Consider the following 95,407-nt stretch of genomic DNA (forward strand, 5'->3'; position numbering starts at 1 on the left):
GCACCCTTTGGCGGGGTCAAGCAGTCCGGGCTGGGACGCGAAGGCGGCAAGGTCGGCATCGAGGAATTCCTCGAGATCAAATACACCGCAATAGCAATCTGAGAACTCCTATTCAGATGAGCGGATCAATAGCAGCCAAAGGCCTGTTCACCATGGAGGGAAGGCCCACCGCGCAGCTGATCGCCGATCAGCTGCGCGAACAAATCATCCAGGGAATCTTCCACCCCGGAGAGCAGATCAACGAATCCATCCTCGCCGTCCAACTGAACACCTCCAGGAGCCCCGTCCGGGAAGCCGTGCAACGCCTGTGCCAAGAGGGCATCCTCACCAACCGCCGCAACCGTGGGGTGTTCGTGCTCGAAATCTCAGCCCGGGACAGCAAGGAAATCTACGCCGTGCGTGAGGCTGTGGAAACAAACGCCGCAGATTCCCTGCTCAACAGCAGCCCCAAGCACATCAAGAACACCTGCCAGGCCTTGAAAACAATCCTCAGGAACATGAAAAGACAAGTGGACGCAACCAACTGGCAATCAATTGCCCAACTGGACATGCAATTCCACACCACACTCGTCGCCGCCGCCGGCAACAGCAGAATGACCAGAATTTATGAAACCTTGGCCGCCGAATCAACAATGTGCATTCGCAAGCTGGAAATCTCCTACCCACAAGCGCAGACCCTGATCCAGGAGCACGAGGACATCCTTAGCTTCCTCGAAACGGGCAACAGCGAAGAACTCCGGAGAACCCTCAAACACCACATGCAAAAGGCCGTCGATGACCTCACCACCACAACCAGAAACCAGGAAAACACGCCCCTAGCAAGAACCCCGGCAAACTGAAACCAGAGAAGGCCAAGTCCATCAGGACCTGGCCTTCTCTGGCTTGACTGGCCCTGACGCAGCCGTAATTTCCTCAGGTGGGCAACATAGCCAGCAGAAGCGTCGGCAATGACGGTGCGGTCTACTGCCCTACAGTTGACGACGCTGTAACATGAAGGCATGGCTGAGCAGATTAAGATAGTGCATTCGTCCACCGTGCAACAGGTCGCGGATGGTCTCACAGCCATGATCCTGAGCGGAGGACTCAAGCCAGGTGAACGCCTGAGGGAAAGTCTCCTCGCCGACAACCTGGGACTTTCCAGGAACACTGTTCGTGAAGCCGTCCGCATAGTTCAAGCGGGCGGCCTCATTCGCCACCGCGCAAATCAGGGCGCTATCGTTTGGGACCCCACCGACGCGGAGATCATGGACGTCTACAACGCGCGTTACCATCTGGAGACCACGGCCGCACGGAGCATCTCCGAAAGCACCTCCATGGACGAGGTTCACGCCGCCATGGAGGAGTTCCGGGCAGTCTTGAAGAGTGGAGATCCATTCAAGATTGTCGAGAAGGACCTTGCGGTTCACAGCGCGATAGTCGGACTCCTCGGAAGCCAGAAGTTGAGGATCTTCTACCAGCAATTGGTGACCGAACTGAGGTACTTCATGTTTGTGCTTTCCATTGAACATCATGAGTACGAGGACCCGGATACTCTCGAAGCCGAGCACCAAAACATTGTTGATGCGCTTGACTCGCGCGACCCGGTCCTGGCGGAGAAGGTCATCTCAGACACGATCATCCAGTATCGGGAATCGATTCGAGGCATTATCGCCGAGAGGCATACAGAACGCTAAGCGAGCTGCAGGAACCCCTCCCCCGACGAGGACGCACCGAAGCTGTTTCGTCCTAGCCCAGGACCTTGAGGTTGGGAAGGCTTAATAGGACTACTGCTCAAGATGCGGTGACGAATCCCAGGGTCTTGTCAACGATGTTTTCGAGCGGTTCGCCGTTGCAGTACCGGTTCAGGTTGTCCACAAACAGCTTGCCGAGGTCATCGAGGTAATCTTCGGTATCGCGGCTCATGTGGCGGGTGATGATGACGTTCTCCAGGCTCCACAGGCCGTGCCCCTCCGGCGGATGGCTTCATGGCGGCGAGTACTTCGGCGTCGACCAGCCCCCTGGTAGCGGTGGTCAGCGGTGCCGCCAGGACGACGTAGTCGTACTGACCAGCAAGTGCCGCGGGAGTTCGTGTAGACCACGCCGCTCCGGATCAGCTGGTCGAACAGCAGCTGGCTGACGCCGGCTGCTGAGACATGGATCCACTTCAGGGTCGAGGCGGCATCCCAGTTCTCCCGGAGCGCGGGTGAGAAGGAGTGCCACTGGCACAGCACATCCGCGCCGTCCAGCGCCTCCGCTAAACCGTCCGCCTTCGTCAGGCGGACTTCTGCGAACCACTGGACCTCTTCAATCCGTGGCGGGAACGTCTCACGGGCAGAGCGCGGCGATGACGGACCGCGTGGCGCCCGTCCTGCCGGTCGTTATGCCGTTACCGGGGAGAGTGTGTCGATGGCCGTCAGGACGGCTGCCGTGAATTCCGACGTCGACGAGGTCCCACCGACATCGCGGGTGCCGTAACCGTCGCGTAGGGCAGACTCGAATGCGGACTGCAGGTGCACGGCGGCCTCGGGATGGCCGAGGTGCTCCAGCATCATGGCCCCGGACCAGATCTGGCCTACCGGGTTCGCCAGGCCCTTCCCGGCGATATCCGGGGCCGATCCGTGGACCGGTTCGAACAGGGACGGGAACGCCCCCTCCGGGTTCAGGTTGGCGCTTGGCGCAACGCCGATGGAGCCAGTGACGGCGCTGCCCAGGTCCGAGAGGATGTCGCCGAGAAGGTTGGAGGCGACGATGACATCCAGCGTCCACGGCTTCAGTACCAGGTGAGCAGCCAGGGCGTCCACCAACTTGTGGGTCACGGTTACGCTGGGATACTGCCGGGCGGTTTCCTCCACCACCTCGTCCCAGAAGGGCATGGTGTGGATGATGCCGTTGCTCTTTGTCGCGGACGTGAGCCTGCCCTGGCGGGAAGCAGCAAGCGCGGCAGCGAAGTGGGCCGCCCGTGACACTCCCAGTCGGGTGAAGATGGTTTCCTGGACCGCGCTCTCGTGCGGCAGGCCACGATACATCCGCCCGCCGACCTCGGAGTATTCACCTTCGTTGTTCTCCCGGACGATCAGGATGTCGATCGGCTTGTCCGACGCCAGCGGCGAGGTCACGCCGTCGAGCGTCTTGACCGGACGGAGGTTGATGTATTGCTGGAACTCGCGGCGGATCGGGATCAGCAGGCCCCACAGGGATTCCGTGTCCGGAACCTCCGGGGAGCCCACAGCACCCAGGAAGATCGCGTCATGTTTTGCGAGCTGTTCCAGTCCATCAACCGGCATCATCCGGCCGTACCGGCCGTAGTAGTCCGATCCCCAGTCGAAATGCGTGAACGCCAGATTGAGAGAGTGAATGGAGGCGATCCGCTCGAGGCAGGTGATGGCCGCGGGGACCACTTCTTTGCCGATGCCGTCCCCGGCGATCACGGCGATGCTATGCGTGCTGCTCACAAGGATGTCCGTTCCGTCAGGCCGCCCAGGATCTGCCAGCGGGCGGTTGACTCGCCAAGGTTGATGATGGTGTTCTTGGGTTCGGTCATCTCGCGTACCGCGTGACGGACGCCTTCCCGGCCCACACCGGATTTCTTGAAGCCGCCAAAGGGCATGGAGTCAATCCGGACGTCACTGGTCTCGTTGATGACCACGGCACCCACGTGCAGTTTCTCCGCAATGGAAAGCGCCAGGTCAATGGACTGCGTGAAGACCCCGGCTTGAAGGCCGTATTCGGTATTGTTGGCCGCAAACACCGCGTCCTGGACCTCGATGAACGGCAGGATGCTGACCACCGGTCCGAAGACTTCCTCGCGGATCACCCGGCAGTCCGAGGGCACATCCGTCAGCACGGTCGGCTCGTAGTACCCGTTCCGGCGGGCCCCGCCCGCATGGACAGTGGCGCCGGCCGCTTTGGCTTCTTCCACCCATTCCTCAACCCGCCGGGCCTCTGCCTCGGAAATCAACGGGCCGACGTCGGTGCCCCGGTCAAGCTTTGGCCCAGTCCTGAGCGCCTTGGTACCGGCGGTGACCTGCTCCAGGACCTCGTCGAACAGCGAAGTGTGCACATAGACGCGCTGCACGGACAGGCAGTTCTGGCCTGCCACTCCGAAGGCTCCGGCCACGATCGCCGTTGCCGCGGCTTGGGCGTCCGCGTCGGCGCACACGATCGTGGCGTTATTCCCGCCGAGTTCGGACAGGATCTTCTTCGCCCCGGCCGTGGCAGCGATGCGTTCCGCCGTGGCAGGGCCGCCGGTGAAGGAAATCAGGTCCACCCGGGAATCGGTGACAACGGCCTCGGCCACGCCGGGACCGCCCACAATGGCCGCGAGGCGCCCCGACGGGACGCCTGCCTCGAGCAGCAGCTGGACAAAGGCCAGCCCGGTCAGGGGGGTGCGTGCCGAGGGCTTAAGGACGACGCCGTTGCCTCCGATCAGCGCCGGGCCCAGCTTGTGTGCCACCAGGTTCAACGGATCATTAAACGGTGTGATGGCCGCGACGATGCCAACCGGCTTCCGGCTGTACCAGCCGATCTTGTTTCCGCCGGCCATGCTGTCTTCGAACCCCAGGGTCTCCCCCGCCAGCTCACTGGAAGCGGCGGCGGAGAGCCGCAGGGTTTCGGTGCAGCGCCGAACCTCACGTTCGGCTTCGGTGATGGTCTTGCTGCTTTCGGACGCGATGATCCTCGCAAAGCGCATGGACTGCTCGCCCAGCAGGCGGGCAGCCCTTTCAAGAGCCTCCCTGCGGGAACGCAGCGGCCAGTCCTCGCGCTGCAGGTGGCGGTGGATGTGGGCGATCGCCAGCCGGACATCCACCGCCGTCGAACTGCACACCCGCCCCAGCAGGAAGCCATCTTCAGGATCCCGTACTTCCAATGTCAGGTCAGCGCGCTGCCACCGCCCTTCAAAGAAGGCACCGCCGGGAAGGTGGGCGACCTCTGCCCGCCCGTCGGTGGTTCCGGTTGTTTCCGGGCGCGCGTCAAGAGCGTTAATGGATGGAAGCATGGGATTTCCTTCGTGGGCCTAGCTGAAGCGGTCGATGATTTTTGCGGCCCCGCCGATGATGGGCAGGAACCACGGCGGGCCGAAGTGTCCGGGTACGGGCGGGTTTTTGAGGTCTTCCCAGACGTTCGCGGACTTGTCGCCGGCCATGTAGTGGGCCATGCGCTTGCCCATGTGGGCGGCCATCTGGACGCCGTGTCCGCTGTAGGCCAGGGAGTAGTAAAGGCCGTCGTGGATGCCGGCGTGGACCATCTGGTCCATGGAGAGGTCCACCAGTCCGCCCCAGATGTAGTCCACCTTGGCGTTGGAGAGGTACGGGAAGAGCTCGAGCATTGCCTTGCGCAGTATCTCGGCGCTCTTGACGTCCGAGTCCGGGCTGGACAGCGCAAAACGGGCACGGCCGCCGAAGAGCAGACGGTTGTCCGGCGTAATCCGGAAGTAGTAACAGAGCATCTTGCTGTCCGAGGCCATGCGCCGGTTCGGCAGGATGCGGTCAATCACGTCTTGGGGCAGCGGCTCGGTGCAGATGATGAAGCTGCCCACCGGGATCACACGGCGCTGCAGCCAGGGGGTGACCCCGCCGGTATAGCCGCTGGTGGCGACCAGGACCTGCTTGGCCCGGGTGATGCCCCGGAAGGTGTGCACGTCGTGCACCGTGCCCGAAACCTTCTTCAGCTCCGTAACACCGGCCTCCTCACAGATGTCCGCCCCGGCGGCAGCGGCCGCCCCGGCCAACCCATGCACAAACTTCCCCACGTGCAGGCCTGCTCCCAGCGGGTCAAGCATCGCCCCCTGGTAGAAGTCCGTGCCGATTTCGCTGTGGATCTCGGACTTGGGGATGACGCTGACATGATGGTCGACCAGGGCGGCCAGCTTCTCCTGCGACTTCAGGAACCCCTCATAGTGGGACTTGTGGAAGGCCAGCGAGAGCTTCCCGTGCCGCTCGTAGTCGCAGTCGATGCCGTTGTCGTGCACCAGCTTTTCGATGCTGTCGATGGCGTCGTTGTATTCGCGGAACATCTCCACGGCGCGTGTGCTTCCATAGCGCTTTACGGCCGTGGTGAAACCGATGGCCAACCCGGTCGTCGCCATTCCCCCATTACGCCCGGACGCGCCCCACCCCACGGTGTGGCGTTCGAAAACGGCAACGCTGGCGCCCTGCTGGGCAAATTCCAGGGCTGCGGAGAGTCCGGTGAAGCCGGCGCCGATGATGGCAACGTCGACGTTCTCGGGAACCGGAGTACGCCGGTAGTCCCCGGATGGTTCGGCAGTGTCCAGCCAATAGGGGTTAAGTTTCACGGGTTGACCTTTCGCCTCGACGTCGGTTTAGAGACCGAGGTGCTTGTTGATCTCGTCCAAGGACTTGACAGCGTTGTAGTCGTAGCCCCCTGTGATGGGGTCATAGCCACGGTCCAGCACCCAGAGGTTGCGGAAGCCCATGTCGTGCATCGGATGCATGTCGTAGCGGGTGTGAGAGGCGATATGCAGGAAGTCCTCCGGCTTGGCGTTCAGGGTATCGAGCATGTACTCGAAGGCCTGGTAGCGCGGCTTGTAGGCCTGGGCCTGCTCAGCGGTCAGCACGGCGTGGAAGTCGGCGCCGAGCTTGGGAATGCTGATCTCCAGGAAGCTGTCATCGGCGTTGGACAGAGCCACCAGCTTGTAGTTGTCGCCCATGAGCTTCAGCGGAGCCGGCACGTCATCGTGGGCACCGAAGCTGCGTACAGCGTCAGCGAACTCTGCGCCGGCACCAGGGGTCGGCCCGATGCCAAAGAACTTGCATACGCGGTCGAAGGAATTCTGAAGGATCTCCTCGTAGGGCTTGTAGTCGCCAAGGACCTCGTCGAACCGGTACCCGCGGAACACCTTCTTGAACGCAGGCCACTGCTCTTCAGGCAAACGGCCCGCGAGCAGCCGGCGGGTAGTGGAATCAGTATCCCAGTTGATCAGTGTGCCGTAGATATCGAAGGAAATGTACTGCGGCCGCTTGGAGTCTGCCATGATTCGTCCATTCATTGAAGTTTTAAGAGGCCACATGTGGCCTTCGGCTTTTATGAGGTGTCTGGGCTCCACGGCTTCCCTTGGTACTGAAGACCCGGCCGCCCAGTACGTCGACTCTAAAGCGCGCCTGCAATTTTTGTCAACAGTTGAACAGTTGGATAGTAGACCGATCCTTATTGTTGACAGTTGAGCAGTGCGGTACTTGTATTAAGCATGTACTGAGATCCAGATCACAGTCCATTGAAGTGAAACAGTTACCAGAGCTGCATCTTGTCCAGCAGAAATATGCCCCGATGTCCTCAATGCCGACCCGACCCAAGGATCAACTTCGTCTGACGGGCATGCGAAGGGAACCACTATGAAGACCATCAATAAAGTCCAGACGGCGGCCGCCGGGCTTGCTGTCCTGCTGGCCCTCACCGCCTGTGGCGGTACGGCAACGGATACCCAATCCACGGACCTTCCCAAGACGCAGAACACCCGTGACATCTCCGAGGGTGTCCAGCCGGATCCGGCCGCGGTGGCGCTGCTGCCGGAGTCCTACAAGGCCAAGGGTGAAATCACGGTGGCGATGGATTTGAGTTCCCCGCCGATGACGTTCCTGGCCGAGGACAACACCACCCCGATTGGCGTGAACCCGGACCTCGCCCGGCTGGTGGCCAAGAAGCTGGGGCTGAAGCTGAAGTTCGAGAACACCGCGTTTGACACGATCATTCCCGGGATCGACGGCGGCCGCTACGACTTCACCGCCACCACCATGTCTGCCACGCCCGAGCGGCTGAAGGTCCTGGACATGATCAACTACCTCAAGGGCGGCTCGGCCGTCGCGGTACCGCACGGCAACCCGAACAATCTGACCAACGACACGCTCTGCGGCAAGAACATCGGCGTGACCAAGGGCTCCACCCAGCAGCTGAGGCACCTGCCGAACGTCTCGAAGTGGACCTGTGAGGAAAAGGGCAAGCCGGCCATCAACGGCGTGACGCTGCCCAACGTCCAGGAGGCCCTGACGCAGCTGGACTCCAAGCGGATCGACGGCGTCTTCTACGACGCCAGCGCCCTGGCCTGGGCCAACGAGCAGCAGCCCAACCACTTCACCATCCTGGAACCGAGGATGGATACCCGCACCAACACCAACGTCGCCATGGGGCTGAAGAAGGGCTCACCGCTGACCCCGGCCCTGCAGAAGGCCATCCAGTCCGTCCTGGAGAGCCCGGAATACAAGGAATCGCTGGAGTACTGGGGGCTCGCCGAATCAGCCATCACTGAAGCCGAGATCCGCTAACTCCCCCAACCCCAGCGGCTCCGGTAATCCATCGTCGCGCCCGCATCTGCGGCACGGCGAGGGTAAAACACGTATCCTCGCCAGCCGCTGACACAGATAGCCGGGGAATCCTTGCTAGATCCGTCGAAGGCTGGCATACTTGTTCCGTGTAGAACTGTTGAACAGAAGAACAGAGGAACAGCGCTGGCTGGCTTCCAGCATTACGGTCGCAAATCAAGCAGCTGGCTTCACTCAGGCGACCTGTCAATTTCCTACTTATCGAATTTCCACTAGCGGCAGGAGCCTAGGACATGAATGTCAGCACCGACTCCGAATTTATCGAGGCCGTCGCATCAGAGAGCGGACTCCTTGTGGAACAGTCTCAGCTCGCCGACTCAGCTGTCCTGGAGCTCCTTGAACAGTCCTACGGCCTGAACGGCGACCTGAGACGCATTCCCACCGAGAAAGACGAGACTTTTCGTCTGCAAGACGGACATGACATGTACCTTGTCAAGCTGTCCACAGCCGATGAGGATCCCCTGATAGTCCACCTGCAGACGGCGTGCATGGAGCATCTGGAACTCACCGCCCCAGAACTTCCGGTCCAGCGTCTTGTCAGGAGCCTTGGTGGAGATCCGCAAGTCCTCATCCCGTCACCGCCCGGCCCCTTTGACCGGGTGCTTCGGGTGATGCGCTTCATGCCTGGCGAGTTGCTGGCCCATCACGGGGCGTCCGCTGGCCAGCTTCAGTTGGTGGGCTCAAGCCTTGCCCGTCTGGGCGCTGCTTTGCAGGACTTCGACCATCCCCGTGCCGACCGTTTGCTCCTGTGGGACCTGAAGCACTTCCACCGGATGCGGCCGCTTCTTGACTACGTCGATGAGCAGCACAAACGCGCCCTGGCCGAAGACATTTTCGACCGGTTCGACGAGAAGGTAGTTCCGCTGCTGGACACCCTGACCTCCCAGGTAGTCCACGGGGATTTCAGTCCGTTCAATGTCCTGGTCGACCCGGACGCCCCGGAGTACGTGACCGGGATTATCGATTTCGGCGACGCCGTGCGGACACCGGTGATCTTCGACCTCAGCGTCACCATGGCCAACCTTCTGGGAACAGACCCGTCCAGCCCCTGGGAACATGCACTGCACGTCATGGACGGCTATTTGAGTATCCGCCCGCTGCCGGTCCAGGAGTTGGAGGCCCTGATCATCTCAGCCCAGGCCCGGCTGCTCCTGCGGGCCCTGATCACGGGGTGGCGGGCAAACCAATTGCCGCAAAGGCGCGATTACCTGCTCTCCCACTCCAAGCCGGACTGGGACCGGCTCGCCGCCACCGCCGCCGCGCCGGCACCACACCTGCCTTCCACCCCTGAACCAGACGCACCAGCCATCAAGGAGACATCATGAGCACCACTCCCCAAACCATCCGCAAGCCGTCCCGGGCCATGATCAATGGCTTTGATCCCAACCGCCTTAGCGAGCTCCCGGATCAGATGCAGAAGAACATCCGACGCCGGGACCAGAGCCTCGGACCCGGCTACCGGCTCTTCTACGACAACCCCCTGGAAATCGTTCGCGGCAAGGGCGTCACGCTGTTTGACCGCGACGGAAATGACTACCTCGACGTTTACAACAACGTCCCCTCTGTCGGTCACGCCCACCCGCGGGTCATCGCGGCCGTCCACGAGCAGATGCAGACCCTGAACACCAACACCCGGTACGTCCAGGAATCCATCCTGGACTACTCCGAGCAGCTCCTGGCCACGTTCCCCGCCGAGCTTGGCCACGTCATGTTCACCTGCACCGGGTCCGAAGCCAACGACCTCGCCATGCGCGTGGCAAAATACGCCACCGGAAACCAGGGCATCATCGTCACCTCCGGCGCCTACCACGGCCTGACAACCGAAGTAGCGTCCTTCTCCCCGTCCCTGGGCATCGGTGTGCCCCTGGGGCCGAACGTGCGGGTCATCGACGCCCCCGACGCCCTGCGGTACTCATCAGATCAAGAGTCCCTGCAAGATCACCTGCGGAACCAGGTCCGTGCCGCCATCGCCGACCTGCACCGCCACGGCATCGGAGTGGCGGCCTTCATCGCCGACAGCATCTTCTCCTCCGACGGTGTCTTCGCCGGCCCAACAGGCTTCCTGCGCCCGATCATCGAAGAAGTTCACGCCGCCGGCGGCCTGTACATCGCCGATGAAGTCCAGCCCGGCTTCGGCCGCACCGGCGAGGAATGGTGGGGCTTCCAGCGCCACGGAATCGTCCCGGACATCGTCACCATCGGCAAACCCATGGGCAACGGCATCCCCGTCGCGGCCGCGATCTTCAAGCCCGAACTGCTCGTGGAGTTCGGCAAGAACATCCGCTACTTCAACACCTTCGGCGGGAACTCCGTAGCCATCGCCGCTGCCCAGGCCGTCCTGGACGTGATCCGCGAGGAATCACTCATAGAAAACGCCCGCAAGGTCGGCGAGAAGATCATCACCGGGCTCAAGGACCTCAGCCAGAACCTGGACCAGGTCGCAGAAGTCCGCGGAAGCGGCTTCTTCATCGGCGTCGACCTCGTCACTGACCGATCCACACTCTCACCCAATGGGGAGGCCGCCGCCGGCATAGTGAACGCCCTCCGGGAGGACCGGATTCTCATCTCGGCCTGCGGCGCCCAGGGCAACGTCCTCAAACTCCGCCCGCCAATGCCGTTCTCCACCACCGATGCCGATCGCCTGCTCGAAGGAATGGGCCGGGCCTTCAAGACACTGCGCTAAGACCCAACATCAACCCGGTCGGCCTACAAGCTGGCACCAACCGCTTAGGGAGTGCCTTCCACCGTGAAGGCACTCCCCAAAGCGATAAACGCCCGGATCCGCGCCCATCCAGCGCCGGGCGACGAGGCCCGCGACCCGCCCGCGCGAGGTCAGCGAGATGCACTCTCTCAGGTTTCGCAATAGTCTGGCCGGGTGGATACAAGCACCGTGAACCCCAGCGAACAGGTTGGCAGGCAGTCGCGCATTCTCGAAGCGGTACTGGACCTGCTGTCGCGCCACGGCATCTCAGGTGTCAATATGCGTGCTGTGGCGCGGGAAGCCGGCGTCGCACTGGGGCTCGTGAATTACTACTACGAAGACAAGTCGAGCTTGATCCGTGCTGCCTTGCACCGAATGGACGAGCACGATCTTATGCTGGTCGCGCCCGAGCCAGGATCGCCCCCGGACGAACAGCTCCGCAAGGCCCTCCGGCGCGTTGCGGCCGCGGAACTCCTGACCACACGATATTTGTCCCTGCGTCTCCACCTGTGGGCTCTCGCGCAAGCCCATGAAGACTTTGCACTGATCAATGCGGCTGCGTTCGAGCGGTATCTCGATGGGCTGGCTACGCTGATTGGGAATGCCAAGCCCGAACTTTCCCGCGATGAATGCAGGGAGCGGGCAGCCGACATTGTCGTCGTGCAAAACGGCATGTGGCTGACAGCACTCCTTGGCGTGGACAACGCATCCATCCAGCGAAGCATCACCCGCACGGAGCAGATCGCCTTCGCCGCTTCGCGATAAACGCACGGCCTACGCGCCAGGTCTACGAAGTCCCAAGCCCACTTCGCCGGGCCCGTACCACGCGCGATTATTCTTGAACATTTGTTCAGCGAATGTCTTGAACAGTTGTTCAACCTGAACTATTCTTCTTTGTATGACCCAGGCCACACCAGTCCAGCTTCGAAGGCTCCTGGTGGGCGGGCTGCCCCCGCACAACGGTGGCAACGCAGCTTCAAGTATCAGACCCACCCGGTCCAGAGGAACCTGACGGACCGGCACAGCGGTTGGAAGTAGCCATGGCTTCAACCGCATGGCTGCTTCCCGCCCAAGGCGGACTGGAAACCCGACTACAAGACCGTCGATGAGCCCGTCGCCGTCCTATTACTAGTCGCCGCACTACTAAAGGAGACACTATGCCCGAAACCGCATCCACCCTGTTCATCAACGGCTCGTGGGAGCCGGCGGCGTCCGCCGCGGTGCGCAAGATCCGCAACCCCGCCGACGGCGAACTGGTCGCCACAGTGTCCGAGGCCGGCCGGGAAGATACCGAGCGCGCCATCGCTGCGGCCCGCGCGGCCTTCGACTCCGGCATCTGGACCTCGGTCCCGGCACCTGAGCGCGGGGCCTTCCTGCTCAAGGTCGCCGCGGAACTGCGCGAACGCCGCGAGAAGTTCGCCCGCGCCGAATCATTAGACACCGGGAAGCGGATCGCCGAAAGCCGGATCGACATCGACGACATCGCCGCCTGCTTCGAATATTTCGGAAGGCTGGCCGGGCAGCAGGCGGGCCGCGTGGTCGACGCCGGGGACCCCGCCGTCGTCAGCAGGATCGTCTACGAGCCGGTGGGCGTCTGCGGGATGATCACCCCGTGGAACTACCCCCTGCTCCAAGCCGCTTGGAAGATCGCACCCGCGCTGGCCGCCGGCTGCACCTTCGTGCTCAAGCCCTCCGAGCTGACCCCGTCCACCGCCATCCTGGCCATGCAGCTCCTGCACGACCTGGGCCTGCCGGACGGCGTCGCCAACCTCGTTACCGGGGCCGGCGCGGAGGCGGGCGCACCGCTCTCGGAACACCCCGGCGTCGACATGGTCTCTTTCACTGGCGGTTTGGAGACCGGCAAACGCATTGCTGCGGCGGCCGCCGGCAGCGTGAAGAAGGTGGCCCTGGAACTCGGCGGCAAGAACCCCAACGTGGTGTTCGCCGACGCGGACTTCGACGCCGCCGTCGACAATGCGCTGAACGGGGCCTTTGTGCACTCGGGGCAGGTTTGCTCCGCCGGAGCGCGGCTGGTGGTCGAGGAATCGATCGCCGAGCGCTTCGTCGACGAGCTGGTCCGCCGAGCGCAGGGCATCCGTCTAGGCGGCCCGTTCGACGAGGCAGCCGAAACCGGGCCGCTGATTTCCGCGGCCCACCGGGACAAGGTCCACGCCTACGTCCAGCGCGGCGTGGAGGAGGGTGCCCGGCTGCGCTGCGGCGGCGCGGCACCTGTTGGGGAGAAGTACGACGCCGGTTTCTACTACCAGCCAACCGTCCTGGACCGCGTACACAAGGGAATGTCCGTCGTCGTGGACGAAGCCTTCGGCCCGGTAGTGACCGTCGAGACCTTCCGCACCGAAGACGAGGCCGTGGCGACCGCCAACGACACTATCTACGGGCTGGCCGGCGCTGTCTGGACCCAGGACGCCGGCAAGGCGCAGCGAGTGGCCGGCCGGCTGCGGCACGGCACGGTCTGGATCAACGACTTCCACCCCTACCTCCCGCAGGCCGAGTGGGGCGGCTTCGGCCAGTCCGGCGTCGGCCGCGAGCTCGGCCCGACCGGCCTGGCCGAATACCAGGAACCCAAGCACATCTACCAGAACACCAGCCCACAGGTAACCGGCTGGTTCGCTGACCACGGCAAGGAGAACTAGATGCACATCGACAACGTGGAGAACCTCACCGACCGCGAGTTCGACTACATCGTCATCGGCGGCGGATCCGCCGGCGCTGCGGTCGCCGCCCGCCTGAGCGAGGACCAGGACGTGTCCGTGGCACTGGTGGAGGCCGGCCCGGACGACCGGGGCGTGCCCGAGGTACTGCAGCTCAACCGCTGGATGGAGCTGCTGGAATCCGGCTACGACTGGGACTATCCGATCGAACCGCAGGAGAACGGCAATTCCTTCATGCGCCACTCCCGCGCGAAGGTGATGGGTGGCTGCTCCAGCCACAACTCCTGCATAGCCTTCTGGGCCCCGCGCGAGGACCTGGACGAGTGGGAGTCCAAATACGGCGCCACCGGCTGGAACGCTGACGCCGCCTGGCCGCTGTACCAGCGGCTGGAGACTAACGAGGACGCCGGCCCGGACGCGCCGCACCACGGCGCCTCAGGCCCCGTACACCTGATGAACGTGCCCCCGGCCGACCCCGCCGGCGTCGCGCTCCTGGACGCCTGCGAACAGGCAGGCATTCCGCGAGCGAAGTTCAACAGCGGCACCACCGTGATCAACGGCGCCAACTTTTTCCAGATCAACCGCCGCGCGGACGGCACCCGATCCTCCAGCTCGGTCTCTTACATCCACCCGATAATCGAGCGCGTGAATTTCACGCTGCTGACCGGGCTGCGGGCCCGTCAACTGGTGTTCGACGCCGACAAGCGCTGCACCGGCGTCGACGTCGTGGACTCGGCGTTCGGCCGGACCCACCGGCTCTCCGCCCGCTGCGAGGTCGTCCTGTCCACCGGCGCGATCGACTCGCCCAAGCTGCTCATGCTCTCCGGCATCGGCCCCGCCGGGCACCTGGCTGAACACGGCATCGAGGTCCTGGTCGACTCCCCCGGCGTCGGCGAGCACCTGCAGGACCACCCCGAAGGCGTCGTGCAGTTCGAGGCGAAGCAGCCGATGGTGCAGACTTCGACGCAATGGTGGGAGATCGGCATCTTCACGCCAACCGAGGACGGCCTGGACCGCCCGGACCTGATGATGCACTACGGGTCCGTCCCATTCGACATGAACACCCTGCGGTACGGCTACCCCACCACGGAAAACGGCTTCAGCCTCACACCGAACGTCACGCACGCCCGGTCACGCGGCACCGTCCGGCTGCGCAGCCGCGACTTCCGCGACAAGCCAGCGGTCGACCCGCGGTACTTCACCGATCCCGAGGGTCACGACATGCGCGTCATGGTCGCCGGTATCCGCAAGGCCCGCGAAATAGCCGCCCAGCCTGCCATGGCCGGATGGACCGGCCGTGAGCTCTCCCCCGGAATCGAGGCGCAGACTGACGAGGAACTGCAGGACTACATTCGCAAGACGCACAATACCGTCTACCATCCCGTCGGCACGGTCCGCATGGGACCGGACTACGACGACATGTCGCCGCTCGATCCCGAGCTGCGGGTCAAGGGCGTGACCGGCCTACGCGTCGCCGATGCATCTGTCATGCCTGAGCACGTCACGGTCAACCCCAACATCACAGTCATGATGATCGGTGAGCGTTGCGCTGACCTCATCCGCGCCAGCCGTGCCGGCGAAACAACGACGGCGGAAGCGGAGCTCAGCGCATCCCTCGCCTGACCGGCAGCGCGCCCCCAGGCCGGATCCGGCGCTGGCAGGCGAACCGGCGGAAGGTGCTCCAAGCTCCCTGCACGCGCGTCTTCCGTACCAGCGCCGGTCCACGCTTATCCACAGCGCCCGGCTCAACCGTCGCGGACACTGCCCGCGTCGATCCTCGGTCACTCCATCCTGGTGGTACGAGGGTTCAATTAATCTGAACATCTGTTCACCCACAAGTCTTGAACACATGTTCAACATCAATTAGTCTGCATCGTATGACCTACGCCACACTTAGGGGACGCCGCGGAAATGCGGTGTCTGTCCCCGACGAGGAGCCGACTGAGATCGGCCGCGGGCCTCGAGCCCGCACTCACCTGCTGGTCTGCCTCATCCGCTGAGGAAACGGGGGCAGGCGCAGCAGGCTTAGGCATCAACAATTTGGGGGAAAACGCCCGAGCACCCGCCACACGGGGGCCGGCCGATGATTTCGCTCGCGTCCAATGGCGGCCGCGGGTCATCACCACCGTGCTTTTCTGACTTAGGAGTTCAGATGTTGGAACCGAGCAAGAGTACTGATTCAAGCGGCATGGACGAGTTCGGCTATGCCCAGACACTGGACCGGAGCATCGGCAAGTTCGCCAGCTTCGCCGCAGGCGTCAGTTACATCTCCATCCTTACCGGTGTTTTTCAGCTGTTTTACTTTGGTTTCTCGATGGCCGGACCGGCCTACGCCTGGTCCTGGCCCCTCGTCTTCGCGGGCCAGCTCATGGTGGCCCTGTGTTTCGCTGAACTGGCCGGCCGTTACCCGGTGGCCGGGTCGGTCTACAACTGGGCCAAACAGCTCTCGTCGGGGACCTTCGCCTGGCTGGCCGGCTGGCTGCTGCTGATCTCTTCGATCGTGGCGCTTGGCGCCGTGGCCCTTGCGCTGCAGCTCACCCTGCCGCAGATCTGGTCCGGTTTCCAGATCATCGGAGACGGAACGGGCCCGTACGACTTCGCCGTCAACGGCGTCCTGCTGGCCAGCATCATGATCAGCATCTCAACGCTGATCAACGCCTTCGGCGTGAAGCTGATGACCAGGATCAACAGCATCGGCGTCTTCGTGGAGCTCGCCGCTGCCGTGCTCCTCATCCTGGCCCTTGCCTGGCATGTGGTGCGCGGGCCTGAGGTTCTTTTCGACACCGCAGGCTTCGGCGAGGACCATGACCTTGGCTTCTTCGGGGTGTTCCTTATCGGCGCCATGGCGTCCGGCTACGTGATGTATGGCTTCGACACAGCCAGTTCCCTCGGCGAGGAGACCAAGGACCCGAAAAAGACCGCTCCCAAAGCCATCCTCCGTGCAATCACCGCGTCCTTCGTACTCGGCGGCCTGATCCTCCTCGGCGGTCTCCTGGCCGCCCCTGACCTGAACGACCCCAAGCTGGGAGCCGCCGACGGCGGTCTGCAGTACATCGTGCTCTCCGTGCTGGGCGGCCCGTTCGGCAAGGCTTTCCTGGTGTGCATTGTCGTGGCGGTGATCGTCTGCACGCTCGCCGTCCACGCCGCCGCCATCCGCATGATGTTCGCCATGGCGCGGGACAACAACCTGCCCTTCAGCCGGCAGCTCAGCAAGGTGCACCCCGAGCGGAAGACCCCCACTGCCGCGGCCATCGTCATTGGACTCATCGCGATCATGCCGCTGATTGTTAACATCTCCCAGCCGGCAATTTTCACCATTCTCTCCAGCATCAGCATCGTCCTGATTTACCTGTCCTACCTGCTGGTCACCGTGCCGATGCTACGGCGGCGGTTCCTGAAGAAGTGGCCTTTGCAGGACGACGGGGCAGAAGCGGGATTTAGCCTCGGTAAGTGGGGTCTGCCCGTGAACATCCTCGCAGTGCTCTGGGGCGGGGCCATGACCCTGAACCTGATCTGGCCGCGGCCGGAGATCTACAACTCGATGCCGCCCTTTGAGTGGTACCTGCAGTGGGGCGGGGTCATGTTCGTCGCTGCCGTGACCATCGGCGGCGCGCTGCTCTACCGCGTGAAGATCCGCCACCAGACAGGCGTCCTCGCCGAGCACGCCGCGGCCGCCGCAGCACATCCGTCTCCGGGCTCCGCCCAAACCGTAAGTGCGGCTGCCAATGAGCGGGCGTCGGATCCTGTCCAAACCGGAGCCGTGTGGTCCTCCGCGGACATTGAAAGTGAGATCCCTGACGCGCTCACAGCCAATGGTGCCACGTCAAAGAATGGGTCATAGGATTCGCTCCCGACGACACTGAGCACCGCAGCCCCGGACGGGCATCTCTTCGCCAGAGTCACCGGCGGAGGGGTGCCCGCCGGGCGTTGACGAAAGCCCTGCAAACATCATGATTGCCCGCTGAAGTGGTCGACTGCGCTCTCGATGGTGGAGAAATGGTGGGACCGATCGAAGCGGTCGGCCAATCCAAATTTAGCCAGCCTATCCTTCACTGGCCCCTTAAGTTCGGCAAAGACCAGGCTAATGCCTTTGTGCTCCAAGTCTTCGTCCAGCTGAACCAGGTGTTCGACGGCGGTGGTGTCCACCCCGGTGATGCCCTCGGCGGCCACAATGACGCAGTGGACCGGCTGTGGCGAGACGTCCACGATATCCCGAACGTGCTCGACGAAGACCTGACCATTGGCGAAGAACAGTGGCGCATCGAACCTGATCAAGGCCAGCCCAGGAATTCTTCGGCCCTCCGGATGGCGGGTTATGTCGTGGAATCCCGGCCTTCCCTCAACCTTAACCAGTTCGGTCCGGTAAGGAGAAAACGCTGCCTGGACGAACACAGCAAGCGACAACACCACCGCGAGGACCACGCCCGGCAAGACTCCGAGCACCAGCACGCCCACGAACGTACCAGCCATGAGGGCGGTTTCTATCCGGCTGCTTCTGATGAGGCCCTTCATGCCCCCGACGTCTACCATCGAAGCTGCTGCCACAATGACAACGCCTGACAAGACACTGGAGGGCAGGTGGGCGGTCACCCCTGGCAATGTCAACATGAATACCAGTAGCCAGATTCCCGCTGACAGACCAGCTAACCTGGTGCGTGCGCCGGCGTTCAAGGCCACCGGCGTGCGGGATGTGCTGGCGGAGATGGGGAACCCGCCCAGGACACCGGCAGCTGCGTTGGCGCTGCCTAGAGCCAGCATTTCCTTGCCCCCATCCACCCTCGCGCCGTGGCGCTGGGCAAGGCTGCGGGAGAGAACAGCGGTATCGGCAAAGGCGAGCAGGGCGATTCCGGCAGCAGGACCTGCCAGCGCGGTCACGTCGCCCCAGCCGAACCCGCCAAGCGCGGGCATGGGGAGGCCAGATGGGAGTGCACCCACAACGGGCAGCATCTTGTCCAGGCCAAGGGTGGCGGACGCCAGCATGGAACCCCCAACCGTCACGATGATGCCTAGGAGCCGGAAGTTCGGCGGAAGTCGAGCGGCCATGAGCAGTATGACGATGGTTGCGCCACCGATGAGTGCGGCGACGACATTGAAATCGCCCCGCACCACGCGGTCAAGAGCGGAGGAGAGCTGGCTCCAGGGCTCATTGGCGCCGTCGGAATCCCTGCCGAGGAGACCCGCCAACTGACTAAGCCCGACGACGGCGGCCAACCCGGCCAGGTAACCCGTTCGGATCGGTCTGGACAGCAAGTTGCTCAGGAAGCCAAGTTTTAGGAAGTAGCCCAGGATCAGGAAGCCGCCGACGAAGACTGCCAGCAGCCCGGCCAGCGCAACGGCCCGGCGCGGGTCGCCTCCTGACAGGGGAATCACAGCTGCTGCGATCAGGGGAGCCAGCGCTGAATCCGGGCCCAGGATCAGCACCCGTGAGGGACCGATCAGGCCGTAGACGATGAGGGAGACGATCGAGGCGTAGAGCCCGGCCACCGGCGGCAGACCGGAGGCTGTGGAGTATGCCATGCCTGCAGGAACCAGAAAGGCGCACAGCAACAGCCCGGCAGTCACATCCGGCACTACGTTTTTCCGCCGGAACCCATTGGTTGGATTGGTTTTCAGCGCGGCTTCGGAACCATCCTTTGCGGCCATGCGTCCCTCCGGTCTCCTCCGGTATTCAGGACAGCAGCGTACTTCGTTATCCCCGATGGAGGGCATGCGCGCGACGACAGTACGGAGGGCGTGAAACGGGGGTTCCAGCAGCTACTGCTCCATTAGCACTGGCGCGGCATTCCCCTGGCGCGGCATCGCACGAATATATCCGGGCAAAACGTCGAAAGAGTCCCAACAAAGCTCGAGGGCCTGAACCCGGCACAATGCCGTGTTCAGGCCCTCGCAGGTTAGGCAGTATCTGGACAGTCCCCCTCGCCTGATTTTGAACCGGGTTTAGAGACCGAGGTGCTTGTTGAGCTCGTCCAGGGACTTAACCGTGAAGATGTTGTAGCCCTCGGCGAAGGGTTCAGCGCCACGGTCCAGCATAATAAGGTCGCGGAAACCGATGTTGTACATCGGGATGTGGTCGTACAGAGGGTGAGAGGAGACATGCAGGAAGTCCTCCGGGGTCGCGTTGAGCTGGTCAAGCATGTACTCAAACGCCTGGAGGCGCGGCTTGTAGGCCCCGGCCTGCTCAGCGGTAAACACGGCGTGCCAATCTGCGCCAAGCTTGGGAATGCTGATGTCCAGGAAGCTGTCGTCCGCATTGGACAGAGCCACCAGCTTGTAGTTGTCGCCCTGGAGCTTCAGCGCAGCCGGCACGTCCTCGTGGGCAACGGCGTTGCGTACAGCTTCAGCGAGCTCTGCGCCGGCATCGGGGGTCGGCCCAATGCCAAACCGCTTGCCTGCGCGGTCAAAGGCATCCTGAAGGATCTGTTCGTAGGGCTTGTAGTCGCCGTTGACCTCGTCGAACCGGTATGCACGGAAAACCTTCTTAAAGGCCAACCACTGCTCGTCTGGGATGCGGCCGTCGAGCAGTCGCTGCGTGGTGGGATAAATGGTGAAGTTGATCAGCGTGCCGTAGACGTCATAAGAGATGTACTTCGGCCGGAAGTTCGTGTCTGCCATGATTAATTCGTTCCTTGTTATCTTGTATTTTTTTGGGGGCTGAGGTTTCAGGTTTCAAATAATGGCGATACGTAGCGGATCACCTTTGTTGAATGATTGGTACTTAGCTCAGAGCCAGTGACGTGAGTCGCGTATCGGGTCCGAGGAACCGTGCTGGGTTCATGAAACTGACGTCGGTTGCCGTTGTTCCGTCCAGCAGGAGGTCGGCGGCTATGGCTCCCAGTGCAGAAGCCATCTTGAAGCCGTGGCCGGAGAAACCGGCCGCCACGAGGACGCCTTCCATTCCGGGCACTGTGCCGAACAGCGCGGTCGTATCGGGTAAGTGACCGTCCGCGCACGTGGCAACCCGCACCGGCTCCGGAATCAGTCCCGGAATGAATTCCCGGACCCATGCCCGGATGGTGTCCAAATGCTGAGGATCCCAAGTAGGAGGCTTCTCCATGGACTCAACCTCGTCCAGAAATATGCTCGCGACGACTTTCACTGTCCAACCGTCAGCGCTCGGGAATCCGTAGAACTGGGCGTTGTCCGACCTTCCGTCTTCCTCCGCCCTCCTGAGGAAGACCGGCATGTCTTCCCTGCAGAACGCTGCTGGATCCACAACGGGGAACCATGTCAGGATCTGCGGCAGAACGGAAAGGTGAACACCGAGTTCCTTGCAAACGGCTCCCGCACCGTTGCCCTGCGAGACGATTACCCGGGAGGCAATGATTTCTTCCTGATCGGTCCGGACGATGTACCGGTCACCGTACTTCTCAACGCTGTGCGCTTTTCGGTTTCCCAGGAACTTGGCACCAAGACGTGCGGCCTCGGCCAGAGCGGTTGTCACGGCCCTCTCAGACTTCAGGTAGCCGCCCTCCGGATCAAAGATCGTGACATCCGTGTCCCTGATCACATGTTCGGGATACCTTGCCCGCGCCTCGTGGCCCCGGAGAATTTCGTAGTCGAGGCCATTGTCTTTCCCGGCCGCAAGCAGCGAGGCCAACCGCGGATTGTGCTCGTCATATATGGTGACAGCGCCCGTGGTGTTGAGCAGCCGTGTCCCGCTGACTTTCTCCAGATCACGCCACAGATCCTGTGACCGCTGCAAGAGGGGCGTGTAGTGCCCGCCTTCCGCGTACACCTTGCGGAAAAGGCGCGATTCGCCGGCGTAGGCAGAGAAGGGGCCGGGGATCGAAAACCTGTCTACTCCAATGACCCGCTGACCACGGGAGGCGAGCTGCCAACTCGCCATGCTTCCTACCGAGCCAACTCCGACGATTACAACGTCTGTTTCCAGTGCAGTCATGCTTCTACCTTGCTTTCCCTTATTGCAAGCCGTTGTCCCGGTCCCGGGTCTGCCTCTGAAGGGCCTACCGTCGGCTGCGCTTCCAGTCAGACCAGCGTACGACACAAGAAGATGCTGAGTAATCGCACATGAGAGAATGCATTGTTGCCAAAAACGAAAGAAGTACTAAATGGACCTCACATCGATCGATGACCTGGAGTTTTTTGAACAGATTTCCCGTTCCCAGAGCCTTACTGAAGCTGCCAGGAGCTGGGGAAAGTCGGTCTCAGCGGTGAGCAAACGCCTTACCGCCCTTGAGTCGCGGCTGGGGGTACCACTGGTCCGCCGCAGCACCCGTCGGCTAACCCTCACCGAAGAAGGGGAGCTGTATGCGACTGGCGCTCTGAGCATCCTGCAGCAGAAAACTGATCTGGAAGAAGCTCTGTCCGTGCAGCATGGCGAGCTCAAGGGACGCATTACTGTGCATTCGAGCCTGGGGATCGGCCGGAAGCACATTGCGCCGCTCCTGGGGGAGTTCGTCCGGCAGCACCCATTGATCCAGATAGACCTGGAGCTTTCTCCGCTGCCTTTGAACATCTCGGGTACAAATTTCGACATCGCCATCCGTGTTGGAGGACTGTCGGACTCCAGGCTTAAGGCAAAACTCCTGGCACCGAACCGGAGGATTGTGTGCGCGGCGCCCAGCTACTTTGACAGTGCCCCGCCGCTGCGGACCATCAGGGACCTGGAACGGCACAACTGCATAGTCCTTCGAGAAAACAACGGCGATTACTCACTGTGGCGCTTTGGCGAGAAGCAGCAGGAGTACGTTGATGTCAGGGGAAGCATGATCAGCGACGACGGGGATGTTGTGACCGACTGGTGCATCCAGGGCCTCGGCTTGATCATGCGCTCCACGTGGCACGTCAACCCGCTGATCCAGCAGGGAGTACTTCAGCAGGTCCTTCCAGACGTCCCGACCCCCAGCGCCGACATTTACGCTCTCTACCCCGCCACGGCCAGGACACCCCAGAGGATCACAGCGGCCATTGAGCATCTTCGGCATGGCCTTGCGGCGAGGATAGGTTCTTAATGTGGATAGGCCGGCCTCCCCCGATGCATGGGGGACCTGTCGAACTACGAGAATCTGTTTAACGAACCGGCCAATCACGCCCCAGGTCGCTGCGGGGGCGAACTGAGGACGAAGATCCACGAGGTCGCCGCCGGACTCCCCCTCCCCCTGCCCTGGTCCCGCTCGTTGACGCTCGGCAGGCTGACGACGCGCCGATGCCCTCACCCTGAGGCTCAAGGGATTAGGAGACACGCCATAGCGTCGCGGGCCCGGGTCTTGGATCGTGGCGACCCCCACCCATGCGCCACGCGGTGCGGTCGTGGAGGTCGAGGGCGCCCTCGACGACGACGGTCCTAGAGCTGTACCGGCGCCCTCTCGAGGACGCCGGCCTGAGCTTTAGGGGACGCAGCCGACGGCAACGATGTCAAGGGCAGTTTTGGACCGGGAGTGGGATAGACCCCTACTGATCGATAGAGTAGAATCGTCAACAATTCACAACCCAGTGGAAGGAAAATCATGCGTCCATACGTATATGTCCCTGCAGCAAAGGTTCAGGGCGAGCTCGAGCCCAATGGCCACCGCGCCGGCTACGACTCAGGTGACCCCAAGACGGCAATCCTGAAGTTCGACACCGAGGTCAAGACCGGTGTTTGGGAGTGCCAGCCCGGCGGCTGGAACATTACCCCCCGCGAGGACACCGAGCTGTGCTACATCGTGAGCGGCCGCGTGAGGGTCACCGACGATGGCACTGGCAACGTGTATGAGGTCACTGCCGGCGACGTTGTCGTGCAGCCCAAGGGCTGGACGGGCCGCTGGGAAGTCCTTGAGACCGTTCGCAAGGTCTACTGCCACGGCTTCGACTGATCGTCGTCTGACCTATCGCTAGACTGGCGGGCCGTACCCTCATAGAGGGTGCGGCCCGCTCGCGTCTCCGACACCGCAGCAGGATCGAGTCGCGTCATCGGCCAGATGGTGCCGGACCCACTCTGAATCTTGCACGTCTCGTCATTGGGCCGGACGGCCTTGGACACTCCCGGAGCTGCCTCAGAGAAACGCACCTTGAAGTCGCCCCTGGCCCAAAGGCGAAAGGACGCGGCGGCTTGGCGGGCCTGAATCGCGGCTTCCTTGGGGGCGTGCTCCTCCGGATGTGCGGTTGTTGCGTCGCTCATCACGATCGCCTTGACCATAGCTGCCCCTTCCCCTCTCTTACTCGTTAATACGCAGTCCCGGTTCCGGGTTTGATTTGCTTCCAGTCAGACGAACGTACCAGACAAGAAGCTCGGGACTAACTGCACTTGAGACAATGCATTGTTTCCAAGAACGAAAGAAGCGGAAGATGGCCCTAGACCGACTGATGGCTGCGGTACCCAACAGTGTTCTCGCGTAGCCGCGAAACGGATGTAACGCCGGAGTCTTGAGGCAGTCAGGGCTGGCGGAGGACGAGGCATGCTCGTCGACGCAACGCATCACCCTGTCAGCCGGCCAGCTGCTAACTGCCGTGCGGATTCTCTTGATAGCTCCAGACCGGATGCCAGGACACTCCGAACTGCTGACCAACGCGGAAACCGTGGTGCCGAAACGCTGCAGTCCCTCCGTCGCTCAACGCGCCTGCCCGCTCGCGCCAGCAACCGCCAAGGCAGGCATCGGGCCGCGCGCCTGACCTTGGCGTAGACGGCCGTTCGATCTAGGGCCGATCCTGCTTCTTTCCCCGTTAGAAACAATGCATTGCCTAAAGTGCAGTTAACCCGCACCTTCTTGTCTGGTACGTTCGTTTGGCCGGAAGCAAAGCAAACCCGGAATCGGGACGACGCATTAACGAGTAAAAGACGAGAAGGAGCAGCTATGGTCAAGGCGACCGTCATGAGCGATGCAACAACCGCGAACCCAGGGGAGCACAAACCCAAGGAAACCGCGATTCAGGCCGGGCAAACCGAAGCGTCCTTCCGTCTTTGGAACAGGGACAGCCTGAAGACCGGCATCTGGGAGGTAACACCGGGAGAGTTTAAGAGCACTCGTCCCGGCTACGACGAGATCTGCCAGATCCTTAGCGGGCGCGGAACCATTACCGAACCAGACGGCAACAGCTTCGACATCGGACCCGGTACCCTGTTCGTCACCCCGGCTGGCTGGGAGGGTCACTGGACCATCCACGAAACGGTCCGCAAGATGTGGGTTGTGGCGGATGTTCCCGCCGCTGCCGAATAATCCCGGAAAACCAACAAGGCGAAACCCAGCGGGCAAGCGTCCCTGTTCACGCTGAACTGCTCCCCGGAAGTTGGATTGAGAGATCAGTCCCGACTCCTGGGGAGCAGTTTTTTATGCCTGACGCCGACCATTCCATGCTTCTTTCGTTGGTGGAAATAATGCATTCCCTCTTGTGCTGATAATCAGCAACTTCTTGTGTCGTAGGCTGGTCTGTGGAAACACAGCCGACAGTAGTGCCCCAGAGACAACCTGCAGTCGGGATAACGGCGCTCGATTAGGGAAAGACCCAACCATGACTAGTCCTACCTTCGAGGCCGGGTGGCGCCAGTCCCTGCACCTGAACAAAAGTCAAAGCCGCAGTTATCGGCCGTCTCCGTCTACGCTGACGATCACAGAAGATTCCGTCAGTGCACGCGCGCTGCCGTCATGGCGCCAAGCGGCCGGCAACGTGGATGAAATTCCGCCTGCTTCCTTCACTAAGTGAGCCAACCGACCACGCCCTGGACGACGCCTATCAGCCGGTTTACTCCCCCACGATGCTGCAGTTTCATCAGCCGCTGCAAACAGCAGAAAGAAAATAATGAACTCACCCTTGAACACCATCGCAATGCTGCACACGGTGCCTGGCTTGGTATCGGACATGGAAGCCCGGGCCCGTGACACGGTTCCCGGCCTCCGTGTCCTGCACTACGTGGACGAGTCATTGCTCCAAGACACTATTGCCAGGGGAACAACGCCAGGACATGTTCGACGGCGGCTGGTCAACTATGCCCGCTACGCTGAGGAATCAGGTGCCCAGGCACTGTTAGTGAGTTGCTCCTCCATCGGCGAAGCGGCAACCGCCGCCGCCGACTTCGTCTCCATTCCTGTCCTGCGAATCGACACTCCAATGGCCACGCTCGCCGTACAATCCGGCGAGCGGGTTGGCGTGCTCGCGACTCTGTCTGCGACGCTTGGACCCACCACCAGGCTCGTCCAAGATTCAGCCAAGAGTCAGAACAAGACGCCCATCGTTACCGCCAGAATTGTCGACGGCGCTTTCTCCGCCCTGCGCGCAGGTGACCGGGCGATGCATGACAGGTTGGTTCTCGCCGCTTTCTCTGAGCTGGCTGCGGAGTGCGATGTCGTCGTTCTCGCCCAAGCATCCATGGCCCGGGTCATTGAGCACACCAAGGACCAGCCTGGAGGACCAACCGTCCTTACTTCCCCAGACTCCGGGATGATCCAGCTCAGCGCTCTTTTCCCCTCCAAAGACTCATAAGCAGTTACCGCTGACGGCTTCACAGGAGCTTCTGGAGCTGTGTCCGATGCAGCCTGCGGACGACAGCCTGTGAACCGCATGACCACCACCTCAGGAGTTATCCGTGAAAATAGCCGTTATCGGAGCAGGAATCATTGGCGTGTCCATCGCCGCCGAGGCAGCTGCCCGTGGGGCTGATGTGACTCTCATCGACAAGGACTCCCCGGGCTCCGGGACTTCCTCGACCTCTTACGCATGGGTTAACTCGAATGGCAAGGAACCCGTTGGCTACCACGAACTAAACCGCGCCGGCCTTGAAGCACATCACCGCCTTGCCGGCACCGGCGCGGACTGGTTTCGACCCACCGGTCACATCGAACTCGCAGCTACGGCTGGGCACGCCAACGAACTCCACCGCCGACTGGAACGGTTGGGTCATTTGGGATACGAAGCCACAAGCATCAGCAGCTCAACCGCCAGCGAACTAATCCCGGACCTGATCGTTCCTGAGGATTGCACGGCCGTAGCGCACTTCCCGAACGAAGCACACTGCTACCCTGCCCTTTACATACGTCACCAACTCCAGCGTGCCAAAGACCTTGGTGTTCGTCTCCGCGTCGGAGCAGCCGTGGAAACATTTGAAGAGATTGCTGAGGGCGTGAACGTTATTCTCCGCGACGGCACCAGTGTCCTGGTGGATCACGTGATCAGTGCCGTTGGGCGGTGGACGAATGACATAACAGCAGCCGCAGGTTTGGGTCCGGTTGTCACCGAGTATCACGAGCCGGGTGATGTGACAGTAGGGTATCTTGCCGTCACGAACCCCCTGCCTGTAGCCATAGACCGGATTCTGACCAGCCCGAAGCTTAACATCCGCCCCGCTGGCGGTGGGCGCTTGTTGCTGCAGGCACTCGATCTTGATGCGACCGCGACAGCTGATACCGTCCCTGCCATCGATTCGGATTTGGCACGCGAGTTTATCTGCCGGCTCCAAGAGATCCTGGAGAACACAGGAAACGCTCACCTCACGGAACTCCATGTCGGAATCCGAGCCATGCCCACTGATGGACGCAGTATCATCGGCACCGTCCCGTCCAGGCCTTGGCTTTACCTCGTCGCCACTCACAGCGGCGTGACCTTGGCCCCGTTCTTGGGCCCGGCAGTCGCAGCGGAGGTATTTTCTGAGCCCGAGCCGCTTTTCGATGAATTTCGGCCCATCAGGCTCTTGGACAGCTACCCCCACCAGGTCTTGGCCGCACCCCGCTATCCCGGGCAGCAATAGAGAACTGCGCCGCTATCCCCCTGGCTGGTCCGCAGACCACCCCCCGCGTGGTGGAAAAGGCTCTGCCGGGCGGCATCGAGCCGTCGCGTGCGTATCCAGGCGGACGGGGTCGCCCCTGTTGAAGCCCGGAAGGCGCGGACGAAGGTTTGACGATTCATGTGCGCCGGGCGGCGAGGCGATCGATGTCGAGGGGCTCACCCCAGGCGGCCCAATGCCCACTCGAGCAAGCGCGCCATCGGGTCGTCTGAGGAGCGGGGCGGATGCGGGTGTTCAATGTACTGCGCCTGTCCGCCTTCCCGGCGTGGGGCGATTACCAGACTGCGTGCAACCTGGTTCGCTGCCTCCGCACCCAAACGGCACCGCACCAGATGGAGGCACGCATCTAGTCCGGACGCCGTTCCGGCTGACGTCAACACGTCACCATGATCGATGTACAGCACTGTTTGATCGAGGAATACATCAGGGCGCCGGACATCGAAGGAACCGAAGGCCTGCCAATGTGTGACGGCAGAACGTCCGGTAAGCAGACCAGCGTCGGCAACGGGGATGGCGCCAAGGCAAAGTCTGGCATGGATACCCAATAGTGACGGCCCTGTAACACGGCGTACACATGCCGTTCGTAGCCTTGCAGTAGGAACTTTCCCGGAAGGACATGCGCATGAACGCCGCAGACACCGCAATCAAGCCGATCATTGGGCTGACCACCTATCTTGAGCGGGCCGGCACCGACGGGTGCGGCAACGTGCGCGCGGCATTCCTCCCCGAGAAGTACCTCACGCCCATCCTTGACGCGGGCGCAGTTCCTGTCCTTCTCCCGCCGCAGCCCACGACCGGGGACATGATCGAGCATCTGGTCAGCAGGCTGGACGGGCTGATCATACCTGGCGGCTGGGACGTGGATCCGGCCCGATACGGCCAGGAGCCGCATCCGGAAACGGACTCTCCCCGGCCCGAACGCGACGAGTGGGAAGCCGCCCTGATCCTTGAGGCGATCCGCCAGGATGTTCCTCTTCTCTGCATCTGCAGGGGTGAACAGCTGCTCAACGTCACGCTCGGCGGCACCCTGCATCAGCACCTGCCTGACGTCCTGGGAACCGGGCATTACCAGCTGGGCGGACACCAGTTCAATGGCATCCGAGTCGACATCCGGCGCGATTCCCGGCTTGGCCGGCTTCTGGGGGCTGACGCACTGGAAGCCGTTCCCGTTTCGCACCACCAGGCCGTGGACCGCCTTGGCGAGGGGCTCATCGCCACCGCCTGGAGTGAAGACCAGATAGTCGAAGCAATTGAGCACCCCGGCGCGGGCTTCTGCGTGGGGGTGCAGTGGCACCCGGAACAACTCGCAGAAGAGAAAGTGCTGTTCCATGGCTTCGTGGAGGCGGCCAGCGCCAAGATGCTGTCGCGGCTTCGCCCGGCTCCTGTGGATTCCCTGGAGTTTGCCCACGAAATGGCTGCAAACTGACTCGTATCTGACGCCTGCTCCTTACTCTCACGGTTGAGGGCAATCACGGGCGCGCCAAGGGGAACGGCCGGCCCGCCAACGCAATCGATACCGCATGGATCTCTTCCTAGGACAGTTTCCCGTGCCATAGTCTGGGCACGCCAACCCGCCACCAAAGGTCAAGAAGGCGGGAACGCAGGATACGTGGCGCTTAGAAGGGACCGACATGCTGATCTGCGCAACCTGTGCCGTCGAACGCGACGAACCCACCCCAGGGGTCTGCCCGATCTGCGCCGATGAGCGGCAGTATGTGCCCGAGGACGGACAAAAATGGCTCACACTGGACGGGCTGGCGCAGGAGGGCCAGCAGACACTGTTGAAGGAGAATGAGCCGGGACTTATCGCGATCAAAACCGAGCCAAAGGTCGGGATCGGCCAGACCGCCCAGCTTCTCGTGACACACGAGGGTTCGCTGCTGTGGGATCCGGTCGGCTACGTCGATGACAGCATTGTGAAGGCAGTGCTGGAGCGAGGTCAGGTCCTGGCGATCGCCGCCAGCCATCCACACATGTTCGGTGTGCAGGTCGAATGGTCGCATCGGCTCGGTGGCGTCCCCGTACTAGTCGCCGACGCAGACCGGCGATGGCTGGGGCGCAACGATCCGATCATCGAATACTGGTCCGGCAGTCAAACCATCGCCGAAGGCCTGACGCTGCACCAGACCGGGGGACACTTCCCGGGCAGCGCGGTGGCGCACTGGGCTGCAGGAGCGGGCGGCAGAGGCGTTCTGCTGAGCGGTGACAGCGTGTATCCCAACCCAGATCGTCGCTCAGTCGCCTTCATGCGCAGCTACCCGAATCATTTGCCGCTATCCGGGGCGGTGGCGTTGCGACTCGCCGCGCAGCTGGCAGAGCTCACGTTCGATCGAATCTACGGCAACTTCAACAATGTAATCGCGTCCGGAGCCAAGGCCGTTTTACACGATTCTGCCAACCGGCACGCTGCTTGGGCGCGAGGAGACTTCGACCATTTGACCTGACCGCCCACCCTTGCCGGTCCGGTCCTTCAGCGGCGAGATGACGACGAGGTCCGGCTGCGGACTGATCTGTCTCCGTCCGGAAACCGTCTCCCCCAGCAGATGAGCGAGTTCTTCCACCGCAGGTCGCTGCTGGACGCATTCCCACCGCGTCACGATAAAATGGATTGATCATGATCGGTGCCCAGCTCCGTATTCTGGCCTGGTTCGTCGTCCCAGCGACCCTTCTTTCGGGCTGCACGCCCGCCACCAGCCTCGATGAGGCTGCCACCGATCGACCGGTCCAGATCTCCTCGGCCCCGCCAGCCGCACTCGATGACATCCCCACTCCTCACCGGATCCCATCCCCCACCCCAACGTTGGTTCCCACGCCAACCCCGGTGCCCCGTGCGTTCGCCCTCAACCTCTATCAGGAGGGGGACTTCGTTCCCCAGTACACCTTTGAGTGGTGTGTGGCGGCGAGCATCCAGATCATGCACAACCTCATCGACGACACGGGGGCCCGGACGTGGGCCGATCCCGTTCAGCAGGGCCAGCTGTGGGAGATGGCCAGGGCACGGTCGTCCAACTCGTTCAACGGCGCCAATCCCTTAGGTTGGGCGCAGGTGCTGACAAAGGTCGGGATGGGACCGTACACGGTCGTCAGCATTGCCGACTACCAGGCAGCGCTGCGAACCGCGGCGCGCGCCATCGCTGACACGGGCCGGCCGGTCGGGCTGGTCATGTGGCGCGGGCGCCACGTATGGGTGATGAGCGGCTTCGCATCACTCGGCGATCCCGGCCAGTTCCCCGATTTCTCGGTGACCGGTATCCGCGTTCAAGATCCGCTCTACCCGTACGGCGACGAGCGGTGGGGACCGTCCCCCGCGCCCAACGCCCTGCTCACCCCCAAGCAGTTGGCGACGCAGTTCGTCGTCCGCGAGCCGCGGCGCTGGAGCAGCAATCTGCCGACCGGCTACATGCTGGTGCTGCCGGTCGCCAAGGCCTGATCAGCCGGGCGCCTCGATTTCCGAGGAGGTCACAATGACGGTCACTTTCAACCACACCATCGTCTACGCAACGGACAAGCGCCGTTCGGCGGAGTTCCTGGCCAACGTTCTCGGCCTGCCGAAACCCCAAGCCATGTGGTCTTTCCTGACTGTTTCCCTCGAGCACGGAGTGGCCCTCGATTTCGCCACGGCGGACCGGCCCATCTCCCCGCAGCACTACGCCTTCCTGGTCAGCGAGGAGGACTTCGACGGAATCTTCGCAAGGATCCAGGCCCAAGGCATCCCCTACTGGGCGGACCCGGGACGGTCCCGCCCGCAGCAGATCAACCACAACGACGGCGGACGGGGCGTCTACTTCGCGGATCCTGACGGGCATTTCCTCGAGGCGATCACGCGTCCGTACGGATCGGGTGCTGCATGAAGTTCAAGGCACGCTGACGATCGCCTTTTAGCGGTGCCCGGTGTCGCAGAAGTCCTTGACGGCGACGCTGCGGCTCCTCGAACGCAACGGCATCATCGAACGCAAGCTGCTGAGCTCGCGCCCCGTGGCGATCGAGTACCGCATCACACCATTGGGCAAGACACTTCGCCACCCGCATCGACGTGCTCCTGGAATGGGCTGCGGCACACATGCCCGACATCGAACAGGCGCGCGACACCTTAGACCTCCAGGACCTGGCCGAAGACACCTGACGACGGAGCGCCCTGATCGCCGGCTGCGTAACGTGCAATCTTCGCCTTGTCCGGGCACGCGGCTAATCAACTCTCAGATGGATGGGTCCTCTCGCGGAGCCGCTCGTCCGTCGAACGATGCGCTGCTGCTGCTCTGCGGTACCACCACGTGTACGGCGTTGCGCTCAATCGTGAAGTAGGCCGGAGTGACAGTCGCGATCTCGCCGTCGAGGTTCACCGACAAGGGCGGCTCGGTGACCAGCCGGACACGTCGGCTGGTCAGGTGGTGCACCCGGTCGTGCTCGACGAAGCTTCCGTCCTTGAACAACCGCGCGATTCTTACGTGCTCCCGGAGCGGCGCTGCCAGGATGGCGTAGATGTCAAGCGTGTGGTCGTCGATCCCGGCCGTTGGAGAGACCGTGTTGCCGCCGCCGTAGTGCCGGCCGTTGCCGACGGCCACTTGAAGCAGGTCTTCGAGCTCCATCGGCCCGTGGTCCCCCTCCGGGAATTCGAGACGGGCCCGGAACGGCTCGTGCCGAGCGTAAGCGCGCAGGGTGGCAACACCGTACGCCAACGGCCCGATATGCCGCTTAAGGAGGGGGCTGAGAGCCTCCGTAACACTCACCGACAGGCCAACGGAGGCGACGTTGAGGAACGGCTGGCCGTTCGCCCGGCCGAGGTCGACGTCGACCACCTTCCCGTCTGCGATGGCCATGCACGCCTCTGCCAAAGTGTTCGGTATCTCAAGCGTGCGTGCGAGATCGTTGGCGGTGCCCAGCGGAAGGACGCCAAGCATGACGTCCGTGCCGGCAACTCGACCGGCGGCGCAGGAAACCGTCCCGTCGCCGCCACCGACAACGATCAGGTCGTGCCCGTCCGCAACCACTCGGTCGAGCGTCTCGGCCAACTGCGCTCCCGACAGCACGTGATGCACGGAGGTGATCGGCACGCCTGCCATTTGCATCTTGTCCACCACAAGTTCGCGCGCCGCCACCCCCCGGCGTGATCCGGCATTAATAACCACAGCAGCAGAGCGCGCCTCTCGGGCAACCTTCATATGGGACATGTTAGGTCGATGGACCTGAGAAGTCCCTGCAAGCCGTGTCAGCAATCGGGCTACCTGGCCTCCTCGCACATCAAGCAACACCCGCCGAAGGCACGAGCATTTGGCAGCGCTCTCGGCTGGAGGAGCGACCTAGCTGTTAGCAAATAGTTCGATCAGTCCTGAGAGTCCTGCAGAACAGGCGAGACCAACTTTGCAGACCTGATGGACGCCTCCTGTGATCAGCACGGTTGGCCCGTGGCATACCGGGCAACCTGGCTGGCCCTAGGCAATCCGCGAAGCCCAAGGACCGTTAGGGCAGCCCGGCGGCGGGATTCTGGCAGAGAGCAGCGAGAAACAGGGCTTCGGCAAGGATCGCGTTTCGCAGTTCGCTCAAGTGAACGGATTCGTTGGCTCCATGAGCACGCGAATCGGGGTCTCTGGGTCCCGTCAGCAGGATGGAGCAACGGGGATAGTACCGTGTCAGTTCCGCCACGAACGGGATTGACCCGCCAGTGCCTCGAGTCACCGCCTCGGCTCCCCATGCCTCCCCTAGTGCCCAGAGGGCTGTCTGCGCCATCCGGTCGCGCGGCGCCACCGCGAAGGGCTTGCTCTTTGTGCCCGGAGTAAATGTCACTTCGGCGCCGAATGGAGCATGCTTCAGAGCGTGCCGGCGGACGGCTTCCATGGCCTCGTCCGGGTCATTGCCAGGCGGAATCCGGAGGCTGAATTTTACGGCGGCCGTTGGAATCAAGGTGTTCGGAGCGGTTGCTATTGGCGGGGCATCGAGTCCGACGAAGGACAGCGCGGGCTTGCTCCACAGTCGGGAGCTGATCTTTCCTGTTCCCGCCAGTTGAATGTGGTCTGGGACGCCGGCATCACGCCGAAATTCATCCTCGGAGAAGTCCGGACCTTCAAGGCGTGCTGTGACGAGACCTTCCACGGCGACCGAACCGTCTTCGTGGTGGAAAGTGGCCATCAGGCGGGCAAGGACAGTGGGGGCATCGAGGGCGGGGCCGCCGTAGCTGCCTGAGTGCAGCGCATGATCCAGGGTTCGCACTTCGATTGTCCCGTCGACCAGTCCTCTCAGGCTGGTGGTGAGCGCAGGAGTTCCGATTTTCCAGCTGCCCGCGTCAGCAACGATGGCTGCCTCTGCCTGGAAGCGCGGCTTGTGCTGTGCGAGTAGGGCCGGCAGCGTGGGTGACCCCGATTCCTCCTCTCCCTCGATAAAGAAGGTCAGGCCCAAGCCGTGGCCCGGTCCCAGGACTGCGTGCAGGGCCCGGACAGCAGCAACATGCATGACGATTCCGGCCTTGTCATCGGCCGCGCCCCGCCCCCAAAGACGTCCGTCCCTCACCACAGCAACAAACGGATCACTCTCCCATTCCCCGGCCGGCCCAGGCGGCTGGACGTCGTGGTGGGCATAGAGCAGCACCGTGGGCAGCCCGGGAGCGGCAGGCCTGGCGGCGAAGACTCCGGGTGCCCCCGGTACGCCTGCCGGATCGGTGGCGCGGATGATTTCCGCGTCAGCAAAACCTGTCTCATGGAGCAGGTTCCGGACTTTCCCCGCACTTTGCTCCAAGGCACTCGGGTCGAAGTCGGGCCAGGCGATGCCTGGCACCGCGACCAGCCCCGCCAGGACGTTCACCGTCCCTGACATCCCGGCATCAACGGCGGATACCAACCTTGCAACAGTTTCCCGCGGCAGCCTGCCTGCGTCTTTCATGGGGCATTGGCTCCTACCGCGCCGCTTCGTGAATCGATAGATCGTGATAAGCGTACTTCTCTTTTCGTGTTTGGGGTTGAATCCGTTGCAAGACCCGGTACTTCATAAACGGGATGCTTCATGCCGTGGCCAGCCCTGCGCAATGATCCCTTCTTGCGGAGACCTGCCTCGCGCGTCCTCCGGATGAGACATCTTGACCGGAACGGTGGTTGTCTTCCACTGCGGGCTTGCCCACCATGGAAACGTGGGAACGAAAGAAAAGTGGCACCGGCTTTCGTTTGCCCTGTGCCTGCTGGTCCCTCTAGGCGGAACGGCGGGGTGCGTCTATGAATACTCCGAGCCCGAGCGCACACCACCAGGTGGCCCCGAAACGGTGCACACACCAACAGCTGAACCGGCGCCGGTAATAGGGTCCCCGAAGGCCTACAGCGATCCGCATGTACTGGAACGCGAGGCTAAGAACTACGCTGAACTGGACCGGCTGCTAGAGGCAGGGCCGGAGCCACTCCTCCTTTCCGACGTGGGGCCACTGGACGGCCCCCTCAGGGGGTTTGGCAAATTCCAGAAGGTGCCAGTGGCCGGGCAGTACACCGTCACCGCAGCCTGCGTTGGTGCTTCCGGCGCAAAAGTCTTCGTTGGACAGGAGTATCCCGGTGCCACCTTTCGGCCTGTGGAGCTCGCGGTGGATTGCCCCGGGGTCACTTCGCAGGTCATTGCACTTCAGCAGGGGTATGTCTTCGCGCATCTGTTCCTGCCCGGCCCGGGCGATACGCCGTGGACGGGGGCGGTTGGCGGTGTGCGTGTGAGCGGGACCGTTGAGACGCCGCATGCCTACCCGGCGCCCCCTTCCCTGTCCTCCTCCAGCTCGCCGGCGGTGGTGCGCTCGGCGGTGCGCCGATAGGCCTCGGTAACGAAGTCTTCGATGTCGATGGCGGTGAGCGTCCCAACATAGCGGCCACCGTCGGGGCCCGGGATGATCCTGTCGAACTTCGTGTCCAAGAACTTCAGCTTCAGGTCGAGCTTCTTCGCAAGGAGCCGCGCGACGTCCCGATTAAGCCCGATCGGTGTCTGGATGTCCTCTGCGAGGAAGCATGGCCAAACCCGCTGTGAATTCAGACCGCGCCTGCATCATCCTTTGGTGGGTTTCCTGGATCAGGTTCCCATTCCCAGGTGTGCTCCGCCTGCCACATCGAGGGACACGCCGGTGATGTAGCGGTTGTTTGGGTCGGCAAGGAAAAGGATCGCGCGGGCGACTTCGTCTGGTTCGGCGAATCGGCCCATGGGAAGTTGCGCGGCGCGTTTGGCCCGGTTGGCGGTTGCGTCAGGTCCTGAGTCTGTTGCGAACTGTGCCCACATGGGAGTGTTTACTGGGCCTGGTGCGATGGCGTTGACCGAGATGCCGTTGGGGCCGAGCAGCTCGGCGAAGGACCACATAATGTGAAGTACTGCGAGTTTGCTTGCGTTGTAGGGCAAGTAGTTCAGGCGGGCTTCTTTGGCTGCAACGGAGGAGAGGATCACGATGGCACCCGGGGTTCCGGTCCCAATCATTGATTGTGCTGTTTCCCGGACCATGGAGAACGTGCCGGAACCGTTGATCCGCATGATGGCGTCGAATTCTTCGGTCGTTGTTTTCATGATGTCCGGCGTGGTGCCCAGGACTCCAGCGGCGTGGACGAGAGCGTCGATGCGCCCGTACCTGGTTGTGATGTCACGGACGACTGTGGCGCATTGTTCTTCCGAGGTGATGTCGAGCGGGAAGAAGCCGGCCAGTTCCTGGCCCTCTTTCGGGGCGCGGTCGGCACCTACGACGAGAGCCCCTTCCGTTGTGAGTGCGTCGACGACTGCATCACCGATTCCGCCGCTTGATCCGGTTACCAGAACGACCTGGTCTTTGAGGCTCATCTGATAACTCCGCTTGTCCGTTGCTGCCTTGCGGTTAGCTGGTGGTCTGCTCGTTTCATCTTTCTAAGTCCTTACTTGAGGTGTTTCAAAGGGTGTGCCATCGTTCCGGGCGCGGCTGCTTCAGTGGGCGTCGCTCCGTGCGCTGACCTGCTGCTGGGCTGTTGAAGCCTGGGTTCTCTGCCAGCCCTGGTCCAGGGCGGAGCGCGTGCCAGTGCTGGCTAGCTGTTGCCGCTCGTGGCGTGGCTTGCCCATTGTCGGCCTTCTTGTTCTTCTGTGGGCAGTCCGGAGGCGGCGAGGATCCGGTCGAGCAGGCGCTGGGTCTGAACGGCTTCGCGGCCGGAGGTCAGTGGCTGTACCCGGTCAGCGACCCGGTCCAGGAAGTGGTCGACGGCGGCGGAGAATCCGAGTGTGTCGGTCGCTGTTGCCCAGCCGTAGGCCTCGGCGCTGAGCTCGCGTGATGTGGTGACTCCCCTGACGGTGGTCGACACTGTTTCGGGGGTGCGGACCTCCACCGTCTTGCCGTCGCCGTAGGCGTCGAGTTTCTCGTTCCAAGCACCTGCTGTTCGGGCAGCCATGAGCACTCCGGTGTTGCCGGTGTCGAAGCGGATCATGGCTGCGACGCCGTCTTCTTCCCAAGGGTCATCACCGGCGGCGTGTGCGGCGACGTCCACGGGTTCGCCGCCGCAGTACCAGCGGAGCAGGTCGACCATGTGAATGGCGTTCTCGAACGTTGCGCGGTATTCGGATCCGGGGCGGTTCTTTTGGGCCACACAGAAGGTGGCGCCTTTGGTGCCGAACAGGTCACGGCCGGCGGTGTAGACGGGTGCATAGCGGCGGTTGAAGTCGACCATCAGGATGCGGCCGCGCTCGTCGGCCAGGTCCGCCAAGCGTTCTGCCTCCTCGGTGGCCGGGGCCAGGGGCTTTTCGCAGAACACGTCGACGTCATTGTTAATGCACAGCTGGACCGCGTGGGCGTGCTCGGACCGGGGCGTGAGGACGAAGACAGCGTCAAGGTCCTGGGAGGCCAGCATGTCTTCCACTGACCGGTAGGCGGCGCCGAAACCCCAGCGCCGGACCAGGTTGCCCGGGTCCTCGCGGCGAGACACCAGGGCTGCCAACTCGACATCATCGCGCTGGACGAGTGTGGGCAGCTGGGCGATAGTGGCGATATTGCCTGCGCCGATGACGCCGACGCGGAGGCGCTGCCCGTTCATCGGGCGTTCTCCATTTCAGCGAGATCACTGAGCATTCCGCGCAGTGCAGCCACCGATTCCCGGAAACCGTCCTCGGGGGTTGGGAGGTCTTGCGGGTGCCAGCGGTACTCGTACTCGATGCTCAGCAGGTCATCGTAGCCGTGCCGCAACAGCGCCGCGAGGATCTGGGGCCAGGGAAGGACGCCGGTGCCGATGACCCGTGATCGGACGGCGCGCTCGGACGCGTCGACGCGGGCCGTTTCAGTGGCGCGGAAGGCCGCCTTGGGATCGGTGAACACGAGGTCCTTCACGTGCACGTGACCGATCAGGTCGCCTTGAACGGCAAAGGCCTGCTCGAACGTCTCGTCGTGGGTGAAGGTGAGGTTGGCCTGGTCGTAGAGAACACGAACGGCCGGGTGGGCAACCTCCTGCACGAGCGCGGCGGTTTCTCCCGCGGTCTGGGTCATGGTGCCGAAGTGGTTCTCCACGCACAGCCGCACGCCGGCCTGTTCCGCCTCGGGTGCCAGGGTCTGCAGGGCCTCCCGCAGTTTCGCCCATCGCCTGGCATGATCGGTGTCACCGGGATGCCAGGATCCCGCGTACACACGCACCCGGTCGGCGCCGAGCAGATGCGCGGTCTCAATCGCTCCGCGGAATTCGTCGACTCCCCCGCGCCACTCACTCTCGTCCAGGGCGTTAATGGCTGTGGTGTAGGGCGTGAGGCCAATAATCGGCAGGCCCTCGTCTTCCGCCGCCTTCAGTGCCTCCAGGGCGGCGCGCCGGTCCCCTCGAGGCAGACCTGAGGTGTAGCCGTCCTGGTAGATGACTTCGGCGGCATCGAGCCCTGCGGCCCGAAAAAGCTTCAGTGCCTGGGGGACCGTGTGGTTCGGAGTGCCGAGTGTGTGACCTGCAAGCCTCATTGTTGATTGTCCTTCCTGAAAGTGTCTTGAGTTCCTGTCCAGTCCGCTGGACCGACGAGCCGGGGTGGGGATGCGACGCGGGATCGGTCGACGATTTCCATCAGCAGCCCCCAGGGAGTGATGAAGTAGGTCCAGCGGTTGCCGGCCACGCGCGGACTGTCGCCGGCCACTTCCTTGCGCTCCCCGAGCACGCGCACTCCCGGGGTGTCCTGCAGCACTGCGATCGCTTCGTCGACGTCGTCCACAACGAAGCACAGGTGGTGCCCGCCCGCGTCGCAATGCCGTGGCGGGGTCTCCCGCCGCTCAGCGCTGCTCCATTCGAACAGCTCGATGTTCAGGTTCGGGGGCAGGCGGAGCATGGCGAGGGTGAGCCGGGCATCGGCAGGGACTTCGAAGTTGGTGGGCATGAATTCTTCGTCGGGTCCGCGTTCGGAGCGGTACAGCTCCTCGGCGCCGAGTACCTCCACGAAGAACCTGATGGCGTCCTCGAGGTTCGGAACTGTCAGCCCGACGTGGTCGGTGTGCCGCAGCCCGGGCAGCCGCCGCAGGGTTCCTTCGTTGGCCCCGGTCACGTGCGCGGTCCTGAGGTGGAGGCGCGCACCAGAAGTTCAGGTTCCAGAACGACGTGGTCCACCGAGCCGTTCAGGTTCTGCTTTTCTGCCAGTTCGATGGCGATGTTTCCCATGTCTGCGATCGGCTGCCGCACCGTGGTCAGGGGCGGGTTGAACCGGGCCCCCAGTGCCAAGCCGTCAAAGCCCATGACCGACACGTCCTCCGGTACGCGGATACCGCTTTGGCCCAGGGCCGAGATCACGGCGAAGGCGACCATGTCATTGGCGGCGATAATCGCCGTCGGTGGGTTTTCCATCTCGAGGTAGTGCTTTGCCGCGCGCGCCCCTGCGTCCGGGTCGGAGCCGCTGTCGAGTACAAGGGGCGTGCTGTTGCCTTCCGTTGACAGTTCCAGGTAGGCGTCCATCCGGTCCTGGGCGGTGTGGGTTCCGGAGATACCGGAAACGTAGCCGATCGAGGTGTGCCCCAGGGAGCGCAGGTGTTCCAAGGCGAGGACTATTCCGCGGCGGCTGTCGACGGTAACCGTTGGAACCGAGGAGTCGCCTTCCACACGGTCGATAACCACCACCTTGTGGCCAAAATCGAAGCGTTTCAGGGCGTCGATGTCGACTTTGGTGGAGGGCGCGACGATGCCGAAGGGCGCGTACATGGCCTGCATTGCGGTGAGATACCCGTCGGTCTTGGCAGGATCTCCGTTCGTGACACACAGCAGCAGCTGGTAGCCGCGATCATCGGCGGCCTGGGTCATGGTCTTGGCAAGTTCTGCAAAGAACGGGTTGGTGATGTCAGGCACGATCAGCGGGACGAAGGTGCTGGTCTTTCGACGCAGAGCCTGGGCGAGCGGGCTCATCGTGTAGCCGAGCCCTTCGGCGACCCGGAGGATGTGCTCGCGGGTTTCGCTTTTCACCGCTTCCGGCCGGGAGAATGCCCGGGAAACCGTAGAGCGGTGGACACCGGCCGCCTTCGCGACAACGTCAATACTAAGGTCGGCCATCTTCTTTTCCTCCGTGCTGGTTGTCATATGCCTGCCAAATCGGGCGCATCGCATCTTCGAGCTGGGCCAGTGTTGGCATCCCTCGGAATCCATCTTCCAGCGTCTGCGCGACACGGCGTACGAACGGATCATAGAGAGGGTCACTGTCAACGTTGATCATGGCGGACTCCGTCGCCCCGTCCAACGTCGTGAACGTGGCAGAACCGTCTGAGTCGACAGAGGCGAATCCGGCCTCCCCTGCCGACGTGTAGCTGCAGTAGCGCTGCAACGGCGAATTCGGGAATGCGTACCCCACCTCGATGATGGCTTCACGCCCGCTAGGAGTGGTAACTATGAGGCTGGCATGGTCCTCAACACCGGCACCGTGCAGAACGGAAGAGAGCCGGGAATCTACGTTCTCTGCTGACTCGTCACTGCCCTGCAGGAACAGATCGACAAAATGCGGTGCCAGATTCGCCAGGCAACCACCACCTGCAGCAGCAGGGTCCAGCATCCAAGGATTGCCGTTATTCAGGTAGCGCGAGGGCGGCCCGGCGATAAAGGACATTCTCTGGTACGTCGGACGACCGGCCTTGGCCAGCCACCGGTCGGCGGGGCCGCCTCGCTGAACCAACGGGACTGTCGCGGCCACACCGGCCGCTTCCGCGGCCTTCCGCACCTGGACAAGTTCCGCAAGGGAGGTTCCCAGAGGCTTCTCCACCACGAACGGAATGCCGCGCTCGATCAGCGCAAGACACTTTTCCGCCATACCGTTGTGCGGGCCGAAGACATAGGCAAGCCCGAGATCCGGCAGATCCACCAGGCTCCGCCAGTCAGCCTCCACGGGAGCGCCCCACGCCTCCGCAAGTCCCCTGACGAGCGACACGTCCTCGTCACCGACGCCGACGATCTGGTGTTCTTCGCCCATTGCTCGCGCACAGAGCGGGACGTGCCAGTGCGAAGCACCAAGAATGATCGTGCGTGGTCCACTCATCTGCCAGCCCCTTCGCTAAGTATGAGAGATCTTCTTACCCGCCCATTGTGAGATCGGTTGCTGAGATCGGTTGCAATAACAGTATGGATGATGGGAGAGTTTGTCAACGACACTTCAACAGCGGCCCAGTGGTGCCCCCGGAACAAGGGAAACTGCTTGGGCCGGAAGAAAGGCCAGCAATGTATAAGAAACTTCGCACCCTAAACACCATCGACGAATCCGGCGCCGTCCTCATCGTCCGCCTTGCAAACGCGGAGGTGGCAGAACGCGTTGCCGAAGCGGCAATCGCCGGTGGATTTCGCGCCATTGAAATCACACTCTCGATCCCGGGCGCTGTGGACGTAATCCGTCAGCTCTCTGCCAAGCACGGGCTCAACGGAGTCGCGGTCGGAGCCGGAACGGTTCTGGACGAGCACTCAGCATACGAGTGCATCCGAGCCGGCGCAGACTTCCTGGTCAGCCCCCAGCTGAACCCGGCAATGATCCGGACGGCCAACCGGTACCAGGTACCCACCATCAGCGGGGCCTACACGCCGACCGAGCTTGTTAATTCCGCCGAAGCCGGCGCTGACATCCTCAAGCTCTTTCCCACCGAAGCCGGCGGCATCCCCTACGCCAAGTCCGTACTGGCCCCGCTGGCACACCTGCCGATCATGCCGGCGGGCGGCGTGACCGTGGAGAACGTGAGCGAATGGTTCGCCGCCGGCGTTGCAGGTGTCGCAGTCGGCAGCGCCGTGACAAAAGCGTGGCAGCCCGATGGCGACTTCTCCCGCGTCACCGAGGCCGCCAGGGAATTTCTCTCAGCAGTGGCAGAGGCCCGCCAATGACAGCCCCCAAAGTCTTCATCGTCATCGGCCCTGCCGGATCCGGAAAGACAACCATTGCCCAGCAAACAGCCAAGGAACACCACGCCGCGTACCTGGACAAGGACCGGATCTGCGGCCGCCTTGTCGAGTTCGCACTGGAGGCGCTGGGGCATGACCCCACCGACCGGGAATCCAACACCTTCTACCGGGAAAATCTGCTGCCTTTGGAGTACCAGACCCTCATGGATGTCGCAGGAGTGAACCTGCGGCTGGGACGATCGGTCGTACTCGATGCACCCTTCGGTGCATACTTCGCGGTACCGGACTACCTGACGCGCGCCGCGGAAGAATTCCACTGGCCTGCCTCGGAGACCACAGTCGTGCGGGTGCACGTCCCCCAGGATGTTCTTAGGGGGCGACTCACTCAGCGGGGCCTGGCGAGGGACCGGTGGAAACTTGCGCATTGGGATGAGTACTGGGCGTCCTACGGCAGCCTGGACTGCACCTGGACCGGAGTCCATTTCCTTGATCTCAACAACGAAAAACGCCTGCCCCTTCAGGGATGACCCTGCAGGTCCGGCTCGAAAATGACCGTTGACATAGCAGGCTAGCCTACGTATCGTTGCTTGCAACCGATCTCAGCAACCGATCTCATATTGGAAAGTGTTGCAACCGATCTCATTGACGGGCGAGAGGCTGGATCAGCTTCTTTCCCACTGCAAGTCAGGCAGCGCCTAGGCGTTGCGCCGGCTCTTGGCCCTGGTTGTTGTCCCGTCGAGGCGAGTTACAGCTGGGCGAGACCCCGCACCGTTCCAGGTGTCCGGGAATATTCCAATGCGTCCTCCGCAGAAAACGTGAAAATATGGAGAGTTCAATGAAGACCTCACAAGACGCCCTCGGCAGTCCAGACCCTTCGGAGCTTCCCGAAGTGCCGAATCCCCGCCGCGCCGTCAATATGGTGGCAGGCACGATCGGCCACTTCGTGGAGTGGTACGACTGGTACATCTACGGGCTCCTGGCAGCGGTGTTCTCGTCACAGATATTTCCAAGCGATGACCCGTTCGCCTCCCTTGTCGCAGCACTGCTCACCTACGCGCTCGGGTTTGTTGTACGCCCGCTCAGCGGAATCATCATCTCTCCACTGGCCGATCGTTTCGGCCGGAAGCTCATCCTGACGCTGTCCGTCTCCGGGATGGCGCTCGGCTCGCTCATCATCGGGCTCACACCTTCATTTGCGACTATCGGTTATGCAGCGCCTGCTCTCTTCCTGTTCGCACGCATCATCCAAGGTATCTCGGCCGGTAGTGAGGGGCAGAGCGCCATCGCATTCATGGTTGAACACGCTCCCGCGAACCGGAGGGGCCTGTTCGGTTCGTTCACCAACATGGCGAGCGGCCTTGCGACCCTCGCAGCGACCGGCGCCGCGGCAATGGTCACCTCATCCTTTGCTCCGGCAGACCTCGCCGCCTGGGGCTGGCGCATCCCGTTCGTCGTGGGCGGCATCCTCGGCGTCGTCGGCCTTATCTTGAGGGCCCGCGCAGAAGAGACCCCCGAATATGAGGCAGAGGCCCTCGTCGATCAAAAGTCCGCCGCGGCCCGCCTGATGGACCTGGTCCGCGAACACCCGAAGGCGCTGCTGCAGGCAGCAGCGCTCTCTGCCCCGGCCGTGGCCTACTACACCTGGGCCACCTTCCTCCCCACCTACGCCAAGCTGACCACTGGCCGGGACCTGTCCTCCACCCTGGCCGGGAGCGTCATCGGGCTGGCCTTGCTCGTCATCATCGTGCCCACCTGCGGCGCGCTCTCTGATCGACTCGGCCGACGCAAAATCTTCCCGATCATCGGTGCCATCGGCATGATCGTCCTCTTCTACCCCATGCTCCTGCTGCTGAACCAGCCAGGCTTCGGCGTCTACGTTCTGGTATCGGCGTCCGGGTGGGTGGTTCTCGGTATCTGGCAGTCGGTGTATCCGACCATCCAGGCAGAACTCTTCCCAGCTGCAGTACGGGTATCGGGCATCGGACTCGCACACCAAATCGTGATTGCCGTCTTCGGTGGCACGGCCCCGCTGATCGCCGCTGCATTCGTCGGCGCCGGACAGCCCATGCTCGTCGCGGTCTACATGATCGCCATTGTCGCCCTCAGCCTCATCGTCTACTTCACCCTCCCGGAGACCGGCAGCCGGGCCGGCCGGGCCACCGTGGCGCTTGCTGACCCTGAGGTACTCGAAGGCGAGCACCTGCTCCTGAGCACGTCGTCGGGCACCAAAGAGAAGCGTTCCCAGTAGGCACGCCTGTCCCTACAGGAAGCCGTGGCGGCTCGATCGGGCAAGAAGGGGCGTGCCTGCCCGGAATCCCTTCGAGCCGCCTGGCCCGCCAGGAGTGCCATCCCTTACGCAGGATCGAAATTCATATTGCGTTATGAATGAAACCAGTTTTCTCCATCGGCGCAGAACCGAGAGGACGCTCCAAATGATTATCAACACATTTTCCTATCTCTGGTCATCCACCGCCATTGATGCCATCGGGGAACTGGTCGAGCATGGCTATGACATCTTTGAAGTTCCGGTTAGCTCTCCGCATTGTTGGCCGGATGAAATATCCGATCCGGAGCGGGCGGCAATCTCTGCAAGACTCAATGACTACGGCGCCAAAATCAGGTCACTGAACGCCGGCGGATATGACATCAATTTGGCCAGCCCCGGCGCTAACATGCGTCGCAAAAGCATTGAGCACATCAAGTCGGTGATTGACCTGGCCGTAGCCTGGGATGTCCCCGAGGTTGTGATATCCCCCGGCACAAGACGCCCCATGATCTCACCTCCACTCGAAAAGGTTTACGGGTGGATGTACGAGAGTCTGGAGAATCTCATTCCGCTGGCCAAACAGGCCGGCACCCGGCTACTTTTCGAAAACACTCCCTATTGCTTCACTCCCACCATCCAGGACCTCGCAGGCGTCGTAAGCACTATTAACGACGACTCAGTGAAGATCGTGTACGACGTCGCCAACGCTGCTTACACAGGAGAGGACCCTGTAGAGGGTTTGCTCTCCCACCACAAATCAATTGGACTAGTGCATATTTCCGACACGGACACGGAAACCTGGGGTCACGATCCAATCGGCACCGGAGTGATCGACTGGACAGGACTAGGCAATGCCGTGCGAGAAACATGTGGAGTCAATAACGTGGTTCTTGAGATCATTCGCGAAGAAAACCCTGTCCAAGAATTCAAGAAGGCGATGCAGGATCTCAAGAATCAAGGCTGGGACCTAGGAAACTAAACCCTTAGTTGGAGATCGCACCTCAGCCGATCGCAGTAAAAAGTAATAGAACTGATTTACATGCAAATTGAACTGCAAGCGACCTAAGCTTTGTAGTCCATAATTTTCCATCATATCTGGTAGTCAATAATGATGCTCATGTGAATCCCTGATAAAAAGGAGTTTGTGCGATGAGGGCTTTGGTTAGTGGCGGAAGTAGCGGCATAGGCGCGGCTACATGCCTAAGAATCGCAGAGGCGGCTCTTGCTCGGGGCGCGCACCCGATGATCGCGGTGTGTGGACACGAATCGAACAGTAGCCAAGAGGAAGTTGTTCGTTCCATCCAGTCAATGGGAGGTACCGCCATAGCATTGGCAGGCGACCTCGCCGACCCCGAGGTGCCAAGCAAACTGGTAGATGCTGCGGTCGCTGAATTCGGTGGCCTGGACGCGTTGGTGGCGAATGCTGGAATCGCTAGCCCCGGCCCAATATGTGACATATCTGTCGAGGACTGGGACAGCATGTTCTCCGTTAACCTCCGCAGCCCGTGGCTTCTTGCCAAAGCAAGCTACCCGCATTTGAGGCAGAGCCGCGGCTCCGCTTGTTTTACCTCTTCAATGTCTGGCCAGTTACCACACGCCGGATCAGGCGCTTACAGCCCCAGCAAGGCTGCGTTGACGATGCTGGCCCAAACACTTGCGCTGGAATGGGCACCTGAAGGAATTCGTGTAAATGTGGTATCCCCGGGTATGACTCATACACGGATGACTGAAAAAATGTATGCCGATCCTCAAATCAAGAAAGCAAGGGAAGAAATTATCCCGTTGGCGAGAATTGGCGATCCCACGGACATTGCGAACGTGATCGAATTTCTTGTAGGCCCCCTGTCGGGTTATGTCACCGGGCAAGACATCTGTGTCGATGGTGGCTTTTCTAAGTCCATTCTTAGCCATATTCCTGGTCGACCTAGCTCTAAATAGCCTGATCTGTATCGGTACCCTGGAAGTGACGTAGCCGTCGCCGCGGAACAGCGGCAGCCCCGCCACCATACGCTCACCACCGGCGACACCAGACCCAGGTATTTGCCCTTGGCCCGCCGTGGCGGGCAGAACACGTTGCGGGCTCTTCGCGGTTCGGGGGGGGGAATTGATTGCCTCCTTCCCCCTCGAGCGCTTTGAGCTTTCCCGACGGGAGATTTCCCCGTCCAGACTAGTTGCGTGGAGAGAACCTGTGGCACAGGGACGGTGTTCGTGCGGTTGGGGCACACCCAAACCATCCTGTCCGCATAGTCAGTCACGGCCCGAATCTTATCCGTTTCCAGCTCAGGTGGTTCAGGCAGCGCCGCGGAGAACTCGCCTCCGCCAGGGCGGAGGCTCTGGACTCAGGTGTCCCGGGGTGCGGATCGGAAGGACGCGCGGCCGGCGGTCCCGACCCGGCTCCTGAGCCTGCTGTCATAAACGCGGCATTATTCGCCGTCCTCGACGTTGTGCCAGAAGGCCATGACGCGCGAATTCCAAACCTCTGGGATTTCCTGGAAGGGCTGGTGAGCCTCACCCTCGAAGACTTCAAAGATGGAACCGGGAATATTGTCGGCCACGGCTTGGCAAAGATTGGGTCGGCTGATCAAATCCTTGCTGCCGGCCAGCACAAGGGTCGGGACCTTTAGTCCGGGGAGGCGGTTGGTTGTTTCATGGTCAATGAAAGCGTCGATGAATGCCTGGATGTCCTCCGTGCTCTGCTTATGCGGAAAAGCAATCAGGCTGTCGATAATCCGCTGGACTGTCCCGTCGTTGTAGGCCCTCGGCGTGTAGGTGAACAGGAAGTGGCCTTCGTGGAAGGCCCGCTCGCTGGGTGCCACTTCGACGAGCCATCTCATGAAGAGCGCCCAAGTCCGAAGATAGGTATCCATGACTGTCCATGTGCCTTGCAAGACCAGACTGCGGACCATCTCGGGGTGGCGCAGGGCCAACTCCTGGGCGATGACACTTCCGCCGGAGAATCCGGCCACGTGAGCTGATGCTATCCCGTGGCCTTTAAGGACGGCGGCTGCATCGTCGGCCAACATTTCGATGGACACCGGCCCGTCGGGTTTCGCGGTCCGGCCGGCCCCCCGGTTGTCGAAGGCTGTGAGGCGGTAGCTGTCGGCAAGCCCGTCCAGCTGAAACTGCCATGATTCGACGGTGTCGCCGAGGCCTCCGATGAGCAGAACGTCCGGGCCTTCCCCCACTTGTTCCGTCCAGATGTTCAGTTCACCGGCCTGCAGGTGCTTTCCCATTGCTGAGCCTTCCGATTCGTCGAGATCTGTCCCATCCCGAACGTTCACAGTTTCCGTCAAGTCGGGTAGTGGCGCAATGAAGTTCTGCTGCCCAAAGGTCCACCGTCCGAGGTGGCATTCGTCGTCGGCGCGCTGACCGTTGCCAGGGACGCCGGGCCACGGAAACGAAGGCTCCGGCATCGGCATCATCGGCGGTTTCAGTTTGGCTGGCGCTTCGAGAAGGGGTCCCTTTCCGGGTTGCGCATGACCCCGGTTATGGCTCGGATCTGGTCCAGACGCCTCCGGTAGTAGGCAGCGGCCAGGATGCTGAAGACCGAAATATGGCTATGGCTGCGGGGACTGGCAAGGACGGAAACCAGTACGAGTGGCAGTCCTGGCCGCCGGACTCGCTCGAGGGCATGCCGCCGAAACGTAGGCGGCTGGCAGAATGGGCGCTGTTCTTCTGGTTCGTCCTGCTGGGCGGACTCTTGGGATCTGCCCTTGAGGCAGTTGGCGTTCCGCAGCCATGGCGGGCACTGCTCGTGCTAGCCGTGTTGGCCGCCGTCTTCGTTCCCCTTATCCGGGCGGCCGTCTTGGAAACACGCCAGCTGCGGGCCGAAGGGATCGAGCTGCCCTCTTATTCGGTTACGCGCAAATCGCTGATCGCCGCGGCCGTCATCACCGGCGTGCCTGTCCGCGGGGAACAGGGGTACACCTCCCCCGACCTCAAGCTCGAAGCATTCCTTGCGGTGCTCCGCCGGGGAATCCACGGCATCAGCATATTCGGACCGGTTCCATCAGACGCTGCTGGCACCCAGTATCACGCCTTCTGGTTTCCGAGCCGGTCTTCGAGCAGCTTCAGACTGCTATGACCGGCGGCCACGTGGAGCAGCCCCTCGTCCGTTTCCAGGGCGACGATGTGCCAGCCGCGCTTTACCTCGGTGGGCCTTTTGGCCGGTGGTTCAACCGGGCCTTTGAGGATGACATCGAAGAACGGCCTGATCGTGCCCGCCGGGTTGCCTTCGCCGACAAGGTCCGGCTGGAACCTGATGGCCCCGCGGCTCACCTGAGCAAACCCGGGTAGCCACAGGTGTCGGTTGGACCCCGGGTGGGAATCCGGGTAGCGGATCGCGCACTCGATGATGCCCCGTTCGGCATCACGTGCCAGTCGTTCCTTCCTCTGCGGCGCCGCGAGCCGGACGAGCAGGAAAGCGCCCAACCCAAAGGCGCCGAAGGACATGGTCGTCGAACCCCAGAAGCCGAAGTTCTCACGGAGTAGGTCCGAGGTTATGGTGGCCAAGAAGAGCAACAGCCCAAATGACCGTGGCAGGATCTTTTCCCACCTGCCCCGAGGGGCTGGCTTGAGCGTCTCCCCTGCCATGCCTGAATCCTAGGCCTACGGCAGAAACCGGAATAGCCCGACCCGTAAGCTTCCTCTCCCGGATCTGAAAGGCATGGCAAGGGCAAACGCCCTGTAGGGGCTGCAGATGGACTTCGACTCACCGCCGCAGCTGATCGAGCACTTAGGGCTGGCCCGTCCAGCTGAAATGGACGGAACCGCCCCGGCTTAGGAGCGCCTACTCGGCCTCCGGCAGGTCGCCGGTGAAGCCGTATTTCTTGTGCACTTTCCGGAGCAGCACGGTCAGGTCCTCGATGACGAGCCGGCGGATGTCGCTCTCGTCCGTCGCCAGGATCCGGTCGAGGTTCGGCATGATCGTGCTGGTTACGCTCAGCCCGGTCTTCCGCATCCGTGTCGAGGTGGCGCTGTCCCCGGTGTGCATGGCTGCTGCGCCCGGGTACCAGCCGTAGCTGCCGGCGATCCTGAACTCCAGCACCCGCAGTGGGCCACTAAGCCACCATTGCCGCCATGCCGCTGAAGCGTTCAAATCCATCGTGACTTCCCGGGCCCTCCCCCTGTACAACCGCACCCGGTACGGGGCATCCTCAAGGTCCTCGTTGTAGACCAGGAACTCCGCGTCCTCACGCCGGACGAAGGGCCACAGCGTCTCGGTGCTCCGCTCGAAGGCAGCCTGAAAATCCAGCGGGAACGCGTTACCGAACATGCCCTCGACGTAATCAATAGCGGCCGGCCGGTCCGGGTGTTCCCTGAAATGCCCTTCCGGCGGTTGGAAATTGCCGACGAGGACTTGGTAGAGGCACCAGCCCCTCAGCCACGGCTCGTACTCGAAAGGCTTCGGCTCCGGCAGCCGCCCCAGCGGCGGTGCGGGGTCCTCGCCGATCCGGTTGACGTCTGATGCCCGGGCCAAAGCCGCGCGAAGCTCGAAGAGGTCCCTGGGCTCTGGCCGGGAAGACCACCGATCGTACACCGTGGCGGCGCGCCGCTGCGCCTGCTCATAGAGGTCGATGATCGTTGCGGGAGTCTCCGCGCGCAGCTTCCTGATCAGTAACTCCGATTGCGGGCCAGGATCGTGGTTCCACAGCCGCGCTTCCTGCACGAAAACCTCGAGGTCCACCTAATGCCCCTTTGCCGTTCCCGCGCCTGCAGCCAGGTGCCGGTTGCGTTGCTCGACGAGTTTCCGGAGGTAGCGGGTGAGGACCAGCTTCTCCACCAGGCGCCCGAGCGGCCCGAGGGGTGCCGCGAACTCGATTCGGTCCAGCATCACGGTTCCGTCGGCGTCTTCGCTGAACTCGTGGACGTGCCGGAAGCTCCGGAAAGGGCCGCGGACCTGTTCATCCACGAAGTAGTCCGGCGCCTGCACTTCGGTGATCCGGCTCGTCATCCGCAGTGGCACCCCGAAATGCCAGGCCCGCCAAGTCACCTCCTCGCCCAGGGAGATCAGCCCCGAGGTGACACCGGCAACCGCCTGTTCCCGGGAGCGCGCCATCGACTCCTTGTGCGCATCAATGCTCCGGGCGAGGTCGAAGAGTTCTTCTTTGCCCAGGGTTGTCCGGGTTGTGCATTCGAAGGAAGCAGCCATGGTCAGAGTATGTCAGTCTCGGGCGCGCGTTGTGTCTCGAAGCATGCGCGGCCTGCCGGTATCGGAACGCCGCTCGGCTATAGCCGGCCGACGGACCTGCGGCGCCGAGTTCCTGCGCTGGTTCTCCGAAGAAACCGTCCGCGACTACGGCCGCTACCTCACCACCCCCGAGGGCAAAAACAAGATCCTCGTCCAGCACAAACCCGTCGGACCCTGCCTGCTCATCACGCCCTGGAACTTCCCCCTGGCCATGGCCACCCGCAAGGTCGCATCCGCCATCGCCGCCGGCTGCACCATGGTCCTCAAACCCGCCAAACTCACCCCCTCACTGCCCAACTCTTCGCCCAGACCATGCTCGACGCCGGACTCCCGGCCGGTGTCCTCAACGTCGTCGCCTCCGCCAGCGCCTCCGGCATCTCCGGTCCGCTCCTGAAGGACTCCCGGCTGCGCGAGGTTTCATTCACCGGGTCAACCCCAGTGGGCAAACGCCTTATGGCCGACGCCGCCCAGAACGTCCTGCGCACCTCCACGGAACTCGGCGGCAACGCACCGTTGATCGTCGTCTTCGAGGACGCCGACCTGGATGCCGCCGTCGAAGGGGCCATGGCCGCCAAAATGCGGAACATGGGCGAGGCCTGCACCGCCGCGAACCGCTTCCTCGTCCAGGAAACCGTCGCCGCCGAGTTCACCACCGCCAAGTTCGCCGCCGCCATGGGCGCCCTGGCCACCGGCCGCGGCACCGAACCCACCACCCAGGTAGGACCGCTCGTCGACGCCGGAGCAGTTGCCGTCACCGGCGGGGCACCCGTGGACGGACCCGGCTACTTCTACCAGCCCACCGTGCTCGGTGACGTCCCGAACGACGCCGAGTCCTCCGCCAGGCTCCACCGTCGCTCGTGCACCACGAATTTTGGTGCACAGCACCAGTGGGACCGTCTTTGTCCGCCAGGCTAACCCCTTATCCCGGGCACTTCCGTCATGCTGCTCATACTGAAAACCAACTGAGTGCCCGGACTGCTTGGTGGTTGACGGCCGGTCGGCTGGCGTTCCACGATGGATCGCACCGGCCCGACAGGTCATGTCCTAACTCGACACACCCCTCACCCTTCGGAAGGATCCTTTCATGGACCAGACGCCCGGATATATGTATGGAGATCGAAGGCTCGTTCAGAGTCCTGTGTCACTGGAGGACCTTGCCAAGCTCAAGGCCACTGTGCTGTGGAGCGATAAGGACCATGCACTGCTGAAGCGGGCAGGGGAAGTTCTCGTTCCACGTGCCGACCGTGTTCTTGACGTCTGGTATGGCTTTGTTGGAAGTTTGGACCATCTTCTCGTGAGCTTCTCCGACCCCCATGGCAATCCCAATGCCGATTACCTTGCTGCTGTGCGGCGGCGGTTCGCTGCATGGATTGCCGATTTGTGTGCGCGTGAATACGACCAGGAATGGCTCGACTACCAGAACGAAATTGCCCTTCGGCACACTGTGGCTAAGAAAAACGAAACTGACGGGGTCGACTCGACCAGTGAGATTCATCTCCGCTATGTTGTGGCCTTTATCGTTCCGCTGACAATGACCATCCGTCCATTCCTCGCTGAAGAGATCAGCGATCAGGATGAATTGGATGCGGTGTATCACGCATGGTTGAAAGCTGTGACCCTGACCGCGACGCTGTGGGCCCAGCCGTACAGCCCATCCTGGTAATCGCGCCGAGCCAGCGAACTGCTCCAGTGGCCGCTAGTAGTGGTTCCCAAGTAAGGTTCCTGGCCGAGATTACGGGATCAGTCGAGAGACGGTCGATCAGTACCTGCGTCAGGCCAAGCTGGCGTGAACCCTCGCCATCAGTTGACGGAATCACGCTTATCGGTGTGTGAAACAGGGGGAGTAGCAACTTGCGGGCCGGGTAGTCCGACGTGAGATTAGCAGGAGCTTTCCGTCTAGCTCCTGGGTACCTTGGCGGCTCACGTCCGGACGTGTCGTGCGCAAGGCACTCGTACCGCCGTCGGGGGATAGTGGGTGCCGTGCCTTACAAGCTCGAGCGATTACGTGAGAAGGGGCAGGTGCTGCGAGACCGTGAGGCCCGCCAAACACTGTAGAGGTTGGCTCTGGCGACACCTCTTTCTCCCATCTCATGGTGCCACCCGGTGTGTGATTCCAGAGCTGGCGGCCCGTAGTGCGGCGAAGAAGGGCGGGCGCGCGGACGTGTTGCCACATTCTGGACCCGCTCGCCCCTCGGCAACGAATCGCGCCATGCGATTTCAGAGATCGTCTTCGGGTCGGGCGGCCAGGATATTATTGGCCCTGACCTGCAGGATGCCGAGAGCCTCCTGGATCAGGGGCGATCCGATGCTGCCCCTGCGAACCGCAGCGACAATACGGCGCGCGGGCTTCCCCTTGCCAGTAATGCGCAGGCGAACCACGTTTTCGGCACTATGCAGGGGCGCCAGCCGCGGCAGTAGGCCCACGCCCAGCCCCGCACCAACGAAAGCGATGTGGGTTTCCCATTCTACGGCCTCATGGGCAATCCGCGGCGTCACCCCGACTGCCGTGAACGCCGCGGTGAATAGGGCATGGTAGGTGGAACCGGTGGCCTCGGTGATCCAGGGTTCCGACGCCAGCTCTTCGAGCGTCACCGTTTCCCGCGATGCCAGTGGATGGTTGGAGGGAATGATCACGTCCAAGGGATCGTCGAGCAGAACGGTCTGCTCGAAGCGCGGATCGTCCTCACCATAGGTGTCGGACTGCATCGCAACGACGACCGCGAGGTCGATTCGCTCGGCAACCAACAAGTCGAAGCAGCGGGCCGGGTTGGCCTCGAGTACCTGGACCTCCAGTAAGGGGCGTGTCGAGCGCAGCGTGGCGGCCAGCGGCGCGAGCAATTGGGCGGCCGCCGTGGAGAATCCACCGAGCCCAAAACGGGACTGGACCTGGTCGCCGGCCTCCATAGCCGCGGCGCGCAGGCTCTCCCATTCCGCAATCAGGGTGTCCGAGCCCGCCACGAGAAAGCGGCCCGTGGCAGTAAGTCGCACACCCCGGCCGTCCTTCGTCAGCAGCTGCATTCCAAGCACGCGCTGGAGCTCCCGCAATTGTGCGGAGACAGCGGAGGGAGAATAACCCGTGAGCTCCGCTGTTGCGCCAACGGTGCCGCACCGGGCAAACACCCGAAGTGTTATGAGCCGTGGATCAATCATGCACCCATTGTGCACCATTATCTCCTAAATCTTGCGCTTTTGTTGCAGGTGGATCCTCCGTAATCTCGTGACTAGAAACGTTTCGAGAACGCCAGCTGCACCCCACCCACCCGTGGTCCCCACGAATCGCACACTACCCAGGCCCCCCGGGAGGAAACACATGTCTGTTCCAGTGAACTTGCCCCTCAATTCACGCGGAAAACTCGCGTCATCATTGCCTGCCGAGCAGCTGGCGGAAATCACCGAGTTGTTCGATCTCCGGCGCGTGGGATATTCCCTCGATGCCCCCTTCTACACCGATCCGACGATTTTCAACATCGACATGCAGGCCATTTTTGGCAAGCACTGGATCTTTGCCGGCAGCATCGCCGAGCTCCCGGAGCCGGGCGACTACGTCACCGTCGACTACGGGCCTTACTCCCTGATCGTTCTGCGCAACGACGACGGCGGCGTGAACGTCCTGCACAATGTGTGCCGCCACCGCGGCGCCCGCGTCCTGACCGAACCCGCGGGGTCAACGGGAAACCTTGTATGCGGCTATCACTCTTGGACCTACTCCCCCAACGGCGATTTGATCCATGCCTCGGCACCGGGGGAAACGAAGTTCGACAAGGGCTGCTTCGGCCTCAAGCGCGCCCACAGCCGGGTGTACGCCGGACTCATCTTTGTCTGCATTGCGGACGAACCGCCGACGGATTTCGACGAAACCGGAAAGATCTTCGAGCCTTACCTCGCGCCCCACGATCTGTCGAAGACGAAAATCGCCTACCAGCAGAACATCATCGAGGAGGGCAACTGGAAGCTCGTGATGGAGAACAACCGTGAGTGCTATCACTGCGACGGCCACCCGGAGCTCGCTTGTTCCCTCTTTCCCACCTGGGGCCTGACGGAGGGCCTGGTCCCGGCCCATCTCGAGGAAGTGTGGGACCGCAACAAGGAAGCGCAGTCCTCGCTTGAGGAGCGTTGCAGGCGCTATGACCTTCCCTATGAGGTCGTCGAGGAGCTCGACACGCGCATAGCGGGAATCCGCATCTCACGGGAATCGCTTGACGGTGAGGGGGAATCGTTCTCGCCCGATGGGCGCAGGCTCTCCAAGAAGCTGCTCGGTGACTTGCGGGACTTCCGCCTTGGCCGCTGCTCGATGCACCTGCAGCCTAACAGCTGGTTCCATTTCCTCGGGGACCACGTCATCACCTTCGCCGTCTTCCCCGTCAACGAACACCAGACACTGGTACGCACCACCTGGCTGGTGGCTGACGACGCCGAGGAAGGCGTTGATTACGATCTGGAGAAACTCACCTACACGTGGAAGCAGACAAATCTGCAGGACAAGGCGTTCGTGGAGCTGTGCCAGAAGGGCGCCAGCAGCCCCGCCTACGAGCCCGGGCCCTACATGAAGAGCGAATACCAGGTCGAGGCGTTCATCAACTGGTACGTACAGCGCGTGCAGGAGCACTTGGCATGATTGAACTCCGCACTGACACGGCAATCCAGGAACCACAGCGCATTCGCGGTCTGGAGATGCCGTGGAACAGGGTGATGGGCAGCACCGAGGGACCCGCCCGCGCTGCCCACGCATTGGGCCCCTGGCATCCGCAGGAGTTCACGGCGGAATGCGTCGAAACCGTTCCCGAGGCGGGCGGCATGATGACCTTCGTGTTCCGCCGCTGCGACGGTGCGCCCCTGGCGTTCCGTGCGGGCCAGTACGTGAACGTCGCCTTTCCCGTAAACGGCGAGGACCAGGATCCGGTGGACCGCAGCTACTCGCTGTCCAGTTCGCCCACCCAGCCGTGGACCTTCAACATCACAGTCAAACGCGACCCCACTGGACTCGTCTCCCCCTGGGTGCACGAGAACGTCAAACCCGGCACCGTCCTCGAGATGCTCGGACCGGTCGGGGCATTCCACCTGCCTGACGCCGACCGCCGGGCGCGGTATCTCCTGCTGGCCGCCGGCGCAGGCATCACCCCCATTATGTCGATGGTGCGGACCATCCACTCCCTGCCCGGACAGGCCGATGTCGTGGTGCTCTACCATGGAGCGGAGGCCGGAGGATATGCCTTCCACCAGGAGCTTGCCTACATCGCCTCCGTGGACTCGCGAGTCAAGGTCTTCTACGCCCTGGGTGACCGCAGCAAACCCGAAGGGTGGGAATGGCTCAGCGGAAGGCTGACGGCGGCCATGCTCGACGAAGTTGCCCCGGATGCCAACGGCCGCCAAGTCTATGCCTGCGGCCCCGAGGGTTACCTGAACACCGCCACCGAGCTGCTGGGGAAGGTCGGCGTCGACGACACCTCCATCAACATGGAATTCTTCTCGGGAGATCGCCAGACGCTCCTTGAATACCAGGCGGAGATCGCGCTGGCAGAGGACATTGCCGAGGAAATCGCCGAGGAAATCGCCGATTCCGCCGAGGACTACTATGAAAGCCAGCCCACAGCGTTCGGGCTATACGAACCCAGCTACAACGCCGAGGGACCCCTGAAGGCCACGGGGCTGCCGCTGGAAATCATGGACACGGCGCCCTATTCCGAAGCCTCCGACGGAAGTTCGGACGTGGGGCCGGAGGCCGTGTCGCCTGATGCCACGAGCTTCAACACGGTCGGAACGGGAAGCCTCACCCTGTCCTTCATGCGCACCGGCATCAATGTGCGCATCGACCCCGACGAACACATCCTCGGGGTAGCCCAGCGTGCGGGCGTCAGGATCGGCGCGAACTGCAAGGAAGGGATGTGCGGCTCCTGCAAGGTCGTCAAGCTTTCCGGAGACGTCGAGATGAACCACCAGGGCGGGATCCGGGCACGGGAAATCGATGCAGGCAAGTTCCTGCCCTGCTGCTCCACTGCGCGGACCGACTTGGTGATCGATGCCTAACCGCTTCCAGCTGCTCTAGGCCAGACTGCATCAGGGATTGTTTTCACGGCAAGAATACAAGTGCGAGAATGCCACGCGTGGCGTTTAGCTTGCCCCCATGGATGCGCGGGCTCCCCCGCGACACAAACCGCGGTGGCGGTAGCAGACGCGCCGTTTTCCGATCCGGCCAGAAGCGACACCAAAGCACTTGGAGAAAGCCGCCCGTATCGGTGGGTTCACACGGGTTGAGGCCGCTGCGCGCACCAGTGCCTTATCAAGATAAGTCTGGGTAGAGTACACCCAAAACTGACATCGTGGAGCCGTCGGTCGGCGAAGCGCTGCCATTGAGGCGACCTCTTGAGGGAGCACGGTGAGTACGTCAGCTCTGGCGTGGTAATGCGGGCAAGCGTAGCGTCATTGGAGAAGCGGCAGTGACGTTTGCTGCGTCACGTAAAGGTCGGGAGCGCCGTTGTTATTCTTGAGGGGACCGCGATGGCTGGGTGGAATGCTGATACGGCAGCCGGCCCGTTAGGGGCCGGGGCTGTCACTGTGGTCGAGGGATCGTCCTTCTGCATTTCCTTGCCCAACGGGGACATCAGTGCTGAACACCCGCACGGTCTCTTCGTTCAGGATGCCCGCATACTTTCCGGCTGGCGCCTGGCTATCAATGGCCAGGCGCTTGAACCGCTGGCGGCAGAGACGAAGGAGCCATACCGGGCGCTGTTTGTTGGACGGGTATCCCGTTCCGACGGGTATGCGGACAGTCCCATGATTGTCGAGCGGCTGCGCGAGGTTGGCGGCGGCATTCAGGAACAGATCACCGTTTACAATTACTCCCCGGGACCGATCGATTGCGTGGCCACTGTGGGGATCGAGGCGGACTTCGCGGACCTCTTCGAGGTAAAAGAGGCACGGGTCCAGCGGCATTGGGATGAAACCCGCCAAGTTGACGACGAAACGCTCACCATCCAGGCTGCCTGGCAGGAGGTCCGGAAGGGCGTGATTATTCAAGCCCCCGGCGCGGACGTGACACCGGAGGCTCTCACCTACCGGGTGTCCATCCCGCCGCACGGGCATTGGAACACCACCCTGACGGTGGTCCCCAGCACGGAAGGAGTGGGTTCCGGTGCGGCATTCATCCATCCCGCAGGGGACGGAATGTCTCCACGGGACCGGCGCCGGCGGGAGTGGGTGGCGAAGATTCCGGTCCTTCAGATGGGCAACCGCTCGATTGAAAGAACCTTGCGTCGCAGTTACGACGATCTGGGTGCCCTTCGGATCGAGGACCCCCATCATCCGGACCGCGTAGTGGTGGCCGCCGGTGCGCCCTGGTTCATGACCCTGTTTGGAAGGGACTCCCTGTGGGCCTCAGTAATGGCGATGCCGGTGGACCCGTCTCTGGCCCTGGGAACGCTCCAGACGTTGGCAGACCGCCAAGGGAAGGTAGTAGACCCGATGTCAGAGGAGGAACCGGGCAAAATCCTCCACGAGGTCAGGCTCGACGTCTCCAGCGGCTTATCCCTGGGCGGCAAGTCCAGCTACTACGGGAGCATCGACGCCACGCCCCTGTTCCTGATGGTCCTTGGAGCGGTCAGCCGTTGGGGCTTCGCCAAGGACACCATTGCTGCCCTGCTGCCCCATGCTGACCGCGCCTTGGAATGGATCCTGGACTATGGGGACAAGGACGGCGACGGCTTCGTCGAGTACGAGCGCCTCAACGATCAGGGCCTGATCAACCAAGGCTGGAAGGATTCCTGGGACGGTATCAACTTCGCTGACGGAACCTTGGCTGAACCGCCGATCGCGCTCTGCGAGGTCCAGGCCTATGTCTACGTCGCCTATCTGTCGCGCGCGTGGCTGGCGTACGACGCCGGAGATGCGGCTCTTGGGAATGAACTCGCCGACCGGGCCGCTCAGCTCAAGAAACAGTTCAACGAGCAATTCTGGCTCCCTGAACGCGGCTACTACGCCATCGCCCTGGACGGCAAGAAGCGCCAAGTGGACGCCTGCGCCTCCAACATGGGCCACTGTCTGTTGCAAGGGCTCATTGACGAGGACAAGGCCCCACAAGTGGCCGAACGGCTGATGTCCCCTGAGATGTTCAGCGGCTGGGGCGTGCGTACCCTCGCCAGCGACATGGGCGCCTACAACCCAGCCAGCTATCACAACGGCTCGGTTTGGCCCCACGACAACGCAATTGTCGCCGCTGGCCTGCTCCGGTACGGCTTTGTGGCCGAGGCGCAGCGTATCGCTACAAGCATGCTGGACGCAGCCGAGTATTCCGACGGCCGCCTTCCGGAGTTGTTTTGCGGATTCAGACGGGACCATCTGTCCGCACCGGTCCCCTATCCCACGGCTTGCTCGCCGCAGGCGTGGGCAGCTACCGCGCCGATCCAGCTGGTGACGAGCCTGATGCGGTATGACCCCGTCGTTTCCGTCGGGGGTGTATGGATGGATCCGGTTCTTCCGGAGGCATTTGGTGACCTGCATATCACCAATGCTCCTCTGGGTGGTGGCCGGATCACGATCGACATTGCCAATTCCGTCCCATCTGTCCAGGGACTGCCCGAAGGCATGGCGTTTCACCGGGGGCACCGTCCGTGGATGTCTGAACTGGTCGAGCAGGCTGACCGCCGCCGAGCGAAAGCGCGAGGAAGGCCTTGATCCTATTGGCGTCCTTTCTGCCTTCGGACAAGTCCGCCGGGGACTCTGATTCCGTGTCTCGCAATTACTGGAACGGCTTTCGCGCTCGAAAGAGGCCGGGGTTATTGCCCTCATTCACTTCAGCGGCAGCGAGACCACTGAAGAATCCGTTGCTGATAGCAGTAATCAACATCGGCCGGCGGTTCATGGCTGGGAATACGCCTTCGGGTATGGCCGCGCAAGGTTCAGGAGGGCCGGGACAATGAGCCTGCGTTGAGGTGGGCGAGGACCTGGTCCACGAGGGAATCCGGATCCTCGCCTATATCCAGGACTAGATGGGCTTCATCTGTGCCCGGTGCCTCCAGGGTCGCCAGTTGAGACTGGAGAAGGGTGCTGGGCATGTATTCGTGTTCTCTGCCGGCCAGCCGTGCGGAAAGGGTGGCCGGATCACCGGAAAGGTGAATGAAAACAACATCCGGCGCGTGATTTCGGAGGAGGTCACGGTAGCGGCGCTTCAGGGCGGAGCAGGCAATGATGCGCGACTCAGCCCCATCTGAGGTATCTGCCAGCGCCGCTCCGATTTCGGCAAGCCACGGCCATCGGTCCTCGTCGTCCAGCGGTGCCCCTTGGGCCATCTTCATTTTGTTGGCAAGGGGGTGGTAGTCATCGCCATCGGAAAAGGGAAGGCCCAGGCGTTCACCCAAAAGTGCCCCGATCGTCGATTTTCCGCAGCCACAGACGCCCATAACAACCAGCGGTGCTAGCTTCTTACACATTTCCTTGTGTCCCCTCTGACGGACCAAAGTGCAGGAGCACCTTCCCGGATTCGGCCGAGTTTCGCGCTACCTCGAAGGCTTTGAGGGCCTGCCCGAGCGGGTAGTCGTGGGTGATCACAGGTTCGATCTGCAGGGAACCGTCGGCCAGGGCCGCAATGACCTCATCAATTTCGTCGTTGAACCGGAACGAGCCGCGGAGCTCCAGTTCACGGACGATGGCCAAAGAGATCAGCACCGGCTGCGGCCCGGTGGGCAGCAGTCCCACCATCACCACAGTCCCGCCACGGGCGGCGCCCTGGATGGCGGAGGCGAGGCCATGGTGGTTGCCTGAAGACTCAATGACCACATCGGCTTCGACGCCAGCGATCGCCTCGGCATCACCGGCGGCAAGGACTTGGTCCGCTCCCACTGCCGTTGCGATTTCCAGCGGCTTGGCATGCACGTCGACCGCGACGATCCGGCCTGCGCCGGCCCGCTTCAGGACCGCAACGGCCAGCGCGCCGATCGGGCCGCTGCCTATCACCAGGGCTGTCTTGCCTGCGACGTTTCCGGCCCGGGCCACTGCGTGCCAGGCGACACTGGCAGGCTCGATCAACGCCGCCGTCCTAAGATCAAGGGCTTCGGGCAGAGTCCTGAGCATCCGGGTAGGAAGGTTTACGTAGCGGCTAAATGCCCCGTCGGTGTGGGGGTAGCGGGCCGCGCTGCCCAGGTACGTGCATCCGGGCGAGAGGTTGGGCCTGTCCGCCGGATACCGCGCCCCGCCTGGTGCAGGGGTGGCCGGGTGCACGGCAACCGCGGTGCCCGCTGCAGGGCCGGTCCCGTCCGCCGCGGCCTGTACTACCCTGCCACTGATTTCGTGTCCCAGTACCAGTGGCGCCTTCAGGATTGATTCTCCGGCCGCGCCGTGCAGCCAGTAATGCAGGTCGGACCCGCAGATGCCGCCATAGACGACCTCGATTACGGCCTCGTCCGCCGCCGGCTCCGCCAGCGGCACCTCGTCGATCCGCAGGTCACCCTTGGCGTGTGCCACCAGGGCTGGCCCTGAGGAGGGGAGGGTTGTGGTTGTTGTTGCGGCCATCAGACCACCACCGTCATTCCGCCGTCGATGAAGATCGTCTGGCCGTTCACGAAGTCCGAGCCGCTCGAGGCCAGCCACACTGCCGGGCCGGCCAAGTCCTGGACGGTGCCCCACCTGTGCGCCGGGGTGCGGCCCAGGATCCAGGAGTTAAACTGCTCGTCATCCACGAGGTTCTGCGTCATTTCGGTGTGGATGTAGCCCGGCGCGATGCCGTTGATCTGCAGGCCCGAACCGGCCCACTCCGCGGTCATGGCACGGGTCAGGTTCCGCAACCCGCCCTTCGCCGCAATATATGGCGCGATGGTGGGGCGGGCCAGGTCGGTCTGCACGGAGCAGATGTTGATGATTTTGCCCCGGCCGCGGGGGATCATGTGGCGGGCCGCTTCCCTGCCTACCAGGAACGCGCTGGTCAGGTCCGTGGAAATCACCCGTTCCCAGTCCTTCACGTCCAAGTCCAGCATCGGCACGCGGTGCTGGATGCCGGCGTTGTTCACCAGGATTTCCAAGGGACCGACTTGCTCCTCCACCCAGGCGATGCCTCGTGCGGCCTCGGCATCGCTGGTGACGTCGAACGCGATGCTGTGCACCTGCCCCGGCGCGTATTCAGCGGCCATCGCCGCTTCAGCGGACTTCAGCCGTTCCCCGTTAACGCCGTTCAGCACCACCGTCGCCCCGGCATCGGCCAGGGCCCGGGCCAGGGCATTGCCGATCCCCCGGCTTGAGCCGGTTACCAGCGCAACACGCCCGGTCAGATCAAAAAGTGTATTCATGAATAGCAGCTCCTTCGCCGCGCGGATAAGTGGCTAATGGGATGCCCGGCTGCCTTAGAAGGGGCCGCGCTGCACCAGGTTGACCGGGGTTTGCCCTGCAGCCAAGGCCTCGAGCTGCTGGCGCAGGAGTTTGAGGATCCTGGGCTGGAAGGCGGAGGCGTTGCCGCCGACATGCGGCGTGATTAAGGCGTTGGGTGTTGACCACAGCGGGTGGTCCTGCGGCAGTGGTTCCGGATCGACGACGTCCAGGGCGCATTGAAGGCGTCCGGACAGGACTTCCTTGGTCAGTGCTGCTGTGTCCACCACCGGCCCGCGTCCCACGTTCACCACCAGTGCACCGTCGGGCAGGGCGGCGAGGACCTGTTCGCCGATCAGGTGGTGGGTCTGCTCGCTCAGCGGCAGCACGGTGACGAGGATGTCGTGGGTGGTGGCGAGTGCGGTCAGGTCCGTCGGCGCGTGCACGTGGCCGTGCTCGTCGGTCCGCGCAGCGCTTCCTACGCGCGTGACGGTGACCTCGAAGGGTTCCAGGCGGCGGACGATCTCGTGTCCGATGCCGCCGACGCCGACCAGCAGTACGCGCCTGTCTGCCAGGGACTGGCGCCGCTCGGGCCGCCAAAGGCCGTATTGCTGGTCACGGACGGCTTGGTCGATGCCGCGCAGCTTGGCCAGGATCAGCCCGACGGCGAGTTCCGCCGTCGCTGCTGCGTGGACGCCGGAGGCGTTGGCGACCCCTGCTGCCGGCCCGGCGGCTTCGATGACGCCGTCGTATCCGGTGGATTGCGTCTGAACGAATTTCAGGTCCTCAACCTGGGCGAGGGATCCCAGGACGCCGGAGGCGTCGATGTAAGGGAGGATGACGCCATCGATCTCCTTCGGTGTGCCCTCTTCGGGGTCCGACTTCATGTCCCAAACGACTCCCTTCAGGCCTGCCGGGAGGGGTGAGAGGTCGGCGAGCAGCTGGGGGTCGGGGAAGCTGACGGTGCGGACTGTTTGCATCTGAAAGACCTATCGATTCTGTGAAGTGTGCTCGTGGCCGGGCTTGGGCTGCTAGCGCCTGTTGAAGGTCAGCCCGCCGGGAACCTGGAAGGTGGGCATGATTTCGAGCATGCCCACGTTCACGTGCCGGGGAGTTTCGATGGCGTAGTCCATGGCGTTGACGATGTCGTCGGTGGTCAGGGATTCGTAGCCTTCGTAGTACGTCTTCCAGGCCTCGTCCATGGCTTCGGGGGTGCCGCCCATGTTGCGGCCGAAGATTTCCGTTTCGACGCGTCCCGGGCAGAGCTCGGTGACGCGGATGCGCTTGCCAACGGTGTCGTTGCGCAGCTGCCGTGAGATCTGGTGCACTGCTGCCTTGGTGGCGTGGTAGACGGTGTGGCCGTAGAAGTTGTAGACGCCGGCGATGGAACTGATGTTCACGATGTGGCCGAGGTCGCGCTCCACCATGCCCGGCAGGACCAGCCTGGTCAGCTGGAGCAGGCCGCGGAGGTTGACGTCAACGAGTTCGTCAATGTCGCTTTCCGAGGAGTCCAGGATGTTGCCGGGCCGGGATACTCCGGCACAGTTCACAAGGACATCGACTTCAAGACCGCCGACGGCGGCTGTCAGCGCCGCGGTGTCGGTCAGATCGACGACGTGGGGTACGGCCCCGGTCTTGTCGGCGAGGTCCTTCAGCCGCTCCTCGTTGCGGGCCACGGCGTGGACGGCGAGTCCCCGCTTGGTGAGGCGTTCGGCGATGGCCGCGCCCATTCCGGTGGACGCTCCGGTGACGAGGGCAGTTGAATAGTCTGAGAATGGCATGGATGTCTCCTGGTCGGTTGCAATGCTCTGCTGGCATTGTTTATGGCTGCCCTGATGCGCAGCCCGAAGTGGTGGGTGTGGTTATGCGTCCCGCAGGGGCAGGTGTGCCCGGTCCTTGACGGTGCTGACCGCGGCGAGGGTGCCCAGTGCGGTGATGACGGCATAGAAGGCCGGCATGTAAATGTTGCCCGTGGATGAGATCAGCCAGGTCATCAGCAGCGGCGCGGTGCCTCCGAAGAGCGCCGAGGAGATGTTGTATCCGAGCCCGTAGGCGGAGTACCGGACGCGGGTGGGGAACAGTTCCACGATCAGGACGTGGATCACGGCGGTGTGGCCGGCGAAGACGATGGCCATGATGCAGGCGCCCAGGATGGCCAGTGCCATTTCGCCGGTGGCGATCAGGGCGTAGGCGGGAATTCCGAGGATGGCCATGGCGATGGCTGATCCGGCGATGACTTTCTTGCGTCCGATGCGGTCCGAAAGTGCGCCCATGAAGGGGATGGCGATGCAGATGACCACCAGGCTGCAGGCTGTGACGAGGAGTGCTTCGCCGATGGTGAAGTTGAGCTGTTTGCCCTTGAGGAACGTGGGCATGTAGGAGAACAGGACGTAGTAGCCGGAGCCGTTCATGAGCGGGATGAACAGTGCCAGCAGCATGGCGCGGCGGTGTTCGGCGGAGGCGAAGGCTTCCTTCAGCGGGTTCTTGGACAGACCGCCTTCTTCCTTGAGCCGCTCAAAGTTCGGGGTGTCGCTGATGGCCTTGCGGATGTACCAGCCGATGACGCCCATGGGGATGGCGACCAGGAACGGGATTCGCCATGCGAACGAACCGAAGCCGCCGCCGTCGATCGCTGCCTGGGTGAGCCAGGGGGACATGGCGTAGGCAACCAGGGTGCCGGTGAGCAGGGCGGCAAAGGACGCGATCTGTGCGTAGGAGGTGATGATGCCGCGCTTGCCTTCGGGTGCGTGCTCGGCGAGGAAGGTCATGGCGCCGGCGGCCTCGCCGCCGACGGAGAAGCCCTGGAGAAGGCGGAGGAACACGAGCAGCGCCGGTGCTGCTATTCCGATCGCAGCGTAGTCGGGCAGCAGGCCGATGCCGGCCGTGGCGACGCTGATGAGCAGGATGACAAAGACGAGCAGTTTCTGCCGGCCGATCCGGTCTCCCAGCACCCCGCAGACCACCGCGCCGAGGGGGCGGACGAAGAAGGACACGGCGTATCCGGCGAAGACGAACAGCAGGGCGTTGTCCGGGTTGCCGGGTGCCAGGAACACGAGGGCAAGGGTTCCGGCCATGAAGGCGAAGATGCCGTTGTCGTAGAGTTCGACGAAGATGCCGACGCACCCGGCGGTCACTACCTTGCGGGTTTGCCTCGCATCGAGGCGGTCATGCTGCGGGACGGCCGCGCGCGTTGATGTTGACATTTTCATTCCTAACTTGATTCTGATGCAGATAAAGCGGGCGTCAAGCCCTCGCCTAGCTGTTGGCTGCCGCCAGAAGCCCGGCCCGGCTGGAACTGGTTCCGATGCCCAGGAGGGCGAAGACCGTGTTGACTGTGGCGCGGAGCGTTTCCAGTTCTCGCATGGCCGCCCGGTGCTCTGCTGTGGCTTCGGGGACAGTGGTCTTGCGGAAGGTGATGGTATGCCCCGGCCGGGCCTGGGCCAGGACGTCCAGGGAGCGGCTGGTGGCAACTGCGAGGACGGGGTACCCGGCGGTGACTCCGCGGCCCCGGTGCAGCACGAGCAGCTCCTCGCGTGAGGGGACTTCGACGGCTCCGACCGGAACGCCGCGGGACAGGACTTCCCCGCTTGACTGTCGCTCGGGAAGGGCTCCACCAAGGCGCAGCCCGATGTGGTTGCTCCTGGGGCTGACAGTGTATTCGGTGTTGAACAGCAGCTCTGCCGTCTCGCCGAATTCATGCACGTCCGGACCGTCTGTCACCTCAATGACGGGATGATTGCTGAACTCAGGCTTGGTCAGTCCCAGCCGGAACAATGGAAGGTCAAAGTAGGGCTGCCTGATCGGGGGAACAGTCCTGGAGGTTTTGAGTTCGGTGCCTTCCGCCAGCTTCAGGCCGAATCCGATGACGGTGTCGGGTGCGCAGCTTCCGAGGAGTTCCGGGGCGGTGATGGAGCCATGGACGGAGAGATAAGCGCGGAGTCCGCCAGTGATTCCACGGACCGCGATGGTCTCCCCTGCCCGGACGGACACTGGTTCCCATTGCTGGCATTCCCGCCCGCCGACCGTGAGGGTCAGGGGTGCACCGGTGACGGCGATGAGCAGATCCGTGGTGGCGCGGGCCCGGAAGTCCAGGGCGGTGATTTCGATCAGTGGGTCGTTCTCGGCGTTGGCGGTGAGGATGTTCGCGGCCCGCGCGGAATATTGATCGAGGGCGCCGTTAACGGGCAGCCCGTACCGGGGTCCCCGGAAGCGGCCGAGGTCGGTGACCACGGCATGACCGGGCTGCTGAATGATCAGTGATCCGCTCACTGCCTGGCCTCCAGTTCCCGGCCGGCCAGGAGTGGGAACTCTTCGGCCGTAATCTGGTGGAAGCGAAGCACGTCGCCGGGCTGGTATGGCACGAGCGGTTCCTTGGTGGCGTTCAGCACCGTCAGTGGTGTTTGGCCGATGACGCACCAGCCGCCGGGTGCCACTGCCGGGGCTATGACTGCCTGCCGGCCGGCGACGGATACGGCACCTGCCGGCACGGACAGGCGGGGGTCCTTCAGCCGGGGAACGGGGAGTGGAAAATCGGGGCCGTCCATCATGGGTGAGCCGGCCGGGGCACCGAGGCAGCGGATGATGTAGGACTTGGCTGTGTGGAGGGCGATGATTTCTTCGACCGGCAGCTGTTCGTGTTCGGCAACGCGCTCCAGGTCCGGGCCGTACTCCCCTCCGTACACTACCGGGACGTTGAACTCCCGAGGAGCCCGGGTAGGTGCACCAAGGTAGTCGAGCTGGCGCATGCCCAGGAGGACAAAGGCACGGACTTGGCGGGCGGAGGTGATGTAGGGGTCGAATTCCACGAGCAGTGAGTCGTAGGTCGGCACGGCGCCGTGGACGCCATCGGCTCCGGCGGCTTCGAGCCATGCGGCGAGGGAGTGCACGGTGGTCCAGTTGGCTTCCCTGTCCGGGGAACCGGCGACGACGCGCAGTGCCGCGTCGCCTGACTCGATGATCTCCACCGGAGTGGGTGTTGAAGTGGCCATGTCAGGCGGCCTTGACCTTGGCGGCCAGCACCTGGGCGAGGGGGGCGATGGTCACTCCGGCGCCTTCGAGTTCGGCGCGCACCTGGCGGGCCAGCTGCACGGCGCCGGGGGTGTCACCGTGCAGCAGGATGGTGTCGGCGACGATGGGCAAGTCCGTTCCTGCAACAGTTTCGATGAGCCCTTCGCATACCATCCGCACCGTGCGCTCCACGATGGCTGCAGGATTGTGGATGACGGCGCCTGGCTGGCTGCGCGGTACCAGGGTGCCCTCTGCTTCGTAGGCGCGGTCTGCGATGCCCACGATCCCTACCGGGAGGTGGCGCTGGGCTGCTGCGGTTGCCAGTTCGCCGTCCTGTGCCAGGACGATCAGGTCGGGGTTCACCCGGAAGGCGGCATCGGCCACGGCGGCGGCGTAGTCGGACCGGGTGGCAACGAGGTTCCCCAGGCGGCCATGCGGGGCAATGTGGGCCACGCTGGCGCCGTGGTACGCGGCGAAGGCAGTCAGTGCGCCGAACTGGTAGAGAACGTCATTGCGGACCTCGTCTGCGGTCAGGTCCATGGTGCGCCGGCCGAAGCCGCGGAGGTCGGGAAAGCTTGGGTGCGCCCCGATGCTGACGCCGCGGCGGACGCATTCGGCGACGGTCGCGTGCATGATGTCCGGGTCGCCGGCGTGGAATCCGCAGGCGATGTTGGCGCTGGAAACCACCTCGAGCATGGCTGCGTCGTCGCCCATCGAATAGGCGCCAAAGCCTTCTCCGAGGTCTGCTACCAGATCAACTGTGGGTCCCATTGTGAGCCTTCCTGGGGAGGTGGGCAGCCACTTTGCCATGCATGGCAGGGGGCAGCTGTCCCTGATGGTGTGGGTATCCGGTTGAACCGATAAGGAGTTCACTGCCGGGGTGCCGGGTTACCGGCTTCTGCAAAAAAGTCTGACACCGGGAGTTTGATCACACAAAGACGTAATAGGTGTCACGGGATAGGCCTACGTTATGACGACCGGTCCCGGGCATGCTCCTGCCCGGCTCTAAGGGCCGGGCAGGAGCGGGCTTAGCTAACGGCCTTCCGGAGGCCCATGACCCGTTCGACGATCACAACGACTGCGAGCGATATCAGGATCAGGATTACCGACAGGGAGGCCACGGCGGCGTCCGCGGAGTTTTCCACGTACCGGAGCACCTGCACGGGCAGGGTCGGCAGGCCCGATTCGGCCACAAAGAGCGAGATGACTGCTTCATCGAAGGAGACGATGAAGGCAATGACGCCTCCGGCGATCACCCCCGGCTGGATGATGGGAAGAGTGACCCGGCGGAACACCGTCCACGAGTCTGCCCCAAGGATCCGTGCCGCGGCCTCGCAGGACGTGTCGGTCGTGGCCAGGCTCATCAGCGTGGTTCTGATGACGAACGGGATGGTGATCGCCACGTGCCCGATGATGATGCCAGCATAGGTGTTGTTCAGCTCCAGCGGGCCAAAGAGCAGGACCATGCCCAGGGCCAGGACGATACTCGGAATCAGCAGCGGCGAGAGGAAGAACGACTGCACCGCCGATTTGGCCTTGAAGTCGAACCTGTCCAGCGCCAACGCGGCCGGCACGCCCAGGGCAAGGACGATGAATGTGACCACGACCGCGACGATGAGGCTTACCTTCATGCCCTCCATGAAGGTGCTCTCCTGCGGGAGTAGCTCGTACCACTTCAGGGTCAGTCCTTCCGGAGGGAAGGACAGGTACTGGTTGGAGGCGAAGGAGACGACGAAGACGATCAGCAGGGGTGCCAGCAGGAAGAGGTACAGCAGGAACACCAGGATCCCGAAGGCTGGTTTGGCCGGGTTGAACCGCGGTTTGAACAGGCGGGCTTCACTCATGGCTGGCTAGCCTCCGATCTTCTTGGTGAGGCGCTGGTAGACGGCGATGATGACGCCGAAGAGCACCAGCAGGATGACGGACAGGGCCGCGGCGAAAGGCCAGTTCAGCAGGCCCGTGGTCTGGTCATAGATTTCGGTTGCCAACACCTGGACGCTGCCGCCGCCCAGGAGCCGCGGAGTGATGAACGTGCTGATGGAGAGCACGAAGACCAGAAGAAATGCTGTTAACAGGCCGGGCAGGCTCAGTGGCAGCGTGACGCGGGTGAACACCTTGAACTTGCTGGCGCCCAGCGAACCGGCCGCTTCCTCCAGCTGGCGGTTGAGCCGGCCGAACCCGGAGATCATCGCGAGGATGGCGTATGGCATGAAGATCTCAACCAGCCCGATGGTCACACCGGTCATGTTGTTGGTCAGCTTCAAAGGCTCAGTGATGAGGCCCATGGAGTCCAGGGAGGAGTTGACCAGCCCGTTCGTGCCCAGGATGACCATCCACCCATAGGTGCGCACCACGGCCGAGGTCAGCAGCGGCGCGATGGCCACAGCGATGAGCAGTCCCCGGTATTTGCTGGTGCTCCGCGCCAGGAAAAGGGCCACCGGGTAGGACACCAGGACGCAAAGCACGCCGACGGTGACGCCCATCTGGAACGTGTCCAGGGTGACGCGCCAATAGTACGGATCCGTCAGCGGCTGGATGTAGGTGTCCAGGGTGAACGTCTCGATGATGACCCCGTCCGGGGCGCCCTTGTTGAAGGACATCCGGATCATGTAGGCCAGCGGGAAGACGAAGCTCACCAGCAGTCCGAGGAGCCCCGGGAGAAGGAGCGCCAGATAGATGCGGCGGTTGCGTTTTCCTGCTGCCCGCTCCAGTACCCCTTCTTCGATTCCCCGGTGGATGCCGGTGGGGACCTTGTTCTGGAGGAGAGTCATTCTGGCAAGCCTTTCGCGGGCACAGGCAGGAGGTAAGCGTCTTCCGGTGCCCAGGAAATGTACGCAGTGTCTCCGGCGCGGGGCAAGTCGCCGCTGGAGGTCAGCAGCTGCGCCTGGAGGGTCTTCTCACCTACCCGCACGGCGACGGCCAACGCGTCACCCGTGTAGCTGACGCGTTCGATGTTGCCTGCGATGGATTCCGGGCCGACGACGCCGGGGTGCAGGGATACATTGAGCCGGTGAGGCCTGATCACCACTTCATGGGTGCTGCCGGTGAGGCCGGGGACGCCCACCGCGCCGAACTGCCCGAGCCCGTCGACGTCGATCTTGTAGTGGCGCTCACCAGCCGGAGCCGTACCCGCTTCGGCCCCCACCCGGGCAGTGAGGAAGTTGGCCTGGCCGATGAAGTTGGCGACGAAGTGCGTGCGGGGGCGCTCATAGACGTCAGTGGGTGAACCGAATTGCTCGATCAGGCCGCCGTTCATGACGGCGATCCGGTCCGCCATGTCCAGGGCCTCGTCTTGGTCGTGGGTGACGAAGAGGGTGGTTGCCCTGGTGCGTTGCTGGATCGACCTGATCTCGCTGCGCATGGTCTCGCGGAGCTTGGCGTCGAGGTTGGACAGGGGTTCGTCCAGCAGGAGCAGGGTAGGCTCGACGACGAGTGCCCGGGCCAGAGCGATGCGCTGCTGCTGGCCGCCGGAGAGTTCTTTGGTTTGCCGCTTGCCCAGGTGGCCGAGCTGGACCATGTCCAGTGCCGCCGCTACGCGCTTTTTTTGCTCGGCCTTGGGTGTCTGGCGCATTTGCAGGCCGAAGGCCACGTTCTGTTCGACGTTCATGTGTGGGAACAGGGCGTAGGACTGGAACACCATGCCCATCCCCCGCTTGTTGACAGGGGTGTGGGTGATTTCCTTGCCGTCCACCACGATGGAGCCGGCCGTCGGGTCCATCAGGCCGGCTACCATCCGCAGGGTCGTGGTCTTGCCGCAGCCGGACGGGCCCAGGAGCGCTACCAGGTGCCCCTCCTCCACCTCCATGTTCAGGCGGTCGACGGCCGGTTCGAGACCAGCGGGGTATCTCTTGGTCAGATCCTTGATCGACAGTTTTGTTTCAGTCACGGTTTCAGTTCTCCTGAAGTGAAATTGGGGAGGGGCACCAGCGTGCCGTTACTTGGTGATGATCTGGCGCTTCCAGATGTCGGTCCACTTGTCGCGGGCCGAGGAGAGGAACTCCACATCAAGCGGCACGATGTTAAGGGACCCGTCGGTGGGCACCACACGGTTCTTCACGTCGGCGGGCAGTTCAGCGTTGGTTACGGAAGGGGCGTAGAAGAGTGCCTTGGCGAAGGCCGTCTGTGCCTCAGCGGACAGGGCATAGTCCATGAATGTCTTGGCTGCCGCTGAGTGGGGAGCGTCTTTCACCAGGTTGATGGTGTTGATCTGGAAAACGGTGCCTTCGTTGGGGAAGGTGACGCCCATCTTCTTGTTGCTTTGGTCGCTGTAGAACTGGCCGCGGGCGTTCTGGCCCAGCCCCAGCACCGTCTGGCCCGTGATGACGTTCTGGTATTCATCCGGGTTGGGTGCGAAGGTCTGCACGCCCGGGGCCATCTCCTTCAGGCGGGCAACTGCTTTATCCACGCTCTTGGTGTAGTCCTCGCCCTCCATCTTGGACGTGATGGCCGTCAGGGACAGGCCTAGCAGGGACGGCGGGGCGTTGACATTGATCTTGCCTGCGTAGGCCGGATCCCACAGCACCTCCCAGCTCTCTGGGGCTTTCGGGAAGGTCGCGGTGTCATAGAGGAGGCCGACGGCGTCGAGCATAGCCACCGGACCGTACCCGTCCTTGTCCCGGAACTTTTCAGGGACGTTGGTGAGGTTGGGAACGCTGGTGGTGTCGATCTTCTCGAACAGCCCCTGCTTGTTGCCCGTTGTGGACACAGAGTTGTCCATGATCGCGACATCGGTCGCAGGGTTGTTCTTCTGCCCCTGCAGCGCGCTGAGCATTTCAGCCGAGGACCGCTTGGACGCGTAGTTGATCTTGATGTTCGGGTACTTGGCCTTGAACGGTTCGATAACTGCTGCGGTGTACTGGTCCTGCCAGACGCCGGAGTAGGCGATCAGGTTCACTTCCCCTGAAGTTGGGCTGTCGGCAGCAGAAGACCCGGAACCACCGCCGCAGGCGGCCAGCGCGAGGATCGCTGCGGTGGAGACCGCTACTGCGGCGATCTTGCCCTTAATTGTTGCTCTCATTTGTCTGCTCTCTTTGATAAAAAGAATTCGGTTTATCGCAGCGATCATTGATGCTTCTAAACCTGTGGACTACTTATTTCCGGCATGTAAAAGACTCTCGCTCTTTTGACGCAATCAGCCTTTATGCAAAATGCGTATGATGGCATCTCAAATCATTATGGCTGCGTCTCTCGGAGTACAATTGAGCGGTCGCTGAAATGGCGATGTAAGATCAACTTAGTGTCCGAGACGCGGATCACACAAAGACCTATTGCGTATCCCTCCATAGCATCCGGATATGACCCTCCAGGGTTCCGAGAGGTGCCGGTGGTCCCGTAGGAAGGAAGGCCAGCCATGGATACTCGGAAGCTCGCATACTTCGTGCAGATCGTGGATTCGGGCAGTATCACCAAGGCGGCCGCGGCCCTGCATGTGGCGCAGCCCGCGCTTAGCCAGCAGGTGTCAGCACTTGAGAACGAGCTGAAACAGCGGCTGCTGATCCGCAGCAAGCAGGGCGTACAGCCCACGGCAGCCGGTCATACTCTGTACCGGCACGCCCAGATGATTCTGCGGCAGGTGGAGCAGGCACGTCAGGATGTTGCCGCATCAGGGGCAGCGCCGGCGGGGCGGGTGTCCATAGCCATTGCCCCTTACAGCATGGCCTCGAGCCTGACCCCGCAAATAATCAGCGAAGTAGGACGCAGATACCCCGATATCGTGCTGCACATTACCGAGATTTATGGCGGTGTCCTCAGCGAGGCAATCAAGAACGGGCGGCTGGATATGGCCCTCATCTACGAGCCTGGCCCGATCCGTGGTGTCCAGTTCACGACCATGATCGTGGAAGATCTTCACCTGATTGTGAACGCCCGTAGAAGCATCGGACCTGAGGTGGAGGGCGGAGGCGTGTCCTTGGAAGAGGCGGCACGGCACGGTCTTTTCCTGCCTGAGCAGAACCATACACTCCGCCAGCTCGTCGAGTCCGGCCTTCAAAGTAAAGGCCTGCAGCTGCGCCTGGTCGGCGAGATCGAGTCCGTCCCTTCGCTGACGCGGCTTCTGCGGGCCGACTTAGGCGCAACCGTCCTGCCGAAGTCGGCCGCCGATGCCCTGTTCCACGAGGAAGACTTCCGTGTACTCCGGATTGTTGACCCTGAACTGCAGTGCAAGATCGCATTGTGCACCCCGGACCACGAACCGCTCTCAGAGGCGGCCTCGGCGGTGCTCCTGGTGCTGAAGGAGATGCTTCATGAAATGCTCAGCAGCAAATACGCCAGACGGCGAGGAGCCGCGGCTTCATAGGATTGGCTTATCAGGACATGGAACATTCGTCTTAGTAAAAGTACTCCCAAGAATCTAATGTGGAAGCAAGGCCACAGAATTCCAGCCACTAGTACTGTAATCATTAATTGGGAGAGCCGCCGTGAAGAAGATTTTAAACCGCAGAAATTCTGCCACCAAGGTGACATTGAGGGCAAAAACAGGATCACACTGCCCGGCCAGTGGTTTCTGGCGTCCGGAAGACCGCTCGCTCGAACCCATGTTCGTGTTTGAGGGCAGCATCATGCCACCGGCAGGTCCAGGCAGGTCAACCCTTTGGCACCTCGAGGACGGTTACGCCGGAGCACCTGCCTACTCCCTGCCGTAAACGCTCTTCCCCTAAGCGGCGGCGTTTCCTGGTGACGTTCCTTGTCCCTGTAGCGCTGCTGAAAATTAAGCCCACGCCGTCGGGAGTCGCCTAGGCCCACGGCGACCGCATGCAACCGGAACTAATAGTGACGTATACGAGTAAGGGAGGGTTGGGTGGTCCTGACCAGGACCACCCAACCCTCCCTTATTCTTTCCCTCCGGCCAGCGCGCAGCGGCGCTGGCCTTTGACAATTAGGCGTTTTCGACGAGCAAGCCCTTGGCTTTCAGGACTTCGGTGAGGTTGCAAAGTTCGAGGGTGGTTCCGCCGGCCTGGTAGAGGCGGATGAGCTCGCGCTCGGCGTCGTCGCGTTCCTGGGAGAGGCGGATGACATCCTCGATCTCGTCCTTCCTGACCACGACGACGCCGTCTGCATCGCCGCGGAGGACATCACCGGGGTAGATAATCTCGTCTCCAAAGACCACCGGGTGGTTGATGGGCCCGATCGTCTCCTTGACAGTGCCCTTTATGGAGACGCTTCCGGAAAAGACCGGCAGACCCAGCTCGATGAGGTCCTGCGTGTCGCGGACGCCGGAGTCCGTCACTAGGCCGGCCAGTCCCTTGGCCTTCATGGCGTTGCCGAGGACGTCGCCGAAAGTTCCGGCTTCCTCGTACTCCCCCGCCGCTGCCAGGACGACGTCTCCTGCCTCGGCGTAGTGGATGGCCACCTGCAGCATGAGGTTGTCCCGGGGGGCACAGCGGACAGTGACAGCGGGGCCGCAGAAGGACATGCTCCTGTCGATCGGCTTGATCTTGGAGCTGAGGGCTCCCTTGCGTCCCTGGGCCTCATGGATTGTGGCGGACGAGAACTTCGCCAGGCGGCTGACGGCGTCAGCAGCGGGTCGGTCGATGTTGGTCTTGACGTGGATCACGGTGGTTTTCCTTCTGTGGGATCTGAAAGTTACTTGAGGGCCCGGACGGCCTTGTCGATGGCTGCGATGGACTCTTCGATGACGCCGAGGCTGGTCGCGTACGAGATGCGGAAGTAGGGGCCGAGTCCATAGGCTGATCCCTGGATGGCGGCTACCGAGGCTGCCTCGAGAAGGTAGAGGGTGAAGTCCTCGTCATTAGCGATGATCTTTCCCTCGGGGGTCGTCTTCCCGATGACCCCCGCACAGTTGACGTACGCATAAAAGGCGCCGTCCGGCGTCGTGCATGACAGTCCGTCAACGGCGTTCAGCGCGGCGACTGCCGCATCGCGCCGGCCGCGGTAGATCTCGCGGCTCTCCTGCACAAAGCTCTGGTCGCCGGTAAGCGCAGCCGCACTGGCGGCCTGGCTCACCGAGGAGGGGCAGGACGAAATCTGGGACTGCAGTTTGTTGATCGCCGCGATGAGCGGAACCGGCCCGGCGGCGTATCCCAGGCGCCATCCGGTCATGGCGTAAGCCTTGGAAACCCCGTTGACGGCCAGAATGCGGTCCTTCAGGTCGGGGGCGACCTCCACGAGGCTCGAAAGCTTTCCCTGGCCGAAGTAAATCTGGTCATAGATCTCGTCGGTCAGGATACAGACGTGCGGGAAATTCGCGAGAACATCGGCGAGCTCCCGCAGTTCCTTCGGGGAGTACACAGCGCCGGTGGGATTGGACGGTGTATTCAGGATGACCCACTTGGTCCGTTCATTGAGCGCACCTGCCAAGGCATCGGGAGTGAGCTTGAACCCCGACTCCTCACCGCAGGGAACCACGACCGGAGTGCCCTCGTTGGCGAGCACCATATCCGGATACGAGACCCAGTACGGTGCGGGGACTACCACTTCGTCACCGGCGTTCAGCGACGCCATGAAAGCCGTGAAAATAACTTGTTTCGCCCCGCCGCCAATGGTGATTTCAGCTGGCTTGTAGTGGATGCCTGTGCGCAGTTCCAAGGTCTGGAGGATCGCCGCCTGCAGGGCCGGGGTGCCGGTGACCGAGGTGTACTTGGTCTCTCCCCGGGTAATGGCTTCGACTGCGGCAGACTTGATGTGCTCCGGGGTGTCGAAGTCGGGCTCACCGACAGTCAGATCCAGGATCAGGCGCCCTTCTGCCTTCAGCTCCCGCACGCGGGCCGCTGCGGCCACACTGGCGGAAGACTTGATGCGGGACACCCGCGATGCGGGTTCAAATGCAGACATGATCTCTTCCTAGGGATTCAGGAGGGAGCGGTGCTCGTTTCCTTCGACCCTAGGGAATGCCGGCCGGTATGGATAAGACCTAAAGTGCGTGGACGGATAAGCGTCCCTTATGACCATGGCAAGGTTCCGGGGACCAGGGAGCCATAACCGAATGCGGAGCCGGAGCGCAGCGCATTCGGTTATGGCCCCCCGCGAGGTCGGCGCGGTACACCTCAGGCCCTCCCTGCCTGTCCATGGCTTCGGCGACAAAACAGATCCTTATGGCTCCACGCAGTTTTGGTATTTCCCGGGCTCTGCCCGTTCTGCCTAACCTTCTACATGAATCTGCACCCAACCGTGGACACTCTGGAAACCGGCACGGTGGCGGCAAGTGGGGCAGTGCCCACTCAGCCTAGAATGCACGTCGATGATCTGAGGAATAGAATTGTCCGCTTTTGAAGCATACGAGCGCCGCTCCGCCGCCGAGGTCACGCCGAGTGCACCACCAAGAAGCGGAAACTCTGGCTACCGCTACCGCGGTATGCGAAAGCGTAAGAAACCTGCTCAACAAGCCGCGAGGGTACGAAAGCTACTAACGTACTATCGGCAGTCCATCCGCTTCCGATCCAGTAGCGTCCGCCACGTGTCCGCCCATCTGAATCAACAGATCGCCCAAGCGCTCATCGATGGTCTAAAAATCAAAATCGTGTCAGAAGCAACCCAAATATCGCGTTTTGAAGTCCGACGAATCGGACTCTCCTTCCCCGATCTATACCCGACGGCGTTGTCTCCGCAGGAACACCTCAAAATCCTTTCTTCCCTCACAGCAGAACTGACATCCCTAGAGCAGGCCAAAGCAGTGGTGGAAGGAAAGCAGCTCAAACTCCTCGCTGCCGCCCGCAGAAAGCGGCTCCTGGACGACTATGAGTTGGCCGCTTTGAGTGGGCTGAATCCTGAAAACATTCGGAAGATGACGTGGGGCGTAGAGGCACGATCTGCGCTCCCTGCATAGAACCTGATGCCTAGGACAAGCCGATTCATGCCCACGACGGAGGAACTGTGCTGCCGGTCGTCGGAAAGGTGAGTCGATGAATCCTGGCAGACTTCCCGATACCACGCCCGGCGCCAGGCAAGTCATCTTCCATGATCCTTTGGCCGACATGGCGGACGTAGAACCGCGACACCACCCGGGGCGCACAACTCGTAGGGCTCCTCGCCGGTTTGGCTCAAAAATGATGGGCAGCCTGTCCCAACCCGACACAACGGCAGCCGCAAAGGCTGAGGTCTCCCGCGATCTTGCACGCTTGATAGCCCGTCTGACCAACGACATCTTGGTATCCGAGAGCCTGAGCTCGGGACGGTCCTCGCCCCTGCGATGATGCGCCGTCGGGTTAAGCACTCCGTCGATGTCGAGGAGGATCAGGGGTTTCATGGACGTGACACTAGCCTGCGCCCCTGTCCGGCGATGGCCGCAAACCCGTGGCGGTCAATCTAACGTTCAGCCTCCGTCGCCGCGATCGACGAATGACTCGACAGACGCGACCTGCTCGTTGATCAGGCCATCCTCCGGTGACGTCTTCTCCAGCAGCACCGGCTGGCTGAACCCGTCCGCCCACTCGTGTGCGTCCGGCCCGAGCACGTCATCGATCCACACCACAGCGTCCCAGTCCGCCTCGCCTGCAGACTCCTTCTGATCCAGCCACTCGGTCACCGCCCGCAGCTTAGGTGTCGGCTGATCAACGTCGCTTTCACGCATCGCAAGCTCCACGCGCAAGGGTTTCGCCTTGAGCTGTAGCTGCGACTCCAGCTCCTCGGTCAGGTCGGCCGGCGACGTCGACACCCAGGCGATCTGCCCGCACTTGGCGAGCCTCCGGACCAGCGACACCTTCGCATCCGGCAGGGACCGCTCGGCGCTATCGCCGTCGTCGTTTGGATGCGCCACAGGATTGAGTACTCCCTCAATGTCCAGCAGGATTAGCGGCTTCATGTACGCGACATTAGCTTGCGCTCCGGTCCGGCGGTAGCCGCAGACCCCGGTCACCCGGACGCGCAGCGGACGGCGGGCGATAGCCCCGGTGTTGTCGTTGGGTTGAGCGGTGTTGCCGGCCTGGCAGTGACGTGGTGGACTGTCGGTTTTGCAGGTGGAAGCTGTGGGGTCGGGCATATTAAGAGGGGACTCGGGCGCTTCCTCCTCGCTGGACTTTCCGTTTTCCCTCTCAGCTGTACGTTGACCTTTGAGTTCGCCTTTGTGAATGCTCGCTCTCTTCCTGTTGACTCCTTGTCGGCCAGGGCGCTGCGCGCCCGGTGCCGACGGGCGGCCCGCATCCCAGGTCCGCTCACGTCGCTGCGCTCCTTCCGCTCTCCCCGGGTCTGCTGCCTTCTCATGCATGACCCCAATCGCCTGGGGGGCTAAGGCGGCTGCGCCGCCCGTACCGCTTCACTCCGCGTTGTCTTCTCGTCTGACCGTCTGTGAGGGGCCTGGGTTCTTAGGCGCTTTGCGCCAGGGAGATGGCCGATGGATTCGCGTCTCGTGTCACGACTCGTGCTCCTTCACGCTTCACTGGGAGTGGTCCTTGCCCGGCTGCCGCCGGACTGGGACCCTTCACGTTGGGCTGGTCGTTGTCGGTGCGTTCTCCTGCTGCTTCGCAGCAAGCTCCTCATTGGGGTGGCCTTCCTGCGGTGACGGACCTTGGGCCTGAGAGCCGGACGTCGTCCGTCAGGAACGCTGGTCGTTGGCTGAACGAATCGGGCAGCGACTCGTGCCACGACGAGGTGACTTGAAGGTTCAGCCCTGCCCTCACCTCCGCCCACTTGGCGGCCCCGGATTCGCTGAGGCCACCGTCTCGTTCATCGAGATATTCTGCCCGTGGAAGACCATTCCCCGTCAGCATACGTACCGACGCGCGACGGCCGGACCAAGGACCTGGTCAGAGTCGTCCAGGCAGGGCACCTCGGGCTGTTGTAGTCGCTTGCCGCCGGCGGCCCGGGCCCATCAAGTATCTTCTGGAACCCGGCACCGTCCTGCCCCTCCACGCCGGGGCGACGGGCCGGTCCATCCTGGGCAGGCTGGGAATTAGTGCCCTGGGAGAGGAGTCCCTCGAGGCGCACACCCCGGAAACCGTGACCGAACGGGCCGAACTGGAAAGTCTGCTCGCCGAGGGCGCCCGCGCCGGATACACCATCAGCGTCGGACAGCAATTCCCCCTGGCCGCAGGCGCCGCAGCCTGATTCCAATGCCATGGCCTCACCGGATCCGTTTCCATCACCCGCCCACGCTTCCTCACCACAGGCGAGGACCTTGACCGCTTCGGCCCGATGGCCAGGCAGGCCGCCCAAACCATCGAAATCGTCTGCGCGGGCAACCCTGTGCCGCGGACTCTGGAGCCCATCACCTTTCCTGCCGGATCAACCGCCGTCGAGCGCATGGCCCGTCTCATCACCGGACTGGCAGCCAACTCGGACGGACTGCCTACCGGCAATGATCTCGCCAGCGCGATCGGAGCCAATATAGCCACCACAAACCGCCTGGTTTCCACCGCCGTGGGCACAGGCCTGGCCCTGCAGCTCCCCGGCAGACTGCAGCCTGGCCCCCGCCTGCTGCACTGGGCGGCTCTTCTGGGTCCCGACATCGAACCCGCCCTCATTGCACGTCCGATTCTTCGCGAACTTGCGCAAGAATCGGGCGAAACCATTGGCCTCATTCAATTTCACGCCGACACCAAAGAAGCCGTGATGACAACGGTCGTGGATGGGGTCAGACCGTTGCACTACGGCCTTGCTTCCGGGGTGCGTATCCCCCTGTACGCCGGCGCAGGCGGAAAAGCCATCCTCGCCCACTGTCCCCCAAACGATGTCCAAGCACTCAAGCTCGAACCCCTCACCGAATGCACCCAGACCAATCTGAGGGCACTCGCAAAGGACCTCGAAGAGATCCGGGAGCGTGGATGGGTCGTGGGCGACGGTGAGCGCATTCCAGACGCTTTCGGTGTCTGCGCCCCCTATTTCATAGACGGAGCCGTCGCAGGTTCCATCACAGCCACCGTCACCAGACTCCGCCTACCCGAAATCGACGTCCAGGCACTCGCCCGAATGGTTCAACAGGCCGCCCAACAGCTAAGCCGGCTCCTTTCCACCCCCTGATCCAACACCGCCTATGGCAGCAGCACGTCTTCAGGAACACCTGTTTTGACTGGCCCTGCAATCCGCCCTTGGGCAACCGTGGACAAGTACCAGAATCACTGCCAGTAGCCGCCAGGTGTTCAAAGCGTGCCAAGGCCGCCGGGTTCGGGTCACGGACCTAGCACTCTTTGGTGAAGTCAGCTATCGGATGATTAGCAGACAGATCTTCGGGAAAAGCTTCACGAGCTACAAATAGGCCCCGGGTCCGGCATCCGTGGGGCTTACCGGGTTTCTACCGGACCCTGCGGCCTTGTGCGGCGGAGGTGACGAGGTCGCTCTTGGTCAGTGGCGCCCCCGCGCTCAGAGCGGTGGTCCAGGTCCCGGTGTCAGTGACGGCGGCCCAGTTCGAGTGCAGCAGCGCCATGAGGGTCTCATGGACCTGGCGTGCGGGCGCAGTGCCGGCGGCATTGGCGAGGTCGATTGCCCCGGTCGCATCCGAAAGGACTTCGACGGCGAAACCAAGGGGCTCCGCGGCCGCGGCGGAGGCAATCACGCAGTTGTTTGTCATGTAGCCGGTCAGCGTGATCGTGTCGATGCCCTGTTCACGCAACCAGGCTTCGAGGTCAGTGTCCGCGAAGACGCTGGAGAACTGCTTGTTGATGCGCTTGGCCACGGCGTTCTCGTGGGCCGCAACGCCGGGGTGGTTCTGCCATTGGGCCGATCCGGCGGCGAACACCGGCGCTTCTGCCGGGAGTTCGTGCTGGACGAGCACAACGGGCGTTCCGGCCTGTTGTGCGGCCGTGACCGCGGCCTGGACGCGGGCAATGGATTCATTGCGTGCCGGATATTGGATCGGGAGCAATCCGTCGAAGTATTCCTGTTGGGCGTCGATGACGATCAGGGCGCGGCGCGGTGCGGTCATGGGGTTTCTCCTTCAGTGGGGGTTGAACGTGTGGAACGTTGGGTTGGGAGCTATTGCGCGGCGGCCGGAAGCGGTGCCTCCAGGCGGGGCAATGCGTAGTGATCGGCGAGCAGGGTGATCCCGTACTCGTCGAGGCTTGCCGAGTGGCCGCCGACGACGAGCATCACCTCGTCCACGCCGGTGCGCTCATGCAGGGCCTCGAGACGGCCTGCGACAGTAGAGGCAGTGCCATGAAAGGTGCGGCCAGTGTAGGCGTCGAGGACCTGCCGCTCCTGCACCGTGGCAGGGTACGCCTCAACCTCGTCCGGCGGCAGAAGCAGGTAGCCCTCGCCTTTGAACATGCGCAGCATTGCCATCGCTGATGTTGCCGCCTGCCGCTTTGCTTCGGCCGGGTTGTCGCTGATCGCCACGGGCACGCTGACGAGGGTGTGGGGCTCGGCGAGCACCGCGGAGGGCTGGAAGTTCTCACGGTAGAGGCGGAGTGCTGTGTCAATGTCCGCATCGCCGAATTGCAGCGCGAAGGCATACGGCCGGCCAAGTTGCGCGGCCAGCTGTGCGGAGTACGGAGAGGAGCCCAGCACCCACACCTCCGGCGCAGTGGAGGCAGCCGGCACCCGGTTCTCCTTTGCCTGCCAGGGGCCGGGCACCGCGTGAACCCGCCGGTACGGATGTCCGGCAGGGAAATCGTCACCGAGGAACCCGAGCAGCTCGAGCACCTGCTGCGGGAATCCATCATTCGCGTCGGCGCCCCGTCGTAATGCCGCAACGGTGGCCGCATCAGTGCCAGGGGCGCGGCCCAGCCCCAGATCGATCCGGCCCGGAGCCAGAGTATCCAGCATTCCGAACTGCTCGGCGATCAGCAGCGGGGCGTGGTTGGGCACCATCACTCCTCCCGCACCGAGCCGGATGCGCGTGGTCTCGGCGATGAGGCGGGCTGCCATCAGCGCCGGTGAGGACACCGACGTCGCGCCCATCGCATGATGCTCAGACATCCAGAATCGGTGGTATCCGCGCCGGTCCGCCGTCTGCGCCAGCGACATCGTGGCCGCGAGCCCCTCCGCAGCGGTCATCCCCACGCCGGTGCCGCCCGCGGAAAGCACGGACAGCGTGAATGGGGCCGCGCCGTGTGGTTGGTCGAAGTGCATGACAGCTCCTCATGGAAAAAAGTATGTTTTGCCGTGATTGGAGCCTAACAGGCATCTCACGCTTAAATGAAACTGATACCATGAGAACCATGGCCGAGACACAGCTGGCAGCCGCACCGGGCGCCGAGGAGCATCCCTCCCTCGCCTTGGTCAACAGCTCACATGAACTGCGCGGAGGCAAACGCTACGACGAACTGGGCACCCCCGAAGCGGCGTCGGCCTGGTTGAGGGAGCGCGACCTCATCGCGCCGGAGGCGGCGCTGGAGGACTACTGCCAGGGCAGGCTTGTGGGGCTGCGCGCAGATTTGCGTGCCCTTTTCACCGCGCACGCCACTGGAGCCGTCCCCCCGGCAGCTGCCGTGCATGCTGTTAATCGTGCACTGACCCGCTCCCCCGGCGCGCTGCTGTTACGGTTCGACCCTGCCGCAGGGTTCACCCGTTGCACCGACCATCCCGTGACACAGGTGGTCGAGCACGTCATGGCAGTCATCGCCGATGACGCAGCCTCGCTGCTGGCCGGTGATCAGGCATCGCAGCTCGCTCCCTGCGAAGCGGAGTCGTGCGAGCGGTTCTTCCTCCGCACCCACGCGCGACGGCAATGGTGCTCAACCCGTTGCGGCGACCGGGTCCGTGCCGCACGAGCCTACGCACGCAAACGCGCGATACACACCGCCTGAATCAGTGTGCTGCCAAGGCCACCCCTTCAGGCAGCCGACCTCGTGGAACAGGCCATAAGGCACGGAAAGTACTATCGCGATCAGCACACCAGATGACCTCAGGAGCGAGCATCAGGGCTTCCCCGCCCGAACCCCCTGTAAAAGACCATTAGCCGCAGCTGCTGACAGCGTGGTCCCTATTCGTGCCTAGGCACAATGGCGCAGGGGTGGAGCGCCGGGACGAGAAACGGTCCACGCACTGACCCGATATTCCTTTGGCGGCCCTGTCAATATGGGCGGGTCGACACAGGCGCTACCTGAGGCCGCTTGCCGTTCCCGGCATCAACCGGCCGGATCTCATGTTCGCGTCCAAGAACAGGAGTCATTGAGGAAGCCCGCCGCTCTCCGGACGCTGAGGCGGCCCGTCCGGGACAGAAGCTGAGCCGGGTTGGCCGGAAGATCGCAGCTACTCCTTATACACACTGAACAGAGTGTGGCACGAAGCGGACAAACATCGCCTTGAAGCCGGGTGTGTTCGATTCCCGGGCCACGTTGTCCTTGTGTACCAGGGCGTTGGCTTCGGGGAAGTACGCCGCGGCGCACCCTTTCGCCGTGGGGTAGGCCACCAGCCGGAACTTGTCCGCCTGCCGGTCCTGGCCCCTGAACGTGCTCACGACGTCCACGAGGTCCCTGTCCTGGAACCCGAGCTCCGTGAGGTCCTCGGGGTGGACCAGGATGACGCGGCGGCCGTCGGAGATCCCGCGGTAGCGGTCGTCCAGGCCGTAGAACGTGGTGTTGTACTGGTCGTGGCTGCGGATGGTCTTCAGCACCAGGTGCCCGTCAGGCGGCGTCAGGTATTCCAGCGGGCTGACGGTGAATCGCCCGCGGCCGATGTCCGTTTTGAAGGACCGGGTGTCGCGCGGCGGATTCGGCAGCACGAAGCCGTTCTTCGTCCGCACCCGCTTGTTGAAGTCCTCGAACCCTGGCAGGACGCGGGAGATGTGGTCCCGGATCACGTCGTAGTCTTCCGCCATGGCCTTCCAGTCCACGGCGTGGTCCGGGCCGAAGGTGGCTTGGGCCATCCGTGCCACGATCACCGGCTCGGCGAGCAGGTGCTCGGACACCGGGGTCAGTCTGCCCTGGGTCGAGTGGACGACTGACATGGAGTCCTCCACAGACAGGAACTGTGCGCCCTTGGGGTGCTTGTCGTCCTTGTCCGTCCGGCCCAGCGTGGGAAGGATCAGCGAGGTGCGGCCGTGCACCACGTGGGACCGGTTGGGCTTGGTGGAGATGTGCACGGTCAGCCCGATCCGCTGCATCCCCGCTTCCAAGGTCTCGGTGTCGGAGCAGGCCAGCGAAAAGTTTCCGCCCATGGAGACGAAAACGTCCACCTCGTCACGCTCGAACGCCTCCATGGCCTCGACGGCGTCGTAGCCGTGGTGCCGCGGCGAGTGGATGCCGTACTCGTTGTCGAGGGCTTCGAGGAGCCATTCCTTCGGTTTCTCCCAGATGCCCATGGTCCGGTCGCCCTGGACGTTGGAATGTCCGCGCACCGGGCAGGCGCCGGCGCCGGGCTTGCCGAAGTTGCCCTGCAGGAGCAGGACGTTGACCATTTCCTTGATGGTGTCCACGGAGTGCGGCTGCTGGGTCACGCCCAGGGCCCAGCAGAAGATGCTGGCCTTGGACCGGATGAGCATCCCGGCCACGTCTTCGATCTGCTTCCGGGCCAGCCCGGTCGCCTTTTCGGTTTCCTCCCAGTCCAGGGTCCTGCGGGCCTCGCGGTAGGCGTCGAAGCCGTCGGTCTGCGACTCGACGAAGGAACGGTCGACGACGGTGCCCGGGTTTTGGTCCTCGGCCTCCAGCAGCAGGTGGCCCAGGGCCTGGAACAGCGCAAGGTCCCCGCCCACCTTGATCTGCAGGTACTCGTCGGCGAGCGGCGTGCCGCCGCCGACCACGCCGGAGACGGTCTGCGGGTCCTTGAAATTGAAGAGGCCGGCCTCCGGCAGAGGGTTCACCGCCACCACCTTGCCGCCCTTGTCCTTGCACTCCTTCAGCGCGGACAGCATGCGGGGGTGGTTGGTGCCCGGGTTCTGCCCCACGACGAAGATCAGCTCGGCGTCATGGATGTCATCCAGCGACACGGTGCCCTTGCCGATGCCGATGGTCGGGTTCAGCGCCGAACCTGAGGATTCGTGGCACATGTTGGAGCAGTCCGGCAGGTTGTTGGTGCCCAGCGACCGCGCGAACAGCTGGTACATGTACGCCGTCTCGTTGGCCGTCCGTCCGGAGGTGTAGAAGACGCAGCGGTCAGGCGTGCTGGCCCTGATGTGTTCACCGATGAGCTCGAAGGCGTCCGCCCACGAGATCGGCGAATAATGCGTCTCACCTTCCCGGATCACCACCGGTTCACTCAGCCGGCCCTGGTTGCCCAGCCAGTACTCGGTCTTGTCCGAGAGCTCGGCGATGGAGTGCTTCGCCCAGAACTCCGCACCCACCGTCCGCAGGGTGTTCTCCTCCGCCACGGCCTTGGCCCCGTTCTCGCAGAATTCGGCAGCCTTGCGTTTCTTGTCCGATTCCGGCCAGGCGCAGCCCGGGCAGTCGAAACCGCCGCGCTGGTTCAGGCGCAGCAGCGACTGCGCCGTCCGGGTCACGCCGGCCTGGGCCACGGCCCGCTCCAAGGCCACCATGACGGCCTTGACGCCGGCAGCTTCCGTTTTCGGCTTGCCGACGGCGAGGGCGTCCTCGTCGATGTCCGCAACGGGGGCGGGCTGTATTCCGAACTTCATTGGCCTTACCTCTTCATCGGGCAACGTAGTCGCTCATGGGGCGTAGACATCTCGCGCCTACAAGGTCACTCTCGGCGCGGCACCGGTCGCCTACTTTGTCCTGGCTGTTCATGCCACGCCCGTGCATTGATAGTTCTCAAGTACTCGCCCTGGATGGCCGGGTCAGCACCTTCCACCGCCACGTTTCTTAGCGCTGCACAGCAGGGGGCGCCGCTCCGGTCATCCCGGAACCGGCTCCCGCCCGCAGTGCAGTGGAGCCGTCGTCGTGGCTCAGCCACTCTATGAGATCAGCGTGCGGCGGTAGCGGGCTGTTCCTGGAAGGCTGGCATGACCTGCTCGATGAAGAGTTCGAGTGAGCGCTTTTTCTCTTCGTGGCTGAGGCTGTTGTCGCACCAGAAACTGAATTCCGTTACCCCAAGTGCCTCGTAGCGGCGGAGACGCTCGATCACTTCCTCCGGCGTCCCAATCATCGCCGTCTGGTGGAGGGATTCCGGTGTGAACTCCGGGCGGCCGTCAAATTTCTCTTCGGGGCTGGGCTCGAGGAAACCGTTCTTCGGGGTGGTCTTGTTTCCGAACCAGGCATCGAATGTCCGGTAGAACTTTTGGATGGCTTCGGCTGGACGCCGCCAGCCCTCGGGCTCGTCTGCGGGGTGGACGTGGGTGTGGCGGAGCACCATGAGGTCGGGGCGGGGGACGCCGGGGTTGTTTTCCACTGCGGTTTCAAACTTGTTGACGAGGTCTTCGACTTCCTCGTCGCCTTTCATCAGCGGGGTCACCATGACGTTGCAGCCGTTGGCGACGGCAAACTCGTGCGAGGAGATGTCGCGGGCGGCGATCCACATGGGTGGGGTGGGCTTCTGGATGGGCTTGGGGACGCTGGTGGAGGTCGGGAACTGCCAGACCTCGTCGTCGTGTGCGTAGTCGCCTTCCCAGAGCTTGCGCACTGCCGGGACGAGCTCCCGCAGGTGCTTGCCGCCGTCGACTGCGGACATGCCGCCCATGAGGCGGTCAAACTCGAACTGATAGGCGCCGCGTGCCAGTCCCACTTCCATTCGGCCGTTGCTGATGACATCCAGGAGCGCGCACTCCCCCGCTACGCGGAGAGGGTTCCAGAACGGCGCGATGATGGTCCCGGCACCCAGGCGGATGCGCGAGGTGCGCGCGGCCAGGTAGGCGAGCTGGGGCATGGGGCTGGGCGAGATGGTGTACTCCATGGAGTGGTGCTCACCGATCCATACGGTGCTGAACCCGCCGGCCTCGGCGATGAGGGCGAGCTCCGTGAGGTTCTCGAAGCATTCGCGGTGCGAGACGGATTCGTCCCACCGTTCCATGTGGACAAAAAGGGAAAAGCGCATGTGATGCTCCTTGAGATGTGTGGCGTTCGCCGTGGCTGCTTACTGGGCTGCCGCGTTGCGTTCGGCGATGGTCTGGTTGCCGCGGGACCAGTGTTCGTGCTCGATCTCGCGGACGATGACGGTGGTGTTCTCCGGCACCGCACCCACAGCGGTCTCCGCGGCGCGGTGAAGCCCGGCGATGAGTGCGCGGAGCTGTTCGGGGGTCCGGCCCCGGGCGATGGAAACTTCGATCAGAGGCATTGCGGGATCCTTCAGCTGCGGAGGACGAACGGGTCGGATACGGGTCCTTCATCGGTGTTGATCCAGACGCTCTTGAGCCGTGTGTATTCGTGCATGGATTCGAGTCCGTGCTCGATACCTACGCCCGAGTTTTTGAACCCTTGCCGTGGTGACATGGGGGACATGGCGCGGTAGGTGTTGACCCATACGGTGCCGGCCTCAAGCCGTCGGGCCATCCGGTGGGCGCGGGCAAGGTTCTGGGTCCAGACGCCGGCGGCCAGGCCATATTCGGTGTCGTTGGCCAGGCCGACGACCTCATCTTCGGAGTCGAAGGGCATGATCGCGGCGACTGGGCCGAAAATCTCCTCCCTCACGACGCGCATGGAGTTGTCGACGTCGGTCAGGACGGTGGGCGAGAAGAAGAACCCCGGAAGGTCGATCTCGGGCCGGCGGCCTCCGGTACGGACCGTTGCACCCTCGCTGACGCCAAGGTCGACGTAGGAGCTGACCTTGTCCAGCTGTGCGCCAAAGGCGAGGGGGCCGAGCTCAGTCGTGGCCAGGAGCGGGTCACCGATGATGATCGATGCTGCCCGTTCTGCAACCCGCTCAACGAGTTCGTCGTAGACGCTGCGGTGCGCGAAGACCCGGCTTCCCGCAATGCAGGTCTGCCCTGCTGCGGCGAAAATTCCGGCGATGACACCCATCGCGGCATTGGACACGTCGGCGTCGTCGAACACGATGTTGGGGCTCTTGCCGCCAAGTTCAAGCGTGGAGCCGATGAACCTTGAGGCGGTTTCCGCCGCGATGCGGGCTCCCGTCTGCGTCGATCCTGTAAAGGAGATCTTCGCGAGGTCGGGATGGCTGACCAGCGCCGCCCCTGCCTCCTGGCCGAAGCCGGTGACGACGTTCACCACACCGTCAGGGAAGCCTGCCTGGGAGGCCAACTCGGCGACCCGGAGAATGGTCCGCGACGTGTACTCACTGGGCTTAATGACTACGGTGTTGCCGGCAGCCAAAGCGGGGGCGAGCTTGGAGGTGGTCAGCGTAAGAGGAGAGTTCCACGGCGTGATCGCCCCCACGACACCCAGCGGTTCGCGCTGCGTGTAGTTGAGCATCGTGAGCGAATTCGTGGGGATCTGGCTGCCCTGGACCTTGTCCGCGAGCCCGGCGTAGTAGTACAGGTACTCGGGCAGGCTGGCGAGCTGACCGCGCATCTCGCGCAGAAGCTTGCCGTTATCCAGGGTCTCAAGCTCGGCGAGTTCGTCGGCGTGCTCGCCGATCAGGTCACCGAGGCGGCGCAGCAGATGCCCGCGCTTCGTTGCCGTGAGGTCATGCCACAGCGGCGACTGGAACGCGGTCCGTGCCGCTGCCACGGCCCGGCGGACGTCCTCCTCACTCCCCCGGGCAGCCTCATAGAGAACCTCGAGTGTTGCGGGGTTGGTGCTGGGGAAGTATTCCCCGCCGGCGGGGGCAGACCAAGTACCCCCAATGAAGTGGTCGAGTCGAACAGTCATGCGCGTACTCCTTCGGAATCTTTTATGAACTCGTTGATTGCCCGGGCCAGGACGTCGGCGTCCTGGACGGGCAGCATGTGCCGTGCACCGGGGACGATGACAGCCTTTGCGCCCGGGATCGCTGCGGCAAGGCGTCTGGTCATCTCCGGCGTCGATCCCGGGTCGAGTTCGCCGGTGATTGCCAGGGTCGGAATCTCGATGCGGCCGAGCTCTGTGCCGATCGCCGCGTCCTCCAGTGCGAAGACGCGGTAGGCATGCACAAAGGATTGGACGTCATTCGCCTCCAGGGTCCGACGGGTGCCGTCCACGAGCCCTGCAGGCACGGCCGTTCCGGTGTACCAGCGATCGATCGATGCCTCGATGGTCGATGTGAAGTCAGACTCGGCTGATGCCAGCCGGGCCGCGACCGCTTGTCTCTCAGTATCGGTGCGCCGGCAGACCGAGCTCACGCAGGTGAGCGTCTCGACCCGTTCGGGATGGAATCTGGCGATGTATTGCGCGATCAGTGCCCCCAGAGAGAACCCCACGAGGTGGCTTCGTTCGGGTAGGCGTGGGAGCACATCTTCGGCCAGTTCCGTCAGCGACGTCGGTCTCGTCAGGGGCGACTGGCGCCCGTGCCCGGGCAGATCGATCGCTATCGATTCACGCCCGAGTGCATCCTGGACAGGCCCCCACATGGTTGAGTCCAGGCCTACTCCATGCAGGAGTGCAACGGGAGTTTCCGGCGTTCCTGTCATTGTTCTGTGGAGAGGGGCGCCAGGCGCTCCTGGGGCCGGCCCTGGGCGGAGGCGGCCAGGGCAATGAGGATTTCTCCGGGGTGGGGGGCGTCGGCGAGCCTGACCTCGACGGTCTGGTGGTGGGAGCGGATGGTCGCATCCGTGATGTGCTTCATCGGGATGTCGAAGAGCGTGCCGGCCGGGGCACGTTTCTCGACCGCGGGCAGCAGGGTGGTGGCGGATGCGGCCTTGCGGTAGTGGTCGCCGAATTTGAGCGTGTGAATGAGTGCCGAGCCGTGCTCGACCTCCCCGTCGATGCCCACGATTGCTGCCTTGCCGTAGGCCTCGACAGGGGCGCCGAGGGCCTCGATGACTTTCGGGGTGAGGAGGGCACCGAGATCAGAAGCTGTGGCATCGATGCCTTCGGTGAGGTCCTCGACAAAGCCTTGGCCGGCCCAGGGGTTCTCCACTACCGCGACTGCGACGGCGATGCGGGCCCCTGGAGTCACGGGGCGGCCGCCCTCGGTCAGGATTTCTTCGGACAAAGTGACGATCTTGCGGATGTTCACGGCAGGATTCCCTCCAGGATTTCAGCGGTTACGGGGCGGTCAGTTGTTCGGTCGCCGATGCGCGGGTGCGGACGGGACCCTGAGGAGGCGGCGGCTATCACGACGATTTCGTTCCGATGGGGTGCATCGCTCAGGCTTAGCGTCAGGGTTTGGTAGTGGCTGCGCGTGGAGGCGGCTTCCTTGTGCCACATCGGCACGGCGATAGAGGTCCCTGGTTCTGCGCGGTCGTCTGAGAAGGAGAGGATCGATGTGCCTTCGAGGAACTCGCGGACGAGATTGCCGAAGTACGGTGTGTGGATCAGCGCAGCGGCGTGCTCAACCTCCCCGTTCAACCCGACAACAGCGGACTTGCCGAACGCCTCGATTTGATCAGCTCCGCCCAGCGCTGCGGTGAGGCGGTCCGTCAGGACCTTCGCGAGCACCGGAGCGATCCGTTCGGTTTCGGACGCGAGGTCGGTCGAGACCGGTGAGCCGGCCCAGGGGTTGCGGATGACGGCGGCTGCGGCCGCCCTGGTCACGCGGGTGGGCAGGGCACCGGGACCGTCGCGCAGGAGCTCTTCCGTCAGGACGGTGATCTTCCGGACACCGATTCCCCGCGCGAGTTCTTCCATCGCAGCGGTCGGCTGATCCTCTGTTCCGTCAGTGGACAGGGAAGTCAGGGTTGTATCAGACACGGTTCAGGTCCTTCCGTCGTGACCTAGTGGCAATCAGGGAGCGCACAGTGCACGTCCTTTCGTATATGCACCCGCGAAAGCGGGCAGTTCGCTGGTATGGCGGCAGGTAGGACACGCTGGTCAACCCAGTTCATAAGCGGTGGACCCAGGCCAGGTGACTTCTCAGTTCTCGGCACCCATCTCAGGCGCTTGGATACGGGCCGCGGCAAGGCTTGAGGCATTGACGTGGCCGCGCATCGCAAGTTCGGCACCCGTCGGGTCTTTTTCCAACATCGCATCGAGGACAGACTGGTGCTCGCGGATGGAGGCCCGCATCCGGGCAGGACGCTCAACGGTCTCCAGGACGATCCGGTGGTAGGCAAGCTGGTTCATGAGACGTCCGTAGTGCTCGCGGAGCTTCGAGTTATCCGAACCGTTCACGATGGTCCAGTGGAACTCGTGGACCAGTTCGGCATACCTGGCGCTGTCGCTTCTGCGCTCGGCCACCTCAGACGCCTCGATATTGCGTTTGAGCAGGTCCAGCTCCGGCACCGGACCGCGCCTTGCGAGCAGGTTGGCCGCCAGGCCCTCGAGGCTTTCCTTTAGCTGGAACAGCTCGACGATCTCACGGCGAGTGGGTATCCGGACGAAGGTGCCCACCTTGGGCCGTATTTCAACAAGACCCTCATTTTCCAGTTGCTTGAGGGCCTCGCGGACGGGCGTCCTGCTCACGTCGAACTCCTCGGCCAGGAAAAGCTCCGGAAGCGGCGCGCCCGGCGGGTACTCACCGCTGAGGACGAGCTTGCGGAGTTTGTCCAGGAGGCTGAGCTGATTGCCGGTCCCCTGTTCCTGTGTTTTCACCTGAAGAGTCTCTTGCATGCATCAAACCTACGTTGCATACAAGGACCGCGTCAAGCGATCTAACAACTTCCGCGGGTTTGGGGCATTTTTCCTCTCGGGTGTTGACGTGGATCACACTAGGATTTACGGTTGTGGCATGCAACAGACAATCACTGACACCGTAACCGCAGCTTGGACGGCAGCCTGGGACGAGGGTGACGTGAGCGCGTTCGACGCAATCGTCACCGACGACTACCGCCGTGAGAGCGCCGGCACGGGAAAGATCACCGGCCTGAAGGAACTTCAGCAGGAAATCCTCGACGTCCGGGCGGCATTCCCGGATCTCACCACCCGCATCGACAAGGTCATCGCCAGCGGTGACGACGTCGCCATCTTCTGGACAACGACCGGCACCTTCACGCATCCCCTCGGCGGGGTTCCGCCCACAGGAAGCGTCGTCGAGACCCGCGGCTCGAACGCCCTTACGCTGCGCGATGGCCGGATTGCTTACGAGCGGGTTACCTGGGACGCCGCGGAGCTCCTGGCCGACCTCGGAGTTCCGTCCCTCCACTCAGCGTTCGAGGACGACGCAGCAGACGTGGTAGTGGACGAATTCACCGGCAACTTGCCCTTGGACATCATGAAGGGCTTCAACCGGCAGTTCATTACAGGAGTCACCGTCGTGACGACCGTCGACGAAGACGGCAAACCCCGGGGCCTCGCGGCCAACTCCTATGCCTCAATCTCCCTGGACCCGCCGCTCGTTCTCGTCTGCGTCCAGAAGACGTCGTCCACCTACCCGGCGCTGTTCCAGTCGGCGCACTTCGGGATCAACATCCTCAGCAACGAACAGCACGACACGGTACGCACGTTCGCCTCAAAGGCTCCCGACAAGTTCGCCGACCTTCAATGGCATGTAGGACCCAACGGCGTGCCACTGATCGATGGCTCGGCAGCCTCACTTGAGGCCGAGATCAAGGAACGCTTCCAGGCCAAAACCCACACGATCTTCGTCGGCCGGGTCCGGCACGCTGAGGTCGCAGACGCTGACCCCATGATCTACAAGGCAGGCCGCTTCTTTGACGGCGCACGCCTCGAGGAACTCTGACCTACCGCATCGGGCCGCCGCCCGGACCAACCTGCCCCCACGGACTGGTCCAGGCGGCCACCTCCTCCACTCGGAGGCCTCCCCAACTCAAACCTATGCAGCGCCACTGCAACCTGGAGCACTCATGACCCACATCAAAAATGTCGAGGACCTGATGGATGAAACATCCCCCGGCATGGGCGACAACCTCAAGTCATCAAACTCCCCCGCTCCCACCGAGCCGACAAACGAAACCGCGATGGCCAAAGCCGACCGTCTCCGGCACAAGCCCGGGGCCGTCTTCTGGACATCCGTCGGGCTCATCGCCGCATTCACCGCCTGGGCATCACTTGCCCCCGAGAACCTGAGCGCCGTCATGACCGCGGCCATGAACTGGGTCGCCGAGAGCGTCGGCTGGAGCTACCTCGTTGTAACCCTTGGCTGCATCGGCCTGCTCATCTACATCGGAATCAGCCGGTTCGGAACCATCCGGCTCGGCGCCGACGACGCGAAGCCAGACTTCAGCACCTGGTCCTGGCTCGCCATGATCCTCTCCGCGGTCATGGGAATCGGCCTGATCAGCTACGGCGTCGCCGAGCCGATCTCGCACTTCGCCTCACCACCCCACGGCCTGGCCGAGGCCGGCACCATGGAAGCCGCGGTCCGGGCCATGCAGTTCTCCTACTTTGACTGGGGCCCGCACGCCTGGGCAGTCTTCGGCGTCTTCGGCCTCGCCATCGCCTACTCCACACACCGCCGCAACAACGCCGGACTGGTGTCACCCATGCTGCGCCCGGTCTTCGGCAAGCTGGTCGACGGCTGGTTCGGCAAAATGATCGACATCTTCGCCATCATCGCCACCCTCTTCGGAACAACGACGTCCTTGGGGCTCGGCGCCTCCCAGATCGGCGAAGGCGTCGACCGGGTGTTCGGGATTCCCTCCAGCCTTGTGGGCCAGATCCTGATCATCGCCGTCATCACGGTCATCTTCACGCTCTCCGCACTCTCCGGCGTACACCGCGGCATCAAGTACCTCAGCCAAGGCACCATGGTTCTCTCCGCGGGGCTGGCCCTCTACGTGTTGTTCACCGGCCCCACCAACTTCATCTCGAACCTGTTCTTCCGTTCGCTCGGTCAATACTTCAGCGAATTCTTTGCCGTGAGCCTGCTGACGCCCAGCACCCCCGACGACGTCCAGTGGATGCAGTGGTGGACCTACTTCATGATGGCCTGGTGGCTGAGCTGGGGTGCCTTCGTTGGGGTCTTCCTCGCAAAGATCTCCAGGGGACGCACAGTGCGTCAATTCATCGCCGGCGTCATGATTGTTCCGAGCGTCGTGTTCTTCGCCTGGTTCACCATCTTCGGCGGCTCGGCGATCAAGTTCGACATGGAGAATCAAGGCCAGATCGGTGCCGCGGCGCTGGAGGACGTCAACTCGGCCTTCTTCGCCACCCTCGCCGAACTCCCGCTGTCCGGCATCACCTCCGTGGTGGCGATCTTCCTGGTCGTGATGTACTTCGTCTCCGGCGCCGACGCGAACACTTACGTGCTCAGCATGATGTCCTCCCGCGGGACACTCAAACCCACCAAACCAGTCCTGACAACCTGGGGCCTGCTTACCGGCCTGTGCGCAGTTGTACTCCTCATCGTCGGAGGCCTGGGCGCACTCCAGCAGGCGGCCATGCTATCGGCACTGCCGTTCACCGTGATCGTCGCCCTCCTCGGCTACGGCCTGGTAGTAGAGCTGAGGAAAGACCCCCAATTCGAGGGCACACGCGCACTAACCCAGCGCGATCTCAACCGCATTCTCAAACCTGAGGCCTAGCACCAACCAAAACCAGGTGATGGCGGCGGGAGCACCCCGCCGCCATCACCGCCGTTAACTTCCTGCTCTTGCAGGAGTACAGCCTGAAGCGCGCAGGCATACCTGCCACCCCCTCTGAGTTTTTCTGAAGGAGACCCCACATGACCACTTCGCCTGTAATTTCCCCTGCCGTCTCGCCGGAGCGTGAGGCGTCTCTCCTCGCCTCCGTTCCCACCGGCCTGCTGATCAATGGTGAGTGGCGGGACGCGTCCGACGGCGGCACGTTCGACGTCCACGACCCCGCCACCGGGGAGGTACTCGCCACCCTCGCGTCGGCCACCAGTGACGACGCTATCGCCGCGCTCGACGCGGCAGACGCAGCCCAGGCGTCCTGGGCGCGCACCGCACCCCGGGTGCGGGCAGAGATCCTGCGCCGGGCCTTCGACCTGGTCACCGAACGCGCCGAGGACTTCGCGCTGCTGATGACCCTGGAAATGGGCAAACCGCTGGCCGAAGCCCGCGGCGAGGTCACCTACGGGACCGAGTTCCTGCGCTGGTTCTCCGAAGAGGCCGTCCGCGACTACGGCCGCTACCTCACCACCCCCGAAGGCAAAAACAAGATCCTCGTCCAGCACAAACCCGTCGGACCCTGCCTGCTCATCACGCCCTGGAACTTCCCCCTGGCCATGGCCACCCGCAAGGTCGCACCCGCCGTCGCCGCCGGCTGCACCATGGTCCTCAAACCCGCCAAACTCACCCCGCTCACGGCCCAGTACTTCGCGCAGACCATGCTCGACGCCGGACTCCCGGCCGGCGTCCTCAACGTCGTCGCCTCCGCCAGCGCCTCCGGCATCTCCGGTCCGCTCCTGAAGGACTCCCGGCTGCGGAAGGTCTCCTTCACCGGTTCCACCCCCGTCGGCAAGCGACTGATGGCCGAGGCCGCCCAGAACGTCCTGCGCACCTCCATGGAACTCGGCGGCAACGCCCCCTTCATCGTCTTCGAGGACGCCGACCTCGATGCCGCCGTCGAAGGGGCCATGGCCGCCAAAATGCGGAACATGGGCGAAGCCTGCACCGCCGCCAACCGCTTCCTCGTCCACGAAACCGTCGCCGCAGAATTCACGCAGAAGTTCGCCGCCGCCATGGGCGCCCTGACCACCGGCCGCGGCACCGACCCCACCACCCAGGTCGGCCCGCTCATCGAGGCCGGAGCCCGCGACAACGTCCACGCCCTGGTCCGCGCCGCCGTCGACGCCGGAGCAGTTGCCGTCACCGGCGGGGCACCCGTGGACGGACCCGGCTACTTCTACCAGCCCACCGTGCTGGGCAACGTCCCGAACGACGCCGAGATCCTCCGCCAGGAAATCTTCGGCCCCGTCGCCCCCGTCACCACCTTCACCACCGAGGAGGACGCCATCCGGCTCGCCAACGCCACCGAATACGGCCTCGCCTCCTACCTCTACACCCGCGACTTCAACCGGCTCCTGCGCGTGGCCGAACAAATCGAGTTCGGCATGGTCGGATTCAACGCCGGCGTCATCTCCAACGCCGCAGCCCCCTTCGGCGGCGTCAAACAATCCGGACTCGGCCGCGAAGGCGGCACCGAAGGCATCGCCGAATACACCACCACCCAATACCTCGGCATCGCCGACCCCTACGCCCGCTAACGCGGCCCCCGGGGGTCTCTCAGATACACGTCAGGGAACCTAAACCCCAGCCCGATGCAGTTTGAAGCCCACTAGGTGTATTGTCCCGGCAGGTTGGTGACACGGGGATTTACTTGAAGCAATAAGAGGACCTCCGGGTGTTGTGTGGTGCTTGTCGAGAGCGAACACAAA

At 63.0% G+C, this 95,407-nt stretch carries 91 protein-coding genes and 1 pseudogene; 41 read left to right on the forward strand and 51 right to left on the reverse strand.

Going from position 1 to position 95,407, the window contains the following annotated elements:
- From ACIP90_RS19150 to ACIP90_RS19160, 3 genes are all read left to right on the forward strand, one after another.
- On the forward strand, positions 1 to 102 hold a 102-nt coding region (locus ACIP90_RS19150), incomplete at its 5' end, for an aldehyde dehydrogenase family protein (RefSeq protein ID WP_400581336.1).
- A gap of 14 nt (positions 103 to 116) precedes the next feature.
- A complete protein-coding gene (locus ACIP90_RS19155; RefSeq protein WP_400581245.1) occupies positions 117 to 839 on the forward strand; it encodes a GntR family transcriptional regulator in 723 nt (240 codons plus the stop codon).
- Positions 840 to 998: 159 nt separating this feature from the next.
- Positions 999 to 1,673, forward strand: a complete 675-nt coding sequence (locus ACIP90_RS19160) for a GntR family transcriptional regulator (protein WP_400581246.1) — start codon at positions 999 to 1,001, stop codon at positions 1,671 to 1,673.
- Between the two features lie 97 nt (positions 1,674 to 1,770).
- Here ACIP90_RS19160 and ACIP90_RS19165 read toward each other — a convergent pair whose 3' ends face one another.
- The 6 genes from ACIP90_RS19165 to ACIP90_RS19190 all read right to left on the reverse strand — a co-directional run bounded on the left by ACIP90_RS19165 (position 1,771) and on the right by ACIP90_RS19190 (position 6,970).
- The gene (locus ACIP90_RS19165) at positions 1,771 to 1,902 is read right to left on the reverse strand and encodes a hypothetical protein (protein ID WP_400581247.1); all 132 of its coding nucleotides are present in this window, start codon (positions 1,900 to 1,902) and stop codon (positions 1,771 to 1,773) included.
- Positions 1,871 to 2,026 (reverse strand): hypothetical protein, encoded by a 156-nt coding sequence (locus ACIP90_RS19170; RefSeq protein ID WP_400581337.1) that lies wholly within the window; start codon positions 2,024 to 2,026, stop codon positions 1,871 to 1,873. Before ACIP90_RS19170 ends, ACIP90_RS19165 begins: the two co-directional genes overlap by 32 nt.
- Before the next feature lie 331 nt (positions 2,027 to 2,357).
- Positions 2,358 to 3,431, reverse strand: a complete 1,074-nt coding sequence (locus ACIP90_RS19175; RefSeq protein ID WP_400581248.1) for a tartrate dehydrogenase — start codon at positions 3,429 to 3,431, stop codon at positions 2,358 to 2,360.
- On the reverse strand, positions 3,428 to 4,975 hold the full coding sequence (locus tag ACIP90_RS19180; RefSeq protein ID WP_400581249.1) for an aldehyde dehydrogenase family protein: 1,548 nt from the start codon (positions 4,973 to 4,975) through the stop codon (positions 3,428 to 3,430). The genes ACIP90_RS19175 and ACIP90_RS19180 overlap by 4 nt, the downstream gene beginning before the upstream one ends.
- Positions 4,976 to 4,993: 18 nt before the next feature.
- Positions 4,994 to 6,271 (reverse strand): NAD(P)/FAD-dependent oxidoreductase, encoded by a 1,278-nt coding sequence (locus tag ACIP90_RS19185; protein ID WP_400581250.1) that lies wholly within the window; start codon positions 6,269 to 6,271, stop codon positions 4,994 to 4,996.
- A gap of 27 nt (positions 6,272 to 6,298) precedes the next feature.
- Positions 6,299 to 6,970: a haloacid dehalogenase type II gene (locus ACIP90_RS19190; protein WP_400581251.1), complete on the reverse strand. Its 672-nt coding sequence runs from the start codon at positions 6,968 to 6,970 to the stop codon at positions 6,299 to 6,301.
- Between the two features lie 358 nt (positions 6,971 to 7,328).
- Here ACIP90_RS19190 and ACIP90_RS19195 point away from each other — a divergent pair, with 358 nt between their 5' ends.
- The 8 genes from ACIP90_RS19195 to ACIP90_RS19230 all read left to right on the forward strand — a co-directional run bounded on the left by ACIP90_RS19195 (position 7,329) and on the right by ACIP90_RS19230 (position 17,526).
- Positions 7,329 to 8,255, forward strand: coding sequence for an ABC transporter substrate-binding protein (locus tag ACIP90_RS19195; protein ID WP_400581252.1), 927 nt, complete (start codon positions 7,329 to 7,331; stop codon positions 8,253 to 8,255).
- Between the two features lie 290 nt (positions 8,256 to 8,545).
- A complete protein-coding gene (locus ACIP90_RS19200; protein WP_400581253.1) occupies positions 8,546 to 9,637 on the forward strand; it encodes a phosphotransferase in 1,092 nt (363 codons plus the stop codon).
- Positions 9,634 to 10,995 carry an aspartate aminotransferase family protein gene (locus tag ACIP90_RS19205; RefSeq protein ID WP_400581254.1) on the forward strand — a complete coding sequence of 454 codons (1,362 nt, stop codon included), beginning with the start codon at positions 9,634 to 9,636 and terminating at the stop codon, positions 10,993 to 10,995. Before ACIP90_RS19200 ends, ACIP90_RS19205 begins: the two co-directional genes overlap by 4 nt.
- Positions 10,996 to 11,187: 192 nt before the next feature.
- Positions 11,188 to 11,778: a TetR/AcrR family transcriptional regulator gene (locus ACIP90_RS19210; RefSeq protein WP_400581255.1), complete on the forward strand. Its 591-nt coding sequence runs from the start codon at positions 11,188 to 11,190 to the stop codon at positions 11,776 to 11,778.
- A 392-nt stretch (positions 11,779 to 12,170) separates the two neighbouring features.
- Entirely contained in the window at positions 12,171 to 13,667 is a 1,497-nt protein-coding gene (locus ACIP90_RS19215; protein WP_400581256.1) for an aldehyde dehydrogenase family protein, read from the forward strand.
- The gene (locus ACIP90_RS19220) at positions 13,668 to 15,308 is read left to right on the forward strand and encodes a GMC family oxidoreductase (RefSeq protein ID WP_400581257.1); all 1,641 of its coding nucleotides are present in this window, start codon (positions 13,668 to 13,670) and stop codon (positions 15,306 to 15,308) included.
- Between the two features lie 254 nt (positions 15,309 to 15,562).
- Positions 15,563 to 15,685 (forward strand): hypothetical protein, encoded by a 123-nt coding sequence (locus ACIP90_RS19225; RefSeq protein WP_400581258.1) that lies wholly within the window; start codon positions 15,563 to 15,565, stop codon positions 15,683 to 15,685.
- A 152-nt stretch (positions 15,686 to 15,837) separates the two neighbouring features.
- Positions 15,838 to 17,526 carry an APC family permease gene (locus ACIP90_RS19230; RefSeq protein ID WP_400581259.1) on the forward strand — a complete coding sequence of 563 codons (1,689 nt, stop codon included), beginning with the start codon at positions 15,838 to 15,840 and terminating at the stop codon, positions 17,524 to 17,526.
- Between the two features lie 107 nt (positions 17,527 to 17,633).
- Here ACIP90_RS19230 and ACIP90_RS19235 read toward each other — a convergent pair whose 3' ends face one another.
- The 3 genes from ACIP90_RS19235 to solA all read right to left on the reverse strand — a co-directional run bounded on the left by ACIP90_RS19235 (position 17,634) and on the right by solA (position 21,690).
- A complete protein-coding gene (locus ACIP90_RS19235) occupies positions 17,634 to 19,328 on the reverse strand; it encodes a SulP family inorganic anion transporter (protein ID WP_400581260.1) in 1,695 nt (564 codons plus the stop codon).
- A gap of 294 nt (positions 19,329 to 19,622) precedes the next feature.
- Positions 19,623 to 20,297 (reverse strand): haloacid dehalogenase type II, encoded by a 675-nt coding sequence (locus ACIP90_RS19240; RefSeq protein WP_400581261.1) that lies wholly within the window; start codon positions 20,295 to 20,297, stop codon positions 19,623 to 19,625.
- Between the two features lie 103 nt (positions 20,298 to 20,400).
- A complete protein-coding gene (gene solA, locus ACIP90_RS19245) occupies positions 20,401 to 21,690 on the reverse strand; it encodes an N-methyl-L-tryptophan oxidase (RefSeq protein WP_400581262.1) in 1,290 nt (429 codons plus the stop codon).
- Positions 21,691 to 21,754: 64 nt separating this feature from the next.
- Between solA and ACIP90_RS19250 the strand changes: the two genes are divergently transcribed.
- The gene (locus ACIP90_RS19250; protein ID WP_400581263.1) at positions 21,755 to 22,657 is read left to right on the forward strand and encodes a LysR substrate-binding domain-containing protein; all 903 of its coding nucleotides are present in this window, start codon (positions 21,755 to 21,757) and stop codon (positions 22,655 to 22,657) included.
- Positions 22,658 to 23,152: 495 nt separating this feature from the next.
- On the forward strand, positions 23,153 to 23,500 hold the full coding sequence (locus ACIP90_RS19255) for a cupin domain-containing protein (protein WP_400581264.1): 348 nt from the start codon (positions 23,153 to 23,155) through the stop codon (positions 23,498 to 23,500).
- Here the strand turns inward: ACIP90_RS19255 and ACIP90_RS19260 are convergent.
- Positions 23,479 to 23,805 carry a hypothetical protein gene (locus ACIP90_RS19260; RefSeq protein WP_400581265.1) on the reverse strand — a complete coding sequence of 109 codons (327 nt, stop codon included), beginning with the start codon at positions 23,803 to 23,805 and terminating at the stop codon, positions 23,479 to 23,481. The two genes, ACIP90_RS19255 and ACIP90_RS19260, sit on opposite strands and share 22 nt — an antisense overlap.
- Before the next feature lie 691 nt (positions 23,806 to 24,496).
- Here ACIP90_RS19260 and ACIP90_RS19265 point away from each other — a divergent pair.
- From ACIP90_RS19265 to ACIP90_RS19275, 3 genes are all read left to right on the forward strand, one after another.
- Positions 24,497 to 24,841 (forward strand): cupin domain-containing protein, encoded by a 345-nt coding sequence (locus ACIP90_RS19265; RefSeq protein ID WP_400581266.1) that lies wholly within the window; start codon positions 24,497 to 24,499, stop codon positions 24,839 to 24,841.
- A gap of 580 nt (positions 24,842 to 25,421) precedes the next feature.
- Positions 25,422 to 26,102: an aspartate/glutamate racemase family protein gene (locus ACIP90_RS19270; RefSeq protein WP_400581267.1), complete on the forward strand. Its 681-nt coding sequence runs from the start codon at positions 25,422 to 25,424 to the stop codon at positions 26,100 to 26,102.
- Positions 26,103 to 26,205: 103 nt separating this feature from the next.
- Entirely contained in the window at positions 26,206 to 27,363 is a 1,158-nt protein-coding gene (locus ACIP90_RS19275; RefSeq protein ID WP_400581268.1) for an NAD(P)/FAD-dependent oxidoreductase, read from the forward strand.
- Here the strand turns inward: ACIP90_RS19275 and ACIP90_RS19280 are convergent.
- Positions 27,345 to 27,521, reverse strand: coding sequence for a hypothetical protein (locus ACIP90_RS19280; RefSeq protein ID WP_400581269.1), 177 nt, complete (start codon positions 27,519 to 27,521; stop codon positions 27,345 to 27,347). The two genes, ACIP90_RS19275 and ACIP90_RS19280, sit on opposite strands and share 19 nt — an antisense overlap.
- A 264-nt stretch (positions 27,522 to 27,785) precedes the next feature.
- Here ACIP90_RS19280 and ACIP90_RS19285 point away from each other — a divergent pair, with 264 nt between their 5' ends.
- The 6 genes from ACIP90_RS19285 (at position 27,786) to ACIP90_RS19310 (ending at position 31,701) form a co-directional block, all read left to right on the forward strand.
- The gene (locus ACIP90_RS19285) at positions 27,786 to 27,947 is read left to right on the forward strand and encodes a hypothetical protein (protein WP_400581270.1); all 162 of its coding nucleotides are present in this window, start codon (positions 27,786 to 27,788) and stop codon (positions 27,945 to 27,947) included.
- Positions 27,948 to 28,021: 74 nt separating this feature from the next.
- Positions 28,022 to 28,825, forward strand: a complete 804-nt coding sequence (locus tag ACIP90_RS19290) for a gamma-glutamyl-gamma-aminobutyrate hydrolase family protein (RefSeq protein WP_400581271.1) — start codon at positions 28,022 to 28,024, stop codon at positions 28,823 to 28,825.
- A gap of 205 nt (positions 28,826 to 29,030) precedes the next feature.
- Positions 29,031 to 29,843 (forward strand): hydrolase, encoded by an 813-nt coding sequence (locus tag ACIP90_RS19295; protein ID WP_400581272.1) that lies wholly within the window; start codon positions 29,031 to 29,033, stop codon positions 29,841 to 29,843.
- Positions 29,844 to 30,013: 170 nt separating this feature from the next.
- Complete coding sequence (locus ACIP90_RS19300; RefSeq protein WP_400581273.1) at positions 30,014 to 30,829, forward strand: hypothetical protein; 816 nt, start codon at positions 30,014 to 30,016, stop codon at positions 30,827 to 30,829.
- Between the two features lie 34 nt (positions 30,830 to 30,863).
- Positions 30,864 to 31,250: a VOC family protein gene (locus ACIP90_RS19305; protein ID WP_400581274.1), complete on the forward strand. Its 387-nt coding sequence runs from the start codon at positions 30,864 to 30,866 to the stop codon at positions 31,248 to 31,250.
- A gap of 40 nt (positions 31,251 to 31,290) precedes the next feature.
- The gene (locus ACIP90_RS19310; RefSeq protein WP_400581275.1) at positions 31,291 to 31,701 is read left to right on the forward strand and encodes a winged helix-turn-helix transcriptional regulator; all 411 of its coding nucleotides are present in this window, start codon (positions 31,291 to 31,293) and stop codon (positions 31,699 to 31,701) included.
- Here the strand turns inward: ACIP90_RS19310 and ACIP90_RS19315 are convergent.
- The 9 genes from ACIP90_RS19315 to ACIP90_RS19355 form a co-directional block, all read right to left on the reverse strand.
- Positions 31,596 to 32,558, reverse strand: a complete 963-nt coding sequence (locus ACIP90_RS19315) for a lipid kinase (RefSeq protein ID WP_400581276.1) — start codon at positions 32,556 to 32,558, stop codon at positions 31,596 to 31,598. The genes ACIP90_RS19310 and ACIP90_RS19315 overlap by 106 nt on opposite strands.
- Before the next feature lie 298 nt (positions 32,559 to 32,856).
- Positions 32,857 to 34,269 (reverse strand): M20/M25/M40 family metallo-hydrolase, encoded by a 1,413-nt coding sequence (locus ACIP90_RS19320; RefSeq protein WP_400581277.1) that lies wholly within the window; start codon positions 34,267 to 34,269, stop codon positions 32,857 to 32,859.
- An 831-nt stretch (positions 34,270 to 35,100) separates the two neighbouring features.
- Positions 35,101 to 35,268 (reverse strand): hypothetical protein, encoded by a 168-nt coding sequence (locus tag ACIP90_RS19325; RefSeq protein ID WP_400581278.1) that lies wholly within the window; start codon positions 35,266 to 35,268, stop codon positions 35,101 to 35,103.
- Between the two features lie 153 nt (positions 35,269 to 35,421).
- Positions 35,422 to 36,171: an SDR family NAD(P)-dependent oxidoreductase gene (locus ACIP90_RS19330; protein ID WP_400581279.1), complete on the reverse strand. Its 750-nt coding sequence runs from the start codon at positions 36,169 to 36,171 to the stop codon at positions 35,422 to 35,424.
- Between the two features lie 218 nt (positions 36,172 to 36,389).
- Positions 36,390 to 37,385, reverse strand: a complete 996-nt coding sequence (locus ACIP90_RS19335) for a Gfo/Idh/MocA family protein (RefSeq protein ID WP_400581280.1) — start codon at positions 37,383 to 37,385, stop codon at positions 36,390 to 36,392.
- Complete coding sequence (locus tag ACIP90_RS19340) at positions 37,382 to 38,284, reverse strand: sugar phosphate isomerase/epimerase family protein (protein ID WP_400581281.1); 903 nt, start codon at positions 38,282 to 38,284, stop codon at positions 37,382 to 37,384. Before ACIP90_RS19340 ends, ACIP90_RS19335 begins: the two co-directional genes overlap by 4 nt.
- Positions 38,281 to 38,856: a VOC family protein gene (locus ACIP90_RS19345; RefSeq protein WP_400581282.1), complete on the reverse strand. Its 576-nt coding sequence runs from the start codon at positions 38,854 to 38,856 to the stop codon at positions 38,281 to 38,283. Before ACIP90_RS19345 ends, ACIP90_RS19340 begins: the two co-directional genes overlap by 4 nt.
- The gene (locus ACIP90_RS19350) at positions 38,853 to 39,848 is read right to left on the reverse strand and encodes a LacI family DNA-binding transcriptional regulator (protein WP_400581283.1); all 996 of its coding nucleotides are present in this window, start codon (positions 39,846 to 39,848) and stop codon (positions 38,853 to 38,855) included. The genes ACIP90_RS19345 and ACIP90_RS19350 overlap by 4 nt, the downstream gene beginning before the upstream one ends.
- Positions 39,835 to 40,821, reverse strand: coding sequence for a Gfo/Idh/MocA family protein (locus tag ACIP90_RS19355; protein ID WP_400581284.1), 987 nt, complete (start codon positions 40,819 to 40,821; stop codon positions 39,835 to 39,837). The genes ACIP90_RS19350 and ACIP90_RS19355 overlap by 14 nt, the downstream gene beginning before the upstream one ends.
- 179 nt (positions 40,822 to 41,000) lie before the next feature.
- On the opposite strand from ACIP90_RS19355, the gene ACIP90_RS19360 reads away from it, so the two are divergent.
- From ACIP90_RS19360 to ACIP90_RS19380, 5 genes are all read left to right on the forward strand, one after another.
- Positions 41,001 to 41,648 (forward strand): bifunctional 4-hydroxy-2-oxoglutarate aldolase/2-dehydro-3-deoxy-phosphogluconate aldolase, encoded by a 648-nt coding sequence (locus ACIP90_RS19360; protein ID WP_400581285.1) that lies wholly within the window; start codon positions 41,001 to 41,003, stop codon positions 41,646 to 41,648.
- Positions 41,645 to 42,193 carry an AAA family ATPase gene (locus tag ACIP90_RS19365; RefSeq protein WP_400581286.1) on the forward strand — a complete coding sequence of 183 codons (549 nt, stop codon included), beginning with the start codon at positions 41,645 to 41,647 and terminating at the stop codon, positions 42,191 to 42,193. Before ACIP90_RS19360 ends, ACIP90_RS19365 begins: the two co-directional genes overlap by 4 nt.
- 308 nt (positions 42,194 to 42,501) lie before the next feature.
- Positions 42,502 to 43,914: an MFS transporter gene (locus ACIP90_RS19370; RefSeq protein ID WP_400581287.1), complete on the forward strand. Its 1,413-nt coding sequence runs from the start codon at positions 42,502 to 42,504 to the stop codon at positions 43,912 to 43,914.
- 184 nt (positions 43,915 to 44,098) lie between these two features.
- Entirely contained in the window at positions 44,099 to 44,911 is an 813-nt protein-coding gene (locus tag ACIP90_RS19375) for a sugar phosphate isomerase/epimerase family protein (protein WP_400581288.1), read from the forward strand.
- 170 nt (positions 44,912 to 45,081) lie between these two features.
- On the forward strand, positions 45,082 to 45,870 hold the full coding sequence (locus ACIP90_RS19380) for an SDR family NAD(P)-dependent oxidoreductase (protein ID WP_400581289.1): 789 nt from the start codon (positions 45,082 to 45,084) through the stop codon (positions 45,868 to 45,870).
- A gap of 485 nt (positions 45,871 to 46,355) precedes the next feature.
- Here the strand turns inward: ACIP90_RS19380 and ACIP90_RS19385 are convergent, their stop codons facing one another.
- A complete protein-coding gene (locus ACIP90_RS19385; protein ID WP_400581290.1) occupies positions 46,356 to 47,165 on the reverse strand; it encodes an alpha/beta fold hydrolase in 810 nt (269 codons plus the stop codon).
- A gap of 326 nt (positions 47,166 to 47,491) precedes the next feature.
- Here ACIP90_RS19385 and ACIP90_RS19390 point away from each other — a divergent pair, with 326 nt between their 5' ends.
- The gene (locus ACIP90_RS19390; protein ID WP_400581291.1) at positions 47,492 to 48,016 is read left to right on the forward strand and encodes a hypothetical protein; all 525 of its coding nucleotides are present in this window, start codon (positions 47,492 to 47,494) and stop codon (positions 48,014 to 48,016) included.
- Here the strand turns inward: ACIP90_RS19390 and ACIP90_RS19395 are convergent.
- The 3 genes from ACIP90_RS19395 to ACIP90_RS19405 form a co-directional block, all read right to left on the reverse strand.
- Positions 47,965 to 48,525: a hypothetical protein gene (locus ACIP90_RS19395; RefSeq protein WP_400581292.1), complete on the reverse strand. Its 561-nt coding sequence runs from the start codon at positions 48,523 to 48,525 to the stop codon at positions 47,965 to 47,967. The genes ACIP90_RS19390 and ACIP90_RS19395 overlap by 52 nt on opposite strands.
- 196 nt (positions 48,526 to 48,721) lie before the next feature.
- Positions 48,722 to 49,618, reverse strand: a complete 897-nt coding sequence (locus ACIP90_RS19400) for a hypothetical protein (RefSeq protein WP_400581293.1) — start codon at positions 49,616 to 49,618, stop codon at positions 48,722 to 48,724.
- On the reverse strand, positions 49,619 to 50,083 hold the full coding sequence (locus ACIP90_RS19405; RefSeq protein ID WP_400581294.1) for an SRPBCC family protein: 465 nt from the start codon (positions 50,081 to 50,083) through the stop codon (positions 49,619 to 49,621).
- 91 nt (positions 50,084 to 50,174) lie between these two features.
- On the opposite strand from ACIP90_RS19405, the pseudogene ACIP90_RS19410 reads away from it, so the two are divergent.
- Positions 50,175 to 50,950 (forward strand): annotated as a pseudogene (locus tag ACIP90_RS19410) (aldehyde dehydrogenase family protein); the annotation flags it as partial.
- A 256-nt stretch (positions 50,951 to 51,206) separates the two neighbouring features.
- A complete protein-coding gene (locus ACIP90_RS19415; RefSeq protein ID WP_400581295.1) occupies positions 51,207 to 51,785 on the forward strand; it encodes a protoglobin domain-containing protein in 579 nt (192 codons plus the stop codon).
- 554 nt (positions 51,786 to 52,339) lie between these two features.
- Here ACIP90_RS19415 and ACIP90_RS19420 read toward each other — a convergent pair.
- On the reverse strand, positions 52,340 to 53,272 hold the full coding sequence (locus ACIP90_RS19420) for a LysR family transcriptional regulator (RefSeq protein ID WP_400581296.1): 933 nt from the start codon (positions 53,270 to 53,272) through the stop codon (positions 52,340 to 52,342).
- A 160-nt stretch (positions 53,273 to 53,432) separates the two neighbouring features.
- Between ACIP90_RS19420 and ACIP90_RS19425 the strand changes: the two genes are divergently transcribed.
- The 3 genes from ACIP90_RS19425 to ACIP90_RS19435 all read left to right on the forward strand — a co-directional run bounded on the left by ACIP90_RS19425 (position 53,433) and on the right by ACIP90_RS19435 (position 58,789).
- A complete protein-coding gene (locus ACIP90_RS19425) occupies positions 53,433 to 54,737 on the forward strand; it encodes an SRPBCC family protein (RefSeq protein ID WP_400581297.1) in 1,305 nt (434 codons plus the stop codon).
- Positions 54,734 to 56,146 carry a ferredoxin reductase gene (locus ACIP90_RS19430; RefSeq protein ID WP_400581298.1) on the forward strand — a complete coding sequence of 471 codons (1,413 nt, stop codon included), beginning with the start codon at positions 54,734 to 54,736 and terminating at the stop codon, positions 56,144 to 56,146. The genes ACIP90_RS19425 and ACIP90_RS19430 overlap by 4 nt, the downstream gene beginning before the upstream one ends.
- Before the next feature lie 471 nt (positions 56,147 to 56,617).
- Positions 56,618 to 58,789 carry a glycogen debranching N-terminal domain-containing protein gene (locus ACIP90_RS19435; RefSeq protein ID WP_400581299.1) on the forward strand — a complete coding sequence of 724 codons (2,172 nt, stop codon included), beginning with the start codon at positions 56,618 to 56,620 and terminating at the stop codon, positions 58,787 to 58,789.
- A 224-nt stretch (positions 58,790 to 59,013) separates the two neighbouring features.
- Here ACIP90_RS19435 and ACIP90_RS19440 read toward each other — a convergent pair whose 3' ends face one another.
- The 13 genes from ACIP90_RS19440 to ACIP90_RS19500 all read right to left on the reverse strand — a co-directional run bounded on the left by ACIP90_RS19440 (position 59,014) and on the right by ACIP90_RS19500 (position 71,432).
- Complete coding sequence (locus ACIP90_RS19440) at positions 59,014 to 59,544, reverse strand: gluconokinase (RefSeq protein WP_400581300.1); 531 nt, start codon at positions 59,542 to 59,544, stop codon at positions 59,014 to 59,016.
- Positions 59,537 to 60,622, reverse strand: a complete 1,086-nt coding sequence (locus ACIP90_RS19445) for an L-idonate 5-dehydrogenase (protein WP_400581301.1) — start codon at positions 60,620 to 60,622, stop codon at positions 59,537 to 59,539. The genes ACIP90_RS19440 and ACIP90_RS19445 overlap by 8 nt, the downstream gene beginning before the upstream one ends.
- Positions 60,622 to 61,392 (reverse strand): SDR family oxidoreductase, encoded by a 771-nt coding sequence (locus ACIP90_RS19450; protein ID WP_400581302.1) that lies wholly within the window; start codon positions 61,390 to 61,392, stop codon positions 60,622 to 60,624. The genes ACIP90_RS19445 and ACIP90_RS19450 overlap by 1 nt, the downstream gene beginning before the upstream one ends.
- A 54-nt stretch (positions 61,393 to 61,446) precedes the next feature.
- Positions 61,447 to 62,388, reverse strand: a complete 942-nt coding sequence (locus tag ACIP90_RS19455; protein WP_400581303.1) for a 2-hydroxyacid dehydrogenase — start codon at positions 62,386 to 62,388, stop codon at positions 61,447 to 61,449.
- 51 nt (positions 62,389 to 62,439) lie between these two features.
- Complete coding sequence (locus ACIP90_RS19460; protein ID WP_400581304.1) at positions 62,440 to 63,189, reverse strand: SDR family oxidoreductase; 750 nt, start codon at positions 63,187 to 63,189, stop codon at positions 62,440 to 62,442.
- Positions 63,190 to 63,270: 81 nt separating this feature from the next.
- Positions 63,271 to 64,611 carry an MFS transporter gene (locus ACIP90_RS19465; protein ID WP_400581305.1) on the reverse strand — a complete coding sequence of 447 codons (1,341 nt, stop codon included), beginning with the start codon at positions 64,609 to 64,611 and terminating at the stop codon, positions 63,271 to 63,273.
- Between the two features lie 52 nt (positions 64,612 to 64,663).
- Positions 64,664 to 65,677 carry a biotin-dependent carboxyltransferase family protein gene (locus ACIP90_RS19470; protein WP_400581306.1) on the reverse strand — a complete coding sequence of 338 codons (1,014 nt, stop codon included), beginning with the start codon at positions 65,675 to 65,677 and terminating at the stop codon, positions 64,664 to 64,666.
- Positions 65,674 to 66,396 carry an allophanate hydrolase subunit 1 gene (locus tag ACIP90_RS19475; RefSeq protein WP_400581307.1) on the reverse strand — a complete coding sequence of 241 codons (723 nt, stop codon included), beginning with the start codon at positions 66,394 to 66,396 and terminating at the stop codon, positions 65,674 to 65,676. The genes ACIP90_RS19470 and ACIP90_RS19475 overlap by 4 nt, the downstream gene beginning before the upstream one ends.
- 1 nt (position 66,397) lies before the next feature.
- Positions 66,398 to 67,186: a LamB/YcsF family protein gene (locus ACIP90_RS19480; protein WP_400581308.1), complete on the reverse strand. Its 789-nt coding sequence runs from the start codon at positions 67,184 to 67,186 to the stop codon at positions 66,398 to 66,400.
- Between the two features lie 257 nt (positions 67,187 to 67,443).
- Positions 67,444 to 68,259, reverse strand: coding sequence for an ABC transporter permease (locus ACIP90_RS19485; protein WP_400581309.1), 816 nt, complete (start codon positions 68,257 to 68,259; stop codon positions 67,444 to 67,446).
- Between the two features lie 6 nt (positions 68,260 to 68,265).
- Positions 68,266 to 69,186: an ABC transporter permease gene (locus ACIP90_RS19490; RefSeq protein ID WP_400581310.1), complete on the reverse strand. Its 921-nt coding sequence runs from the start codon at positions 69,184 to 69,186 to the stop codon at positions 68,266 to 68,268.
- The gene (locus ACIP90_RS19495) at positions 69,183 to 70,301 is read right to left on the reverse strand and encodes an ABC transporter ATP-binding protein (RefSeq protein ID WP_400581311.1); all 1,119 of its coding nucleotides are present in this window, start codon (positions 70,299 to 70,301) and stop codon (positions 69,183 to 69,185) included. The genes ACIP90_RS19490 and ACIP90_RS19495 overlap by 4 nt, the downstream gene beginning before the upstream one ends.
- A gap of 48 nt (positions 70,302 to 70,349) precedes the next feature.
- Positions 70,350 to 71,432 (reverse strand): ABC transporter substrate-binding protein, encoded by a 1,083-nt coding sequence (locus ACIP90_RS19500; RefSeq protein ID WP_400581312.1) that lies wholly within the window; start codon positions 71,430 to 71,432, stop codon positions 70,350 to 70,352.
- A 333-nt stretch (positions 71,433 to 71,765) separates the two neighbouring features.
- Between ACIP90_RS19500 and nac the strand changes: the two genes are divergently transcribed.
- Complete coding sequence (gene nac / locus ACIP90_RS19505) at positions 71,766 to 72,710, forward strand: nitrogen assimilation transcriptional regulator NAC (protein WP_400581313.1); 945 nt, start codon at positions 71,766 to 71,768, stop codon at positions 72,708 to 72,710.
- 579 nt (positions 72,711 to 73,289) lie between these two features.
- Here the strand turns inward: nac and ACIP90_RS19510 are convergent.
- Together ACIP90_RS19510 and ACIP90_RS19515 are read right to left on the reverse strand one after the other, a co-directional pair.
- Positions 73,290 to 73,967 (reverse strand): 4-carboxy-4-hydroxy-2-oxoadipate aldolase/oxaloacetate decarboxylase, encoded by a 678-nt coding sequence (locus ACIP90_RS19510; protein ID WP_400581314.1) that lies wholly within the window; start codon positions 73,965 to 73,967, stop codon positions 73,290 to 73,292.
- Positions 73,968 to 73,996: 29 nt separating this feature from the next.
- Entirely contained in the window at positions 73,997 to 75,205 is a 1,209-nt protein-coding gene (locus ACIP90_RS19515) for an aspartate transaminase (RefSeq protein WP_400581315.1), read from the reverse strand.
- A gap of 622 nt (positions 75,206 to 75,827) precedes the next feature.
- Between ACIP90_RS19515 and ACIP90_RS19520 the strand changes: the two genes are divergently transcribed.
- The gene (locus ACIP90_RS19520) at positions 75,828 to 76,196 is read left to right on the forward strand and encodes a hypothetical protein (protein ID WP_400581316.1); all 369 of its coding nucleotides are present in this window, start codon (positions 75,828 to 75,830) and stop codon (positions 76,194 to 76,196) included.
- A gap of 486 nt (positions 76,197 to 76,682) precedes the next feature.
- Here the strand turns inward: ACIP90_RS19520 and ACIP90_RS19525 are convergent, their stop codons facing one another.
- Positions 76,683 to 77,171 (reverse strand): HAD domain-containing protein, encoded by a 489-nt coding sequence (locus ACIP90_RS19525; protein ID WP_400581317.1) that lies wholly within the window; start codon positions 77,169 to 77,171, stop codon positions 76,683 to 76,685.
- Between the two features lie 824 nt (positions 77,172 to 77,995).
- Here ACIP90_RS19525 and ACIP90_RS19530 point away from each other — a divergent pair.
- Positions 77,996 to 78,412, forward strand: coding sequence for an IclR family transcriptional regulator C-terminal domain-containing protein (locus ACIP90_RS19530; RefSeq protein WP_400581318.1), 417 nt, complete (start codon positions 77,996 to 77,998; stop codon positions 78,410 to 78,412).
- A gap of 87 nt (positions 78,413 to 78,499) precedes the next feature.
- Positions 78,500 to 79,324, forward strand: a complete 825-nt coding sequence (locus ACIP90_RS19535) for an IclR family transcriptional regulator (RefSeq protein WP_400581319.1) — start codon at positions 78,500 to 78,502, stop codon at positions 79,322 to 79,324.
- 271 nt (positions 79,325 to 79,595) lie between these two features.
- On the opposite strand, the gene ACIP90_RS19540 is transcribed toward ACIP90_RS19535, so the two are convergent.
- Both ACIP90_RS19540 and ACIP90_RS19545 read right to left on the reverse strand, forming a co-directional pair.
- Entirely contained in the window at positions 79,596 to 80,225 is a 630-nt protein-coding gene (locus tag ACIP90_RS19540; protein ID WP_400581320.1) for an isochorismatase family protein, read from the reverse strand.
- Positions 80,226 to 80,275: 50 nt separating this feature from the next.
- Positions 80,276 to 81,370 carry an LLM class flavin-dependent oxidoreductase gene (locus ACIP90_RS19545; protein ID WP_400581321.1) on the reverse strand — a complete coding sequence of 365 codons (1,095 nt, stop codon included), beginning with the start codon at positions 81,368 to 81,370 and terminating at the stop codon, positions 80,276 to 80,278.
- 89 nt (positions 81,371 to 81,459) lie between these two features.
- Here ACIP90_RS19545 and ACIP90_RS19550 point away from each other — a divergent pair, with 89 nt between their 5' ends.
- A complete protein-coding gene (locus ACIP90_RS19550; RefSeq protein WP_400581322.1) occupies positions 81,460 to 82,047 on the forward strand; it encodes a CGNR zinc finger domain-containing protein in 588 nt (195 codons plus the stop codon).
- A gap of 452 nt (positions 82,048 to 82,499) precedes the next feature.
- Here ACIP90_RS19550 and ACIP90_RS19555 read toward each other — a convergent pair whose 3' ends face one another.
- The 8 genes from ACIP90_RS19555 to ACIP90_RS19590 all read right to left on the reverse strand — a co-directional run bounded on the left by ACIP90_RS19555 (position 82,500) and on the right by ACIP90_RS19590 (position 90,699).
- Positions 82,500 to 84,812: an FdhF/YdeP family oxidoreductase gene (locus tag ACIP90_RS19555; RefSeq protein WP_400581323.1), complete on the reverse strand. Its 2,313-nt coding sequence runs from the start codon at positions 84,810 to 84,812 to the stop codon at positions 82,500 to 82,502.
- A gap of 287 nt (positions 84,813 to 85,099) precedes the next feature.
- The gene (locus tag ACIP90_RS19560; protein WP_400581325.1) at positions 85,100 to 86,167 is read right to left on the reverse strand and encodes an LLM class flavin-dependent oxidoreductase; all 1,068 of its coding nucleotides are present in this window, start codon (positions 86,165 to 86,167) and stop codon (positions 85,100 to 85,102) included.
- A gap of 39 nt (positions 86,168 to 86,206) precedes the next feature.
- Positions 86,207 to 86,407 (reverse strand): 4-oxalocrotonate tautomerase family protein, encoded by a 201-nt coding sequence (locus ACIP90_RS19565; RefSeq protein ID WP_400581326.1) that lies wholly within the window; start codon positions 86,405 to 86,407, stop codon positions 86,207 to 86,209.
- 11 nt (positions 86,408 to 86,418) lie between these two features.
- A complete protein-coding gene (locus ACIP90_RS19570) occupies positions 86,419 to 87,900 on the reverse strand; it encodes an aldehyde dehydrogenase (protein ID WP_400581327.1) in 1,482 nt (493 codons plus the stop codon).
- Positions 87,897 to 88,637 carry an alpha/beta fold hydrolase gene (locus ACIP90_RS19575; protein ID WP_400581328.1) on the reverse strand — a complete coding sequence of 247 codons (741 nt, stop codon included), beginning with the start codon at positions 88,635 to 88,637 and terminating at the stop codon, positions 87,897 to 87,899. Before ACIP90_RS19575 ends, ACIP90_RS19570 begins: the two co-directional genes overlap by 4 nt.
- Positions 88,634 to 89,185, reverse strand: coding sequence for an amino acid synthesis family protein (locus ACIP90_RS19580; RefSeq protein ID WP_400581329.1), 552 nt, complete (start codon positions 89,183 to 89,185; stop codon positions 88,634 to 88,636). The genes ACIP90_RS19575 and ACIP90_RS19580 overlap by 4 nt, the downstream gene beginning before the upstream one ends.
- Positions 89,182 to 89,859, reverse strand: coding sequence for an amino acid synthesis family protein (locus ACIP90_RS19585; RefSeq protein ID WP_400581330.1), 678 nt, complete (start codon positions 89,857 to 89,859; stop codon positions 89,182 to 89,184). The genes ACIP90_RS19580 and ACIP90_RS19585 overlap by 4 nt, the downstream gene beginning before the upstream one ends.
- 162 nt (positions 89,860 to 90,021) lie before the next feature.
- Positions 90,022 to 90,699 carry a GntR family transcriptional regulator gene (locus tag ACIP90_RS19590; RefSeq protein WP_400581331.1) on the reverse strand — a complete coding sequence of 226 codons (678 nt, stop codon included), beginning with the start codon at positions 90,697 to 90,699 and terminating at the stop codon, positions 90,022 to 90,024.
- 136 nt (positions 90,700 to 90,835) lie between these two features.
- Here ACIP90_RS19590 and ACIP90_RS19595 point away from each other — a divergent pair, with 136 nt between their 5' ends.
- The 3 genes from ACIP90_RS19595 to ACIP90_RS19605 all read left to right on the forward strand — a co-directional run bounded on the left by ACIP90_RS19595 (position 90,836) and on the right by ACIP90_RS19605 (position 95,236).
- Positions 90,836 to 91,786, forward strand: a complete 951-nt coding sequence (locus ACIP90_RS19595; protein WP_400581332.1) for a flavin reductase — start codon at positions 90,836 to 90,838, stop codon at positions 91,784 to 91,786.
- A 124-nt stretch (positions 91,787 to 91,910) separates the two neighbouring features.
- Positions 91,911 to 93,590: a BCCT family transporter gene (locus tag ACIP90_RS19600; RefSeq protein WP_400581334.1), complete on the forward strand. Its 1,680-nt coding sequence runs from the start codon at positions 91,911 to 91,913 to the stop codon at positions 93,588 to 93,590.
- Between the two features lie 140 nt (positions 93,591 to 93,730).
- Complete coding sequence (locus ACIP90_RS19605; protein WP_400581335.1) at positions 93,731 to 95,236, forward strand: NAD-dependent succinate-semialdehyde dehydrogenase; 1,506 nt, start codon at positions 93,731 to 93,733, stop codon at positions 95,234 to 95,236.
- The last annotated feature ends 171 nt before the right edge of the window (positions 95,237 to 95,407 follow it).

It is taken from the genome of Arthrobacter sp. NPDC093139, from assembly GCF_044754165.1.
Lineage (GTDB): Bacteria > Actinomycetota > Actinomycetes > Actinomycetales > Micrococcaceae > Arthrobacter.

Excerpts from the sequence above, each read along its gene's own strand:
- nac (WP_400581313.1), top strand. The coding sequence starts at position 71,766 with ATGGATACTCGGAAGCTCGCATACTTCGTGCAGATCGTGGATTCGGGC.
- ACIP90_RS19575 (WP_400581328.1), bottom strand. The coding sequence starts at position 88,637 with ATGACAGGAACGCCGGAAACTCCCGTTGCACTCCTGCATGGAGTAGGC.
- ACIP90_RS19605 (WP_400581335.1), top strand. The coding sequence starts at position 93,731 with ATGACCACTTCGCCTGTAATTTCCCCTGCCGTCTCGCCGGAGCGTGAG.
- ACIP90_RS19565 (WP_400581326.1), bottom strand. The coding sequence starts at position 86,407 with ATGCCTCTGATCGAAGTTTCCATCGCCCGGGGCCGGACCCCCGAACAG.
- ACIP90_RS19435 (WP_400581299.1), top strand. The coding sequence starts at position 56,618 with ATGGCTGGGTGGAATGCTGATACGGCAGCCGGCCCGTTAGGGGCCGGG.
- ACIP90_RS19560 (WP_400581325.1), bottom strand. The coding sequence starts at position 86,167 with ATGCGCTTTTCCCTTTTTGTCCACATGGAACGGTGGGACGAATCCGTC.
- ACIP90_RS19255 (WP_400581264.1), top strand. The coding sequence starts at position 23,153 with ATGCGTCCATACGTATATGTCCCTGCAGCAAAGGTTCAGGGCGAGCTC.
- ACIP90_RS19280 (WP_400581269.1), bottom strand. The coding sequence starts at position 27,521 with ATGAATCGTCAAACCTTCGTCCGCGCCTTCCGGGCTTCAACAGGGGCG.
- ACIP90_RS19455 (WP_400581303.1), bottom strand. The coding sequence starts at position 62,388 with ATGCAAACAGTCCGCACCGTCAGCTTCCCCGACCCCCAGCTGCTCGCC.
- ACIP90_RS19440 (WP_400581300.1), bottom strand. The coding sequence starts at position 59,544 with ATGTGTAAGAAGCTAGCACCGCTGGTTGTTATGGGCGTCTGTGGCTGC.
- ACIP90_RS19250 (WP_400581263.1), top strand. The coding sequence starts at position 21,755 with ATGGACCTCACATCGATCGATGACCTGGAGTTTTTTGAACAGATTTCC.
- ACIP90_RS19155 (WP_400581245.1), top strand. The coding sequence starts at position 117 with ATGAGCGGATCAATAGCAGCCAAAGGCCTGTTCACCATGGAGGGAAGG.
- ACIP90_RS19240 (WP_400581261.1), bottom strand. The coding sequence starts at position 20,297 with ATGGCAGACACGAACTTCCGGCCGAAGTACATCTCTTATGACGTCTAC.
- ACIP90_RS19445 (WP_400581301.1), bottom strand. The coding sequence starts at position 60,622 with ATGGCCGCAACAACAACCACAACCCTCCCCTCCTCAGGGCCAGCCCTG.
- ACIP90_RS19285 (WP_400581270.1), top strand. The coding sequence starts at position 27,786 with ATGATCGATGTACAGCACTGTTTGATCGAGGAATACATCAGGGCGCCG.
- ACIP90_RS19190 (WP_400581251.1), bottom strand. The coding sequence starts at position 6,970 with ATGGCAGACTCCAAGCGGCCGCAGTACATTTCCTTCGATATCTACGGC.
- ACIP90_RS19235 (WP_400581260.1), bottom strand. The coding sequence starts at position 19,328 with ATGGCCGCAAAGGATGGTTCCGAAGCCGCGCTGAAAACCAATCCAACC.
- ACIP90_RS19420 (WP_400581296.1), bottom strand. The coding sequence starts at position 53,272 with ATGATTGATCCACGGCTCATAACACTTCGGGTGTTTGCCCGGTGCGGC.
- ACIP90_RS19180 (WP_400581249.1), bottom strand. The coding sequence starts at position 4,975 with ATGCTTCCATCCATTAACGCTCTTGACGCGCGCCCGGAAACAACCGGA.
- ACIP90_RS19555 (WP_400581323.1), bottom strand. The coding sequence starts at position 84,812 with ATGAAGTTCGGAATACAGCCCGCCCCCGTTGCGGACATCGACGAGGAC.
- ACIP90_RS19260 (WP_400581265.1), bottom strand. The coding sequence starts at position 23,805 with ATGAGCGACGCAACAACCGCACATCCGGAGGAGCACGCCCCCAAGGAA.
- ACIP90_RS19550 (WP_400581322.1), top strand. The coding sequence starts at position 81,460 with ATGGCCGAGACACAGCTGGCAGCCGCACCGGGCGCCGAGGAGCATCCC.
- ACIP90_RS19465 (WP_400581305.1), bottom strand. The coding sequence starts at position 64,611 with ATGTCAACATCAACGCGCGCGGCCGTCCCGCAGCATGACCGCCTCGAT.
- ACIP90_RS19460 (WP_400581304.1), bottom strand. The coding sequence starts at position 63,189 with ATGCCATTCTCAGACTATTCAACTGCCCTCGTCACCGGAGCGTCCACC.
- ACIP90_RS19390 (WP_400581291.1), top strand. The coding sequence starts at position 47,492 with ATGGCTGCGGGGACTGGCAAGGACGGAAACCAGTACGAGTGGCAGTCC.
- ACIP90_RS19425 (WP_400581297.1), top strand. The coding sequence starts at position 53,433 with ATGTCTGTTCCAGTGAACTTGCCCCTCAATTCACGCGGAAAACTCGCG.
- ACIP90_RS19205 (WP_400581254.1), top strand. The coding sequence starts at position 9,634 with ATGAGCACCACTCCCCAAACCATCCGCAAGCCGTCCCGGGCCATGATC.
- ACIP90_RS19315 (WP_400581276.1), bottom strand. The coding sequence starts at position 32,558 with ATGAAGGTTGCCCGAGAGGCGCGCTCTGCTGCTGTGGTTATTAATGCC.
- ACIP90_RS19475 (WP_400581307.1), bottom strand. The coding sequence starts at position 66,396 with ATGGCCACTTCAACACCCACTCCGGTGGAGATCATCGAGTCAGGCGAC.
- ACIP90_RS19160 (WP_400581246.1), top strand. The coding sequence starts at position 999 with ATGGCTGAGCAGATTAAGATAGTGCATTCGTCCACCGTGCAACAGGTC.
- ACIP90_RS19480 (WP_400581308.1), bottom strand. The coding sequence starts at position 67,186 with ATGGGACCCACAGTTGATCTGGTAGCAGACCTCGGAGAAGGCTTTGGC.
- ACIP90_RS19270 (WP_400581267.1), top strand. The coding sequence starts at position 25,422 with ATGAACTCACCCTTGAACACCATCGCAATGCTGCACACGGTGCCTGGC.
- ACIP90_RS19450 (WP_400581302.1), bottom strand. The coding sequence starts at position 61,392 with ATGAATACACTTTTTGATCTGACCGGGCGTGTTGCGCTGGTAACCGGC.
- ACIP90_RS19405 (WP_400581294.1), bottom strand. The coding sequence starts at position 50,083 with ATGGCTGCTTCCTTCGAATGCACAACCCGGACAACCCTGGGCAAAGAA.
- ACIP90_RS19380 (WP_400581289.1), top strand. The coding sequence starts at position 45,082 with ATGAGGGCTTTGGTTAGTGGCGGAAGTAGCGGCATAGGCGCGGCTACA.
- ACIP90_RS19600 (WP_400581334.1), top strand. The coding sequence starts at position 91,911 with ATGACCCACATCAAAAATGTCGAGGACCTGATGGATGAAACATCCCCC.
- ACIP90_RS19525 (WP_400581317.1), bottom strand. The coding sequence starts at position 77,171 with ATGAAGCCGCTAATCCTGCTGGACATTGAGGGAGTACTCAATCCTGTG.
- ACIP90_RS19265 (WP_400581266.1), top strand. The coding sequence starts at position 24,497 with ATGAGCGATGCAACAACCGCGAACCCAGGGGAGCACAAACCCAAGGAA.
- ACIP90_RS19595 (WP_400581332.1), top strand. The coding sequence starts at position 90,836 with ATGCAACAGACAATCACTGACACCGTAACCGCAGCTTGGACGGCAGCC.
- ACIP90_RS19500 (WP_400581312.1), bottom strand. The coding sequence starts at position 71,432 with ATGAGAGCAACAATTAAGGGCAAGATCGCCGCAGTAGCGGTCTCCACC.
- ACIP90_RS19540 (WP_400581320.1), bottom strand. The coding sequence starts at position 80,225 with ATGACCGCACCGCGCCGCGCCCTGATCGTCATCGACGCCCAACAGGAA.
- ACIP90_RS19370 (WP_400581287.1), top strand. The coding sequence starts at position 42,502 with ATGAAGACCTCACAAGACGCCCTCGGCAGTCCAGACCCTTCGGAGCTT.
- ACIP90_RS19225 (WP_400581258.1), top strand. The coding sequence starts at position 15,563 with ATGACCTACGCCACACTTAGGGGACGCCGCGGAAATGCGGTGTCTGTC.
- ACIP90_RS19385 (WP_400581290.1), bottom strand. The coding sequence starts at position 47,165 with ATGGGAAAGCACCTGCAGGCCGGTGAACTGAACATCTGGACGGAACAA.
- ACIP90_RS19300 (WP_400581273.1), top strand. The coding sequence starts at position 30,014 with ATGATCGGTGCCCAGCTCCGTATTCTGGCCTGGTTCGTCGTCCCAGCG.
- ACIP90_RS19395 (WP_400581292.1), bottom strand. The coding sequence starts at position 48,525 with ATGGCAGGGGAGACGCTCAAGCCAGCCCCTCGGGGCAGGTGGGAAAAG.
- ACIP90_RS19350 (WP_400581283.1), bottom strand. The coding sequence starts at position 39,848 with ATGGCCGACCTTAGTATTGACGTTGTCGCGAAGGCGGCCGGTGTCCAC.
- ACIP90_RS19535 (WP_400581319.1), top strand. The coding sequence starts at position 78,500 with ATGGCCAGGCAGGCCGCCCAAACCATCGAAATCGTCTGCGCGGGCAAC.
- ACIP90_RS19320 (WP_400581277.1), bottom strand. The coding sequence starts at position 34,269 with ATGAAAGACGCAGGCAGGCTGCCGCGGGAAACTGTTGCAAGGTTGGTA.
- ACIP90_RS19485 (WP_400581309.1), bottom strand. The coding sequence starts at position 68,259 with ATGAGTGAAGCCCGCCTGTTCAAACCGCGGTTCAACCCGGCCAAACCA.
- ACIP90_RS19230 (WP_400581259.1), top strand. The coding sequence starts at position 15,838 with ATGTTGGAACCGAGCAAGAGTACTGATTCAAGCGGCATGGACGAGTTC.
- ACIP90_RS19515 (WP_400581315.1), bottom strand. The coding sequence starts at position 75,205 with ATGTCTGCATTTGAACCCGCATCGCGGGTGTCCCGCATCAAGTCTTCC.
- ACIP90_RS19200 (WP_400581253.1), top strand. The coding sequence starts at position 8,546 with ATGAATGTCAGCACCGACTCCGAATTTATCGAGGCCGTCGCATCAGAG.
- ACIP90_RS19545 (WP_400581321.1), bottom strand. The coding sequence starts at position 81,370 with ATGCACTTCGACCAACCACACGGCGCGGCCCCATTCACGCTGTCCGTG.
- ACIP90_RS19330 (WP_400581279.1), bottom strand. The coding sequence starts at position 36,171 with ATGAGCCTCAAAGACCAGGTCGTTCTGGTAACCGGATCAAGCGGCGGA.
- ACIP90_RS19570 (WP_400581327.1), bottom strand. The coding sequence starts at position 87,900 with ATGACTGTTCGACTCGACCACTTCATTGGGGGTACTTGGTCTGCCCCC.
- ACIP90_RS19295 (WP_400581272.1), top strand. The coding sequence starts at position 29,031 with ATGCTGATCTGCGCAACCTGTGCCGTCGAACGCGACGAACCCACCCCA.
- ACIP90_RS19490 (WP_400581310.1), bottom strand. The coding sequence starts at position 69,186 with ATGACTCTCCTCCAGAACAAGGTCCCCACCGGCATCCACCGGGGAATC.
- ACIP90_RS19215 (WP_400581256.1), top strand. The coding sequence starts at position 12,171 with ATGCCCGAAACCGCATCCACCCTGTTCATCAACGGCTCGTGGGAGCCG.
- ACIP90_RS19355 (WP_400581284.1), bottom strand. The coding sequence starts at position 40,821 with ATGAGTGGACCACGCACGATCATTCTTGGTGCTTCGCACTGGCACGTC.
- ACIP90_RS19195 (WP_400581252.1), top strand. The coding sequence starts at position 7,329 with ATGAAGACCATCAATAAAGTCCAGACGGCGGCCGCCGGGCTTGCTGTC.
- ACIP90_RS19430 (WP_400581298.1), top strand. The coding sequence starts at position 54,734 with ATGATTGAACTCCGCACTGACACGGCAATCCAGGAACCACAGCGCATT.
- ACIP90_RS19365 (WP_400581286.1), top strand. The coding sequence starts at position 41,645 with ATGACAGCCCCCAAAGTCTTCATCGTCATCGGCCCTGCCGGATCCGGA.
- ACIP90_RS19415 (WP_400581295.1), top strand. The coding sequence starts at position 51,207 with ATGGACCAGACGCCCGGATATATGTATGGAGATCGAAGGCTCGTTCAG.
- ACIP90_RS19340 (WP_400581281.1), bottom strand. The coding sequence starts at position 38,284 with ATGAGGCTTGCAGGTCACACACTCGGCACTCCGAACCACACGGTCCCC.
- ACIP90_RS19165 (WP_400581247.1), bottom strand. The coding sequence starts at position 1,902 with ATGAGCCGCGATACCGAAGATTACCTCGATGACCTCGGCAAGCTGTTT.
- ACIP90_RS19335 (WP_400581280.1), bottom strand. The coding sequence starts at position 37,385 with ATGAACGGGCAGCGCCTCCGCGTCGGCGTCATCGGCGCAGGCAATATC.
- ACIP90_RS19375 (WP_400581288.1), top strand. The coding sequence starts at position 44,099 with ATGATTATCAACACATTTTCCTATCTCTGGTCATCCACCGCCATTGAT.
- ACIP90_RS19305 (WP_400581274.1), top strand. The coding sequence starts at position 30,864 with ATGACGGTCACTTTCAACCACACCATCGTCTACGCAACGGACAAGCGC.
- ACIP90_RS19290 (WP_400581271.1), top strand. The coding sequence starts at position 28,022 with ATGAACGCCGCAGACACCGCAATCAAGCCGATCATTGGGCTGACCACC.
- ACIP90_RS19220 (WP_400581257.1), top strand. The coding sequence starts at position 13,668 with ATGCACATCGACAACGTGGAGAACCTCACCGACCGCGAGTTCGACTAC.
- ACIP90_RS19360 (WP_400581285.1), top strand. The coding sequence starts at position 41,001 with ATGTATAAGAAACTTCGCACCCTAAACACCATCGACGAATCCGGCGCC.